Annotated in this window: 98 protein-coding genes, 1 other RNA gene and 1 pseudogene (1 of these 100 cut by a window edge); 41 read left to right on the top strand and 59 right to left on the bottom strand. The window is 49.9% G+C overall.

Annotated elements, in window-relative coordinates; translation table 11 throughout:
* The 4 genes from METBU_RS24600 to METBU_RS0117380 all read right to left on the bottom strand — a co-directional run.
* The coding region (locus METBU_RS24600) for a hypothetical protein (protein WP_017841835.1) at positions 1 to 3,959 on the bottom strand (3,959 nt) is incomplete at its 3' end.
* A gap of 447 nt (positions 3,960 to 4,406) precedes the next feature.
* On the bottom strand, positions 4,407 to 5,042 hold the full coding sequence (locus tag METBU_RS0117370; RefSeq protein WP_014150106.1) for a response regulator transcription factor: 636 nt from the start codon (positions 5,040 to 5,042) through the stop codon (positions 4,407 to 4,409).
* 10 nt (positions 5,043 to 5,052) lie between these two features.
* Entirely contained in the window at positions 5,053 to 6,393 is a 1,341-nt protein-coding gene (locus METBU_RS0117375; RefSeq protein ID WP_014150105.1) for an HlyD family type I secretion periplasmic adaptor subunit, read from the bottom strand.
* A gap of 17 nt (positions 6,394 to 6,410) precedes the next feature.
* Positions 6,411 to 8,591 carry a type I secretion system permease/ATPase gene (locus METBU_RS0117380; protein ID WP_017841836.1) on the bottom strand — a complete coding sequence of 727 codons (2,181 nt, stop codon included), beginning with the start codon at positions 8,589 to 8,591 and terminating at the stop codon, positions 6,411 to 6,413.
* A gap of 87 nt (positions 8,592 to 8,678) precedes the next feature.
* Here METBU_RS0117380 and METBU_RS0117385 point away from each other — a divergent pair, with 87 nt between their 5' ends.
* From METBU_RS0117385 to METBU_RS24610, 3 genes are all read left to right on the top strand, one after another.
* A complete protein-coding gene (locus METBU_RS0117385; protein ID WP_014150103.1) occupies positions 8,679 to 9,017 on the top strand; it encodes a hypothetical protein in 339 nt (112 codons plus the stop codon).
* Between the two features lie 325 nt (positions 9,018 to 9,342).
* Positions 9,343 to 10,131 (top strand): vWA domain-containing protein, encoded by a 789-nt coding sequence (locus METBU_RS24605; protein WP_017841837.1) that lies wholly within the window; start codon positions 9,343 to 9,345, stop codon positions 10,129 to 10,131.
* A 139-nt stretch (positions 10,132 to 10,270) separates the two neighbouring features.
* Positions 10,271 to 11,641 carry a TolC family outer membrane protein gene (locus tag METBU_RS24610; protein WP_017841838.1) on the top strand — a complete coding sequence of 457 codons (1,371 nt, stop codon included), beginning with the start codon at positions 10,271 to 10,273 and terminating at the stop codon, positions 11,639 to 11,641.
* Between the two features lie 23 nt (positions 11,642 to 11,664).
* Here METBU_RS24610 and METBU_RS0117400 read toward each other — a convergent pair whose 3' ends face one another.
* The 19 genes from METBU_RS0117400 to METBU_RS27680 form a co-directional block, all read right to left on the bottom strand.
* Entirely contained in the window at positions 11,665 to 12,342 is a 678-nt protein-coding gene (locus METBU_RS0117400) for a transglutaminase-like cysteine peptidase (protein WP_014150100.1), read from the bottom strand.
* Positions 12,343 to 12,347: 5 nt separating this feature from the next.
* Positions 12,348 to 14,249, bottom strand: coding sequence for a bifunctional diguanylate cyclase/phosphodiesterase (locus tag METBU_RS0117405; RefSeq protein WP_017841839.1), 1,902 nt, complete (start codon positions 14,247 to 14,249; stop codon positions 12,348 to 12,350).
* 63 nt (positions 14,250 to 14,312) lie between these two features.
* Positions 14,313 to 15,221 (bottom strand): lytic transglycosylase domain-containing protein, encoded by a 909-nt coding sequence (locus METBU_RS0117410; RefSeq protein WP_017841840.1) that lies wholly within the window; start codon positions 15,219 to 15,221, stop codon positions 14,313 to 14,315.
* Positions 15,222 to 15,257: 36 nt separating this feature from the next.
* On the bottom strand, positions 15,258 to 15,659 hold the full coding sequence (locus METBU_RS0117415) for an exosortase system-associated protein, TIGR04073 family (protein ID WP_017841841.1): 402 nt from the start codon (positions 15,657 to 15,659) through the stop codon (positions 15,258 to 15,260).
* Between the two features lie 681 nt (positions 15,660 to 16,340).
* Positions 16,341 to 18,623: an EAL domain-containing protein gene (locus METBU_RS0117420; RefSeq protein WP_051056254.1), complete on the bottom strand. Its 2,283-nt coding sequence runs from the start codon at positions 18,621 to 18,623 to the stop codon at positions 16,341 to 16,343.
* The gene (locus METBU_RS0117425; protein ID WP_014150095.1) at positions 18,610 to 18,999 is read right to left on the bottom strand and encodes a response regulator; all 390 of its coding nucleotides are present in this window, start codon (positions 18,997 to 18,999) and stop codon (positions 18,610 to 18,612) included. The genes METBU_RS0117420 and METBU_RS0117425 overlap by 14 nt, the downstream gene beginning before the upstream one ends.
* Positions 18,986 to 19,387 (bottom strand): response regulator, encoded by a 402-nt coding sequence (locus METBU_RS24615; RefSeq protein WP_017841843.1) that lies wholly within the window; start codon positions 19,385 to 19,387, stop codon positions 18,986 to 18,988. The genes METBU_RS0117425 and METBU_RS24615 overlap by 14 nt, the downstream gene beginning before the upstream one ends.
* Entirely contained in the window at positions 19,384 to 23,028 is a 3,645-nt protein-coding gene (locus METBU_RS25460; protein ID WP_017841844.1) for a response regulator, read from the bottom strand. The genes METBU_RS24615 and METBU_RS25460 overlap by 4 nt, the downstream gene beginning before the upstream one ends.
* 525 nt (positions 23,029 to 23,553) lie before the next feature.
* Entirely contained in the window at positions 23,554 to 24,876 is a 1,323-nt protein-coding gene (locus METBU_RS0117440) for an NAD(P)/FAD-dependent oxidoreductase (protein ID WP_017841845.1), read from the bottom strand.
* A gap of 9 nt (positions 24,877 to 24,885) precedes the next feature.
* Positions 24,886 to 25,425, bottom strand: coding sequence for a hypothetical protein (locus METBU_RS0117445; protein WP_017841846.1), 540 nt, complete (start codon positions 25,423 to 25,425; stop codon positions 24,886 to 24,888).
* 593 nt (positions 25,426 to 26,018) lie between these two features.
* On the bottom strand, positions 26,019 to 28,319 hold the full coding sequence (locus tag METBU_RS0117450; protein WP_017841847.1) for an MMPL family transporter: 2,301 nt from the start codon (positions 28,317 to 28,319) through the stop codon (positions 26,019 to 26,021).
* A 1-nt stretch (position 28,320) separates the two neighbouring features.
* A complete protein-coding gene (locus METBU_RS0117455; RefSeq protein ID WP_017841848.1) occupies positions 28,321 to 28,965 on the bottom strand; it encodes a LolA family protein in 645 nt (214 codons plus the stop codon).
* Complete coding sequence (locus tag METBU_RS25465; RefSeq protein ID WP_138767240.1) at positions 28,965 to 29,594, bottom strand: COG4648 family protein; 630 nt, start codon at positions 29,592 to 29,594, stop codon at positions 28,965 to 28,967. Before METBU_RS25465 ends, METBU_RS0117455 begins: the two co-directional genes overlap by 1 nt.
* A gap of 56 nt (positions 29,595 to 29,650) precedes the next feature.
* Complete coding sequence (locus tag METBU_RS0117465; RefSeq protein ID WP_017841850.1) at positions 29,651 to 29,836, bottom strand: addiction module protein; 186 nt, start codon at positions 29,834 to 29,836, stop codon at positions 29,651 to 29,653.
* Between the two features lie 2 nt (positions 29,837 to 29,838).
* Complete coding sequence (locus METBU_RS0117470) at positions 29,839 to 30,399, bottom strand: hypothetical protein (protein ID WP_026130298.1); 561 nt, start codon at positions 30,397 to 30,399, stop codon at positions 29,839 to 29,841.
* 2 nt (positions 30,400 to 30,401) lie between these two features.
* Positions 30,402 to 31,448 carry a sulfite exporter TauE/SafE family protein gene (locus METBU_RS0117475; RefSeq protein WP_017841852.1) on the bottom strand — a complete coding sequence of 349 codons (1,047 nt, stop codon included), beginning with the start codon at positions 31,446 to 31,448 and terminating at the stop codon, positions 30,402 to 30,404.
* Positions 31,432 to 31,995: a Uma2 family endonuclease gene (locus METBU_RS0117480; protein ID WP_017841853.1), complete on the bottom strand. Its 564-nt coding sequence runs from the start codon at positions 31,993 to 31,995 to the stop codon at positions 31,432 to 31,434. Before METBU_RS0117480 ends, METBU_RS0117475 begins: the two co-directional genes overlap by 17 nt.
* Positions 31,996 to 32,273: 278 nt before the next feature.
* Complete coding sequence (locus METBU_RS0117485; protein WP_017841854.1) at positions 32,274 to 33,032, bottom strand: rhomboid family intramembrane serine protease; 759 nt, start codon at positions 33,030 to 33,032, stop codon at positions 32,274 to 32,276.
* Positions 33,033 to 33,083: 51 nt separating this feature from the next.
* Complete coding sequence (locus tag METBU_RS27680; RefSeq protein WP_235726424.1) at positions 33,084 to 33,374, bottom strand: TIGR03790 family protein; 291 nt, start codon at positions 33,372 to 33,374, stop codon at positions 33,084 to 33,086.
* Positions 33,375 to 33,996: 622 nt separating this feature from the next.
* On the opposite strand from METBU_RS27680, the gene METBU_RS0117495 reads away from it, so the two are divergent.
* From METBU_RS0117495 to METBU_RS0117505, 3 genes are all read left to right on the top strand, one after another.
* A complete protein-coding gene (locus tag METBU_RS0117495) occupies positions 33,997 to 34,584 on the top strand; it encodes a hypothetical protein (protein ID WP_017841856.1) in 588 nt (195 codons plus the stop codon).
* A gap of 151 nt (positions 34,585 to 34,735) precedes the next feature.
* Positions 34,736 to 35,416: an SDR family NAD(P)-dependent oxidoreductase gene (locus tag METBU_RS0117500; RefSeq protein WP_017841857.1), complete on the top strand. Its 681-nt coding sequence runs from the start codon at positions 34,736 to 34,738 to the stop codon at positions 35,414 to 35,416.
* Between the two features lie 72 nt (positions 35,417 to 35,488).
* Entirely contained in the window at positions 35,489 to 36,751 is a 1,263-nt protein-coding gene (locus tag METBU_RS0117505; protein WP_040575839.1) for an NAD(P)/FAD-dependent oxidoreductase, read from the top strand.
* A gap of 279 nt (positions 36,752 to 37,030) precedes the next feature.
* On the opposite strand, the gene METBU_RS0117510 is transcribed toward METBU_RS0117505, so the two are convergent.
* The 18 genes from METBU_RS0117510 to METBU_RS0117595 form a co-directional block, all read right to left on the bottom strand.
* On the bottom strand, positions 37,031 to 37,231 hold the full coding sequence (locus METBU_RS0117510; protein WP_014150327.1) for a hypothetical protein: 201 nt from the start codon (positions 37,229 to 37,231) through the stop codon (positions 37,031 to 37,033).
* The gene (locus tag METBU_RS0117515) at positions 37,221 to 37,490 is read right to left on the bottom strand and encodes a BrnT family toxin (protein ID WP_017841860.1); all 270 of its coding nucleotides are present in this window, start codon (positions 37,488 to 37,490) and stop codon (positions 37,221 to 37,223) included. Before METBU_RS0117515 ends, METBU_RS0117510 begins: the two co-directional genes overlap by 11 nt.
* A 391-nt stretch (positions 37,491 to 37,881) precedes the next feature.
* Positions 37,882 to 38,172, bottom strand: coding sequence for a HigA family addiction module antitoxin (locus METBU_RS0117520; protein WP_014150329.1), 291 nt, complete (start codon positions 38,170 to 38,172; stop codon positions 37,882 to 37,884).
* Positions 38,173 to 38,186: 14 nt separating this feature from the next.
* Positions 38,187 to 38,477 (bottom strand): type II toxin-antitoxin system RelE/ParE family toxin, encoded by a 291-nt coding sequence (locus METBU_RS0117525; RefSeq protein WP_026130299.1) that lies wholly within the window; start codon positions 38,475 to 38,477, stop codon positions 38,187 to 38,189.
* Positions 38,478 to 38,709: 232 nt separating this feature from the next.
* Complete coding sequence (locus tag METBU_RS0117530) at positions 38,710 to 38,943, bottom strand: addiction module protein (RefSeq protein WP_017841862.1); 234 nt, start codon at positions 38,941 to 38,943, stop codon at positions 38,710 to 38,712.
* 460 nt (positions 38,944 to 39,403) lie between these two features.
* Entirely contained in the window at positions 39,404 to 40,129 is a 726-nt protein-coding gene (locus METBU_RS0117535; RefSeq protein WP_017841863.1) for a DUF429 domain-containing protein, read from the bottom strand.
* 102 nt (positions 40,130 to 40,231) lie between these two features.
* Positions 40,232 to 40,681 (bottom strand): hypothetical protein, encoded by a 450-nt coding sequence (locus METBU_RS28590; RefSeq protein WP_017841864.1) that lies wholly within the window; start codon positions 40,679 to 40,681, stop codon positions 40,232 to 40,234.
* Positions 40,682 to 40,717: 36 nt separating this feature from the next.
* Positions 40,718 to 40,861: a hypothetical protein gene (locus METBU_RS28220; protein WP_017841865.1), complete on the bottom strand. Its 144-nt coding sequence runs from the start codon at positions 40,859 to 40,861 to the stop codon at positions 40,718 to 40,720.
* A 755-nt stretch (positions 40,862 to 41,616) separates the two neighbouring features.
* A complete protein-coding gene (locus tag METBU_RS0117550) occupies positions 41,617 to 42,168 on the bottom strand; it encodes a hypothetical protein (RefSeq protein WP_014150334.1) in 552 nt (183 codons plus the stop codon).
* A 297-nt stretch (positions 42,169 to 42,465) separates the two neighbouring features.
* Positions 42,466 to 43,167: a urate hydroxylase PuuD gene (locus METBU_RS0117555; protein WP_017841866.1), complete on the bottom strand. Its 702-nt coding sequence runs from the start codon at positions 43,165 to 43,167 to the stop codon at positions 42,466 to 42,468.
* A gap of 1,331 nt (positions 43,168 to 44,498) precedes the next feature.
* The gene (locus METBU_RS0117560; protein WP_017841867.1) at positions 44,499 to 45,362 is read right to left on the bottom strand and encodes an RnfABCDGE type electron transport complex subunit B; all 864 of its coding nucleotides are present in this window, start codon (positions 45,360 to 45,362) and stop codon (positions 44,499 to 44,501) included.
* Between the two features lie 22 nt (positions 45,363 to 45,384).
* The gene (locus METBU_RS0117565; protein WP_017841868.1) at positions 45,385 to 46,242 is read right to left on the bottom strand and encodes a ferredoxin reductase domain-containing protein; all 858 of its coding nucleotides are present in this window, start codon (positions 46,240 to 46,242) and stop codon (positions 45,385 to 45,387) included.
* Positions 46,243 to 46,468: 226 nt separating this feature from the next.
* Positions 46,469 to 47,050, bottom strand: coding sequence for an electron transport complex protein RnfA (locus METBU_RS0117570; RefSeq protein WP_014150339.1), 582 nt, complete (start codon positions 47,048 to 47,050; stop codon positions 46,469 to 46,471).
* Complete coding sequence (rsxE, locus tag METBU_RS0117575; RefSeq protein ID WP_014150340.1) at positions 47,047 to 47,688, bottom strand: electron transport complex subunit RsxE; 642 nt, start codon at positions 47,686 to 47,688, stop codon at positions 47,047 to 47,049. The genes METBU_RS0117570 and rsxE overlap by 4 nt, the downstream gene beginning before the upstream one ends.
* Before the next feature lie 218 nt (positions 47,689 to 47,906).
* Complete coding sequence (locus METBU_RS0117580; protein ID WP_017841869.1) at positions 47,907 to 48,620, bottom strand: FMN-binding protein; 714 nt, start codon at positions 48,618 to 48,620, stop codon at positions 47,907 to 47,909.
* Positions 48,621 to 48,631: 11 nt separating this feature from the next.
* Positions 48,632 to 49,630 carry an RnfABCDGE type electron transport complex subunit D gene (locus METBU_RS0117585; RefSeq protein ID WP_017841870.1) on the bottom strand — a complete coding sequence of 333 codons (999 nt, stop codon included), beginning with the start codon at positions 49,628 to 49,630 and terminating at the stop codon, positions 48,632 to 48,634.
* Positions 49,623 to 51,017 (bottom strand): electron transport complex subunit RsxC, encoded by a 1,395-nt coding sequence (rsxC, locus tag METBU_RS0117590; RefSeq protein WP_017841871.1) that lies wholly within the window; start codon positions 51,015 to 51,017, stop codon positions 49,623 to 49,625. The genes METBU_RS0117585 and rsxC overlap by 8 nt, the downstream gene beginning before the upstream one ends.
* Positions 50,968 to 55,875 (bottom strand): 2-oxoacid:acceptor oxidoreductase family protein, encoded by a 4,908-nt coding sequence (locus tag METBU_RS0117595; protein WP_026130302.1) that lies wholly within the window; start codon positions 55,873 to 55,875, stop codon positions 50,968 to 50,970. The genes rsxC and METBU_RS0117595 overlap by 50 nt, the downstream gene beginning before the upstream one ends.
* A gap of 711 nt (positions 55,876 to 56,586) precedes the next feature.
* On the opposite strand from METBU_RS0117595, the gene METBU_RS28225 reads away from it, so the two are divergent.
* Entirely contained in the window at positions 56,587 to 56,724 is a 138-nt protein-coding gene (locus tag METBU_RS28225; protein WP_017841873.1) for a hypothetical protein, read from the top strand.
* A 150-nt stretch (positions 56,725 to 56,874) separates the two neighbouring features.
* Positions 56,875 to 57,063: pseudogene (locus tag METBU_RS29260) on the top strand (RepB family plasmid replication initiator protein); the annotation flags it as partial.
* A 30-nt stretch (positions 57,064 to 57,093) separates the two neighbouring features.
* Here the strand turns inward: METBU_RS29260 and METBU_RS28795 are convergent.
* Both METBU_RS28795 and METBU_RS29265 read right to left on the bottom strand, forming a co-directional pair.
* Positions 57,094 to 57,552, bottom strand: a complete 459-nt coding sequence (locus METBU_RS28795) for a hypothetical protein (protein WP_017841874.1) — start codon at positions 57,550 to 57,552, stop codon at positions 57,094 to 57,096.
* 9 nt (positions 57,553 to 57,561) lie between these two features.
* Positions 57,562 to 57,705 (bottom strand): cation-transporting P-type ATPase, encoded by a 144-nt coding sequence (locus METBU_RS29265; protein WP_083877778.1) that lies wholly within the window; start codon positions 57,703 to 57,705, stop codon positions 57,562 to 57,564.
* A 373-nt stretch (positions 57,706 to 58,078) separates the two neighbouring features.
* Here METBU_RS29265 and METBU_RS24630 point away from each other — a divergent pair, with 373 nt between their 5' ends.
* The gene (locus tag METBU_RS24630) at positions 58,079 to 58,783 is read left to right on the top strand and encodes a hypothetical protein (protein ID WP_017841875.1); all 705 of its coding nucleotides are present in this window, start codon (positions 58,079 to 58,081) and stop codon (positions 58,781 to 58,783) included.
* A gap of 297 nt (positions 58,784 to 59,080) precedes the next feature.
* Here METBU_RS24630 and METBU_RS28230 read toward each other — a convergent pair whose 3' ends face one another.
* The 3 genes from METBU_RS28230 to METBU_RS24640 all read right to left on the bottom strand — a co-directional run bounded on the left by METBU_RS28230 (position 59,081) and on the right by METBU_RS24640 (position 61,027).
* On the bottom strand, positions 59,081 to 59,221 hold the full coding sequence (locus METBU_RS28230) for a hypothetical protein (RefSeq protein ID WP_017841876.1): 141 nt from the start codon (positions 59,219 to 59,221) through the stop codon (positions 59,081 to 59,083).
* A gap of 93 nt (positions 59,222 to 59,314) precedes the next feature.
* Entirely contained in the window at positions 59,315 to 60,457 is a 1,143-nt protein-coding gene (locus METBU_RS0117620; protein WP_017841877.1) for a phospholipase D family protein, read from the bottom strand.
* Positions 60,458 to 60,640: 183 nt separating this feature from the next.
* On the bottom strand, positions 60,641 to 61,027 hold the full coding sequence (locus METBU_RS24640; RefSeq protein ID WP_425272078.1) for a LexA family protein: 387 nt from the start codon (positions 61,025 to 61,027) through the stop codon (positions 60,641 to 60,643).
* Between the two features lie 124 nt (positions 61,028 to 61,151).
* On the opposite strand from METBU_RS24640, the gene lexA reads away from it, so the two are divergent.
* The 5 genes from lexA (at position 61,152) to METBU_RS0117650 (ending at position 67,726) form a co-directional block, all read left to right on the top strand.
* Positions 61,152 to 61,778: a transcriptional repressor LexA gene (gene lexA, locus METBU_RS0117630; RefSeq protein ID WP_017841879.1), complete on the top strand. Its 627-nt coding sequence runs from the start codon at positions 61,152 to 61,154 to the stop codon at positions 61,776 to 61,778.
* A gap of 29 nt (positions 61,779 to 61,807) precedes the next feature.
* The gene (locus METBU_RS28235) at positions 61,808 to 61,951 is read left to right on the top strand and encodes a hypothetical protein (protein WP_017841219.1); all 144 of its coding nucleotides are present in this window, start codon (positions 61,808 to 61,810) and stop codon (positions 61,949 to 61,951) included.
* Positions 61,952 to 62,529: 578 nt separating this feature from the next.
* A complete protein-coding gene (locus METBU_RS0117640) occupies positions 62,530 to 62,796 on the top strand; it encodes a hypothetical protein (protein ID WP_144053591.1) in 267 nt (88 codons plus the stop codon).
* A gap of 108 nt (positions 62,797 to 62,904) precedes the next feature.
* Entirely contained in the window at positions 62,905 to 65,604 is a 2,700-nt protein-coding gene (gene acnA / locus METBU_RS0117645) for an aconitate hydratase AcnA (RefSeq protein ID WP_017841881.1), read from the top strand.
* Between the two features lie 43 nt (positions 65,605 to 65,647).
* On the top strand, positions 65,648 to 67,726 hold the full coding sequence (locus tag METBU_RS0117650; protein WP_017841882.1) for a heavy metal translocating P-type ATPase: 2,079 nt from the start codon (positions 65,648 to 65,650) through the stop codon (positions 67,724 to 67,726).
* Between the two features lie 540 nt (positions 67,727 to 68,266).
* Here the strand turns inward: METBU_RS0117650 and METBU_RS24645 are convergent.
* From METBU_RS24645 to amrB, 4 genes are all read right to left on the bottom strand, one after another.
* Positions 68,267 to 69,175: a hypothetical protein gene (locus METBU_RS24645; RefSeq protein ID WP_235726425.1), complete on the bottom strand. Its 909-nt coding sequence runs from the start codon at positions 69,173 to 69,175 to the stop codon at positions 68,267 to 68,269.
* A 272-nt stretch (positions 69,176 to 69,447) separates the two neighbouring features.
* Positions 69,448 to 69,891, bottom strand: coding sequence for a SoxR reducing system RseC family protein (locus tag METBU_RS0117670; RefSeq protein ID WP_017841886.1), 444 nt, complete (start codon positions 69,889 to 69,891; stop codon positions 69,448 to 69,450).
* A gap of 22 nt (positions 69,892 to 69,913) precedes the next feature.
* The gene (gene amrA / locus METBU_RS0117675; RefSeq protein WP_017841887.1) at positions 69,914 to 70,471 is read right to left on the bottom strand and encodes an AmmeMemoRadiSam system protein A; all 558 of its coding nucleotides are present in this window, start codon (positions 70,469 to 70,471) and stop codon (positions 69,914 to 69,916) included.
* Positions 70,458 to 71,237, bottom strand: coding sequence for an AmmeMemoRadiSam system protein B (amrB, locus tag METBU_RS0117680; RefSeq protein WP_017841888.1), 780 nt, complete (start codon positions 71,235 to 71,237; stop codon positions 70,458 to 70,460). Before amrB ends, amrA begins: the two co-directional genes overlap by 14 nt.
* Positions 71,238 to 71,339: 102 nt before the next feature.
* On the opposite strand from amrB, the gene amrS reads away from it, so the two are divergent.
* From amrS to METBU_RS0117695, 3 genes are read left to right on the top strand one after another with little or no spacing between them, the layout of a single operon-like run.
* A complete protein-coding gene (amrS, locus tag METBU_RS0117685) occupies positions 71,340 to 72,425 on the top strand; it encodes an AmmeMemoRadiSam system radical SAM enzyme (RefSeq protein WP_026130303.1) in 1,086 nt (361 codons plus the stop codon).
* A gap of 26 nt (positions 72,426 to 72,451) precedes the next feature.
* A complete protein-coding gene (locus METBU_RS0117690; protein ID WP_017841890.1) occupies positions 72,452 to 73,663 on the top strand; it encodes an ABC transporter permease in 1,212 nt (403 codons plus the stop codon).
* A gap of 7 nt (positions 73,664 to 73,670) precedes the next feature.
* Positions 73,671 to 74,870 (top strand): ABC transporter permease, encoded by a 1,200-nt coding sequence (locus METBU_RS0117695; protein WP_017841891.1) that lies wholly within the window; start codon positions 73,671 to 73,673, stop codon positions 74,868 to 74,870.
* A gap of 39 nt (positions 74,871 to 74,909) precedes the next feature.
* On the opposite strand, the gene METBU_RS0117700 is transcribed toward METBU_RS0117695, so the two are convergent.
* Together METBU_RS0117700 and METBU_RS0117705 are read right to left on the bottom strand one after the other, a co-directional pair.
* The gene (locus tag METBU_RS0117700) at positions 74,910 to 75,788 is read right to left on the bottom strand and encodes an alpha/beta hydrolase (RefSeq protein ID WP_017841892.1); all 879 of its coding nucleotides are present in this window, start codon (positions 75,786 to 75,788) and stop codon (positions 74,910 to 74,912) included.
* A 193-nt stretch (positions 75,789 to 75,981) separates the two neighbouring features.
* Positions 75,982 to 76,437: a YaiI/YqxD family protein gene (locus METBU_RS0117705; RefSeq protein ID WP_017841893.1), complete on the bottom strand. Its 456-nt coding sequence runs from the start codon at positions 76,435 to 76,437 to the stop codon at positions 75,982 to 75,984.
* 476 nt (positions 76,438 to 76,913) lie between these two features.
* Between METBU_RS0117705 and METBU_RS0117715 the strand changes: the two genes are divergently transcribed.
* Positions 76,914 to 77,642, top strand: a complete 729-nt coding sequence (locus METBU_RS0117715; RefSeq protein WP_017841895.1) for an SPOR domain-containing protein — start codon at positions 76,914 to 76,916, stop codon at positions 77,640 to 77,642.
* Between the two features lie 93 nt (positions 77,643 to 77,735).
* Positions 77,736 to 81,281 carry an exodeoxyribonuclease V subunit beta gene (gene recB / locus METBU_RS0117720; RefSeq protein WP_040575341.1) on the top strand — a complete coding sequence of 1,182 codons (3,546 nt, stop codon included), beginning with the start codon at positions 77,736 to 77,738 and terminating at the stop codon, positions 81,279 to 81,281.
* 443 nt (positions 81,282 to 81,724) lie between these two features.
* Here the strand turns inward: recB and METBU_RS0117730 are convergent, their stop codons facing one another.
* A complete protein-coding gene (locus METBU_RS0117730) occupies positions 81,725 to 82,186 on the bottom strand; it encodes a septal ring lytic transglycosylase RlpA family protein (RefSeq protein ID WP_017841898.1) in 462 nt (153 codons plus the stop codon).
* Positions 82,187 to 82,410: 224 nt separating this feature from the next.
* Between METBU_RS0117730 and recD the strand changes: the two genes are divergently transcribed.
* Complete coding sequence (recD, locus tag METBU_RS0117735; protein WP_017841899.1) at positions 82,411 to 84,042, top strand: exodeoxyribonuclease V subunit alpha; 1,632 nt, start codon at positions 82,411 to 82,413, stop codon at positions 84,040 to 84,042.
* 740 nt (positions 84,043 to 84,782) lie between these two features.
* Here recD and METBU_RS0117740 read toward each other — a convergent pair.
* The 4 genes from METBU_RS0117740 to METBU_RS0117755 form a co-directional block, all read right to left on the bottom strand.
* A complete protein-coding gene (locus METBU_RS0117740; RefSeq protein ID WP_017841900.1) occupies positions 84,783 to 85,376 on the bottom strand; it encodes a DUF5610 domain-containing protein in 594 nt (197 codons plus the stop codon).
* Positions 85,377 to 85,639: 263 nt separating this feature from the next.
* The gene (locus tag METBU_RS0117745) at positions 85,640 to 86,227 is read right to left on the bottom strand and encodes a D-sedoheptulose-7-phosphate isomerase (RefSeq protein ID WP_017841901.1); all 588 of its coding nucleotides are present in this window, start codon (positions 86,225 to 86,227) and stop codon (positions 85,640 to 85,642) included.
* Between the two features lie 11 nt (positions 86,228 to 86,238).
* Positions 86,239 to 86,601 (bottom strand): YraN family protein, encoded by a 363-nt coding sequence (locus tag METBU_RS0117750; protein WP_017841902.1) that lies wholly within the window; start codon positions 86,599 to 86,601, stop codon positions 86,239 to 86,241.
* A 9-nt stretch (positions 86,602 to 86,610) separates the two neighbouring features.
* On the bottom strand, positions 86,611 to 88,428 hold the full coding sequence (locus tag METBU_RS0117755; protein ID WP_175421709.1) for a penicillin-binding protein activator: 1,818 nt from the start codon (positions 88,426 to 88,428) through the stop codon (positions 86,611 to 86,613).
* A gap of 107 nt (positions 88,429 to 88,535) precedes the next feature.
* Between METBU_RS0117755 and rsmI the strand changes: the two genes are divergently transcribed.
* The 19 genes from rsmI (at position 88,536) to lpxC (ending at position 109,756) form a co-directional block, all read left to right on the top strand.
* On the top strand, positions 88,536 to 89,402 hold the full coding sequence (rsmI, locus tag METBU_RS0117760) for a 16S rRNA (cytidine(1402)-2'-O)-methyltransferase (protein WP_017841904.1): 867 nt from the start codon (positions 88,536 to 88,538) through the stop codon (positions 89,400 to 89,402).
* Between the two features lie 196 nt (positions 89,403 to 89,598).
* Positions 89,599 to 89,964: RNase P RNA component class A (gene rnpB, locus METBU_RS25530), an RNA gene on the top strand.
* Between the two features lie 934 nt (positions 89,965 to 90,898).
* Complete coding sequence (gene mraZ, locus METBU_RS0117770; RefSeq protein ID WP_026130306.1) at positions 90,899 to 91,366, top strand: division/cell wall cluster transcriptional repressor MraZ; 468 nt, start codon at positions 90,899 to 90,901, stop codon at positions 91,364 to 91,366.
* Positions 91,367 to 91,382: 16 nt separating this feature from the next.
* Positions 91,383 to 92,309 carry a 16S rRNA (cytosine(1402)-N(4))-methyltransferase RsmH gene (gene rsmH / locus METBU_RS0117775; protein ID WP_017841907.1) on the top strand — a complete coding sequence of 309 codons (927 nt, stop codon included), beginning with the start codon at positions 91,383 to 91,385 and terminating at the stop codon, positions 92,307 to 92,309.
* A complete protein-coding gene (gene ftsL, locus METBU_RS0117780; protein WP_017841908.1) occupies positions 92,306 to 92,584 on the top strand; it encodes a cell division protein FtsL in 279 nt (92 codons plus the stop codon). Before rsmH ends, ftsL begins: the two co-directional genes overlap by 4 nt.
* The gene (locus METBU_RS0117785; RefSeq protein ID WP_017841909.1) at positions 92,585 to 94,324 is read left to right on the top strand and encodes a peptidoglycan D,D-transpeptidase FtsI family protein; all 1,740 of its coding nucleotides are present in this window, start codon (positions 92,585 to 92,587) and stop codon (positions 94,322 to 94,324) included.
* Complete coding sequence (locus METBU_RS0117790; RefSeq protein WP_017841910.1) at positions 94,321 to 95,787, top strand: UDP-N-acetylmuramoyl-L-alanyl-D-glutamate--2,6-diaminopimelate ligase; 1,467 nt, start codon at positions 94,321 to 94,323, stop codon at positions 95,785 to 95,787. The genes METBU_RS0117785 and METBU_RS0117790 overlap by 4 nt, the downstream gene beginning before the upstream one ends.
* Positions 95,784 to 97,145 (top strand): UDP-N-acetylmuramoyl-tripeptide--D-alanyl-D-alanine ligase, encoded by a 1,362-nt coding sequence (locus METBU_RS0117795; protein ID WP_017841911.1) that lies wholly within the window; start codon positions 95,784 to 95,786, stop codon positions 97,143 to 97,145. The genes METBU_RS0117790 and METBU_RS0117795 overlap by 4 nt, the downstream gene beginning before the upstream one ends.
* Position 97,146: 1 nt before the next feature.
* Positions 97,147 to 98,229 carry a phospho-N-acetylmuramoyl-pentapeptide-transferase gene (gene mraY, locus METBU_RS0117800; protein ID WP_017841912.1) on the top strand — a complete coding sequence of 361 codons (1,083 nt, stop codon included), beginning with the start codon at positions 97,147 to 97,149 and terminating at the stop codon, positions 98,227 to 98,229.
* Positions 98,226 to 99,602 carry a UDP-N-acetylmuramoyl-L-alanine--D-glutamate ligase gene (gene murD, locus METBU_RS0117805; protein ID WP_017841913.1) on the top strand — a complete coding sequence of 459 codons (1,377 nt, stop codon included), beginning with the start codon at positions 98,226 to 98,228 and terminating at the stop codon, positions 99,600 to 99,602. Before mraY ends, murD begins: the two co-directional genes overlap by 4 nt.
* Entirely contained in the window at positions 99,599 to 100,777 is a 1,179-nt protein-coding gene (ftsW, locus tag METBU_RS0117810; protein WP_017841914.1) for a putative lipid II flippase FtsW, read from the top strand. Before murD ends, ftsW begins: the two co-directional genes overlap by 4 nt.
* Complete coding sequence (murG, locus tag METBU_RS0117815; RefSeq protein WP_017841915.1) at positions 100,759 to 101,814, top strand: undecaprenyldiphospho-muramoylpentapeptide beta-N-acetylglucosaminyltransferase; 1,056 nt, start codon at positions 100,759 to 100,761, stop codon at positions 101,812 to 101,814. The genes ftsW and murG overlap by 19 nt, the downstream gene beginning before the upstream one ends.
* The gene (murC, locus tag METBU_RS0117820) at positions 101,811 to 103,250 is read left to right on the top strand and encodes a UDP-N-acetylmuramate--L-alanine ligase (protein ID WP_017841916.1); all 1,440 of its coding nucleotides are present in this window, start codon (positions 101,811 to 101,813) and stop codon (positions 103,248 to 103,250) included. Before murG ends, murC begins: the two co-directional genes overlap by 4 nt.
* 61 nt (positions 103,251 to 103,311) lie before the next feature.
* On the top strand, positions 103,312 to 104,205 hold the full coding sequence (gene murB / locus METBU_RS0117825; protein ID WP_017841917.1) for a UDP-N-acetylmuramate dehydrogenase: 894 nt from the start codon (positions 103,312 to 103,314) through the stop codon (positions 104,203 to 104,205).
* Positions 104,202 to 105,134: a D-alanine--D-alanine ligase gene (locus METBU_RS0117830; RefSeq protein WP_017841918.1), complete on the top strand. Its 933-nt coding sequence runs from the start codon at positions 104,202 to 104,204 to the stop codon at positions 105,132 to 105,134. The genes murB and METBU_RS0117830 overlap by 4 nt, the downstream gene beginning before the upstream one ends.
* 6 nt (positions 105,135 to 105,140) lie before the next feature.
* Positions 105,141 to 105,881, top strand: coding sequence for a cell division protein FtsQ/DivIB (locus METBU_RS0117835; RefSeq protein ID WP_017841919.1), 741 nt, complete (start codon positions 105,141 to 105,143; stop codon positions 105,879 to 105,881).
* Positions 105,882 to 105,916: 35 nt separating this feature from the next.
* Positions 105,917 to 107,143, top strand: a complete 1,227-nt coding sequence (gene ftsA, locus METBU_RS0117840; protein WP_017841920.1) for a cell division protein FtsA — start codon at positions 105,917 to 105,919, stop codon at positions 107,141 to 107,143.
* A 35-nt stretch (positions 107,144 to 107,178) separates the two neighbouring features.
* The gene (gene ftsZ, locus METBU_RS0117845) at positions 107,179 to 108,336 is read left to right on the top strand and encodes a cell division protein FtsZ (protein ID WP_017841921.1); all 1,158 of its coding nucleotides are present in this window, start codon (positions 107,179 to 107,181) and stop codon (positions 108,334 to 108,336) included.
* Positions 108,337 to 108,832: 496 nt separating this feature from the next.
* On the top strand, positions 108,833 to 109,756 hold the full coding sequence (gene lpxC, locus METBU_RS0117850; protein WP_017841922.1) for a UDP-3-O-acyl-N-acetylglucosamine deacetylase: 924 nt from the start codon (positions 108,833 to 108,835) through the stop codon (positions 109,754 to 109,756).
* A 273-nt stretch (positions 109,757 to 110,029) separates the two neighbouring features.
* On the opposite strand, the gene METBU_RS0117855 is transcribed toward lpxC, so the two are convergent.
* Both METBU_RS0117855 and METBU_RS28240 read right to left on the bottom strand, forming a co-directional pair.
* Positions 110,030 to 111,367 carry a GGDEF domain-containing protein gene (locus tag METBU_RS0117855; protein WP_017841923.1) on the bottom strand — a complete coding sequence of 446 codons (1,338 nt, stop codon included), beginning with the start codon at positions 111,365 to 111,367 and terminating at the stop codon, positions 110,030 to 110,032.
* Between the two features lie 403 nt (positions 111,368 to 111,770).
* On the bottom strand, positions 111,771 to 111,917 hold the full coding sequence (locus METBU_RS28240) for a hypothetical protein (protein ID WP_017841924.1): 147 nt from the start codon (positions 111,915 to 111,917) through the stop codon (positions 111,771 to 111,773).
* 202 nt (positions 111,918 to 112,119) lie between these two features.
* On the opposite strand from METBU_RS28240, the gene METBU_RS0117865 reads away from it, so the two are divergent.
* Positions 112,120 to 113,862: an oxygenase MpaB family protein gene (locus tag METBU_RS0117865; RefSeq protein WP_040575343.1), complete on the top strand. Its 1,743-nt coding sequence runs from the start codon at positions 112,120 to 112,122 to the stop codon at positions 113,860 to 113,862.
* Positions 113,863 to 114,287: 425 nt separating this feature from the next.
* On the top strand, positions 114,288 to 115,343 hold the 5' portion of the coding sequence (tnpC, locus tag METBU_RS0117870) for an IS66 family transposase (RefSeq protein ID WP_017841236.1). It continues 495 nt past the right edge of the window; the window shows 1,056 of its 1,551 coding nt (coding positions 1–1,056); it begins with the start codon at positions 114,288 to 114,290; its stop codon lies beyond the right edge, outside the window.

Genomic DNA, 115,343 nt, shown 5'->3' on the forward strand with positions numbered 1-115,343 from the left:
TCGGTATCGGTATCGGTATCCGTATCAGTGTCCGTATCGGTGTCAGTATCCGTATCTGTGTCGGTATCGGTATCGGTATCGGTATCCGTATCCGTATCGGTATCCGTATCTGTGTCGGTATCGGTATCGGTATCGGTATCGGTATCGGTATCCGTATCTGAGTCGGTATCGGTATCCGTGTCGGTATCGGTGTCGGTGTCGGTGTCCGTATCGGTATCCGTATCGGTATCCGTATCCGTATCCGTATCGGTATCCGTATCTGTGTCGGTATCGGTATCGGTATCCGTGTCGGTATCGGTATCGGTATCGGTATCGGTATCCGTATCTGTGTCGGTATCGGTATCGGTATCCGTGTCGGTATCGGTATCCGTATCCGTATCGGTATCGGTATCGGTGTCCGTGTCGGTATCCAAGTCCGTATCGGTGTCCGTATCTGTGTCGGTGTCGGTATCCGTATCGGTATCGGTATCGGTGTCCGTATCGGTATCCGTATCCGTATCCGTGTCCGTATCGGTGTCCGTGTCTGTATCCGTATCGGTATCCGTGTCGGTATCCGTGTCGGTATCCGTATCCGTATCCGTGTCCGTATCGGTGTCTGTATCCGTATCCGTATCCGTGTCTGTATCGGTATCGGTATCCGTGTCGGTATCGGTGTCCGTATCTGTGTCGGTATCAGTATCCGTATCGGTATCGGTATCGGTATCGGTATCGGTATCGGTATCGGTATCCGTGTCGGTATCCGTGTCGGTATCGGTGTCCGTATCTGTGTCGGTATCGGTATCCGTGTCTGTATCGGTATCCGTATCGGTATCGGTATCGGTATCCGTATCCGTATCTGAGTCGGTATCGGTATCGGTATCCGTATCGGTGTCCGTGTCCGTGTCAGTATCCGTATCCGTATCCGTATCCGTGTCGGTATCGGTGTCCGTATCCGTATCCGTATCCGTATCCGTGTCCGTGTCCGTGTCCGTGTCCGTGTCCGTGTCGGTATCTGTGTCGGTATCGGTATCGGTGTCGGTGTCGGTATCCGTATCGGTGTCCGTGTCGGTATCGGTATCTGAGTCGGTATCGGTATCGGTGTCCGTATCGGTATCGGTATCCGTGTCAGTATCGGTATCGGTATCGGTATCGGTATCAGTATCCGTGTCGGTATCCGTATCCGTATCCGTATCCGTATCCGTATCCGTATCCGTATCCGTATCCGTGTCGGTATCCGTATCCGTATCCGTATCTGAGTCGGTATCGGTATCGGTATCCGTATCGGTGTCCGTGTCCGTGTCAGTATCCGTATCCGTATCCGTATCCGTATCCGTATCCGTATCCGTGTCCGTGTCAGTATCCGTATCCGTATCCGTATCCGTATCCGTATCCGTGTCGGTATCGGTGTCCGTATCCGTATCCGTGTCCGTGTCGGTATCTGTGTCGGTATCGGAATCCGTGTCTGTATCGGTATCGGTATCGGTGTCGGTGTCGGTGTCGGTGTCGGTATCCGTATCGGTGTCCGTGTCGGTATCGGTATCTGAGTCGGTATCGGTATCGGTGTCCGTATCGGTATCGGTATCCGTGTCAGTATCGGTATCGGTATCGGAATCCGTATCGGAATCCGTATCGGTGTCCGTATCGGTATCTAAGTCGGTATCGGTATCGGTATCCGTGTCGGTGTCGGTATCCGTATCCGTATCCGTATCCGTATCCGTATCAGTGTCGGTATCCGTGTCGGTATCGGTATCCGTATCGGTGTCCGTGTCCGTGTCAGTATCCGTATCGGTGTCGGTATCCGTGTCGGTATCCAAGTCCGTATCGGTGTCAGTATCTGTGTCCGTATCGGTATCCGTGTCTGTGTCTGTGTCGGTATCGGTATCGGTATCGGTATCTGTATCTGTATCGGAATCCGTATCGGTATCGGTATCGGTATCGGTGTCCGTGTCCGTGTCCGTGTCTGTATCGGTATCCGTATCCGTGTCCGTATCGGTGTCGGTATCAGTATCCGTATCTGTGTCGGTATCCGTATCCGTATCCGTGTCGGTATCCGTATCAGTGTCCGTGTCGGTATCCGTATCAGTGTCAGTATCGGTGTCAGTATCGGTGTCAGTATCGGTGTCAGTATCGGTGTCGGAATCCGTGTCTGTATCGGTATCTGAGTCGGTATCGGTGTCCGTGTCCGTGTCCGTGTCCGTGTCTGTATCGGTGTCGGTATCTGAGTCGGTATCGGTATCCGTATCCGTATCCGTATCGGTATCTGTGTCCGTATCGGTATCGGTATCCAAGTCCGTATCCGTATCCGTGTCTGTATCGGTGTCTGTATCGGTGTCTGTATCGGTGTCTGTATCGGTGTCCGTGTCGGTATCCGTATCCGTGTCTGTATCGGTGTCCGTATCTGTGTCCGTATCTGTGTCGGTATCGGTATCCGTATCTGTGTCGGTATCGGTATCCGTATCCGTATCGGTATCGGTATCCGTGTCGGTATCGGTGTCCGTATCTGTGTCGGTATCGGTATCCGTGTCTGTATCGGTATCCGTATCGGTATCGGTATCGGTATCCGTATCTGAGTCGGTATCGGTATCGGTATCGGTATCCGTATCAGTGTCGGTATCCGTATCAGTGTCGGTATCCGTATCGGTGTCAGTATCCGTGTCGGTATCGGTATCGGTATCCGTATCGGTGTCCGTGTCCGTGTCAGTATCCGTATCCGTGTCGGTATCGGTGTCCGTATCTGTATCGGTATCTGTATCGGTATCGGTATCGGTATCGGTGTCGGTGTCGGTATCCGTATCGGTGTCGGTATCGGTGTCCGTGTCGGAATCCGTGTCTGTATCGGTATCCAAGTCCGTATCCGTATCCGTGTCTGTATCGGTGTCCGTGTCTGTATCCGTATCGGTGTCGGTATCCGTGTCGGTATCCGTGTCGGTATCCGTGTCGGTATCCAAGTCCGTATCGGTATCGGTATCCGTATCGGTGTCGGTATCCGTGTCTGTATCCGTATCCGTATCCGTATCGGTATCCGTGTCTGTGTCTGTGTCGGTATCGGTATCGGTATCGGTATCGGTATCGGTATCTGTATCGGTATCTGTATCGGAATCCGTATCGGTATCGGTGTCCGTGTCCGTGTCCGTGTCTGTATCGGTATCGGTATCGGTATCGGTATCCGTGTCGGTGTCGGTATCGGTATCCGTGTCGGTGTCGGTATCCGTATCCGTATCCGTATCCGTATCAGTGTCCGTATCCGTATCTGAGTCGGTATCGGTATCGGTATCCGTGTCGGTATCCGTATCAGTGTCAGTATCGGTGTCGGAATCCGTGTCCGTGTCCGTGTCCGTGTCCGTATCCGTATCCGTATCCGTATCGGTGTCGGTATCAGTATCTGTGTCGGTATCAGTATCCGTGTCTGTGTCCGTATCACCTTCTTCCGCTAAAAGAGGATCGAAGCTTTCATTATCTTCGGTAAATTCTTGACTTGGGCCAATAGTGCTGTATCCAGCATCAGGGTCGACTTGATCGCCTTCGTATTCAATGATGACGGTGCTACTGCCTTCGTTGCTTCCTTCCGATACCGTAACGTCTCCGGTGCCAGGCGCGCCAGCTGCAGGAGCTTCTAAGTCAACGCTTGGATCTGCGCCTTCCAATAATGCTTGTTGGATTTCGTCAACTTCTTGTTGGATAGCGTCTCTTCTATCTTCAAGTTCGCTTAGAAGATCTTCTTCCGAGTCTGCTAAAGCTTGGGAGGTTTCGAGTAAGTCATTGCCGGATTCTAATAATTCGCTGATCAGTTCATTTGCGTTATGGCCTAGTGTAATGAAAGATCCGTCATCAAAAGAGATGCCGATAGAACTATTCGCGTCGGTTTGTATCCTTTCTTCCGGCAATACGAGATCGCCGCTTTTCAAAATGCGTTCCGTTCCATCGGCACTGATGGCTTTAACGGTTCCTTCTATGACTGACACGACACCTTGAACGGCCATTATTGCTCTCCAAGCTTTTGATAATTATAGTAACCTTGCGGTCAAAGGCTATTGATTAATTTACTGACGCTTTCATTGTTCCACGGTTTTAGTTTTTTGACTATTGTACGAAAAGTACAGTGTGGTACTGTGACATAATGAACAGAGCGAAAACGCAGGAGTAGTTGCCGAGGGTTTAGGGCACTGCCATTAAGTTAAGCCATTACAGAATTAAGTAATGCTTGTATCCAGGATCTACTTTGCCTCAAAAGCTTGCCATCCATGGCACTGGATTCCGCCAGTCCATGGCGGAATGACGGGCTTCCCTTAACTTAATGGCAGTGAGGGTTTAGGGAGGTTATTTAATATACCCGTCGTAGATCAAAATTCGGCGCCTGGTTGTCCTTTGACGGACCCCCGGTGCAGAATTTTGATCTGCGATGAGTATAATTACCGTTTTAAAAAGTTCTAATTCGATTCTTGTTTTCTATCGTTAAGCAAAACGGCTAAATGAAATCGATCGGGGATATTTAATTTATGGAAAATAGATGTCATGTGAGCTTTGACAGTTCTTTCCGAAATATCGAGCTCGGACGCGATCAATTTGTTGCTCAGACCTTTTTGAACCCGTTCGATCACTTCATGTTCGCGTGGCGTCAGGCAGTCGAGATCGACCGATGTGGAATGGGGTGGGGGTGGTGTGCTTGAATGGGCAATTTTGACCAGTTCGGCGACTACTTTCGAAACCAGGTGACGTTTCATCCAGAGATCGCCTTTTAAAATTCTCGATACGGCTATTCCTATAATTTTTGTGCCGACGTCTTCTTCGCAATACCCGGCTGCACCGGCTGTCATGAGCTCTATTTGCCGACTATCGGGCCAATTATGTCCGATCAACAAAACCCGGCCCGAATAATTTTTTATGAATTGATAAGGGGGGCGTTCTCGATCTATAAAACTTGTTTCTATGATGACCAGTTGATAGCGATTATCTATAGATTCCATTCGATCGGCGAACTCGACGACATAATTGTTGGATAGCGCTGAGCGCCATTTATTCAACGTAGTATTCGAGCTGGATATGATTAGAATCGAAGCTGTCATCGTTACGTTCTTATCGTTCTCGCATCGCGGTTGCTTTGGCACGTAAAATAGGCTTCAGTAAGTAGTCCAAAACACTTTTTTTGCCGGTTAAAATTTCGACATCGGCGGTCATGCCCGGAATGATGTCCAACAGATCCCCATGTCTTTCGAAATAAGTTTGTTTGGCGGTCAAACGAATAAGATAATAATTTTTACCGTCTTCCGGGTTGGTAATCGTATCGGCGCTGATATGATCCAAGGTTGCTTCCAAGCCGCCGTAAATCGCAAAATCGTAGGCGGTCAATTTGATAATGGCTTTTTGACCCGGATGCAAGAAGGCAATGTCGGACGGCCTGATCTCGGCTTGTATGAGCAGTTGATCTTCAAACGGTACGATTTCGATCAAATCCATGCCGGGCTGAACAACGCCTCCGATCGTGTTGATTTTGATTTGCTTGACTGTGCCCTTAACGGGGGCTCTGATCAACGTGCGGCTGACTTTATCTTCGGTAGCGCGCATCGATTCGGCAATGCGATCGAATCCAACTTTAGCGTCATTAAGCTCCTGGATAAGAGCCGTGCGAAATTGTGTTTGATGTTCATTGATACGGCTTTTGGCTTCTTTCAGCGCAGCGCGTAAACGCGGTACCGACAGTTGCGTGGCTCTTAGTTCTCCTTGTAAGTCGTTGGCCGTTCTTTTCAAGCGTAATAATTCCACTTCGGACAACGCGCCAAAGTCGACCAGCGGCTCCGATAATTCCAGTTCCTTGGCCAGCATCGCATAGCTATCCGTCAAACGTGATATTTTCGATTCCGCCTCAACGAGTTCTTGTTCGCGTTGAGAAACTTGTTGTTGAATGGTTTCCAAGGTCGATTGATATTCTTCTTTTTTGGATTCATACAAGCGTTGAGCTTGCCGCGCTAATTCGGGGTAGTTGGTTTCGATGGTTTCGGGGATTAGCAGTGGCGTTTTATTGACCAATGCATTCAGCCTTGCGATTTGTGCTTGTAACTCGAATTGTTTGATGCGTTCCTCGCCGAAGGTTGCGGCAAAGCGAACATCATCGAGGCGCATTAACGGTTGGCCTTTTTCGACGATATCGCCCTCGCGGATAAGAATTTCAGCCAGAATTCCACCTTCGAGATTTTGAATGACTTGTAGTCTGGTGGAAGGAATTATTTTTCCGGAACCGCGCGTGATTTCGTCAAGCATCGCGAAGTTTGCCCAAGCCAATGCGACTAAGGTAAACAAAGCGGTTAGCCACAAAATGAGATGGCTGTGAAACGAGGAGCGATACAGCACACCGGCATAGATGTCGCTTATGTATCGAGCGTCTTCGTCTTTTTCGCGCGCGCTTGAATTTAAAAACACTGTTGAATCCTCTCCGATTAACTGGAAACTTTGATCTGACCTTGTTTTAAAGCGTTGAGAACCTGGTCTTTCGGGCCGTCCGCTATGATTCGTCCGTTATCCATAATGATCAAACGATCCACCAAACTTAACAAAGACGTTTTATGCGTCACCAATAATAGTGTCTTATCCCTGATATGAGGGGCCAAGCGTTTTTTGAAACCATCTTCGGTACTGTTGTCCATTGCATTGGTCGGCTCGTCCATCACGTAAATGGGTGGGGACAACAGCAGTGCGCGAGCTACGGCAATACTTTGCCGTTGCCCCCCAGACAACGAGCGCCCGCGTTCGCCGACCGGCATTTCGAAGCCTTGCGGGTGTTTGTCAACAAAATGAGTCACTCCGGCTAATTGTGCGGCTTGTAAAATCATCGTGTCGTCTGCGTATCGGGCGCCGAGCGTAATGTTGTCTTTGACGCTGCCGTGCATCAACGAGATGTCTTGAGACACGTAACCGATTTGACGGCGTAAGTCGGATGGATCGATTTGACGAATATCGGTGCCGTCTATCAGAATTGCGCCGGATTGAACCTCGTAAAACCCTAGTAACAATTTTTCGACCGTCGATTTGCCGGACCCGATTCGTCCGAGTATCGCGACATGTTCGCCGGCATCGATCTTGAATGAGACATTTTCAAGTGCCTTGATCGGTTGATTTGGATAGCTGAAAGTCACATCTTTAAATTCTATGGAGCCTTTGAATTTGGGGCGATGTAAATATTTTTTGTATTCGTCGCGCTCAACGGGTTGATTCATCAATTGTTTCAATGACTCTAACGCAGTTCGGGCGGCATCGTAACGCGTCAACAACGCGGCGAATTTTCCTATTGGATTCAAAGCATGGCGTGTCAAAATCGTACAGGCGATGAGGCCGCCTACCGTCAATTCGCCCTCGATGATTAAATAGACTGCATAAATAACGACCATCAGATAGGTCATGCGCTGTAAAAAAGTGATGAGATTAGTCGCAAAAGACGAGTAAAAACGGGATTTCACGCTCAGCTTACTCATATAAGCGACGGTTTCTTCCCATTTTTTTTGCGACTGTCCTTCGGCGCTGGCGCCTTTGATGGTTTCCAAATTCGATAACGATTCGTAGAGCGTTGCTCCTTTTTGCGACGAAAATTGGGATAATTGTTGCGACAATTTTCTCAACGGCTTTTGAATGAAATACCCGCTGACTAATGCGACCGGAATGACGGTCAACGGAATGATTACCATGTCTCCCGCAAGATACCAAATGACGATCAAAAAAAGAATCGTGAAAGGCAAATCGATCAATGCGGTTAGTGTTGCCGAGGTCAAAAAGTCTCTAAATGACTCGAACTCATTGAAATTATTGGCAAACACGCCTAGTGACGTTGGCCTGGATTCCATTTTGATGCCCATGATGCGCTCGAATAAAGTAGCTGACAAGATGATTTCGGCACGTTTGCTGGCGGTGTCGATGAAGTAACTGCGTAAGCTCTTCATGACGAATTCAAAAGTATAGATAATCAGCATGCCGGTGGATAAGACCCATAAGGTTTCCAGCGCATGATTAGGCACCACTCGGTCATACACGTTCATGACGTAAAACGGCGTGGATATCGCGAAGAGGTTGATCAGAAACGAAGCCATCAAGACTTCGCTGTAAATCGGCCAGGACTTGAAAATGACATCCCAGAACCAGTGTACTGACTTGGGTGCTTGCGTTTGGTCGATGCGGCTGTCGAAAGAATGCTCTTGTTGAACGAAAAAGGCGGCTCCGGTGTAATCTTGGTTAAGTTCGTTCAGCGCGACAGTTTTTATTCCGTCTTCCGTTTCGGGAAACAGAACTTTACATTGGTTGCCATCTCTCGACAGCAGGATTATGGCTTGACCTTGCTTTAACAGCAAAATGGCGGGCAAGACCAAATTGGAAATTCGATCGAGCGGTCTGACGACAAGACCTGCCGCCAGGCCCGCTCTTTTGGCGGCTCTCGGAAATAAATCCGGAGTCAGGCGATTGCTTTCCAAGGGCAAGCCGGCCGTCAACGCATCGGCGGAGTGCGGGTTTTGCAACAATTTACATAAGACCAACAATGCATTCAGTAAAGGATCGTTAACCGACGAACTGTCGTTGTCGTTGCCGCCGGCTATTTCTATATTCCCCGCTTGTTCCGAATTCGATAGGCTCATTGTTGTTATTGTCGCTGCCAATAATTATTTACAAAGCGTTTGATTGTACTAGAATGAAAACGCTTTTGGTTACTTTTACGATAACTTATGCCCTATGCAATACGCGATAGCGCGGGAAAGATTATAGCGTTATATGACACCGAAACGGCCATTGATGCACAATGGTTGACCGATGACGAACCCGAGGTTTTGGAGTATCGACACTCTCAGTCCTTGTCGAACAAAGTCTTGCAGGAACTAGAAGAGTCCGACTTAGAGCTTATTCGGGTTTTGGAAGACGTGGTGGATCTATTGATAAAAAAACAGGTGTTTGCTATTACCGAATTACCGCCGTTTGCTCAGGAAAAACTCTCCAAACGTCAGCGACTGCGTTCGGATATGATTTCTCTTTCACCATTGATCGATACGGACGAAGGTATATTTTAGCAATACTCTCGTTTGAGAACCGCGATTGATAAGGATGTATACCCGTCGTAGATCAAAATTCGGCGCCTGGGTGTCCGCCAAAGGACGCCGTGAATACGTCCATATAGGCTCTATGCCAGCTCCATGCTGGCAAAGCCTTTGTGAGCGCCATGGATGGCGTGAATGTCGATTTTGCAGGAGCGAAAATCGACCGGACACCCAGGTCCCTCCTCTGGCACTGCCGAAATTTGAAGTGCGAAAGGTATATTGAGCGTACGAACATTCGTTAAAATAGCTCGCTTGAACGTTAAGAGATCATCGATCTCGTAACACCCATAATTCTTCTATGATAAAAATAAAAAAAATCTTACTGACGACAATTTTTCCGATAGCGATTGCGTTAAGCGCTTGTGCAGAACAGCCAATCAGAACCTTCCGGCCGATAAAAACGATCGAGCTCGATCATTTGATTCAAAACCACGGCTATCAACAAAAAGCCGATCACGTTTATGTGCTCTTGGATAGCTCGTCTTCGATGAAAGAAGCCTATCATGGCAATGCCGATCAAGATAACGATTTTCCCGGCGATGCCAAGCCAACAAAATTTTCGGTAGCCAGAGAGCTATTGTTTCGGATAAACAACAGTATCGAAGGGCTCGACATTAATGTCGCGCTTCGACGATTTGGCTTTGGGCCTTGTTTGGACTGGCGGCTTAGCCGTTTGGATTACCCGCTCGAGCCCCATGATCATGATCGATGGCTGTCTAGCCTAGGCCAACAAGAGTGCGTAAGCGGTGGCGCGACGCTGACTAATGCGCTTGAAGAAGTCGTAGCGGATTTGTCTTCGATTTCAGGGCAAACGGCGTTATTGATCATTAGCGATGGCAACGGTTACATCACTTCTCCGGTGACGCTCGCCAAGGTTCTGAAAGCCCGTTACGGCGATTCGATTTGCATTTACACGGTATGGACAGGAAATTCGAGTGATATACCGGGGCAATCGATGTTAAATAAACTTGCGGATATAGGCGGTTGCGGTTTTTATACTACATCTAGGACCATTTACCCGGCAACCGGTTTCGATGCCTTTATTGCTTCGGTCGTTTTGCATGAAAATCAGAATGAGACCGAATAACTGTCCGTAATCTATACCTTTCGCACTTCAAATTTCGGTAGTGCCCAAGGAGGCACCCCGGTGCCTTAGATCTACGATAGGTATATTTACTCGGTAAACGAAACGGGTGCGGGATATAACATTAACGGAAAAAATAGATATGAAGAAGCCATTGTTAGGTTTTTGTTTGGCATTGAGTTTGACTGTTTTGCCAAGTCATGCCGAGTCGATGCGTCAAGCCGTACAACGTACTCTCGACGAGAATCCCGAGATTCAGGAAGCCAGATCGGTACGTTTGGCTTATGAACAAGAAATCGATCAAGCCAAGGCGAATTATTTACCCAAGATCGATGTGTCCGCCGGTTACGGTTTGGAAAGAGCGAATACGCCGTTCACGCGAGGGTTTGGCGGTACTAATCAAAGGGGAGGCGTCAATCAATTTGGCAGAACCGAATCATCGGTACAATTTCGACAAATGATCTTCGATGGGTTTGAAACGCCGCATGAAGTCGACCGGTTTACGTTCAAAACCGATGCGCAGGCGTATAGAGTTTTCGGAAGATCCGAAATCATTGGTCTTCAAGCTGCTCAAACCTATATCGAAATGCTACGAAATCGAGCCTTATTGGATTTGGCGCAGGAAAACCTCGATACTCATCGCAGTATTTTTAGTCAAATCAGGCTGCGGACCGAGCGCGGGGTCGGCCGTAGATCGGACCTAGATCAAGCAACCGGCCGTCTTGCCAACGCAGAATCGAATTTTCTCGCTCAACAAGGTAATTTGCAAGATGCCGAGACTGGCTATTATCGCGTCATAGGCGTATTACCTAAAACATTGGAAGAAGCACCCAGCCCATCGAAGGAAAACGGCGACATACCGTCGAACCTCGATGACGCGATCGAATTGGCTTTGGCGAATCATCCTACGCTAAAAGAAGCTGAGTCGGATATCAAAGAATCGAAAGCGCAGCATGAGACCGCGTCGGCGCCGTTTTATCCTCGGGTCGATTTTGAAGTGAGTTATGATAACAATGACGACACAGGTGGTATTCGCGGCGTCAATGAAGACTTAACGGCCATGGTTCGCGTGCGATACAACTTATTCAATGGCGGGCGAGACATCGCCAGACGCCGCCAAACCGCTCACGAAATCGCTCAAGCCAAAAACATAAGAGACAATACCTATAGACAGGTTATGGAAAGTGTTAGGCTGGCCTGGGTCGCTTATCAAACGCTCAACAACCAAATGGCTTTTTTTGAATCGCATCGAACTTCCAGCATCAAGACGCTGGAGGCTTACAAGCGTCAATTCAATATCGGTCAGCGCACGCTTTTAGATTTGCTGGATACGACGAACGAGGTCTATATGGCCAGCATAGCCTATACCGATGCCATGTATAACGAACTTGCGGCGCGTTATCGCATTTTGGCCGGCATGGGGAAATTGAACCGGTTTTTGGGAACGGACTTGCCGGAAGAGATCAAACCAATCACCGAAGAACAACAGGCGGATGCCCGTTTTTTCAATTGAGAGGAGCGTACTGAAAAGACGCCTTACAGGCTGCCCTGTAGCAGCCTGTTCGTGAGATCGGTCCAAAGACTCAATCGATCGGATCCGCCGACACGTTGGCCGCTGCCTCGCGCTTTGGCCAACCACAACCCCGAACCGTTGAAACTATAAACCGGTATCAGATCGCCGCGTTCGGTTGCCGGCTTGATTTGAGGGATGAGATTATCTAAAACTAGCGGCACTGAGCGTGGCGTCTCGAAATATGTCAGAACCATATGTGCTTGTCCCAACTCCACGGCTTTGACATAGGTGATGCGTAATTTGTCATCGGGGACTCCCAGTATTTTTAGCGTAAAGTATTTGGCGATGGCGTAATCCTCACAGTCTCCAGCACCTTGAGCCAAAAACTCGACCGGTGTCGCCCAATAGTCTTCCACGCCCCACAAAAGAATATCATCGACAAAGTCAATTTTTTGATTAAAAAAATCATTGACTTTTTTGAGTTTTTCTCGCGCCGACAATATTTTAATGTCGGGGTTTTCCAGCAATTGTTTCCAAGCTTCGACACGCTGACGCCCCGCTACACCATATTTGTTTTCGACTCGTGACAATAGCTCCGAACTGATGTCGATTTGAGCCGTTGCAAACAGACTCAGACACAAGCCGACCAACAAGCAGATCGACTTGATCAGGCGCCATTGTCGTAAAACGCTTATCGTCATGAGAATTATCGACTGGCACCATCAATGCCGAGATCACGAAGCGTTGCATAGTCTTTATCGGATTTGACGTTTTCGGCAATGACCTTGATGTCGAGTAATTTTGCCGCCTGCACGATGGTTTCGATAAAGTCTGTTTTTGCCTCATGATCGGTCAAATTATTACTTAATTCGCGTGTCAAACGGATATAGTCGGGGCGCAAGTCTTTGATGTGCTCCAATTTCATCGTCTGAGGTTCGAATCGCTTGATCATGATTTCGGCGCCGAGAGTTCTAGTAAACCGGAAAAATTCTCGATAAGCGTCGAAGTCTTTCGAAACGGCATAAGTCGCAATGTTGAAAATCAATTGCTTGGCGGCGGGGCGATATTTGAGTTGTTCGACCAACCAGGTTCTGAATTCGGCATTCTTGATCGTTCGGGTCGAAACATTGACGGCAATCGCGTGCTGGAGATGTTGTGCGTCGATACAGTCAAGTGCATGACGAATGATGTCGCGGTCCAACTCAATGATTTTTGTAAATTTTTCTGCTATCGCGACAAACGGGGCTATCGGGACGGGATTTCCTTCGGAATCTAGCACATGAAATGAAGCTTCTTCGATCAGAACTTGCTCGTTTCTCAGGTCTTTAATCGGCTCGCAGTAAGAAATCTCATAGCTGCGGTTATCGATGACGTCGAATACCAGGTTTTTCCACTCGCCGATGTCCTTGGCGTAAATGCTGTCTTCTTTGATGTAGTAGCTGTTAGCGCCAATCAGTTGTGCTTGTTCGAAAGCTTCGTTTGCAGAGGCTAAGCTAATTGCCGGCGTTCCGAGCGGATTTATCGAGGAAATTCCGATATGAGCAATATCGGTGTGCTCGTATTCTTCAGCGAGCTCGGTGAGCGAATCGATCAACGACTGCGCTAAATGCTCGGCTTGATTTCGATTCAAAGTTCGGCCCAACAAAGCGAACTCCGAACCTAACAGGCGGTAGGGTGTCACCTGATGAGATTGATAATGAGCGGCAATGTCTTGTAGAGACTGAGCGAACGTTTTCAAAAACGCATCGACCCGATCGTCGCTGTATTCTTTCGTCAGTTTAGTTAGGCTATCTATTTTAATAATGAAAACATAGGCTTCTGTGTTGTTCAGGAACAATTGTTTCATGTCCGACTCGAAACAACTTTTTTTGAGCAAGCCGGTCAATTCGTCGTTGTGTAATTTTTTCCCTAAACCGTCCAGTTTATGATTCAGGTTGTTAATGACGCCTTCGATTTTTTTCGACATTAAGTTCATCGATAAGGCGACATTTTTAACCTCGGTTGTCCACGGGATATTTTCGATGGTTTTAAACTGTCCTTTCGCAATCGATAAGGCCAATGCATTAATATTTTTCAGCGGCGATAAAACGAAACGTAATATCAAAAATAACAATAAAACCGCGCCGACGAAAGTAATCAACGTAAACGTCATGGCGCTTTGGGCCAATTGATAGAGTTTTAGGTAACCGAATCCCGGGTTGGTCGAAACAAAAATCGTCCCGCTTAACATCCAGCCGGAGCTGATTTCGCTCGATGCGGTTGCAGTTTGCATAGGCAGCCATTCGACAAACCATTGAGGAACCTCGGTAAACACTCTATCGTTGGTTACTTTGATCAAGGTTTTATTGTCGACGTTGACCAACTTTATCTCGCGATAATAACCCATATCGAAAATCGCGTTGATCATCGTCTCTAAAATGGGATCGCTTTCGTTAGTCATATAAGGACTGAGGGACAAGCCTAAAGACGTTGCGGTATCTTGAGCATGAACCTGGGCTTCGATTTCCAGATAACTTTTGATCTTGTTTAAACTCAACGCAAAATTGATGCTGAAAATAACCAGAAAAATCAACGAAATTAGCAAAAGCAATTGTTTAGACAATGACATATTAACGCCTTAATTGATTGATGATGAGGCCGGGCGCCTGATCATGATGCAACGAAACCAAACTCAAAACCCATCGCAGCATCGTTTGTTTTTATATAAATTGAGTACGCGCGCTACATAAGCCTGCGTTTCGGGATAGGGTGGAATGCCCTTATGTCGGTCGACAGCGCCTTCCCCCGCATTATAGCCGGCCGCGGCGAGCGCCACATCGCCATCGTAACGTTTTAGCAACCACCTCAAATAACGTAAACCCGCTTTGATGTTTTGTGCGGCATCGAACGCGTCTTGGACATTGAAGCGCTCGGCCGTGGCCGGAATCAATTGCATCAAGCCCATCGCATTTTTGGGCGAGACGGCATTGGGATTGAAGTTCGATTCAATGCTGATAATCGATAGCGCCAAGCGTGGATCGATTTGATACCAAGGCGCCATCGTATAGACTAAATCGATGATCCATGTTTTTTGAGGCGGCAGTTTTTTTATCAGCTTATCAATGTCGATATCCTTGGAAAAAGAGAACGAATGCGATCGATAGCCCGATTTAGCCGGCAATTGTTTGTCGGAAAGCATGCAGCCGGGTAGTTGTAGTTTTTTCAACGGCATGGAATCGAGCATGGCTTGAGCTAATTGATGACCTTGCTGTCCGGCCGTGGCAAATAAAGCGGCGGCGTAATCACGATGAGAGCGAACGCCGGTTCCGGATGCGTACAACATGCCTAATTGATATTGGGCCTCGATGCTGCCTAGGCGCGCTGCTTTGCAAAAATTGACAGCCGCTTGCCAATAGTCGTTACGATTACGCCCATGACGCGTCAACCTAAAAGCGCGTTCCATCAATTGACGTGTTGCGGGCATCTCTAATTCGAGTATCGTCTCGAGTTCTTCATCTTGTTGAGCGAAGCTAAACGTGCCGTAAAATAATAATACGAGTAGGGCCAACAATAACGGCAATAATCGGGGGATGAAAGACATTTTGATAGAATTGCTTTCGTCAACAGACGACTTAGGTTATTGAGGAGCTGTTTCGGTACTGGGTTCTTCTAGGTAAAACTGAACGGCGTATGTGGTTTTCGTGCCGAAATCGTTCCAGACGTAGTGAGGGTTGACGATCGGGTCGGAAGGAATCGGCGCGGTGATAAGGTTGAACACGCCTGTGGCTATGCGTCCAGCCAAATGAAAAATCCCCATGCCGGTGCCGCCAATGAAACCGTAAATAATATTAGTTTCTCGGGTGGTAATATAAATGTTTTTAGGGACTTCTAGCCAACCGGTAGTGATATTTGCCAAAGCATTGCCTGATTTTGCAAAAAATTGAGTGGCATAGCTATCCTGTTCGGGCTCGGCATGAGAAAACGTCGACACACAAAGCAAAATGACAAAAACCGGCAACTTAATAGCTTTATCGATCATGATATAAACGCTCCAAAATTATTATTAAACGACGATTAATTTAGTAATTATTCACACCCCTATCGTTCCCACGCAGAGTGTGGGAACGATAATTGCCTGGGGACTGAATAGTTAATTAATTTAAGTAATTATAACCGTCTTTTCATTTAGGTCCCGGTGATTACGACACAAAGCGTGGAAACCTAGCAGTATCAAAATCGTCCAAGATCCTCGATAGACATATCCCATACCCTAAAATCGGCGAAACTGCTCAAACTGGGAATTGCTGTGATATACCCATCGCAGATCAAAATTCGGCACCAGGGTGTCCGTCAAAGGACGCCGTGAATACATCCCTGTAAGCTCTATGCCAGCTCCATGCTGGCAAAGCCTTTGCCGCACACCCTGGCGACTCCTCAGGCACTGCCGAAATTTGAAGTGCGAAAGGTATAAATAACATCCTGGAACTATGAGCTTTGTTGAGGGTTCGGCAGCAATTCCCAATTTGAGGATAAAAAGGGTGCGGGGTGTGCGTGGCGAGGATTTCTCGGCGGCTTTGCCTGCCGCCGACACCTGCCAATCGAGCTACCGAACCCTCCAAAAATAAGGAAGTTATTTTCGACCAAATCCTTATTATTCTTAGACGGTTTTTCAATCAAAAGGGAGTAGCTTGATGCACGCGGGGAAAAGGTCTCTTTAAGTCTATTCGGATCTAGCTCGATTTGTATTTAGCTTTCGAGAAAGATAGCGATTTTCCTGGCGCAATTCGTAAATATTAAACGCATCGCCGATTACTTGGCAAAGCGCTTCGTCTTCCCACGGCTTGGTCAGAAACTTGTAGACTTCGCCATGATTGACCGCATCGATCACGGAATTTAATTCGGTATAACCCGACAGCACGATGCGTATCGTGTCGGGGTAAATGTCCTTGATCCGCCTTAGAAATTCGGTTCCGGTCATTTCCGGCATGCGCTGGTCGCAAATGACAACGCCCGGTTGATGAATCGCCATCAATTCGAATCCTTCCTTGATACTCGTAGTGCCGACGATGCGAAATCCCTTGCGTCGTAATACGCGCGTCAATGCCGAAATGATATTCGACTCGTCGTCGATTAGTAATAAGACCCGTTCCGGCTTCTCGATTTGCTTGGGCGGAATACTTCGGCCCTCTCGTAATAACAAGGTAAAATCATCGGCCGGCAATGGACGGCTGAATAAGTAGCCCTGGATTTCTTCGCAGTTGATGCCGCGTAAAAAACCCAGTTGTCCTTCGGTTTCGACGCCTTCGGCGATGACTTTCAAGCCTAAACTGTGCGCCATTCCGACGACCGCGCGAACGATCGCCGCATCGCTTGGATTAGAAGTGAGATTGGCTACGAAGGATTTATCTATTTTGATTCGGGCAACCGGAAGCCGCTGCAAATAACTGAGCGATGAATAGCCAGTACCGAAATCGTCCAATGCGAAACCGATGCCTTCCGCTGATATCTCGTGCATCGTACGGATGACTTTATCGGCATCCATCAGTACGATGCTCTCGGTCAGTTCCAATTCCAGCCATTGCGGTTCAAGACCGGTTTTCTCGAGAGTTCGCTTGACTATGTTCGGAATATCGCCGCCATGAAATTGTCTAGCCGAAAGATTGACCGCCATGCGCAACGGCGGGAGTCCTTCGTCTTGCCATTTTCGATTGAGCCGGCAAGCCTCTTGCAGCACCCATTCGCCGATCGTGTTTATCATGCCGTTTTCTTCGAGCAGCGGGATGAAGTTCAGCGGCGAAACCAAGCCGTAATCGCGGCTTTGCCAACGCAGTAAGGCTTCGGCGCCGATGATCCGGCCTGTCGATAAATCCAATTGCGGTTGATAATGCAAAATGAATTCATTGCGCTCCAGAGCGCGGCGCAATGCGGTGTCGAGATTCAGTTGCCGCCGCGATCCTTCATCCATATCGGCGAAGAAAAAACGGCAAATAGTGTCGGTGTCGGGGGAAGAGGCGGCCAGTATGGCGTGCTTGAGAACCTCCGCCGGTTCGCCGTCCAATGGAAATCTTGCGATGCCGATAAACGGGTCGAGATAGTACTCTTGCCCGTCGATCTCGACGGCCTCGGCCAAGACCTTATGAATTTCCCAGGCCAGCTCTTCCGCGACATGCAAACCTTCCGGATCTTGCAATAGCAGGGCGAATTTCGCCTCGTCGATGCGAGCGCGAGGAACGGCCGGCAATACCGATTCGAGTCTGTCGACCAGAGTCCGGATAATCGCCAGGCCGGTATTGGGTTCCAGTAAATGCAAGACGATTTGTAGCCTGCGAAGGTTGACGACCATCACGACGACTTGATGCGCGTTTCCGTTATAACAAGATTCGTTCAAGCGTTCTTCGAATAGCGCGCGGCTAGGGAGGCCGGTTTGGGAGTCGTAATAGACGAAATAGCGCATCTTACTCTCGGCGGCGGTCCGCTTCTCCTCACGGCGGATAATGTCGAGCGCGAACGAAATATCATCCACCACTTCGAGCAATAGATTGATTTCGGCGTCGCGGAAAAAGCCCGGCTCTTTCGCCGCGATATTGAAAGAGCCGACGGTCTTGCCTTCAAGCCGTATCGGAAAGGAGGCGCCTTCAAGCAAGCCTAATTGCTCGGACATTTCGATCCAGGATGAAAAGCGCGACCCGCCGGCGGTCTCCTTGTCGTTCGATAAGACGTCGAATTTGCCTTCATTTAAACTCTTGAGCTGAGTTACCGTGACGTTACCGGCAGAGGCGACCGGTATCAGGCTTCCAGTTTCCGAGTCGATCAAGCCTATCCAGGCAATCGCGAAACCGCCGCTTTCGATGGCGATGCGGCAAGCCGCAACGTAAAGTTCCTGAGGGTCTTTGGTGCGGATAATGCATCGGTTGATATGGCTCAACATCGTATAGAGCCGGTTCCTCCTCTCTAGCTCCGTTTTCGTGTGAGTTTCGCCGATAGGCGTATCACTCGATGCCATGACAGCCTCCCAGCAATTGATTGATACAGCCTTGTAAGGCCCAGCGGTCTAAAGGCTTGGTCAGGATCACGGAGATCCCGGCCGAAGTCAGGCGGGCGCGCGAACCGTCGTCATCGAGCGCCGTCAACATCACAATAGGGATTCGGCCGGTAGCGGCATCGGCTTTGAGCCGCCTGACCACTTCGAAGCCATCCATGCCCGGCATCATCAGATCGAGCAAAATCAAGTCGGGCGGGTCGAAATCGACCGCATCCAGCGCGGCTTGTCCGGACTCCACGCTACGAATATCGTAACCATTCGGTTTTAAAAGGCTTTCCACCAGTTTACGGTTAATCGGGTCGTCGTCGGTAATCAAGATTTTTTTAGGTATTGTCATGGCGTTCTTCCTTTGGGAGGTTCATCGAAAGCGTTTTTTCAACTTCTCCAAGAAAATTTTTGTACTGAATCGGTTTGGCGATATAGCCGTCGCAACCGGCCGCGATCATTTTTTCCTCATCGCCTTTCATTGCGAAAGCGGTCAATGCGACGACTTTAATATGCTTTGTAGCATCCGCTTTTTTCAAAAGACGAGTCGCTTCAAGCCCGTCGATACCGGGCAATTGAATGTCCATCAGAATTAGGTCGGGCAAATATCTTTGCGCCAGCGCGATGCCGTCTTCGGCGTTGTCGGCCCGCAACACCCGGTAGCCGGCCTTTTCAAGCAGCATGCAGACGAGTTTCATATTGATAAACGTATCTTCCACTACCAGTATTTGCGCAGTCATATTGTTCTCTTGTTCAGTCGCAAAGATCTTCGGACTTCGTTGGCGAAACTCTTGTGATTGAAACTGGATTTTTCCATGATGGCCGCAACGTTTCCGTTCAAGACGGCGCGGTCTTCGGTCGTCAAAGTCTTCGCTGTTACCACTACAATCGGAATATCGGCGGTGTCGGGGCTCTGCTTCAGTGCTTCCACGACATCGAATCCGTTGATATCTGGCATCATCAAATCCAACACCAGCAGATCGGGCCGTTCGCGTTGAGCCAGAGCGATGCCGTCCTTGCCGCCATAGGCCTTCAATACAATATACCCGGGTTCGAGCAGATAAGCTGATAACAGGTCCACGGATTTCGGATCGTCGTCGACGACCAAAACTTTAACGCCTTCCATCGGCGTTACCGGTCTTAATTTTGTCAGCACGTTAACCAATTCGTTTCGGCCTACCGGCTTTTGCAATACCGCGCTGGCGCCCAGAGCGAAGCCTTTTTGCGCGTCTGCGACTATCGATACGATGACCACCGGAATGTTCGTTGCGGGGCTATCGGATTGTTTGATACGGGCCAACAGTTCCCAGCCGTCCATATCCGGCAAAAGGATATCCAGAATGATCAGCGAGGGCTGTAGACGTGCCAGCAGTTCAAGTCCCGCTGCAGCATTTTCGGCAAGCGCTATTTCGAATCCTTCCGGCTCCAATTGCAAGCGGATCAACTCGGCGGCGACCGGGTTATCTTCGATCACCAGCGCCAATGAATACCCGGAGTCCAACTCGTTTTGCCGGTTAGAGGGGAGCCGCTCGATATGATCGGCACCGATATCGCGCCAGGGCAGCCAAACGAAGAAACGGCTGCCCTGTCCCGGCGTGCTGGCCACGGCCATGGTGCCGCCGTGGAGTTGGGCTAGTTTTAACACTAACACCAAGCCTAGCCCGGTGCCTTCGCTTTTACGGGACAGTGAGGAATCCAATTGCGAAAAGGCGTGGAATAGGCGAGGCGCATCCTCGACCGAAATTCCGATGCCGCTATCCTCGATTTCGAATTCCATAAATTGCTCGAAGTGGTTTACCGGTAAAGGCATTCGCAGACAAGTTTCCGCATCGGAAGTCCAAGCTTCGACATCGAGGCGGCTTACCTTGCGGTACCGTAGTGTCACCCGGCCATCTTCATGCGTAAATTTGACCGCGTTGGACAGTAAGTTATAAATGATCTGCTTGGTCTTACGTCCGTCGAGCATGGCCGGCCCTATCGGTTCTGCCGTTTCAAGCTGCAGCCGGACGCGGTGTGCCGCAGCCTTTTCCTTGACAATAGCAAGACTATTGCGCAGTAAATCGTCGATATCGAGCGTGTCGAGATCCAAGGCCATCTTGCCGGCTTCGATTTTCGACAGATCGAGGATGTCGTTGATCAACGAGAGTAAATGCTGGCCGCTATGAAAGATGTCGGTGACATATTCACGTTGCTCCGGCGTCATTTCTCCGATCAGCTCGTCTTTGAGTACTTCGGAAAAGCCGATGATTGCGTTAAGCGGCGTGCGTAATTCGTGGGACATATTGGCCAAAAATTCGCTTTTGATGCGGGATAAGGTTTCTGCTGCTTCTTTGGTCTGAAGCATCGCTTCTTCGGCGCGTTTTCGATCGGTGATATCGTAAACGGTCGATCGGCTTGATAAATAGCTACCGTTTTCGTCGCGAATCGCGGAAGCATTCAGTAATACCGGTAAAATCGTGCCGTCCTTGCGCAGCATCTCGAATTCGAGCTCGCGTACCCAGCCTCGTTTTTTGAAAATAGAAAAATTTTCCTCGAATGCCTTTTGGCTCGATGGTGTCAAGAGATCTAAAAAACGCATATTACCGATCACTTCTTCCCGTGCGTAGCCCAGCCAAGCCAGTTCGGTGTCGTTGATGCGAATGAAGCGTCCCTGTTCGTCCAGCGAATGATAACCGCATGGCGCTTTGTTGTAGAGGTCTTCGATTTCGTCGGCCTGCCGGCTCCGGGCTTGATCGCGCAGTCTGCAAATACCGTAAGTCAAATCGGCAGCAGCCTCCTTCAATAATTCGATTTCGACGCTGTCGAAAGCATCGGTTTCCGTGGCATAGATGCTGAGCATGCCCAAAGTTTGATGACTATCGATCAACGGTAGTGCGATGCAAGAAGCGAAGCCGCATTGCAAAGCCGCCTCGCGCCAGGAACGGTATTCCGGCGCCATGGCGATGTCGGGCACGACTATCGGACGGCCTTCGGCTATGGCTCGTCCGCAAGCGCCATGGCGCGTACTATCATTTCCCCAGCTTAGGTTTAGGCGGTCGACATAGTCCCGATCGCTGCCGGCGTGCGCCACCGGCTCGATGTTTTTGTCGGTATCGTGCTTGGCAAATCCCACCCAAGCCATTCGGTAACCGCCTTTTTCCACGATCATACGGGTGATTTCATTCAGCAAGCTTTGTTCGTTCTCGGTATGCAGCATGGCTCTGTTGCCGGCGCTCAAGACATTCAAGGCGCGGTTGGCGTGCGACAGCGCCCGGTCGGATTGCAGCAAGCGGGCCTCGCGGCTCTGTAATCGAGCGGCCGTTTGATCGAATATGCGCGCGAGACGGCCGATTTCATCACCGGATTTATCGAGGTTGGCGCGCGCGGACCAATCGCCTTCGCCCAGTCGTTGAGCCGCATCGGTTAAAATATTCATTCGATGCAAGACCAGCCATCGGCTACCGAACCAGGCAATTAACAATGCCGCCAAGCTTGCGGCCGATAGTACGGTGATGTTCCGATACAGGCGCGATTCGACCGGCTCGAAAAAAACCTGTTTCGGTACGCCGACCCGCACATGGATGCATTTTTCGTCGATCCATAGCACGGGTTCGGAGGCATATATTCGTGAAATACCGTCCACATCCTGGAACTCCTCAAATGCCCGGCAGTTGCCGTTAGGTATTTCCCTCGCCGGCGCGGATCGTCCTGTCCATTCGTAATCGGTATCCGGAACGCGCAGCAACACGGTATTATCGGTATCGATGAGCGATACCACGGTCTCGTCCGACTGTAATAACGGTGTTAGTGCCGCCCGCAGCCAAGACAGGTCGATCGAGGCATAGAGTACTTTCAATAGCTTTCCGTCCTCTGTAAAGACGGGGTGACCCATGATCAATTCGGGCGATTTTAAAGGTAGGCCGAAGATGATATCGCCGATGGCGAACTGTCGGCTAGCGATGGCGCGGCGAAACCATAATCGTTCGGAAAAATTGGCAGGGTTCTCGAAATTCAGTGCATTGCATAATAAATTACCTTCGCTATCCGTCATGCCGATGTCGGCGAACAAAGAATTTTGGCTATGAATGCGAGGCAAGGATTCTTGGCAGCGAGGCAATAGCTCGGGAACGGTGACATAAGGTATATTCGACAATAAGACCAGCGATTGCCGCGTTTCTTCGAATAGCCGATTTTGCTTGTCGGCGATCCTCGCGGCTAAAGCTCGGGTTTGTTCTCGAGCTTCTCGCTCGGCGGCCTTATGATCTTCGATCGCCGAATAGATGATTAAACCGAAAGCCGGAATCGACGACACAAAAACCAGCAACAGCAGGCGGCCTCTAAGACTAATCGATAGATTTTTAAGTAAATCTGTAGTCAAGAGCTGCATCAATGTTTTTTTCATGAATCCGCCTTGCTTAATCGATTAGTTAAGCTGAAATGAATGTTAGGCTCGCTCCCGCGTAAAAATACCTACCTACAACACACATCATCCTCTGCTTTTTGGATAAAGATTTTCCTCGTTCCCACGGAGAACCGCTCGTCGTCATACATAAATTGTAGGGTACGCTGCGCGTACCTTCATGTCGTTAAGCACCGAATTCCCTACCCGGATCAAACCATAAAGGCTGATGTTAAGCATTGGTGGGCTTGCCATGGTACGCATAGCACTCCGGTAATAACGATTTCTAACGTCGATTCTCTTTCTTATATGAAGATAATGCACCTTATCTTCTTGAGAAATGAGACGGCTATCACATATTTATTTCTGTTGACATTGCTTAACCTGGACAAGCCGAAGCCCCAAAGGCAATTGTCTTGTTAATAAAGCAACACCTTTTGCGTAATCGTCCGCAGACAGGGCGGAATACGGGAGATTTCAGGCTTCGAAATTTTCGGATTCCATTTCACTAAATCCGGGTTGCTCCGCTTAAAAATCCAAAGCTTCGATTCGTTCATGAGCTTTACCGGAAAAGCTTTCCTCAAAGCACCCTAACACGCCGGCTTCCCGGGCTAGGCGTCGGAAGTTTTCGGAGCGGTTGGTGGTTTCCGAGGCGAACAGGATGAGCTCCAATTCCAACGGCGGCATCGCTTTCATTAGGTTTTTAACGAGCTGCGGATTGACGCCGTTACAACCGAAGTCGCCGAGCGACAGGGCTCTTGAGAATCCGTAAAATTGCTGCATACGGCTTTCGCATAATTGACTGTAACGCAAGCGATGCTTTTCGTGCTTGAGCGATTCTTTGATCGCCAGCGTCGCCGCCGCCGCATTGTATAAGGCGTTTTGCACGCCGTGGGAAAATACCGGGTCGACAAAAGCCGCGGCATCGCCGATGCAGTAATAGTTTTCGCCGCAGATAGTGTCGGAATAATAAGAATAATTCGGCCTGAATTGCAGCGAGCCTTCGATGAATTGCGCAGGCTCCAGCAGGCGGCTCAAATGCGGCAATGTCTTGCAGGCGTTCAGAAAAAAGGCTTCCCGTTGCTGCCGGTCCATGCCTTTGGTGCGTTCGGTCGGCGCGATGAGGCCGACGCTGGTTTTGCCGCGCAATACGATATGCCAGATCCAGCCGTCTTCAAAGGACATGACAAAGGTAACCGGCTTGATTCGATTTAGTTCTTCTTCGCTATGACTTTGACGATCGACGCCGACAAATCGTGAGTTTTCAAAATAACCCCACAACGATAAAAAATTCGTCTGCGAACTGATGGTGCGGCGGGTTTTAAACTGGTTGGCCAACAAAGAGCTCGGGCCGCTCGCGTCGACGACAAAGCGGCAACGAATGCTGCCGTCATCGTTACTGCGGCCGCGCTTGTCGGTATAGTGTACTTTCGGCCAAAGGCTGTCGGAAAGGTCGATTTTTTTGACCGCGACTTCGTGAAACACCCGGGCGTCGCAGCTTTGGGCATGCTTTAGCAGGATGTCGTCGAAAATATCGCGTTCGACATGCAGGCCGGGGCGGGTATAACCGAAGTCCGAAAAGCGGATTTGTTTGATCTTGCCGTTCCAGACCGTGATGCTGCCGGCTTTAGCGAGAAAGCCTTCATGTTCGATTTTTTCCGATACGCCGGTCATATCGGTAAATTTCCAAATATGCGGAATCAGGCTTTCACCGACTTGATTGCGAGGGAAAGTCGCCCGGTCGAGCAACACGACATCGATGCCGGCTTGCGCCAGATGCGTGGCCGCGCTGCTTCCGGCCGGGCCGCCGCCGATCACCAGAACGTCGCAAGAGCTGGGGATAGCAGTCATAAAGTGACCTTACAAATCGCCCAAAACGGCCTTTGCCGTCGGATGCGTCATCCATTCGGCGACATCGCGGCCTAAGGTTTTAACGCAGCGGCCCAGAATGGCGCAAGTGCCTTTATAGGCGCCGAACATGCCGCCTCCGGAATAACGCCGGGCCTTGAAATCGCCCAACTCTTTGCCGTTTTCAGTGAGCGTTCCGGTAATCGTGACGGTTTTAGGACCCGACCATGCTCCGCCGGCAGCGCCTTGCACTTCATCGATCGTGACGGTTAGAACTTTCGCGTCCGCAGGGCCTGTTTCGGTATCGGTAAGGATATCGGCATATTGCCGCGCGGCATTTTCCTTGATGAACTGAGATAGCTTGCCGTCTAGGTTGCATTCTTCTTTAACTGCGCCTCGAATATAAGACTCGTCTTTAAACGCGATCGGTTTAATGATCAAGGTGCCGGTACCGCTGGTTTGTATCGGCTGGGCGCTCGATTTGTTGGCTTGCGAAGCACAGCCGCTCAAGCTCAACAGAAAAACCGATAACATCAAATAAGTTAACTTCATCATTTCCTCCTCTTAGTATTAATAAACAAGCGTATAAGCATAGCATGCCGGCATTTAATTGAACGGCGTGTTTTTGAAGCCTTCAATCCTTTCATCTTAGAAAAGCATTTCACCCTGGAAATCATGAAGAATAAGAATTCAATTCAATAATTTACTGTGAAAGCTCGTAGATTTGGACTCTTTATCTAATTTTTCGATATACAGCGCTTGACAGAGCAAATGCCGGTTCCGAAGAGGGTGCGGTTGCTCGATCGACAGGCGTCGGCGGCAGGGCAGATTTTTGCTCCTGCAAAATCTGCATTCACGCCATCCTTGGCATTCGAGCCGCCGTCGAGCCTACATGGACGTATTCACGGCGTCCTGTCGGGCGAGTGACCGCACCCTCCCCACGCCCCGAATTTTCGTTTGCCGGGGTGATTGCTGGTCCTTCAAGAACATTATTATGCAGTTGCATAGAGCCTTCGTTTACTCAAGAGGTTGGCAAGAAAGTTTAGATAATCTCTTGAAGTATTTCATGATCTTCATGGTTAAACTGCTGAATTTAGGGTCGGTCAATGCCGATTTTTACCGTTATGCCGGCGTTTTAGTGTGTCTCAGGAATCTTCCCTGTGCTTGATAATCAGCGGACAAAACAAAAAGCCCAGCAACACGCCGAGCACGACGACACCGGCCAGAATTCTTAGCGACGTGCTCTCGGCTGTACCTAGACAACCGAAAGCCAGCGCGCTGGTCGACATCGAGGCGGCCATCGCTTGATAGGTTAGTTTGATATCGCCGCCGCGATTTTCCTGGTAAAAAATACCGTAATCGACACAGATTGCGACGACCAACAGAAAACCGACCAAATGCAGAAAACTGATCGCCGCGCCGCCGAGCGACCAGAGACTTAAAATGAACAGCGCCGCCAGTACCGCCGGCAATAGGGTTTGTAGCGTTTTTACCAGGCTTCGGTAGCGCACGGCCAATAGCAGCACGATAATGAATAAACCGGCCGCCAGCAAAGTTTGCGCCCGCTCGGTATAGTCGCGGGTCATGTCGTTGAGCATATCTCGCTGGCTGAAATAGCGTGCATCCTCTATCGTAGCTAGCGCCGCCCGTAGCGCTTCGGGTTCATGTTCGGCCAGCCAGATCATCACGACGCTTTGACGCTCCGTGCTGATGATGCGGCTGTCGATCAATCTTTTGACCGGTGTTTCGAATACCTGCTCTAATGTCAGCGCGTCCTGCTTCGGATAGTCGAACCGACCTAGCCGTTCGACCGACAAGCCCTGTTCTCGCAGCGCCTGTTGCCAAAGCTGCCGATTGGCGTCGGTCAGATGGTCTTGCAATAGGGCTTGATTAAGTTCTTGCTGACGTGTCGATAGTAACCACGGATACAGGCCGAAATACTCGTTTAGATCGCCTTGTTGTTTTAATCGATCCAGCACCGGATAAACTTGCTCGGCTTTTTGCAGTGCGGTTTCGATGTCTTGCCCGGTAATCAGCACGAAACGCCCCGGCTCGATACTGACCATACGCGCCCTGATTCGTTTATCGTTTTCTTTCAGATAATCCAGTTCCGGCGTTAGATCCTGCATGTCTTCGAGCCAGCGTAACGACGGTAAGGCGAATAACGACGAGCCCAGCAGCGCCAACAATACCGTCAATAGCCAAGGCCGGAAACGCGCGCAGAAGCTTGCCCAACGCGCGACTAGCGGAACCTTTAACGTTCTGCGGTCGTCGCCCGCGACCAATCCCGGCAAGATGAAGCGAGTCAACAATAAAGCGGCAATGATACCGGTGCCGGCATAGATCGCTATTTGTTGAAATCCCGGATAACCGGACGCGCCTAAGGCGGCATAACCGACTAAGGTCGTTATGCCGCCCAGTAACAGGCTGGGCCAGATTCTAATAATTGCCGCGGTCTTGTCCTCGGCGCGAACCGTTTGCGCGTGCGCAATCGCATGTATCGGGTAGTCGATGCAGATACCGATCAGCGTGGAGCCGATCGCGATAGTCATGCCGTGCACATAGCCGAACACCCAAGCGGTGCTCAATATCGCGCTCAAGATCACGATGATCAATAAGGTGAACACTTGCAGTAGCGCCCCAAACGAACGAAACAACAGCAGAAACAACGTCATTAGCGCGAGCGAAGAAAGGATACTGATTTGGACGATATCGCCCTGAATCAATTGTTGCGTTGCTGCCGCGAACACCGGAACGCCGGTCATTTCCAGTCGCCATGACTCCGGCCGGTCATGCATCAGTTCTTTGAAGGCTTGTTCGATCGCCGCCTGAATTCGGCTTTGTTGCGGCGCGTCCAATCCGGCCATTTCGGTTTCCAGGATCAGATTCCGGTATTGCGTATTGGCGATGCCGGCTTGTTGCATTTGCGCACCGACGGTGCGAAAGCCGTTCAGCGTCAATAACAAGGGATCTTGCAAGGCGATGCTTTTGACCATCGCGCCCTGCGGAGACAATAGCGCTCGTTTCAAAAACTCGGCTCGTTGCGCCAAGCCTTGCGGCGTGAACAGCTCTGCCAAATCCTGCTCCGGCTTAAGGCTGTACAGCGCGCCGGCGTAATCGCGGTATAGCACTTGCACCGCTTCGATGTTTTGGTTTTGTCGTTCGGGCGACCAGACTTCGAGCACGCCGTCGATGGCATTCAAGCGTTCTTGCAGCGTCTCAATGAAAGCGCCGGTCACCGGCTTGCCGTCATCCGAGCCGACCGAAATCAAATAGCGCCGCGACAATGCGCCGGACTGCATTTCGCTCGCGAGCAGCAGTTCCTCGGCATTGTCGCCGGCGACGATGAAGGCGGACAGGTCGGTCTTGAATTCGACCGTCAGTGCCACCAGTAATGACAGCAATGGCGGCAACAGATAAAACAGGCTCTTGCGTCGGTTCGGCAAATCAGTTCCCCTGCAATTCTTTATACAAGCGATTCACTTCGGTTTCGATCGCCTCGCCTTCAGCATCCTTGCGCAACAAAAATTCGCTGAAATCGCCGTCGGCCTGCCTGATTTCGATACGCTCGGCTTGTTGTCCGGGCTGGCCGGAAATAACGACAGTCAGTCCGGATCGATCTCCGCGCCTGGGTTTCAGCGTCATAAGCCAGTCTTGCTCCCGGGCGTCGAAATTGACGCGATACACCCGATGCAGTAAGGCCACATCGGCATTGACCAAGGCATTGAAGAAGGCGATATGCAAGCTTAGCGGATTGGCCGCGTCCAACTCGCCGCGATGGCGTACATTAGCCGCCGGATCGAAATAGAACATCCGGTCGCCCTTGATGCCCATCAAGACCCGCTCCGGTTGCAATTGCTCTTTGATCATCAAATCCGGCGCAAGCGAGTACAGATATCCGCTGCCTTGCCAAGGTTGGTCGATGAGTTCCAGTATGCGGGTTTCTCGATAGGCGATTCGTACCGCCGTATCCGATTGCATCCTTTGCATGACTTTCCACTCGGTATCGACGGCATGGGCAGCATTTGCCGATAACAATATCGGCAACAAAAGAAATGTTGAGCAAAATGATGTGATGTTAGGTTTTTTCATTAACGCGCCTGCACATCCATCCAGATTCTACGTCCGTTGACGATCATCGTTTTAATCGTCGAGCGCGGGTCGGGAATGCCCAGGCCGGGAAAGCGGAAATGGCGATAAATGTATTCTCCGATCATCAGAGCGCCGATCATCGCATAGATCAATGCGCCGTTATAGAGTGTCCACCAAAAGTCGTTGCCCCAGATTGCCAAGACTGTACACATCGCGGCATTGAATGCGAAAAATCCGGTCCAGAGCAGGGTCAATTGACGGCAATAGACAAGAATTTCGGGAGGAATTTCCGGAAACTCCAACCTTACGAAGCTTTCGATAAACGGCGGTCCCTTGTCTTTGAGCAAAGTCCGCCCGAAAACGCCCATCAACATGAGTTGAATCAATACCGGCAATATTTTCGCGGTTACGGTTTGCAGATAATACGCGCCCAACAGCAAGGCAAGCGCGAACAGTCCTTTGTAGATTTTGACTCTCAGGCTGGGCGCGGCCAACGCCCGCATGAGATAGATGCCGGAAAAAATAGCCGGCGCCAACCAGACCATCCCGCTTTCAATCCCCCGGTAAACCAGATACGGATAGGACAAAAACAAGCCGGTGGCGATAATGCTTTTTATGAGGGCGGTCATATCGAACAAGGATACATAATAAGGAAAAAAGCAAGAATGGGCTTAGCGCCGACCACTCATTTGTTAAGGGAAAAACACTTCGCTTCGCCTCGTTCAATACGTAAGCGTCTTTCGTCGAGAACATCTCGGTGCCAATCAGGCATGCCAATTTCAGTTTCGTCACGAACCAAGGAGTCCCAAATTGCCTCCATGGTTTCAAGACGTTCTGTCGTAGTCATTTTGTTGATTTCAAATGTATTCATAATCATTCCTCGACCCAGCTCACCTTGCTGTCTTTGAAATGCACATTGAAACGATTAAAACGGTGGCTCCAGTAAACCCAGCGGTTGCCGTCCAAGTTCGGCGTTTCGGTGATCGGCGGATAGCCGATCGCGACTAGTACTGCGTCCTTGCTCATGCCTTTAGCTACCGTGCCGTTTTGAATATGCTGCTTTTCCAAGGCGTTGAATCGCGATAGATCGACTTTGTTCGACGCGAATAATTTATCGAAGGCCCGGTAGACGTCATCTCCGGTATGTTTTTGAACATTTTTTATCGTCAAATGCTGGCTGGAATTATCGACCTCGACTTCGATCGTTTTATTGGTCATTTTCAATAGCCTAACCGGGGTATTGACCGGAATCGACGCGCCGCGCCGGTAATTGGTCGTCGGATGCACGCCTTTTTCGTAACGCATCACGAATTGCGTGTAGTAGGTGGCCCCCAATGAGATATGTGACGGCAGGGCTTCGGGCTTGATGGCCCTGGTGCAGGAGGCCAGCGAAAACAGTATTAATAAAAATAAACCGCGATTAGTCATACGCATCATCATTCTCCTTTACAGGCCGGCCGGTAACGTGCCGATCGGGCCATTCGATAATAGAACCACAAAAAAATGACGAAAACCGTCATGCTGATGCCGATAATATTAGCAGTTAATGGAATCAATATCAGCGAGCTGAGCAACTCGACCAGGATCAATAGGATCAAAATCACGGCAATGGCCCGACTATTCAGTTTTGTACAGCAATAAGCGCCCAATGGCGCGCCGATCACGACGACAGGCACCGCCGCCAGCCAGTAACGCTCAACCGTCGCGTTGAAGCTATCCAGCAAGAACCCATGCAGCGCAAATCCGGCCAGCGCATTGACCGCCATCAAGATCACCGACGTCGGCGTCGACACCTTTTCCGATAAACGGAACCACAACACCATCACCGAAAAACAAATGATATCGATGCCGCTACCGACCAAGCCGGTCATGCCGCCACCGACGGTTCCGATCAATAGCCAAATGGCTTTTTCGCGCGCGCCGAAAAACGGCAGCGTGTCATTATACAGTCGCTTTTGCCAAGTCAAGATCGTCAACGGCAATGCAAAAGCAGCGATCATCGCGGTGAATAGCATTTTTAACAGAGCGGGCGGTAGCAAGGGCGCCAATGCCGTAGAGCTAATCGAAACCCCGACCAAACCGCCCAAACTGGCCCAGGCAATGACCGGCCAGGCAACCGAAACGCGTAGCGCGATAATCGTCAACGACGCGGCGGTCATGCCGACGCTTTGAATGGCCAATGAGAAGATCTTGGCATCGAGCGGCGCGATATGCAGCACTTTCGTGAACACAGGGAAAGCGACCGCCCCGCCGCCTTCGCTGGTCGCGCCGGCGATGAACGAGCCGAAGACCATCGTCAAAGTGACGGCCCAATTTTCTTCGATGATCGATAGGCTATCCGGCGAGCTGTAGGCGTACCAAATCAGCCAAACCGCAAGTGCCAAAGCCGTGCTAAACAGTAATGGTTTATTTAAACGGTCGGTTGGATGAATTACCGTTTGATTGTCGATCAAGGCTGGTGAACGCTTAATCCGCAAGAACATCCTCAAAAATTTCAGCGAGCGGAACCGTTAATTCGAGACTGGAAAATCGGCAATCTTGTTGGCCGGTGTAATCATGCAGCATCCATTCGTTGTCCGAAGTCCGCCGATAACACTCCACCCGTAGCGCGTCGATATCGACGATGACATATTCCTTGAGCGACTCCAAACTGCGGTATGCGGCGAATTTAGGGCCCCTGTCAAATGCCTCGGTGGAATCGGACAATACTTCGGCGATGAGCGTCGGATGGGCTAAAAATTGCCCGGCCTTGCGGTCTTCCGGATGGCAAGTCACCATGACATCGGGATAGAAGAACGCGTCGGCCGACTCGACCCGCAGTTTCATGTCGGCCATGTAGGATTGACAAGGCGTACCGCGTAATCGTAGCTTAAGCGCGGCCAATAAGTTACCGGTAACGAGAACATGCTCGCGCCGCGCGCCGACCATCGCGAAGGTCTCGCCGGCAATGTATTCGTGTTTCTCGGTTTGGGATTCCTCCCAGGCCAAAAAACCGTCGACGGTAAATGTTAATGATTCTGCTTGTTGCATAAATCTATTTATCCTGAGAATCTTAAAGAATATGCACAAAATAACTTCTACAAGTAGTAGGCTTTGCGGAGGTTCGGTGACTCGCTTGGCAGGACGCCGTGAATACGTCCCTGTAGGCTTGACGGCGGAATCTGATTGCCAAGGATGGCATGAATGCAGATTTTGCAGGAGCAAAAATCTGCCCTGCCGCCGACACCTGTCAATCGAGCCACCGAACCCCCTTCCAAAGTTGTCGACGTTGTTTCATGCTCGTTCCTAAATGACAAAATGGTAACGAATCAAAACCGGTCATCGGGTCGACGGCCGGCCATTAGCGCGTTATGTTCGGCCAGATAGTCGGGGCGGTGCATCGGTTTGATTAAAATCAGTCCTGCGACAAAACCGCCTGCATGCGCCCAAAAGGCGACACCGCCGGCTTCATCGCCGATTGCCGGAATGCCGCTCAACAATTGAATCAAAAACCAATAACCCAGCATAAAACCGGCGGGAACGGAAAACGAAGTGATATAAAAACCAATCGGTATTATCGTATGTACCCGTGCTCTTGGATATAGCCGGGCATAAGCGCCCATGATGCCGCCGATCGCGCCTGAGGCGCCTACCATAGGTATCGCGGCTCCCGGATTGCTATAAATCTGGGCCCCCGCCGCGGCGATTGCGCAAAGCAAATAAAATACTACGAATCGAAAGCTACCCATCACATCCTCGACGTTATCGCCGAAAATCCATAAAAACCACATGTTGGCGATTAAATGAAACCAACTCCCGTGCAAAAAGGCATGAGTCAACAGGGTGCTATTGCCTGTTTCGCCGCTCAGAATACAGCCGTAGTTCGCAGTGACCTGAATTGTCATGCCTTTGGGCACCGTATTCAATAATTCACCCGGAATCAAACCGTAATGACACAGCGACTTAACCAATGCAGCCTCTCCGCCGGCACCTTGAAGCAATAGCCATACCGCGATATTCGCCGCAATGATTACGATCGTGATCACGGGAGGGCGAACGGTGGGGTTATCGTCTCGTATCGGTATCATTTTTAATCTCGGTAGGCTTTAATGCCTCTCACACTAAAACTTTTTTGCAGGCTAGGCAAACGGTTTAGCAAGCGGTTTGCCGATAAAGATACCTTGGCCGGGCCGCGCAACGCTTTTCCGATAGGCTTCAATTAGCGTGCTGCCTCTCAGATAATAAAACATCAGTACACCGGGGTGCGGAAATTTTTCCGGAAAATTGCAAGGCTCGATTACGGTCCCATAACTGCCGGTGACGCCGGCCTCAATCCACTCGATGATGCTCAGCTTACTGCCGGTTAACACGCCGCCGGTCGATGTCAAGTGATCGCCAACGGTTCCAGCAATTCCCAATTTGGAGATCAAAAAGGGTGTGGGGTATGCTTGGCGAGGATGTCGGCAGCAGGGCAGATTTTTGCTCCTGCAAAATCTGCATTCACGCCATCCTTGGCGCTCGAGCTGCCGCCAAGCCCCCATGGATGGGTTTACGGCGTTCCTCGACAGGCATACCCCACACCCTAAAATCGGCGAAACTGCTCAAACTGGGAATTGCTGCAACGATTCCGGGCGGGTAATGATTATCTAGAGGGACGTATTCACCCAGCAACTAAATTCCATAGTTGATTGGCTATGTTTAACTATCTTGGATAATTTTAGGTGCTGGGTTCACGGCGCTCTTTGATGGGCCCCATACGCCGAATTTTGATCTACGAAGATGGGTATACATGGAGGTGTGCGGGTTTTTGAGGAAAAATCCGCCAAATACTTCGCAGCCTTTATTTATTGCTGAAAGATGGGTCGTGATAGGTAGATGGTCAAGAGAAACAATTCGCATCAGAGTTGACAGTTCCACGTTATAAGCTAATTTTTATTTGATAACAGTAGATTGATCTTTTCTTTTCTGGGCGTCATCGGAAGTCATGGGACATTAAAGGACTCACATAACATCGTAGGTGCGTGCCTATTTGATTGTCGAAGGTATAAATTTATGAGCATATATTTGAGAGATGATAGCGACAACATTGTTCATCAGGTCATGGCGCAACAGCAAGCGAGTTCATGCGCCGTTGCCAGTATTTGGATGGCGCGAAATCAAGCCAAACAGATGACAATTGATGAATCGGAATGGGCGTTGGCATGGAGTATGTATCACCGAGTGGTTCAGGATGCGGGTTTTATCCCGGAAGCGCCTGCACCTATGTCTTTAGATCCAAGCGCGCATAGCAATGACCAGAATACCTTTGGAAACATGTTTTCAAGAATGGGGACATTCATGGATCAGGTCGCCCAAGCACTTAGAAATGATGGCCTGAGGGTGACCTTCAAAACTAGGTTTTCACCCGGAATAACGGTCGATGCTTGGCGGCTTTCAGATACTACTCCCGCGATTATTTTGCTCGGTTGGTACAATGGAGCACGCCGAAATGGCGGTCATTTCATTGTCGCATCGCGCAGAACATCACGCGGTCACATCGTATACCTCGACCCTTGGGAAGGGCAATTGCGCGAATTAGGTATCGGTCCTCAATATCTGTCTACAGGCCGATTTGAGCAGGTTATTTATATTTCGACTTGAGCTAATAGAAAGCAGCGTAATCGAACGATATAGGTATAGTGTGGCTGCCGAGATCCTCGCCAAGCATACCCCACACCCTTTTTGATCTTTAAATTGGGAATTGCTGCTGTTCACTCGATACCCTGCATTGATTGACCATTGAGGACGGACCATGCGTAAAATTTTGATCATAGGTGCTAGCAGTGGTATCGGCGCGGCTCTTACCCGCTTGGCTCAGGGGCAATTCCAAACTTATTCCGTCAGTCGTTCAGACGCAGAACCGGGTTTGTCGGAACATTTTAACTGCGATGTCTTAACCGACGCCTTACCGGCGTTGGACGAGCCATTGGCCGGCTTGGTTTATTGTCCCGGCAGTATCAACTTAAAACCCTTCGCAACGATCAAACTCGATCAGTTTCGGCAGGATTTGGAACTCAATCTGCTGGGCGCGGTGCGCTGCTTGCAGCATTATCAGCGTAATCTTCAGGCTGCGGATACGGCCTCGGTCGTGCTTTTCAGCACCGTAGCGGTGAATACCGGTTTTCCATACCATGCCACAGTGGCGGCCGCTAAAGGCGCGGTGGAAGGTTTGACCCGCTCCTTGGCTGCGGAATGGGCTCCGAAGATACGCGTCAATGCGATTGCTCCGTCATTAACCAACACCCCGTTAGCCGAACGTTTGATACGCGAAGACGCTAAAAAACAGGCTGCCGCCGCGCGCCATGCGCTGAATCGCATCGGTGAAGCCGAGGACATCGCTCAGATGGCCTTGTTTTTATTGTCCGACAAAGCCAGTTGGATTACCGGTCAAATCATGCGTGTCGACGGTGGAATATCGGCAGTCAGGACTTAGTCGTTTGGAATTCGCCTCAGCCTTGCATTTGCTGGTTCATTGGTTCACTTTTTGGAAAAGGAGATGGCGGTCATGAGTAAAAAGTACCATACGGTTGTAATCGGCGGCGGTTGTTTGGGCGCTGCCTGTGCTTTTTCGATAAGGCGCAAGCTCGGCAACAAAGCAGAAAAGGTGGCTATTGTAGAGAAAAAAGTATTGGGTGCGGGTTTGAGTTCTCGCCATAGCGCGATTGTCCGCTCGGCCAATGCGTCGCCAATGGCGGCAAGGATGGCCAAAATAGCCACACAGTATTGGAAAAATCTGCAACCGATTTGGGGTGTCGATATCCCTTTTGAACAGTCAGGGGCTATTTGGATCGCCGAGAGTCATTTCGGAAAGTCCTCAAAAAATTGGATGGACTTAGAGCAAGCAATGCAAAAAGAAGGCATCGATTTTACGATGATTTCTCATCAAGATGTGACCGAACTCACTCGGAATGCGGTTAAAATCGTCCCGGAAGAAATCTATTATTATGAGCCTGACGTTCTTCAGTTGGATTCCCCGCAAATCTTGAATGCAATGCAGACGGCCGCTCAAAAAAATAACATCGACATTTTAGAGCATTGCGAGGTCTTTGATTTTGAGCAAGATACTCGGAATGATATTACCGCCTTACACACCAGCCAGGGCAAAATCCTGACGAAGCATGTGGTCAATGCCGCAGGCGGTTGGAGTTCGGAATTGTTTGCCGGCATCGGTTTGCGCATTCCCGTGGCATTGGAGCCCGTGTACGCGGCTAATTTTTTGGTGAGTGTCAGCGATATTCCGGAATCAATGCCGATTATCGCCGACTATGTCAATCAAGCCTATTTTAGACGCTGGCGCGGCAGTATTTTGCATATGCACCAACCGAGACGGCGCAATGCTAAAGATATTGCCCGTTCATTTAGCCGAGCAGCGATGAATCCCGATGGTGCCAATGTCATTTACGACGCGTTGAGTTTTAACGTTAATCATCAGCAACTCGACAACTATCTCGGCAAAATCATTAGCCGTTTTCCAAGAATCGGAAAACCCGTTTATGCCGGAGGCTATCATTCATTTTTCGATATTACGCCCGATTTAAAATTCATTCTGGGGTCTGACACGCGAGTAAGTAATCTCTATCACTGCTTGGGCGCCGGCCAAGCTTTGAAATATGCGCCGATTTTCGGCGAGATCATCGCTGAATTAATCGTTGAAAAGCGCATGCCGGCCGATTCGATAGACATTGAGGAATTTTCCATAGCGCGATTCGCCGATAAAGACTTGTCTGAATATTGGCGTAGCGATTCTTTACAGCCGAGTGCTTTGTGAGTCGATAAGCAAAAGTTATCCGATCGAAAGTATTGTGCTTATGCTATAAAAAGTAACTTGACTACTTTTATAGAGCGCATCCCCCATGATGTAAAAGTAAGGACTGATCACTCACTTTTCTGACTTCGCTCTTCCTATTAGGGCGCTAATTGTTAGGGATTGAACTATGTAGCCCGTACCAGCGCATACGACTTACGCGAAGGCCATGGCTCGAAACCCCGGATTTCGCGCTGCTCTATCCAGGCTACGGCCTACCTAGCTGTCGGTTCCTACCCCGAATTATATTGCCATGCCATGTTCTTTTGCATATTCACGTAATGCCTTATTAACGGACTCTGAAGTTGGGAATAGTTTATGTAATTCAGGAGAGATAACCATAATATTAGTTCCTTCCCTATAGCGTTTAACATATTTTCCTCGCACCCCTGATTTGATAAGCTCTTCCGGGTACTCTTCTCGTAATGTATCTTCATTGTTCATATGCTTTATGCTCTCGATTAGTCATGCGCCTTGCAGATATAATGCGAATGTTATCACCTCTTTCTGTGAAAGAAACCACTAGAGGCGTACCCTTTTGTGAAACACCAAAAAGCAAATAGCGTTCTTCCTCGTAAGAGTGGTCCGGGTCTAAAACACAGGATGAAAAATCATCGTTAAACACTTCGCTGGCTTCAAAAAAAGAAATGCCATGCTTTTTCTGATTAGAAAATGCTTTGGTTTCATCCCATTCAAAATCCATGAGTACTTTTATCGTTTAGGTTAAAAAGTTTTGTTGAATGAGTATAACGAGTGATATAAAGCTTTAAAAGCAATAACAAACAAATCTTTTGTACACGACAAACCGTTTAAAAATTTTATAAAACGATCGGGATTCGTGTGATCAATGTTGCTCGCCAAATCTTTGTGGCGTCATACCTTCTCTCAACGACACCGCTCTTTATACCGCTGACCGTGATGCTTTGCTTGATTATTGATGAATTGAGTTCGGGAAAAAACATCCATCAGGATTTTTTCAGCATGCTATTTGAGGCTGGGGGATAACGTGGGGGGATTTTACTATTCGACAAATAACTGCGGGTTTGGGCTGGTTTTTACAGGAGCGGAGCGACGACTTCCATTGGAGCCCATTGCTATATACCCGCAGCAACCAAAGACTCGACATGATACTCAGGTCTATGAGCCGACAGATCATGAGTCGATTGCAGATTAAGCCAAAATTCAGGGGACGTATTGAAAGCTTCAGAAAGTAGCCAGGCAGTATCTGGCGTAATACCACGTTTACCACGTACAATCTCATTAACGCGTTGAACGGATATACCTAAATGAATAGCCAGGGCTTTTTGGGTAATCTCAAGAGGCTCAAGAAACTCTTTAAGTAATATCGTACCTGGGTGTGTTGCAGTTCTGTTCGTCGGAATCATACGTCACCTCACTATTAGTGATAGTCCATAATTTGGACATCATGAGCTGCATTGGCCTCCCAACGGAAAACAATGCACCATTGATTGTTTATACGGATACTGTGAAAACCCTTGAGATCACCTTTGAGTGGTTCCAGTCTGTTTCCAGGCGGAGATTTAAGATCGTCAAGGTTTTGAGCAGCATTGATTATGTCCAGCTTATACAGCGCCAATTCATGAATCTGGTTGGGCAGTTTTCTAGCTTTGTTGCTGGAAATTCCGTGAAACAAATCTGAAGTGGCCTTATCACCGAATGAAACAATCATGATACCGATATTAACGGATTCACGGTATTCATGCAATTTTTAGCGTTAAGGTAAGGGCCGCGTCCCTTTGACCGACTTATTAGGCCGGCAAACAAACCCCAAGGCTAAAAAGCTACCCGCCAAAACAACAATTTAGGGTTTTCACTCTGTGCCCAATTATTAATGACAAATGTAAGGCCTGACCTCGATGCTCCTTCGTACTCTGTAAAGGCATCGGGGTGGAACTCATACCTCATCGAGTAAACACCCGACGCACACGTTCCAATACTTCATCGCCGGGGATAGTCTGTACAAGTCCCGCTCGGACATCGTCACGGCGTCGCCGCGCCTCGGTTGACCAAAGTTGTTGAATATAACCGTCTTCTGCCGGGTCAAGGCTTTCTACAAGACGGTCGGCGAGCAAAGCGCGTGCTTCACTAGGCAAAGCGAGAGCCTCTTCGGCAATTTGTTCGACTGTCAAAATCATAACGATAGACCTTTTTAGCAATACGTTAGAAATATACCAACGAAGAGTTCAGTTGCCCCTTTGCTACGACTAGGCAATAAAGTGGGCGACTGAAAATAGTTTATTGGCCGTTTATTTGTTATAGGGCGTAATTTTACCTGTAGCAACGCATTTAGACCATCCACGAGCGTTGGAATTATTCATGCCACCAGGTGGTCGTGCATATGCGCTCATGCAAATTTTCCGAGGTTGGGTAATACCTGTGCCTTCGATCGTCAGTAAAGGATTTGATCAAAATAACTGGGGTCAGGTACGAGTTAAATGATACTGAATTGACCTGCGTTTAATTTGTACCTGACCCCAGTTATTTATTTGATAAGCTCTTCCGGGTACTGTTACCGTAATGTATCTTCATTGTTCATATGCTTTATGCTCTCGATTAGTCATGCGCCTTGCAGATATAATGCGAATGTGCCGTTCGTTATATGCATTTTACGCGCGGAACCCATATATAACCTTGCTTAGAATCACCATAAGTAACACTGGAAACTTTCATCTGATAAAGACCAGCGATATACAGACACATAATTGCATCTAAGGCATCCTCATTGCTTTTAAGAGCTTGACCTTTCAAACCTTGAATATACGATTCTGACAACAACAGCTTCAGCTCATTGGGAACTTTAAGAGCTAAAACACTTGAGGACTCTAATTTTAAGATGAAGCTTGATAATGCGACCTGCCCTGATTTTTTGTCAGCGACTTTACCTTTTTTATAAGCAAGTCTTTCTGGAAGCTCAAAGCATTCGATTATTGCTGGATGAGGATAGCATTCAATTAGCCACCGCTCTTGTGCAAGGTGCTGAAAGCCCCTTAACTCAAGCAGTGAGGACAAGCTAACACTCAAGGAGTCAGGATATAGGGATTTGTTAGAAGTGTGGCAACAAGCTTTTCTTGACCCATAGTCGCGACTAAGTGCTTTCTCACATTCTCTTTGACTAATTTGATTCTCGATAATCAGAGGAGCATCAATAGCAATTCCAGATAAATCCTTCTGATTTGAAATGAACTCAAAAACTCCAGACAAACAAAAGATTGCGGGTTCTAGAGCCTCTAGTGATAGCTTATTATCATTAAGAATCCCAACTGCAATAGCAGAAGGGTTCTTCTCTCCGTGCCAAGCTAAATCTATCCCTGCTAACTTCATGATTTCCTCTTATTGTCTATAACGCGCGGCTTCCAAGAGGTCGGAACCAAGCCCGATGTTAGACCTCTGTTAACCAAAACACGTCAACATTCAAGGCTTGGCTTAAATTACGAGCGACCCTTTCTCGCCACTCGTGCACGAGCATCGGGGTATCGCATGAAGATCTCTAGTGTCGGCATCTAGATGGTAAACGATACGCCACAAGTTGCTCGTCAAATCGTTTCCGGTCAGCCCCATACGTAGCGCATCCAGTATCGTATGCGACTGCCTGTTCGAACCATCGCCTGCGATGTACCAATTATTTGGCCACTCATGGTGGTGCTTGAAATAATTGGCACCCGTGTCAATGACTACCATCTTGCTCATTCCTGAATCGGTCATCGCCCCGGCCTGGCTTTCAATTATCAACCGCTTGCTACTCGGGATAGAGGAGTGACCATTAGTGAGTTGGCGAAGTCGAGTCACAATGGAGACGGCTTGAGTGATGGCTGCTTGACCTAGTACAAAAATGGAACCCAAAGCAACTTCAATAGAATGGTCTAGTTGCTCCATGGGAACATCCCAAAATGCGCGCGCAACGCCGTCTGGTCATCCACGCTCGAAAAATGCTTCTTCAGATTCCTTGATAGCTTCGTTCAGTGATCTTGCGACATCCTGCAATGGCAGGACGGCGAATGGATCGCACAGCTCCTCGAGTAGCCATTTCATTTCTCGGTCGTCATTTTCATTCATGTGCAAAGCTCTGACAGCGCCTAACGGTTATTGTCCTGATCGGGCTAACATACGGCTTTTCCTGCTTAATTGTCAAGAATGCAGCTACAACGCTAGATTTCTGAACTGTGTAATCTGCATTTAATTCATGATAAACCGATCGGGATAATACCAAAGCTACGTTTTGAATTTCCGCAATGACCAACATAAGCGACAGTTAAATATCCAAATGCATAAACAGAAATAAACAGGGTCAGATCGAAATTAGGTCATATCGTGTACTTTCCCGTCCCCCTTCCCGTATTCCGCTATGCTGCTTCGAGCTACGTGTTTTAACAGTAGTTTGGTGCGCATCGCGCGTCTAATGGTGTTACTCACGCTTCAGATTGGGTAATCTGTAGAGGAAGCTCTAGCTTTCCGACGATAAAGGAAAAATTGAATGAGCGAGTCGAGGTTGGTTGATGTTGTGCCGGTCTCTGGAAGCCGGATGGAGCTTGGTAAAGATCGGGATGCGGGTTGGGCGTTTTAGTTTGAGGCGTATGGGCTTTATAGCCTACAGCACGGGATTTGTAACCCCGTCCTAAACGTTTCGACTGTGGCTAAAGCAAATCAAAACGTTCGGGGCGGGGTGAATAACCCGCCCCGCGCGAAATATCTTCACTTCGCTGGTGCTCTGTTTCCAAGATTTTCAGCTAAGGACAATTCGATTTGTTCGGCAAATCCGCCAGGCGACCCTTGTCCGTTAATTGCCGATGGCGCCGTAATCATTCAAGCTGTTATTCCTGGAGTATGGATTCTAAAATCAATGGCTCTCGTTGATCATAGGCTTCATATTCGCCACTAATCACTTTAAACAACAAGCTATAGGAGACTTTCCATCGCCCGGTTTTACACTGTAACGTAACGGTTTTGGGATTCAAGCGAATCACTTTGCCGTACATTTCCACGTTCTCCCGTGTGTTCAAAAAGCCCAATATTTCGCCAATACCGACCTCATGACGCTGTAAGCCAGTGCCCTTGCTGTTATTAATCGCCGTGTCGGCCTGTTCAATATTCAACCAAAAATAGGGCAACTTCCACCTTTTGCCGTCCGTCAGGTTTTGCACCAATACTTTGGTTTTATTACATTCCAATAAAATCGCTTTGATAGGCGCATTATGGACCGCATCGAAGTATTCAACCTCCTGGCCAATGCGTAATTCACGTTTGATGGCCGAAATACGTTTAGGGTCATCGAGCATACGCCGGATCGCGACATTCAATCGATAAAGATCAAACGGCGATGCCGTATCAAGCATTTTGATCACTTCGCTGAAATTAACAGACATATTTCTTCACCTTAATAAATGGTTTCCATCAGAGTACAGCTCGTATGGGCTTTAATGACAGCATACTGCACAGGTTAATGAAAAACCACCATAGTTTTTCATGGTTGACGAGATGAAATGACATCGTAGTTATAAGCGGATAGGCGCTTCCCTGGCGTTCAGGACGGGTTTAACCAACCCGTCCTACTGAAGTCCGGTATAATCGGGATTTGTAACCCCGTCCTAAACGTTTCGACTGTGGCTAAAGCAAATCAAAACGTTCGGGGCGGGTTGAATAACCCGCCCCGCGCAAAGTATTTAGATTAACTCTAAAATAAGTACAAAAACCAAAGCCAAACCTAAACCGCAATGGATTACGCCCTTTACACTTGCCAATGGCCCCATAAAACCGGCAGACGGCAATTTCTGCGCAAAACCGAATCGGGAAAGCGCCTTGCGTGACGCATTGTATTGGAGACCGAGAATCGCTGCGAAAATCAAAAGGATACCGAGCGTTCCGGAATCATAATGAGGATAATGAGCGGAGGCGCCCATGAAAAATAACATCGGGACTGAAAACAATACATTCGTTCTAGAAGCCAGCCCCGCTTGCGCTGCTGCATCAGCCGCTTCAGGTATGGCCGCTTCGCCTTTCGCGGTTTTTTCGGTGGATGCGATTACTATTTTTTGATTCGGCCAAATGATTAACCAAACGTTTAAGAACATTAAAGTACCGAGCATAGCGCCGATATAGATATCGACCGACCACCCGCTGCCGCGGATTCCCATAATGCCGAGTCCTGTTAGAAAAGTCAGCATGGCTCCCCAGCGAAACCACCATAATGCGCGCGGCACCAACTTTTGAACAACATCTGATTTAGCTGAAGCTTCCGCCTCCTTAAAATACTCTCCTTGCACGAAATTGAAATAGTAAAGCAACCCAATCCAGGTTATTCCGGCCAAAAAATGTCCCCATCGAAACAGCATTTCCAGACCGGGTTGTGTTGTAAAAATGTCCATTAAAACCTCCCCTCATTAATTGATTATTGTTATTTTACGCAATGATTTTTTGTCTAGCCCAAGGGTTAATTCTTTATTGACAACAATGACGAAGTCGTATCCCTGGGTCAGCGTTTGGATAGTCGCTAAGTTTTTCCTGGCTGTCAAGTCAGAAAAAGCATTAATAATTAATAATTTACTACCTTTGTTATAAGAATCGCCTTATAAGTAAGTTAAGGCATTACGTATTAATAAAGAAAACATCGCAGGGAGGCCGCAGATAACATAACCTCGAAATAATTGGAGCGATAATGAGGGGGAAAGGCGTTTCCGCACACCAGAATACCTTGGCAGTAGGGGGTAACACATAAGCGCCAACTTAGTGTCTATTCTATGGTGTATTTGTAGCTTTATTCGTCATATCGGAATGGATTGCCGATATCCAGGTTACATGGGTGTGAAGCTTCGTATTGCCATCCCTGGCCCTGGATTCCGCCAATCCCTGGCGGAATGACGCGTTTTTCCTTAAGTTGGCGCCTATGAGGGGTAACCATAATCATCAAGCTAAGCGCAGATCCCCGTTGCTATACCCATCTTAGATCAAAATTCGGCACCGGGGTGCAAGTCAAAGGACGCCGTGAATACGTCCCTGTAGGCTCTATGCCAGCTCCATGCTGGCAAAGCCTTTGCCGAGCACCCCGGCGCCTCCTCAGGCACTGCCGAAATTTGAAGTGCGAGAGGTATAAATCATTATCGACCGCTTTCGGCGAGTCTAAGGAGTGTAGCCGGGATGGATCGCAGGGCAATCCGGGAAGTTCGAAGCCACGCCATTCCCGTATTCCGCTATGCTGCATACGGGCTACGTGCTTTAAAAGCAGTTTGGTGCGCATCGCTTAACTAATGCGGTTACCCAAGCTCCTACTCTCGCCGTTATACATAAGTCTTAGATACCGTCTTGCCACCTTGGCGAATGAGACCTCGATACCCTTTGTTGTTGCTTAACGTACCCGGCTTCGAAATCGCGACGAAGGCGTCGCTCCCACAAGGGGGGCGGATGCTCTGTGGGAGCGATCCCCAGATCGCGATTTCGAAGCCACTGATGTTCAATATCCGTAGATTTATCAAACAACACCGCTCCCAGGTATACGATGACCTCTGTTTAGCAAGTTTATCGATATTTGTGTATAACGATGAGAGCTCCTACTTGGGTAACCAGTTCAGGACGCTCTAGCTTCTCGACGATCAAGGAGGATTGAGCAAGCGATTCGGCCGGCTTCGTTCGCGTTTTCACGCAAGATAAAAAAACATTATCAAACGGGGGCGCCTCGGAACTATTTCAAACTCAAAAAAATTCAGCTTTCCCCCATTTTCAATTTCCCCTTACGGATGATTTTTTTGGCTTCAGCTCCTTTGACGACTTCTCCATTTTTCTCCAGCCAAACGATGGCGCCCGTGGGACACCTTTGGATAGGGGCTTGGGTTTGGTGCTTTTTGGAATAATCGACAACGGGTAAATTGTTGATCATCGTGATCAGGCTGGGGGCGTCCATCGCGCATTTGCCGCAGGCCGTGCAGCCGACTTCGCATTCTTCCAAAACCCCATCGCCTGCTTCCAGGCTTTTACAGGCTACCCATAGTCTATGACTGACGGGGTGTATCGAAAAAAGATCCTTCGGACAAACTTCGACGCAGTCTCCGCAGGCGGTACATTTTGCTTCATCGACGACCGGCAAACCGAAGGCATTCATTGTGATGGCATCGAAATCGCAGACTTTTTCACAATCTCCATGGCTTAAACAACCCCAAGAACACCCTTTGCCTCCACCTGAAACCAAGGCCTCCGCTCTGCAACTGGAAATCCCTTCATATCTGGCGCGATTGATCGCGACATTGTTACCTCCGGCACAAGCTAAGCGCGCGACCTTTTTCTCCTCAGAACCTGCATCCACGCCCAAAAATTGCGCAATCTCTTTTTGTCCTTCTTCGCTGCTTACGCTGCATTTGGCTGGCGGCATTTCGCCTTTGACCAAGGCTTCCGCAAATGGCCTGCATCCAGGGTATCCGCAAGCACCGCAGTTGGCATGAGGCAGCATGCCCTCCACCACATCGATTCTTGGGTCTTCGTAGACATACAGCTTTTTGTTGGCAATGATCAGCATCAGCGCCAATACCAGCGTCAATCCACCCAGTGCTAGCAAAGCAATCAGAATGGTCATCTCTATCTATCCGGTTCGGAAATCAATAAATCACCTCGGCCCATTTTTTGCCGGCAATCAGTTCGGCTTTCCGGTTTTCCCATTTTTCTTTGGAACCCATGATATTGATAAAGGCTTTGTCGAGATTTTCTTTCACCTTTTCATAGCCAGCGATAAAGATATAGGTGTTGGCCGAACCGAGCATTTCGAGAATTTCTTCGGCCCTTTGCTCTATCGCGTGATCCAGTAATATCGGATCTTCCCAATGCGGCCTTGGACTGAGTGCATGAAAGGCTTCGAATGTCGCTTTGTCGTAATACTGGGTCAGGTCTCCGTCCTTGTCGTTGAGATAGAGCAGTTCGAGTCCGCTTTTCGCACCATAAAATAAGCGGATTTTTCCGTACCACTCTTTTTCCTGGCTGTAAATGTGCTTGATAAATGCCTTGAATGGCGCGATTCCGGTACCCATTCCAATCATGATAATGTTGGCCTGTTTATCATCGGGCACTTTAAAGGGCAATTCGAAAGGACCGGTAATCGTGATTTCATCGCCCTCACGACGGTCGCACAGGAAGTTGGAGCTCACTCCCTGATATTGTTCTCCGCTGAACTCGTCCACATAAGAACATCTTTTGACCAGCATCGTTATCAGGGACTTGCCGTTGCTTCTTTCCGGAATGTCGGCAACGCTGTAAAGCCGATGATGATAGGAATTGCCGAAGTCGCTCTTGTGTTCGAGCAGAACGCCGAAGCTTTGATCTACCTGACAATCGAATTCGGGATTGTCTACCTCCAGTAATATTTCTCGAATTTCTTCCACATTGGCGGGGGTCAGCCTTTCGGTTTTTTTGACCTTGGCTTTGTATTGCTTAGTTGTATCGAGTTCTGATAAATAGGACATGGCTTTATTGCCTCATTTTGAAGATTCGTGATCGATTCGTTTGCTTTTTGAGCAAACCCGGGTGCATCCGCAATTGCCGCAGCTTAGCCTTTCGGCTAAAACGTCCGAGTCTGAAATGTTCTCGGAAAATGTTTCCCGCCATCGGGACTGCACCCAAACCCAAACCAGCAGCATCGATACTACGGCACTGATTCCAATTATAAATGTCATTAACGGCCCCCGTGTTTTATGTGCCTAAGCCCGAAAATCCCATAAACGTCAATGACAAGATCCCTGCGACCAACAAGGTCAACGCGGTTCCTTTGACTACATCGGGGACTTCCGCAAATTCCAATTGTTCTCTGATCCCTGCCATCAATATCAACGCCAAGGTAAATCCAATCCCGGCGCCCAAGGCATAAACGAGACTCTGGCTGAGGCTGTAGGCTTTGTTTGTTTGAAAGAGCGCCAAACCTAAAATGGCGCAATTGGTCGTAATCAGCGGAAGAAAAATCCCCAAGGCTCTAAATAAAGTAGGACTCATCTTCTTGATAAACATTTCCACCAATTGCACGGTGGAGGCGATCACGACGATATAGCTGATCAATTGCAGAAAGGGCGCATCGATAGCCACCAACAAGGCATGGATACCATAGGCGCAAATGGAGCTGATGAGCATGACGAAGGTCACCGCGCCGCCCATTTTGGTGGCGGTTTCCATTTTTCCCGAAACGCCGAGAAAGGGGCAGATGCCGAGGAAATAGGCCAAAACGAAATTGTTGACCAGGCTGGCATTGATAAATATGCTCCAATAGGATTCGGTATTCATCCTTTCGCTTTTTTAACTTTGAAATAATTAAACACAATTAGCCACAATGCTAACGTAAAAAAGCCACCGGCCGGCAGGATCATAATGATCCACTCTTGAAACGATTCCGGAAATATCGCGACATCGAACAAGCTTCCATTCCCGAGCAATTCTCTGACCGCACCCAGACAAAAAAGCGCTAATACGAAACCGACTCCCATACCCAAGGCGTCCATGATCGATTTACCTATGGTATTTTTCGAAGCAAAGGCCTCCGCGCGGCTAAGAATGAGGCAATTGACCACAATCAGTGAAATAAATGCCCCTAAATTTTTATGCAAATCGACGCTGATGGCTTGAATGGCATAATCGACGATCGTGACAAACGTGGCGATAATCAGAATAAAGGAGGCAATCCTGACTTGCTTGGGAATAAAGTTTCTTAAAGAAGCGACCAGTATATTGGACATCAACAGCACGAAAGCCGTCGCCAAACCCATCGCCAGCGCATTTTGGGCGGTATTGGATACCGCCAAAACCGGACACATGCCGAGCACCTGTACGAACACGGGATTTTCACGCCAAAGCCCCTTGATGAACTCGTCGGTGGAGCTTGGCTCAGCCTTTTTGTCGATATTATTGGTTATCCGCGCACTCATTTTGAATCCGTATTCACTTTAGGAACGAGCATCAAATAACTTCTTCAAATGTTGGAAGGGGGTTCGGTGGCTCGATTGACAGGTGTCGGCAGCAGGGCAGATTTTTGCTCCTGCAAAATCTGCATTCATGCCATCCTTGGCAATCAGATTCCGCTGTCGAGCCTACAGGGATGTATTCACGGCGTCCTGTTAAGCGAGTCACCGAACCTCCACAAAGCTTATTGTTTAGAGAAGTTGTTTTGTGCATATTCCTTAAACCTTCCAATTTGATTGTATATCAATGGAACCATGACTGACGAATTTTCACCGATGATATTGCCGATGGCTCTCGAAGAAATGGTTGCGCCGGTGATACCTTCGACCTCCCACGGATTGGATTTACCCCCTTGCTTAACCGGTATCACCTTATTTTGAATGCGAGTCGATTCAGGATCGAGTTTGACCGAAAGCGCTTTGAAGTTAGCCAGAAAGATTTCATCCTTTTCGATCTTATCTCCCAATCCAGGCGTTTCTTTACTTTCAAGTACATAGAAACCCATTATGGTTTGCGAATGGGGATTGTAGCCGTACAAAATCCGAATGACGTCGGCATAGCCTTGGCCGCTGGCCTCGATGGCTACGCCGAGAAATTCACCGGCGTCGTCGTAACCGGCATAGACCACCGGATTTTTTCCATCCGGTGCTTCGGCAGGCGTGAAATTCCCGTCCGTTCCCAATAAAAACATCCGTGTATTGCTGATGCCCGGCAAAACCTTGAAAACCGCTTTTTCCAGCGCTTCGGTTCGTAAACGATCGATTCTTTCCTTGGTGCCTTCATAGACCAGGACGATTAGCAAGGCGCAAAAGATGCCTATACTCACCATCGCGATCAGCATCTTTTTGCTTTCTTCCGAAGAATTGCTTTGACTCGATACAGAGGGATCGGCATTCATGGTTTTACCTTTCAGGTCCCGTAAACTCTAGGACGGATGAGTCGGTCGATGTGTGGAGACAGCGCGTTTCCCAATAAAATAGCGTACATCACGCCCTCGGGCAAACCGCCCCAAATACGAATAACGACCACAAGCAGCCCGATGAAGATGCCATAAATCACGACGCCCAATGACGTTATCGGGGAACCTACCATATCGGTGGCCATGAATACCGCCCCCAGCATCAAGCCGCCGGAGAAAAGCATAAATTCCGGAGAAGGGTAGATTTCCGGATTAATCCAATACAAAATGCCGCTTAAAACATAAACAGAGCCTAAAATAGCGACAGGAATGCGCCAGTTCATCATCTTGCGGGCAATTAAATAGAGTCCGCCCAATGCGATCAACACGGACGATGTTTCTCCGATCGATCCGCTGACAAGCCCCAAGGCCAAATCCGCGCTTTCCGTGGTAACTTGATCGAACTTAAAAGCAGAAAGCGGCGTGGCGCCCGATATGCCGTCGACGACAGGTTTTGCAAACGGAAAAGTTAGCACCGACTCGGACACACGGGTAAATCTGTCCGCCAAAAAAGCCGGATGCCAAGTCGTGATCGCGACTGGAAAGGCGGCTTGTAGAATGGCTCTTCCGACCAAAGCCGGGTTAAAGGCATTGTAGCCCAGGCCGCCAAAAACGAATTTTCCCAAGGCAATTGCCAATACTCCGCCGATGAAGGTCATCCATAATGGAAAAATCGGCGGTAACGTCAATCCCAACAGCAAACCGGTAATCACCGCCGAGCCGTCGGCAATCGTGCTCGGCCGGTTGGAAAATTTATTCAACAGATGCTCGGTCAGTACGCAAGCAATCAGGGAGGTGAGAATCACCAAAAGCGCATTGATACCGAAGGCATAAACGGCAAAAGCCGCAACCGGCAGAAGCGCATAGACCACGTTGCGCATGATCACATCGACGCCGACCCCTTTGTTGATATGGGGCGAACTGCTGATACGTAGGGTTTTGCTAAACATGGGCAACCGCCGATTTTCTTTTTCTAACGATTCCTTTGGCGACTCTGAAATATTGCACCAAAGGAATATTGGATGGGCACACATAGGAACAAGAGCCGCATTCGAAACAATCCATTAGGTGGTACTCCTCGGCCATCGTGTCGTAAGCTTCGGATTTTGCCAAGATGCCCAATCGCGAAGGATTCAGGGAAATCGGACAGGCATCGACACAGGCCCCGCATTTGATACACGGATAGATTTTGTCGCTTCTTTTGACATTTTCATCGCCGAACACCACGATGCCGGATGTGCCTTTGACAATCGATAGATCCAAGTCGGAGGCCGAAACGCCCATCATTGGCCCGCCCATATAGACTTCGCTGAGGTTTTCTGCGGCTCCGACGTGTTCCAATACAAAGCGTAGCGGCGTCCCGATCGGTATTAGATAATTGCCTTTTTTCTTGATTCCGGGGCCGGTAATTGTGACCACTCTTTCCTGAATGCCACGGCCATGGGGCAATAATCTTCCGATTTCGGCCGTCGTGGCGACATTGACCGCTACGGCATGAACATCGATCGGAAAACCGCCTGAAGGAACCTCTTTGCCGAGCAAAGCCGTAATCAGCATTTTCTCGGCGCCCTGAGGGTATTTGACCGGTACGACTTTGACTTTTACCGGCAAATCGTCAGGAATCCGGTCGGCTAAATGATCGGCGGCATCTTTTTTGTTGGCTTCGATGCCGATGATGACCTGCTTGGCGTCGGTGACTCTGAGAAGATACCGAATGCCGGTGAAAATATCATCGGCCTGTTCGAGCATGACTCGATGATCGGTGGTCAGATAAGGCTCGCATTCGATCCCGTTGATGATCAAGTGCTCGCAGAATTTACCCTCTGGGATTTTCAACTTGACGTGGGTCGGGAATGCGGCCCCGCCTAAGCCCACAATACCGGCATCCTGGATGCCTTGTAAAATGGCTTCCGGACTTGCCGACAAGGGAACAGGTGCGCCTTCCACGACTTCTTGTCCGGAAAAAGGGAAAGTTTCAAGATAAATGCCGCTTGCCTTTTGACCTCCGATGACCGGGACGTTGGCGATTTTCCTGACAATACCGGAAACCGGAGCATGCATCGGAACCGACAGATAGCCGTCGGCCTTGGCCAGCATCTGTCCCCTCGCGACCTCCTGGCCTTCGCGTACGATAACCTGAGCCGGCTTGCCTATATGTTGCTGCATCGGAAGGACAATCAACGGAGGAAACGGAAACTGCCGGACGGGCAGTTTGTTCGTGTCCTCCTTGTGTTCCGGGGGATGTACCCCATGCTTGAAAGTATTTGAAGAAAATTTCAACACGGCATCAATTAAATTTTTCGCCTCTTTTGATCCATTTCTCGATATCGGCGGCACTTCTATCGGCAGGCAGTCCCGGATGGATCACGCCGGCGGTACATTTTTCAGCCGCCTTGACCAAATCGCTGTAAGGTCCGGCATTGGCATCTTTGATAAAGGCCTTTTTATCGTTGTTGTAAGCGAAGATATTGGGGTTCAGGTTGATGCACTCGTCACAGGCCGTGCAATTCTCCGTTTCAAGCCAAGGCGCCATGCTATCCGCTTTGACTTCGGCCGCTGCGCCTGCCGAGGCTTCTGTGTCGGTTTCGCCTAACGCAAAATCCATGATGCCGGCACCCTCATCACCGGCTAGCTTCATCAAGCCCTTGGCAATCTTGCCGACGACTTCTGCTCGGATTTTGCTTTCTAAATCTTCCACCGGCGTTGCTTTTTCATCTTTGATGCCGGCAATGGCTTTCAGCATGATCCAGAAATCCCTTCTTTCCTCACAGGACAGTACCATCGTTTTGGATACCAAAACCCGGCTGAGCAGCTGTTTTCTGTCCACCGCCCAAATGAACGGAAATTTTCCTTCTCTTTCGGATTCGTCCAATTTTAGAAACTCGGACAAAACCACCATATTTTCATTCCAGGTATCGCGAGGCGCTTTTCTGAAGTGTTTTCTGAATCTTGCTTCGGTCAAGGCGAAATCAGCAAAGGTCATCGCAACTTCCATCGATTTTTGTCTACCGCCTTCCTGGTATTTCAGCGTATAGGTCGGCCAATGTTTATCCATGGCCGGATTCCCTTCCAAGTCGAATGCTTCTTGAGGCGTCACGCCTTTGTCCGGATCATAGCGGAAGATTGGATAGGCTCTGGATTCGACGGCCAGTTTAGCCTGATTGAAGCCCATGTCGTCACCAACGCCGTGCTCGGGTTGGCAGGTAGTGTACAGATTGAACAGCGCGGGTCTTTTCGTCATCAAGCCATCGATGAAGCCTTCGATCATGTGGCTGGTGTTGGCCAACGTGGCTTGCATGACATAGGTATTTCTGTGCGCCATGCCGATCAAGCCTATTTCTTTTCTCGGTTCGGATTTGCCTTTCCCGACTTTGCCGAATTGCGCCATGTCGGAGACTTGACCGACAAAACCCGAAGTACAAGCTTGGCCGCCGGTATTGGAATAGACTTGGGTATCGACGACCACTACTTTAATGGGTTTGCCCGAGGCCATCATGCGCGAAAGATTTTGGAAACCGATGTCGTACATCGCGCCGTCGCCGCCCAACGCAACGACAGGCGGACACAACTTCCACTCTTGGTCGGAAAACTGTTCCCAATTGAAATAGCTGAAGAATTCGTTATGATCGCGGGGATTGTAATTTCCGGTCAATTCCAATTCGGCTTTACGTATCAATTTGAATCCGTCGGCCATTTTGGCCATATGACCTTCAAAAATCCCCATGGCCAAGGAAGTGCTGTCTTGGAACAGGTGATTCGCCCAAGGGAACGGATAGGGATTGTACGGATAAGTACTGCCCCATACCGAGGTACAGCCCGTCGCATTGGTCATGCCCATCGTCGAGCGGCCTTTTCCGGTGACTCCGTTGGTATATTTCCAATGCAAGTGTTTCAAACCGGCAATGGTTTGCGTTGTTTCGGTCAACCATTCCTGGTCGATCGGGGAAGAACCTTTTTCATGCTCCAGTCTACGGGCAATCCCGGACATGGTCAGGTCCCCGCCCTGCATTTCGGCGACAATCTTGGACATCATGTCGGTGTCCGTGACGTTCATCGTGTTCATCAACTTGAGTTGAACATGTTTCTCCAGCTTTTCAATCAGATCCTGAAGATAAGCCACATGTTTTTCGACCCGTGGAATCATCAGGGATTCCACCGTGGCCATGAATAGATGAACGACCGACTTCTCGGAGCAACCCAAACAGGCCCCGTCGCCACTGGCAAAGCTTTGATAGGCCCCTTTATCCAACAAGATGGTTTCCAGAGGACCTATTTTTTCTTCCAGGTCGTCAACGCGATGAAATTTTTTCGGAGTATTCGGAAGGTCGCTCCAAAAGCCCCATTCCTCTCTCAATTTTGCAATCGATTCATCGGTTTGTTTGACTACCCTCAATGCGTCGTCATCGCATACCTTGACGCATTCCATACAGCCTTTACAGGTCGTAGGATTGACAGTGATGCTGAATAAGCCCCCGCTATTGGCTGCTTTCTTTTCGTGCAGGTCATAGTAGGGCCGAGTCAGCGAAAACTGGAAATCGCCGAGTTCGTCCCTGAACCATTGCAGTTCGGTAGCGAGCAATGAGTCCTTCGATTCTTGTTCGATAGCCGCATCGATGGCTTCATTGACCATGTTGTTCACGGTGACCCCCTCGTGCGGCTCATTGAAAAGCGCACGAATTTTGGGTTCCAGTTGTTTGACGGTTTTAGGAAGAAATTCGAGTTTGTCGTGTTTCCGTTTCACCCGTTTCAAAACCGTATCGAGCACATCCGATAATTCGCTGACCAAGCCGGGAATGGCCGTGTCTGGGCAAACCGTGTAACAGTTGCCGCAAGCCGTGCAATTATCGGCCACCCATTCCGGATGCTCAAAGCGAATGCCGGTCATATCCCTGAACAGCGATGTCGTTGCCGGCATCACGCTCAAACCGATAAAGGGGTCTGTTAGATTATCGTTGCCTTGGCCGGTGAGATAGAAATTACCGGTCTGCTCCCAAAAACGGTGAATATCGCTGAGTTTGGATTCACTCTGCGGGGTGGTTTTCAGTAGACTTGGAATCGGCGCGATCAATTGTCCGCTGGTTTTCTCGGCTTGAGCGCCTAAGACTTTGTTTTTGATTTCATGGACTTCATCGAATCCGCGCTTCACGACGCGCATGTTGTCATCGACGACCCGCTGACCTTTGCTGCCGAACTTGTGTTGCAATTGTTCTTCTATCGCTTTCAACAGCGCGACATCGCTGAGTCCGGATTTTTCCATCAAAGGCGATGCGGAGAAGAAAGCCCCCTGAAAAGCAATGCCTTGCATTCTGAGCTGTAATTCCGGATCGGTCGCTTCTTCTCTTGCGATTTTGAATCCATCGACATAAAAGACCCGGATGTCATTGTCGATGATCATCTTTTGGTAATGTACCGGTATGTCGGCCCAAACTTCATCGGCGGTTTTCCGCTCGCTTTGAATGATGAAAGTTCCGCCTTTTTTGAGACCCGCCAAGGCATTGGTATGCTTGAAAACATTCGGGTCAGGCGATAGCACCACATCGACGAAATAATATTCGCAATTGATATTGATCGGTTCGGGCGCGGCGGCAAGATAGTAAGTGGTCGGTTGTCCTTTTTTCTCCGAGCCGTATTTGGGATTGGCTTTAATGTCGTAGCCCAAAAGATCGAACAGCGTCATCGCCAGGTTTTTACCCGTCGTGATGGCACCCCAACCGCCGACCGAGTGAAACCTTACCGTAATGGCGCCCGGCGGCATTAGGTTTGGGTTTTCAGAACCGCGCACGGCCAATTCCTTCACATTCGGATAAGCTTCTTGAATGGCTTCTTGATGGGCTCTTTGTTTGGGCGTGAAGGCATGTTCCCGGATAAAGTCGATCGACAAATAAAAGCGTTTTTTATGCTTGCCGTTAGGTAGCATGTTTTCTATCGCGCCAATAATGCCTTCCGGTTGAAGATCGCGGCTGCCCATGCCGAAAGAGCCCGAATATAAAGGCGGCATTTCGCTGAATGAATAGGAAGACAAGTCCGGGTACGGAATATTTTTCTTGTGCGTGCCGTTTTCGATACATTTAGTAATTACCGCACGGGTTTCACGCATGATAGGAGGATCTTCCGCTAACGGCTGATCCAGCCTTTCCAAAATGGCGACGCCTTTTCGGCCTTTTAAAACTTTTCCCAAAAGATCCGCCGGGAAGGGTCTGAACATTACCAAATCCACCACGCCGACTTTCAAACCGCGAGTTTTTCTTAAGTAATCCGCCACCGCTTCGGCGCTAGAGACTACGCTGCCCTGACCTAGAATCAGGTAATCGGCGTCGTCGACTTTATAGGTCATGACGCGTGCGTAACGACGCCCCGTTAATTGATAATATTCCTCGAAAGCCTGGTCGGTCAGTTCTTTGATATGGTCGAAAAAGAAAGGGCGCTGAGCGGCGACACTTTGCATGTAAGCGTCCTGGTTCTGCACGAGTCCGGCCATCATAGGATTGTCCACATCCCACACTTCAGGAATACGTCTTCTTTTTTCCCCATAAATAATTCTTTGAGCCGGAGTGGGGGTATCGATGATGTCGTCCGGTCTACCCAGATACTCCTTGATCAACTCCCGCTCCGGCAATAAAAGAGACTCGATCAGATGGGTCGTCAAAAAGCCGTCTTGGGCGATCACGCCCGGATTCAAGGCTAATTCGGCAATCCTGTGGGAAATGATATTCAGGTCGGCCACATGCTGGGCTTTTTTGGCAAAAAGCTGAAAAAAACCGGTATCGTCAATCGCATGATAATCGTCATGTCCCGCATGCACATTGAGAGTGGCTTTGGTCATGGCTCTTGCGCCTATGTTCAAGACATAGGTCAGCCTTTTTCCTACAGCGGCATAGAGCGATTCGTGCATGTAGGCAATACCCTGACCGGAGGAAAAATTGGTGGACCTCAAGCCTGTCATGGACAATCCGGCCGTCACGGCAGCCGCGGCATGCTCTCCTTCCGGCTCAATAAAGATGAGAGGACGGTCGGAAATGTTCAAATGTCCTTTGGCCGCCTCTTCAGCCCAGTATTCGCCCATTTGGGTGGACGGTGTGATGGGATAGGCGCCTGCGGCATCCGAGGATTCGCGTTCGCACATGATGGCTACTGTATTGCCATCCATGGCTACCCTTGTTCCTGGATATTTGAATTGCTTGTTTCTATTTTCCATGACGGTATCGCTTGGTGGGATTATGGATAGGAATTTCAGAGTGACTTTCCGATTTATCCTTCGTTAAAACAGTATTCCAATTGAATCTAATTGGCAATGTTTTTTTGGTCGATTAATTAGGCTTCATTCAGCACAACAATAGCAGATTTGCCGGACTATTTTGGAATGCTGCTGCTGAAACTGGCACGCAAAAAACATACCTAATTGATGGTGTTTATGATGGTCGTATCGAATCGGCTTTTATTCATTAGGGGTTTGCGACAAATAATTTCCGGTACTATGGAGCTTAGCCTAGGGTTCGGTTACTCGCTTGACAGGTCAAGCGCCTAAATTAACCAAGGCAGTTAACCATTGCATAGCCAACAGGCTATGAAATTTAGGTGCTGGGTGAATACGTCCGCGTAGCACAACAATATCACATTTGCCGCACTATTTTGGAATGCTGCTGAAAGTATACCTTTCGCACTTCAAATTTCGGCAGTGCCTGAGGCGCCGCCGGGGTGCTCGGCAAAGGCTTTGCCAGCATGGAGCTGGCATAGAGCCTACGGGGACGTATTCACGGCGTCCTTTGACGTGCACCCCGGTGCCGAATTTTGATCTACGATGGGTATAATAAGCAAAAAGCATGCTTATTGATGGGGTTTGTCGTATCGAATCCCATATTACAAGGGAGGCTGTTTATGGCCAAAACCTTTATTTATTGAAGGAGAATTGATCGAGCTGGAAATCACCGAAACCGTATTGACCAAGAATACCGAAGAGTGTCTGAGTGCTGTGCATCAGTTGAAACAATTGTCGGTCAAATTTACGGTCGATACTTTGAAAAATCGATCGGGTATTCGTAAATAAATGTGACAACAATTGGGAGGATGTGCCATTTGTCAGGCTATCATTTCCTTGGGACAAAGTCTGGATCCGCATATCGTGCCCGAAGGCCTAGAACGAAATCGTTGACCTCACAGGGCTGGATTCTAGCAATGGCTACCGAGCGATATGAAGATGGCCGTTGAAAGGCTATATAGCCGCACCATCAAGATCGATGGCGCAATACGCTGGATCTACCGCAAGGAATACGTCAAAAACGAAGGCAAGATAATGCTGTGCTTGTCGTCCGAGATCATTCTTTATCTTTCCCTGCTATCCGATAAATTCACTGCCTACAAACTCAAATATGTTACTCAATTCAAAAGCAGCTACTCGCATATTTTTGGCGTTCACTCATTCGTTGCCCTGCGCCTGTTGGCCCTTGTGCGCGTTGATCAGCATGTGGCATTCCAAGCAGGATCGCTCGAGCCTAAGCGCTGCCTCCTTGGTCAGTTCTGCATCGTTTTGTGCAGTTGCTCGTTTCAGGTCGTGTATGGCTTCATTGAAGGACTTGCCATGCTTCTCGTAGACGTCTGTAGACAGATAGCCATCAATCGCGGCGGCGTACCTTTCCATCTCCACGGCTGCGGCATTGACACGGTTGAGTCTGCCTCGAACGATCGCATCGAGGACATCTTGCATCGAGTCTGACTTTCGACGCATCAACTGGTTCTTCAAATTGCGGTGAGACGGATTCTTATCGTATTCGCCGGCATAGCGCCAAACCTCGCCAAAGAGCCACACGACTAGAGCGACAACCAAAATGCCACTTAAGAGCGCAACTGTCCACTGCAAGCGATTTCTTTGGCTCATGCTTTTCTCCTAGCAGAAAACGAAGTAAAGGCCCCCTCGTTGTGAAGATGGCAAACGGTTCGGACCACTGGTATTAAGACGTTCCTGGGCTTGTTGAGTGGATAAACCATCTCTGTCGAGCTGCAAGTCTTCCAATGTCTGCTTGATATACAAGGAATGTCAGTCTCTTGGTTCATGAAATAGGGCTTTTTTGTCATGATTTCTTGGAGTTCAATGGTAAAGATTGGTTCTTATTCTCGTTCCAGCTCAAGGAATTTAACAAAAGTACCTTACTATTTACTGACTCAAAGCAAGATTTGAATTTGGTGGTCTGATTCTGGCCGTTACTCGTCTAATGATCATCATTCGCCGCATCCGGCAAAACCACCACAAACGGCCCGGCCCGAAGGTTCCCTTCGCCATAACACCGCACCTGAACCGACGGACAGAGGTTGAATTCCGGTTCCGCCAACAGATCCGCATCGATGCCATGGCCTAGCAGGGCAGTTTGAAGGCTCGGGTATTCGCCTTCCGGAGCAAGGCCGAAATGATCGTGCTGTGCGCGATGCTGGTATTCTGCGTGGGTCTGTATTCGATGAGCAATCTGGGCCTGCGCGGCGGACTGCATCAAATCCTGAAAGATTTCGATATCGCCTACGGCGAGTTCGTCAAAGTCCAAGGCCTAACCTGGCACACGCTGGAACTGAAGGCGATCGACAACCTGACGCTGGAGCACATCGAATGCGCCTGCCCGGTGCTCGGCGCCTGGCAAAAGGGCTTGATCGTCGAATACCAGGGCCAAGCCCGCTCGGTCGGCAAGAGCCAGCTGTACCACAACCTGTACCCGGTTGACGCAGTGCTGATCGAGGGCGAGCCGCCGCTGCGCGTGATCTCCCTGCGCGTCGACATGAAAGGCCGGTCGCTCCGTTGGCTGGTCGAGAATCTGAAGGCCAACCACGATTATTACCTATTGGGCGAATTGCACATCGACACCGACAAAGTGGTCGATGTCACGCAATTGGAGGTTTACCATCCGGTGAGCTGGAACGGGGCTAAGGTCAAGCTGCATTATGCGAAGGCCGGGGATTTGCGGGATTATTTGAATCTGACCGCGATCCGGGGCGAGGTGGTGGTTCAGTTTTGGTTGAGGCCGGGGGATGCGATGGTGAAGATGCGGTTTGATGGTGGGGCGGGAAGACGGCTATGCCGAAAGGCTTGGAACGGGCGTATTACAGCTAATTTCTTTCATTAACTCAAAAGTCTAATTAATAAGGAAGTCACTTTGAAATCGGAGCGTTTCTGGTTCTGAATATTGCGTATGTTAAGCTCCTACTCGAACGCCTGACTTAAGGTTTTTAGCTGCTTGTTTGGTGTGCGCTTCTCGTCGGTCGTGCGCCACTTCCGTCTGCTGTTGATGCGTGCGTACCTTTCCCGCCTCTCGGTGTGAGCCAGTACCCATGCTTCGCCCGACAACTCGCACCAATGCGTGGCCCCGCTGCTCATCGGCAGACAGTCGCTTGCAAGCCGACCAAAACGCACGAATCCAGCTTCATTCCACCGCTTGCTTGGCAATCTGCATGTCGTCGCTGTTCATGTGCTGCGTGTGAACAAGTCCTCCGTGGTCAACTGAGCACGTCTCAAGATACAGTAACAGTCTCTTTTCATTTTTCGTCATGTCGTCGAATTTCATCGTTTCAATCTCTAGTTAAGGGGTTTATTGGTTAGTTAAACTCAGGAATATGATTACGATCGGACCGTTTCAAAGCGTCGTGGTCTGGGGATTTTATTTGTTCCATCCTTTATATTCACAGTATGCCCAGATGACATGATCTAATTCAGCTAGGTTCGTCGCTGGATAATCGGGGTTTTTCTTAATTGATGTACGAAGCTGTTCGGCAAGCCAAATGTATTTTCCACCTTCACTTAAGCCTCTCGGTCTATTTTTTGTGACACCAACTTTAGTTAGCCAAGTTATGACTGGTTTATTCCAAAGCGGGTAATCTTCTGGGAAAAAATGACAAAGCATTTCTGTAAGAAAAGCTTTACGAACTTCTGCTTGGCCCGATTTTTCAAGTTGGTCATATTCTGTTTGTACAACAGCATCACGGTGGCCATTAGCTGTGATGCATTTTATGAGTGTTTCGCATAGCATCTGCCAGTTTGTTGCTTCTTTGCTATGACGAAAAATTCCGTTTCCTTGGAATTTCCATTTCGCCCCATTCCAGTTCTGAATGAGCCAGAAATAAAAATCATCTTGGACCATTTTCCCCGTGGCGCAATCCCTAACAGCTTGTTCAAGCTCAGTTCGAATTTCTTCGGAAGCGTAGGTGCGCTCTTTTCGTTCAGCAATAGCTTTGGCTAACCCAGGAAACTTCGGCAAGTGGAGACTGCCGATTGTATTATTGATTGATGAGGGTTTTGGACGGGGATTAGGAAGTGCAGCCTCTGGATATGCATTGATCCATTTTTGATCTACTGGCCTTGACCTTCCCAAGATATCCGCGATCCAGTTACTTATTTCCTGATAACGCTTTTTGTCAATTTTTATTTTTAAGTTTGCCTCATAATTGCTCTCAAAGGCTGCAACGGTCAAATTCGACGATCCAATGATGAGGAATCGTTCACCACCTTGTTTCCACATGACTATCTTTGGATGAAACCCATCAATCTTGTCAGTCACAAAGAAATGACAGATATCGTCATGCGCATTTTTCCAAATCAATGCATCGCTAAGAGCTTTCTTTCTAGTGATTCCAAAGTCTTTCCCAACGATTAAGGTTGCATTCTTGCATTCATCTGATAATTCAAAATTTTTCCAATCTCGCAAATATGCGGATAGCACGAAAATCTCATCCGCGTTCTCGAAAGCTGATACATAGGCATCATAAAGTAATGAATCTGATGTGGGGTTAAGGTAGATAGCCATCAATTCCTCTTATTTTCATATTGGTAGCCAGAAAACTCTAGTTTTGAGTGACCAACCACAAAAGGACAAATTTTAGACTATTTAGTCGAGCCTATACCGCAACATTAACCAGCCCCCAATCTATCGCATAGCGCCAGCATAGACATCACAACGGATGGATCACGCTCGTCACCACGCCCCAAATCACCGTTCCATTTCCTCACATAACACGATATCCCGATAGGCCGGGTTTTCCGAGCCTAAAACCCACTGACCGCCCCGGCGCTTCAAGTGCTTCACGACTAACTCGCCGTTCAGTGCGCAAATCACGATCCTGCCCGGCACCGGTTCCAGCGAACGATCGACGACCAGAATGTCGTTCGGATGAATGCCGGCGCCGAGCATCGATTCGCCTTGCGCGCGGACAAAGAACGTCGAGGCGGGCTTTTGCACCAGCAGTTCGTTCAGGTCCAGCGTTTTCTCGATGTAATCATCGGCCGGCGAGGGGAAGCCGGCCGAGACTTTGCCGGAAAACAACGGCAGGTTCACAGTTTTGGGGTTTGGCGCAGCGTAAAAGAAATTCGTTGGCATAATGAGCACGGCGGGTTGAGTAGGCGGAGCAGCCGAAAGGCGTTTTTATGTTCTCTTTATGTTCTCATTTTAGGCGCATTTTGCTAAACTGCCAGACATCCCAAAAGCAAATGATGTTGACACAATGACTGAATTAACCCGCCGACAACGACAAATCTTCGAGTTTTTGCGCGATAACTACGAACGCTTTGCCTATCCGCCGACGCTCGATGAGCTCTGCGAATCGTTGGGCATGGCTTCGCGCGGATCGTTGCACAAGCACATCAGCGCCTTGATCGATGCCGGACTGATCGAACCGTTCTCGGGCAGCAAACAAACCGGCATTCGTTTGACGGCCCAGGCGCAGCGGGATTATGCCGCGTGCGAACATGCCTTGCCCTATGTCGGTAAAATCGCCGCCGGCAAACCGATCGAAGCATTGGCCGATGTGCATTACCTGCCGGTCCCGGCGCTGCTGAAAAGCGACAAGCCGTGTTATGTCTTGCAAGTCAAAGGGGATTCGATGAAAGAAGCCGGCATTTTCGACGGGGATTGGGTGGTGATCGAGCAGCGCGATTACGCACGCAACGGGGAAATTGTCGTGGCGTTGATCGACAATCACGAAGCGACGTTGAAATATATCGAACAATCGCCGGGCAAAGTGCTGTTGATACCGGCTAATTCAGCGATGACAACCCAAATTTATGCGCCCGAACAAGTTCAAATTCAAGGTATTTTGGTCGGACAAATGCGCAGTTACCGGGCACATTAGCAACAAGCCTTTAAACGTGGAGAGCCGCTATGCAACGCAAAATTCACATGCAGGATCAGGTCAGGAACAGGGTGGCCGAGATTATGGAGGATCGCCGGTCGGATTGCGTAATTGCTTGGGGTATGAAGGTTCTGGTGGTGTCGGCGATTATGTTGGTTGGGGTGGTTTGGTGAGTTTTATGCTGTAGTCGAGTGGGACACAAACAGGCTTCTTCAGAAAGGTGCTCAGTTAAGCCGATTTGCGCAGCAATTCCCAGTTTGAGCAGTTTCGCCGATTTTAGGGTGTGGGGTATGCCTGTCGAGGAACGCCGTAAACCCATCCATGGGGGCTTGGCGGCAGCTAAGCGCCAAGGATGGCGTGTAGTAGGGCAATGCAGGAGCAATTGCCGAGGAGCAAAAATCTGCCCCTGCTGCCGACATCCTCGCCAAGCATACCCCTCACCCTTTTTGATCTCCAAATTGGGAATTGCTGGACTAACGCCGGTACTTTTTTCTTAAAGTGACCGATCCATACTGAGGAATCCACTATACCGGCATTGTTACAATTCGGTTTGCCGGCGCGGGATGGGCTGTAAATCAGGGGCAATACCGCCTAAGCAGGCCAGGCTCTCTCGCGTTCAATCAGGGCCTTCAAGGCTTCTTTGATGAGGCTGGATTTTGGTTAAAGCTTGAGCTTTTTCGAGTATGCATCATCTAAAACAACCGTCGTGAGCATAATGGCCTCCATAAAATGTCATCGAAGGATGCGTTTTTTGTGTAGTCAGGTAATTATTCCCCGTATTTCGCCGCTCATCAGCTTGGGGAGCAGGGACTGCCAAGCACTAGATATCGACATCGGCAGTTTATCGGTTGTCGAGCGGCGCGAAGCGATGCAAGTGATACTGGATGAGCACTTCAAAGCGCTGGAACGGCATGCCGGATTCGATTCTTACGATCGGCTGGAAAGTTTCGAGGCGGTGGCCCGGATTGCAGGGCCGGATAGCCGGATCGTCAAAAAATATCTTCGCTCGGATGCGTGACAGGTTGATTCGGGTTTCGAAGACATCAATAACGAAAAGCGGTGTCATATCCGATAGAAGTGTGGTATACCAAAATTAAACTCCCGACTTCGATGGAGGGTATCCACCATGAATTCAACCGATCCTTTCGGCGCACGGCAGTTATTGAATCCAGACCGTGCAAGCCCGTTGTTCTACTACCGTCTTGCGTGTTTAGAGTCCGCCGGCGCTGCTGATCTTTCCCGCTTGCCGCAAACGATAAAAATCTTGCTTGAGAGTCTGTTGCGCAACTGCGACGGCTATTCGATCACCGAAGACCATGTGCTCGGCCTCGCCGCTTGGCAGGCGCAAGGTTCCAGGCGGGAAATTCCCTACAAACCGGCGCGGGTCATCCTGCAGGACTTTACCGGCGTGCCGGCCTTGGTCGATCTGGCCGCGATGCGTGATGCGATGAACGAATTGGGCGGCGATCCGAAAAAAATCAATCCGTTTATCCCTTGCGATCTGGTGATAGACCATTCGGTGCAGGTCGATTATTTCGGCAAAGCCAATGCCTTGCCGATGAACGAAGCGGTCGAGTTTCAACGCAATCAAGAACGCTATGAATTCCTGAAATGGGGTCAATCGGCCTTTCAGAATCTGCGAGTGGTGCCGCCGTCTACCGGAATCGTTCATCAAGTCAATCTCGAATATTTGGCTCAAGTCGTCTTTCACAACAAGAACAGCGACCTGTGCTATCCCGACAGTTGCGTCGGCACCGATTCGCATACGCCGATGGTCAACGGCTTGGGCGTGTTGGCCTGGGGCGTCGGCGGCATCGAAGCCGAGGCGGTCATTCTGGATCAGCCCATTTACATGCTGGAACCGGATGTGGTCGGCATTAAATTGACCGGAAAGCTGCCGCCTGGCGTGACCGCGACCGATCTGGTGCTGCGTATCACCGAGTTGTGCAGGCAGTTCGGCGTTGTCGGTCAATTCGTCGAGTTTTACGGCTCCGGTTTGTCCCAACTCAGTATTCCGGATCGTGCGACCATCAGCAACATGGCCCCGGAGCAAGGTTCGACCGTGAGTTTTTTCCCGGTCGATAAGGCGGCTTTGAACTATATGCGCCTCACCGGGCGCAGTCCCGAACAAATCGAGCTCACCGAGCGCTATGCCAAGCTACAAGGATTATTCCGCACCGACGATGCGCCGGAGCCCGAATTTACCCGCACGCTGGAAGTCGATCTCGGCGAAATCGAGCCGGCGCTGGCCGGCCCAAAACGTCCGCAGGACCGAATTCCGCTGAGTCAAGTCGGACCGACTTATCGGCAGACGCTGATCGCGCCGGTCGGCATTCGCGGCATGGGCCTTGCCGAAAGCGATCTCGATCGCTGCGGCGTGGTATCGAACAAAGGCGCCTGCGAAACGATCACGCACGGCGCCGTCGTAATCGCCGCGATTACGTCCTGCACGAACACCAGCAATCCCTCCGTGATGCTCGGCGCCGGCCTGGTCGCGAAGAAAGCCGTCGAGAAAGGGCTCAAGGTCAAAAATTATGTCAAAACCTCGCTGGCGCCCGGCTCGCAGGTGGTGACCGAATATTTGAAGCAATCCGGGCTGCTGCCCTATCTGGAAGCGCTGGGTTTTTATCTGGTCGGCTACGGCTGCACGACCTGCATCGGCAATTCCGGCCCGCTCGATGCGGCGGTGGAAGAGGCCATCGTAGACAATGACTTGGTCGTGTCTGCGGTGTTGTCCGGCAACCGGAATTTCGAAGGCCGCGTGCATCCGCTCACCAAAACCAATTATCTCGCCTCGCCGCCGCTGGTGGTGGCCTATGCGTTGGCGGGATCGACCGCTGTCGATATGAGAAACGACTCCATCGGTCAAGGTAACGACGGCAAACCGGTGTTCCTGAAAGATATTTGGCCAACGACCGAGGAAATCGATGAAGTCGTCCGAAAATTTGTCACGCCGGAAATGTTCCGGGAGCGTTATGCCGATGTCTTTACCGGTACCCAGGCCTGGCAGGCGATTGCAGTCGCCGGCTCAGAGCGCTATCAATGGAACGAACGGTCGACTTATATCAGAAAACCGCCGTTCTTCGAAGGGCTGGGCGGCGGCTCCGAAACCATCGGCCGTCTCGCCGACATGCGGGTGTTGGCGCTGTTCGGCGATTCGGTCACGACCGATCATATTTCGCCGGCCGGTCAAATAGCGCCTGATTCGCCGGCGGCATTATATCTGCTCGAAAAAGGCGTCGAGCGCAAGGACTGGAATAGTTATGGTTCGCGCCGGGGTAACGATCAGGTGATGTGCAGAGGCACATTTGCGAATGTGCGTATTCATAACCTGTTGGTTCCGGGGGCCGAAGGCAATGTTACGATTCATCATCCCAGCGGCGAACGAATGACCTTTTTCGATGCCGCGATGAAGTACAAAGAATCCGGTATGCCGCTCTGTATTCTGGCGGGCAAGGAATACGGTTCAGGATCGTCACGCGATTGGGCGGCGAAAGGGCCGTTCATGCAGGGTGTCAAGGCCGTCATTGCGGAAAGTTACGAAAGAATTCATCGCAGCAATTTGATCGGCATGGGGATTTTGCCGTTGCAGTTTATGTCCGGCGAATCGGCGCAAAGTCTCGGGCTGAAGGGCGACGAAACTTTTACGGTGGACATCGCCGACGACACTGTTCCCCAACAAGTCGTCGACGTGACCGCCAGCGCTCCGGACGGGAGCGTTAAGTCCTTCAAGGCCGTCAGCCGCATCGATACGCCGATCGAAATTCAATATTACCGGGACGGCGGTATTTTGCGCACGGTTTTGAAGAAGCTGAGGGCGGGTTGAGGAAATCCATCCATTAAGCAAAGACAAAAGAGGGGCTGCATTCATGAAACATCCGCACGAGCATCATAAACATCAGGCGCCTCATGCCGGGGCTTCGAAATCCGATGAAAACGACGGCCATTCGCATTCGGCCCACAAAAACCATGCCGGACACGACAAGCACGCAGGCCATAGCGTGGAGATGTTTCGGGATAAATTTTGGCTGACGTTGGTGCTGGCCGTCCCAACGCTGATTTGGAGCGAGGAACTGCAGCGCTGGTTGTCGTATACGGCGCCGGCTTTTCCGGGTTCGGGGTATGTTTCGGCCGTTTTCGGCACGCTGGTTTATTTTTACGGCGGTTGGGTGTTTTTGCAAGGCGGCTGGCGCGAATTGCAAAGCCGCCTGCCGGGCATGATGATCTTGATCTCGCTGGCGATCAGCGTCGCTTTTTTGTACAGCCTGGCCGTCACGTTCGGTTTCAAGGGGCATGCGCTGTGGTGGGAGCTGGCATCTTTGGTGGCGATCATGCTGCTGGGACATTGGATAGAGATGCGTTCGATCTTCCAGGCCCAGGGCGCTTTGCAGGAATTGGCGAAGTTGCTGCCGGATACGGCGCTAAGGCTGGTCGACGGAGATAAAACCGAAGAGGTCGCCGTTGACCGCTTGCAAGACGGCGATTTGTTGTTGATCCGCCCAGGCGCGGCGGTTCCGGCCGACGGCGTCGTCAAGAGCGGTAAGAGTTCGGTCAATGAGGCATTGATTACCGGCGAATCCGAGCCGGTGACGAAAGGCGAGGGCGATGAAGTGATTGCAGGCACGGTCAATGGTGAAGGCTCCTTGCGCATCGAAGTTACCGGCACCGGAGATAAGACCGCTTTGGCCGGCATCATGCGCTTGGTCGATCAGGCTCAAACTTCACGCTCCCGGGCTCAGGCCTTGGCGGACCGGGCGGCGTTTTATCTGACGCTGGTCGCGATCGTCTCGGGCGCCTTGACATTCATTGCCTGGTCGCTGGCCGGCGCGACGATGGATTTCACCGTGACGCGGGTCGTGACGGTATTGGTCATCGCCTGTCCTCATGCCTTGGGGCTTGCCGTGCCGCTCGTGATTGCGATTTCGACGACATTGGGTGCGCGCGGTGGATTGTTGGTGCGCGATCGTAGGGGATTGGAGGAGGCGCGTAATCTGGATATCGTGGTGTTCGACAAGACCGGCACGCTGACCTTGGGCGAGCACCGCGTCGTCGAAACGATCACGGCCGAAGGCGTCGAGCCGGACGAAGCACTCCGGCTTGCCGCGGCGGTCGAACGCGATTCGGAGCATCCGATTGCGAGAGCCCTGCTCAAGAGCGCCGAAGAAGTCGAAATTGAATGGCCCTCGGCCCAGGATTTTCAAGCAATCCCCGGCCGGGGCGTGGAGGCTGTTGTGGAAGGGCGCAAACTTCAGGTGGGTGGGCCGGCCTTGCTAAAAACGTTCGAGAGAGAAATGCCCCAAGTCCTGGCGGACGCCGCCGACCGCTTCGGCGAATCCGGCCGGGCGGCGATTTATCTCGTCGAAGGGGATAGGGTTTTGGCGGTCTTTGCGATCGCCGATGCAATTCGTCCCGTTTCCGGTGAGGCGGTGCGCCTGTTGCATGATGCCGGCATCGAAGTCGCGATGCTGACCGGCGATTCGCAAGCGGTTGCCGATGCCGTGGCTAAGGAATTGAACATCGACACGGTGTTCGCTCAAGTGTTGCCCGAGGACAAGGTAAAGCGCATCGAAGAGCTTCAGGCTCAAGGCAAGCGCGTCGCGATGGTCGGAGACGGCGTCAACGATGCGCCGGCTTTGTTGACCGCCGATGTCGGTATTGCGATCGGCGCCGGCACCGATGTCGCTGTCGAGGCCGGCGATGTGGTCTTGGTCCGTTCGGATCCGCGCGACGTGTCGAGGATCGTCAATCTGAGCAAGGCGACCTATCGTAAGATGGTACAGAATTTGTGGTGGGCCGCGGGCTACAACATCGTCGCGATTCCGCTCGCGGCGGGCGCGTTGGCATGGGCCGGAATCCTTCTCGCGCCGGCGGTCGGCGCGGTGCTGATGTCGGCCAGCACGGTGATCGTGGCGCTGAATGCCCAATTGTTGCGCAGGGCCGAATTATAAGCCCGGCAGCGACACGCAGGTTCAACGGGCTGGAAAGAGCATGACGGCTTTATTAGGCTACACTTTTGGAATAAAAAATAACCGGATTCTAAATAATGAATAAATCAGCTTCATTTACAAGGCTGTTTATCTGCATTGCCTTTTTAGTGGTATTGATTGTTTTACACATAATACCGTTGCCGATATTAGAAGTGTTGATGCTGTATATTATGGTTTTTCGTCCCCGTTGGTTTAAGGAATTAATTGACAGCATCTATAATGAATAGCCTCGGTTGGGGCTGTGTTTTAACCGCTAAACGGTCATTATTCAGCATTTATGGCGTTCCTTGACAGGTATACTCCACGCCCTAAACTGCGAGAACATGCTCAAACCGGGAATTACTGCCCCATCAGCTTTGGATTCAGAACGATTTTGAGGATTTGCATTTCCTTTCTTTTTTCGAGCTGTCTGTAACAGCACGGAATGTCGGCAACTCAATGCTGCCGACATTCCGTAACTCCTAAAAATCAGACGTTTTTCGTCCGGATAAGGTGGTTAGGTTATTTATTGATCTTGCTTTTGATGAACGAGATGAGCGGCTTAACGCCATTTTCGATGAAAAAGCAGACGGTTTGCTTTGCTGCATGATAAATCACGGCGCTCATCGAAGTCTGTTCATCGAGCGACAACTTCTTGGCAGATGCCTTCCTGATGTTGTGATAGTAAACAGCCAAGCCATCGACGAAGACGTAGCGATATGCCCACATCTCTGCGATCGATGTAAACCACATGAATGCGAACGACACGGCCATACCCATACCAGCGATAATCACGAGCCAGGCAAACATCGGATGCAGCTTAGTGAGCCACCACGACATGATGTCCGCTATCAAGAATACGTAAGGCATGCCGATTGCGGTGCTTTTGATTACGACCGACGCGGTTTCGGAAAAACTAAAAATCAGACCGACGAACATGAAAATAAAAGCAATACCGAATAAGTGGATATGCGATATGCGAATCAACGAGGCGAAGGTAGCGCCTTCGTCTTGTTCGGTCACGGCTTTCAGTTGAGAAAAGTCGTTGTAATTAGGGATTCCCGACGCATCGGCGTTGTGACACATCACACATTTGGTTTCGATGATTTTTTTTGAGCCGCTGGATTCATATTCCGATTGTTCCGCCCCGTCCCGTGTCCATTGAATCAGTGCGAAGCGCTCTTGCTCGGTCGCATAGGGTTTCATCGAGCCGTTTAACTTGGTTTCGAGTAAGGTACCCGAGCGGTTGCCGTAATAACTGTAGACGATATCGTCGATCGATAGCCCGAACTTGCCGTCGGCCATACCGTGCGTAAAAAGAATTTGTATCAACGCAAAAAAGTAACCGACAGCAACGGTGCCTAAATAGCCGGTAAACAAGACTTTGATCGGAAGGTCGAGTTCTTTGAGATGGGATTTAAAAGGATGCATAGCGTGTTTCCATGGAAAATAAAAATCGAATTCGTAAAAAGGAAGGTGTAGACATAATAGACGCAAATTGCGGTCCATGTCGGGGCTTGAACGCATGCGAAATGCGCATCTCGTGCAATTTTATAAGACTTTCGGCGTCACCAAGCCTGAAAAAGCTACGAGACGCGGTTCCGGCGACTCTTTCGAGCAACCGCGCTCTTTTTAGATCGTGCAATTTCATAGCAAATGGGATTCTAACCAGGTTCGCAACGAGTACTAAAACGGTGCAAAGGTCAGTCCGTTGATCTTCTAATGACGACAGGTCTCGAAAAAAAGGTATAGAAAAAAGATTGCTGCAGCTTGGAGATTGCCCAGAGGGACAGTAATAATGCCGAAATCGCGGTGCCGGCAATCACCAGATCGGCATATTCGTATCCGGAAGGCAGAAATGCTTCAGCGACCGCGCCGCTTAGAACCATCACAACCAAGGGCAGCATATATAGCAATAGCGAGGCCTTGATTAAAATCCCCTCGCTAATTCCGATAACGACTTCGTCGCCGGTTTTTAACTCGATGTCGCAATCGACGGCGATCGAGCGTTTCTTGATAAACTTATCGAGCACCGAGGTGGAGCAGGAGCTTTTTTGCAGGCAACCGCCGCAGCCCTGCTTTGGCTTGCTTTCGACCCAAACTTGGTTATGTTCGATTTTTGCCACGATTGCATTTTCTTCGATCATGATCGTTCCTCGCCACTTTGAATCAATCGATAATTTCGGCAGTATACCGCGAAATCTTAATGCTATCCGACCAATAATACGGGGGAAGCCCGGCTTTTTGTTTGAGATGTTGCAAGAACTGCCGAGGATCGGGCAAGGACTCCCATACCGAAGGTAAAAAGGTGCCTCGTTTGAGGCCTTCTTCTAAAATCAAGCCGTCGATACCAGGGCGCAATTGGTCGATTAGATCTTGCTCCGAAGTGAATGCAATCGGTTCGGCGGGATTCAGTATCGAAATATGAATGTCCAATGCATCGAGTTCGTCGGCTTCGAGCGGTGGGAATCGGTAATCCTTGAATGCTGCGGAGAAAGCATTCTCGGCGACATCCTCGGCCATGGGTCTAATCGCTTCGAGCATGCCGATGCAGCCGCGCAGTTGTCCTTGTTTTTGCAAGGTCACGAATGTTGAGCGCGGCACAGTCAATTCGGGTGGATAATCGCTTAGATCGATCTTGAGCGCTTTGCCGTACTTTAAGCCATGAGCAATGGATGACTTGGCTAAATCCAGAAGGCGCCTGCGGTCTTGTTCAGTCAACGACATACGCTCCATACCCCACGACTCGGTCTTTATCGCCTGCGGTATCGCCGGAATTCCTGAGATCGACGGCTTTAATACTCATCGATTTTTGTCGCAACAATTTCAATAATCCGGATACCGCCACTTTGCCGCATGCGTCCTCGGGCGACAACTTTTCGTATTGCATTTGCTCGATCAAGGTACTGGTTTGTTGGTCGAGTTTTTTCGCAGTTAAATAATCGTGATAATGGCTTAAGTCGGAGCTGATGACGATCAAGGTTTCAGGGCCGCCCCAAACCAAATCGAGCGCTTGGCTGACTTGATCGGCCGAAGCATCGCCGGCGACAATCGGGATTAATTTAAAATCGGCCAACGTTTCCTGCAAGAAAGGCAAATGCACTTCCAGGCTGTGCTCATGGGTATGCGCTTGTTCGATGTATTCGACGAATGGCAACTTTATCAATGCTTCGACCGCAGTCCGGTCGATAACTATATTGCCCAATGGCGTTGTGTAGTAGTCGGTGCGGGTAACGGCCAAGCCGCGAAAAGCCACACGGTGCGAAGGCCCGATCAGCACGACTCGCGTGATGCTGTCGCGGGCCTGTTTTAGTCTCGCATAGGCGCTGGCGGCAATCGGCCCTGAATAAATGTAACCGGCGTGGGGGGCGATAATCGCCTTTGGAACTTTCGCCTCGGTTTCGGCATCATTTAAGTAATGATCCACCATTGTTCGCAACTCAGTCGGATCGTCAGGATAAAACAAGCCTGCGACTGCGGGTCTTCTGTTCATAGACAATATCCTGTATAAAAAGAGGAATGAAGAGGATTTTATAGCGGAAAGCTTACAATCCACTGACCCGCTAAAACATTCATTGGTTCCGGGAGAGCGCTAATGCCTAACTTGATTACCCCAGACACCGTTACGACACGCTATTGGCATGCCTTAGAGGATGGGCGCGTACAATGCGATCTATGTCCTAGATTTTGCAAATTGCATGAGGGTCAGCGAGGATTGTGTTTCGTCAGGCAAAACCAAAACGGTCAAGTTGTCATGACCAGCTACGGCCGGTCTAGCGGCTTTGCAATCGATCCGATCGAAAAGAAACCGTTGAACCATTTTTTACCGGGCACGCCAATTCTATCCTTCGGCACGGCCGGTTGCAATCTAGCATGTAAATTCTGTCAAAACTGGGATATCAGTAAATCGCGCGAGATGGATGCGCTGATGAGTTTGGCATCGGCTGAGGCGATTGCTAGAGCGGCGCGGGAAAATGGCTGCGATAGCGTCGCTTATACTTACAATGATCCGGTTATCTTTCATGAATATGCCATCGATACCGCAATCGCTTGCCGAGAACTCGGAATCAAATCGGTCGCGGTGACGGCCGGTTATGTGTGTCCTGAGCCTAGGGCCGAGTTTTATCGATATATGGATGCCGCCAATGTCGATCTCAAGGCCTTTACCGAAAACTTTTATCATAAAATTACCGGCAGTCATTTGGATGCCGTGCTCGATACGCTGCTTTACCTTAAGCATGAGACTTCAGTTTGGTTTGAATTAACGACCCTGGTCATTCCCGGCGAAAACGACTCGGAAAACGAATTCGAAGCGATGACGCAATGGGTCGTCGAAAACTTAGGCCCCGATGTGCCGATGCATTTCACCGCGTTTCATCCCGATTGGAAAATGATGGATAAGCCGCATACGCCGGTTTCGTCGCTACTACTCGCTCGTGACATTGCCATCAAAAATGGCGTCCGTTACGCCTATGTCGGTAATGTGCATCGAAAAGAAGCGGACAGCACCTATTGTCATCATTGCGGAAAACTCCTGATCGGTCGCGATTGGTATCAATTATCCGACTGGAATCTCGACGAAAAAGGGTGTTGTAAATTTTGCGGAACGCGTTGCGCCGGCGTTTTCAATGAAAAGCCTGGGAATTGGGGAGCGCGGCGCCAAGCAATCGAGGTCGCTTAATGCTCTTTGCCTAAATCCCTAAGTTCATGCTGATTCATGACACTTTAACTCAAGCGTTTGGCTCGATTAAAACCCAGCCGTTAAGGGTTTCGTTGATTATTCTCGCGATGAGCATCGGTGTGGCGTCGGTTACAGTATTGGTTGCATTGGGCGAAAGCGCTCGCAATTACATAGTCCAAGAATTCGAAGCGCTCGGTACGCATTTGGTGATCGTTTTACCGGGCAGAACGGAAACTGTTGGCGGACACCCACCGATTATGGGCGAAACGCCGCGCGATTTGACGCTAGACGATGCCGAAGCCTTGTTCAGAAGCCATTATATCGCCGCAGTTGCGCCGGTTTCGGTCGGTTCCGCGCCGGTTTCGGTGCGCGGCCAAGCGCTCGAGCGCGAGGCGAATATTTTGGGTTCGACGCATGCGCTGCAGCGCGTGCGCCGATTGACTATGGCTCAGGGGCATTTTTTACCGGATATGGATGTTAAGCGAGCGCAACAAGTCTGTGTCATCGGCCAAACGATTCGCGAGGAATTATTTCCGAGAGGTCCGGCCATCGGACAATGGCTGCGTATCCATGATCGCCGCTTTCGAGTCATCGGCGTGCTGTCGACCGAAGGCCAATCGATCGGCGTCGGTTTCGATGAGATCGTGATCGTTCCGGTTGCCTCGGCGCAAGCCTTATTCGATACGCAAGGCCTGTTCCGGGTCTTGGTCGAAGCCAAGTCCAAACCGGCGATGTATAAAGCGGTCGACGACATTCGCGAAATCATCAAGGCTCGCCACGAAGGCGAAGACGACGTGACGATCATCACGCAAGACAGCGTGGTACAAACCTTCGACAAAATATTGACCGCACTGACCTTGACTGTCGCCGGGATTGCCGGCATCAGCCTTGCGGTGGCGGGTGTGCTTGTTATGAATGTAATGTTGGTCAGCGTGACACAACGTACATCTGAAATCGGCCTGCTGCGGGCATTAGGCGCAACCAAGAGCCAATTGCAGCGTTTGTTTTTGACCGAGGCGGCGTTGTTATCGTTGGCCGGAGCAGTTTTAGGAGTCGTTGTCGGTCAATTGATTTTGTTCGTGTTGCAAATGCTGTATCCGGCGTTTCCGTTCATTTTTCCGAATTGGGCGCTTGCCGCCGCGCTAGCAGTATCGCTGGCTACAGGCTTGATTTTCGGGGTGTTGCCGGCACGCAAGGCGGCAAAGATGGACCCGGTTTCCGCGTTGGCGAAAAGGTAAGCAGACGATGACTATTTTCGATTTGGCCGGTTTATCGCTCCGCACCGTACTCAATCAAAAGCTACGTTCTTCATTGACCGCACTGGGTTTGATTATCGGCATTGCCGCTGTCGTGATTCTGACTTCGATCGGGCAAGGCATTCATCGTTTCGTGTTGGACGAATTCACGCAATTCGGCACGAATCTGCTCGCGATCACCCCAGGCAAAACCACGACCTTCGGCATATCCGGAGCCACCATCAGCACGGTGAGGCCCTTGACGATCGGCGATGCCGAGAGTGTCGGCAGGCTCCCGAATGTCATCGCCGCAATGCCGATGGTGCAAGGCAATGCCCGCGTGGAAACGATTGGCCGCCACCGGCGCGCCAATGTTTTCGGCGTGAGTTCGGCATTGCCGGAAATTTGGAAAATCAATGTTGCCAGCGGGCGGTTTCTACCCGAAGACGACCAGAGCGCCTCTCGAGCATTCGCCGTTTTGGGTAGTAAATTGGCTAGCGAACTATTCGGCCGAACGAATCCGTTGGGCGAGCGCATTCGCATCGGTGGAGATCGCTACCGCATTATCGGCGTGATGGAATCGAAAGGTCAAATGCTCGGATTCGATTTGGACGACACGGTACATATCCCGGCGGATAAAGCATTGGAGTTGTTCAACCGGCAAAGCCTGATGGAGATCGATGTCATTTACAATCCCGACATTTCGGTCGACATCGTCGAGCAAGCCATCAAGGATTTATTGATCCGGCGCCACGGTTTCGAGGATTTTACGATCATAACGCAGAATAAAATGCTCGAAACCATGGATTCGGTATTATCGATTCTGACGCTGGGAATCGGCGCGTTAGGCGGTATTTCGTTATTGGTCGGTTCGGTCGGCATTTTGACGATCATGACGATCGCCGTTTCCGAACGTATCTCCGAAATCGGCCTGCTGCGTGCGCTCGGCGCCGAGCGCCGCGTGGTTTTTCAGTTGTTTTTAGCCGAAGCCTTGGCGCTTAGCCTCGCCGGAGGATTGGCCGGTATTGCCGTCGGCATGCTTACCGTGCAATTGATCGTCGAGTTTATTCCGGCCTTACCGGTGCAATTGGCATGGGATTACTTGGCTGCCGCCTTTGTATTGTCGCTGGCGATCGGCATGGCCGCCGGCGTGATGCCGGCGATCAAGGCCGCACGCTTGAATCCGCTGGAAGCCTTGCGGACCGAGTAGCCGGAACCGAAACATGAGCTGCCGGGCGTTGCATTCTGTCTATTGCCGGGTTTTTAAATATCGGTCGAGAAACGCTAATACTTCGTCTTTGTATTGCTTGGCGTTGTATTCGAATAAGTCGTTATGGGCCGCGCCTTTGAAAACGACCCACCGTTTAGGCTTGTTCGCCGCATCGAATAACTGCCGTGCTTGAGTGATCCGCGTATGTCGGTCAAGGTCGCCATTTGCGATTAGAACAGGCGCTTGGGACTTGGCGATATGATCGATAGGGCGAAGGTCCGACGGCGAAACGCCCAGGCGCGGTTTAAGCTGCCAAAGCAATAATGGCGTCAATACATGGCTCAATGGCCCGATGCGCATTGCAATCCGGTTGTCGACCGCATCCGCTATCGTGGTATAGACCGACTCTAAAACCAGAGCATCGACATCTAACGGCGATGCCAATAATGCGGCAGCGCCGCCTAATGAAATTGCGACGATTCCGATTCGATGCCCGGGATTCAGTTTTCGGGCATAAACCACAGCCGCCCGTACATCATGGCGTTCGAGATGGCCGAATGTGATATATCGGCCTAAGCTTTCACCGTGGGCTTGAAAATCGATCAAAACCACGGCGTATCCCGCATCGAGAAAAAACTTGGCGCGCCCGAGCATGGCTTTGCGGTTAGCGCGAACCGGATGCAGCAGAATAATTGTCGCTTTTGCATCATCGCTCGATGCATACCAAGTCGCGATAGAGGCACCGGATTCGCTATCGAGCATGGCCTCTACTACCGGAAAATCTAAGTTTTCCGCTTCTATGTGACGATGAGCCGGTGCGACTAACGCGCCGCCTACTTGCCAGGCTTCAACCAGCAAGGCAAGCAAAACCAAGCCGCTCGCACCAATAAAGTATCGCCAAAAGTTGGATCGGGACATCGAAAAACCTACTCCCCTTTTGATTGAAAAACCGTCTAAGAATAAAAGGTATGGGATGTGTCAATCGAGGACCGCCGTGAACCCGTCCATGGGGCTTGACGGCAAATCCCTACTGCCGACATCCTCGTTAGCCACACCCCATACCCTCATAAAATTAGCTAATTTTTGAGTATAAGGGGAGTAGAAGCGATCTTTAACGATGCTTAGCGTATTGCGTCAATAATTTATCCAGATGATTAGCAAAGTTTTTTCGGTCGTTTTGATTGAGCGCAGCGGGACCTTCGGTTTGAATGCCGCTGGATCGCAATGTATCCATGAAATCCCTCATATTCAGCAACGAACGAATATTTTCGCTGGTATATAATTCGCCACGCGGATTCAATGCCTTGGCGCCTTTTTCGATGGCTTCCGCTGCCAAGGGGATATCGCCGGTGATGACAAGGTCGCCCGGAACAAGTTTTTTGACGATTTCATTGTCGGCCACATCGAAACCCTTCGACACCCGAAGGAAAGCGATAAAACGCGACGGCGGCACATTCACTGAATGATTGGCGACCAGCGTCAATTGCGTCTTGGTGCGCTCGGCCGCCTTGAACAAAATCTCCTTGATCACCACCGGACACGCATCGGCATCCACCCATATTTTCATATTGTATCTCTATATTAATTGTGTTGGTTACCGAGGTTTTTTCGTAAACCTCAAGGCGACTAACATTTTGTCCGCCAAAACATATCAGCAATTCCCAGTTTGAGCAGTTTCGCCGATTTTAGGGTGTGGGGTATGCCTGTCGAGGAACGCCGTAAACCCATCCATGGGGCTTGGCGGCAGCTCGAACGCCAAGGATGGCGTGAATGCAGATTTTGCATGGAGCAAAAATCTGCCCTGCTGCCGACATCCTCGCCAAGCATACCCCACACCCTTTTTGATCTCCAAATTGGGAATTGCTGAAAACATATTCGATTTCCCTCTCCTTTAAAAAAAGGTGATTTGCCGAAGCTTGGACCAGTTTAGTGTAGCGTCTCATTTTTGAGTCTATAATGAAAGCCAATGCATTTTGCGGTAATTAAAACAATTGCGGAGTTGATTGCCGCCGCTTAATCAAGCCAAATCAGCGGAGAAAGCCAGTGACAGAATTAGACGAGCTAACTAGCAAGCAACAAGATTTAAAAACGAACCTAGCCAAAACATCGACTTTGAATTTTACAGCACTAAGCCTTGCCGTCATTGCATTATTAATTGCAGCGGGCTTTGCTTTCATTAGTACCAACCGGAATACCGATCTTCGCGCGGAAGTTTCACGGCTAAGCGCGCAACAAGCTCAGGTTGGGCATCTCGATAGCCAGCACCGGTATGACGAATTGGCGGCTAAAGTCGAAAGTTTGAGCCAACATGTTTCGGAGCTGGCCTCTGGAAAAACGACGTTACTCGACACGACTGAACAACAACCGATTTCCGCCGATAAACTAAACGATTTACTCGAACAACAAAAAAACTTGCTTGATAGACTGGAGCGTTTGGAAAGAAATGCGCAGCAATTATCAATTAAACCGGCTGCCCAGCCTAAACGCGCGGCTCAGCCACGCAGTCATGCGCAAAAAGCTCAGGATTACTCGATTAATATTGGCGCATTTCAAAAAGCGGCCACGGCCGAAAAGAAAGCCGAACGTTTGAGAAATGAAGGTGTTACCGTTGACATTAATGAAGTAGTCGTCGACGGTAAAACCTGGTATCGATTGACCATACCCGGCTTTGCCAGCATGCAGGAAGCCCAACGTTTTTCCGAAACTTTAAAGAAACAATTCGGTATCAAATCGGTTTGGATCGGCGTCGATCAAACCTGGGGTCGAGGCTGATGAAACATAGCCGATTATTCTTGGTGACTTACTCGGAAAATCCGCGAATTGCTACATAAATTCAAGCAAGCTAAAACCCACGCTCAAAGCTCCATGCCTTCCCAACATTTCGACCCGATAACAACCGATTGCCGCCAAGGTATCAACTTAATCGAAGCTAGCGCAGGTACCGGCAAGACCTATGCTATCGCAATGCTGGCGCTGCGCTTTGTCGTCGAATTCGACATGAAAATCGACGAGTTGTTGGTGGTGACTTTTACGAAGGCCGCTACCGAGGAGTTGAAGGAGCGAATTAGGCTCAGACTCAATGAGGCTAAACAGGCTGCAAGCGGGAAAACCGAACACATTGACGGCGCGATCATCACGTGGCTAAACCGGCTCGAGATCGACCGCGATCTGATCAAAAAAAGGCTGAAATTGGCGCTACTCGATATCGACCAGGCCGCCGTGTTCACAATTCACGGTTTTTGCCAACGGGTCTTAAAAGAGCATGCGCTGGAAAGCGGCCAGCTATTCGATTCCGAACTGACCGCCGATGCGGCTGCCGTCAAGCAAGCTTGTGCCGACGATTTCTGGCGCGGCCAAATTTATCAAAGAGCCTCCTGGGAAGCCGCTTTGTTGACCGCAACGTACTCAACTCCGGATGCATTATTAGCCGGTATCGATCGCATTCCGCTCGACATCGAGATTTTTCCGGAGTATCGCGATCCGAACGAAGCATTAGCCGCCTGCCGGGAACAGGCAGAGCAAGCGCGTATCCATCTGGATCAGGCCGTTCAAACGCTGCTAAACCACTTTGATGACGGATTCTTTAAATCGTCTTATACCGAAATTTTTGAACATCGCCTGCAAGAATTGCGCGCCTGGTTAAATTACGAAACACTGCAGCTTCCAAATACTGCGGCCTTTGCATGCTTGACCTTAAACGGCCTGATCGATGGCTTGAACGGTAACAAGTTTAGAAAAACCAAAACGCAAAGCGGAGAACAGCGCAAGCAGGAGTATCTGGCAACACTGAAGGTCGACACCACGCCTTTCGACGCATTGGCCGACTCGATCGATCGAATCGGTCTGGTTTTTCGTCGGGCGCTGTTAGAACATGTCCGCATAGAACTGGACAAGCAAATGCAGCTACTCAATATATTGTCGTTCGATGATTTGATTAGCCGGCTTGCCAATGCCTTGCAAGGCAATCAAGGGACATTGTTGACCGCCGAATTGAGGCAACGCTTCAAGGCCGCATTGATCGACGAATTTCAGGATACCGATCAGAATCAGTGGCTGATCTTTTCAACCTTGTTCGGTTCAGACGCACATTATTTGTATTTGATCGGCGATCCCAAACAAGCGATCTATAAATTTCGCGGTGCCGATATTTTTTCGTATCTGGCCGCGCAGCAACAGGCGCATCATCGGTTTACCCTTGGCACGAACTGGCGTTCGCAGCCGGCCCTGGTCGAGGCGGTCAATGCCTTGTTCAGCCGCGAGCGGGCTTTTTTTCTCGAACAGTTGCAATTCCATCCGGTCGTCGGCGCTCCCGCCAATGCGGACAAAACCCTAAATCTCGATAAAGAGACGCTGGCGCCGATGATGCTCTGGCAACTGCCGCAAAGCGACAAGGGCCACTGGAGTTCCGGCAAAGCCGGCGAATGCCTTCAGGCCGAGGTCGTCAACGAAATCGTCGGATTGCTCAACGAGCCTTATTTTTTGAGCGATAGCGGCAGGCGAGTTGAGCCGGGCGATATCGCGGTATTGGTCAGAACCAATCGGCAAGCCTCGGAATATCAAGCGGCATTGCGCGAAGCCGGCGTCCCTTCGGTTTTGAACAGCACCGAATCGGTATTCGCGACCGCCGAAGCGGCCGATTTGTTTTGCTTGCTGCAAGCCATTGCCCACCCCGGCGACACGGTGCTATTGAAGCAAGCCTTGACGCTCGATTGGTTCGGGTTAGACGGGCAGACTTTATATCGTACCTTGAATCAAGAAGCGGCTTTGGATGCCTGGCTGTCGCATTTTTTGAATTACTATCAACATTGGCAGAGTCAAGGGCTGATGGCGATGATGCAGCGCTTGCTCGACCAGGAACAAATACGTCTGCAACTATCGGCTACCCGGCTTGCCGAGCGACGTTTGACCAACTTGCATCATCTAATCGAGTTAGTGCAGCAAGCCGCCGTCGACGAGCATTTAGGCATCGGAAAAACGCTGGACTGGCTGCGCGCGCGCATCGCCGATACGGCGGACGGCAAAGTCAGTCTCGAAGAGCAATGCATGCGCTTGGAAAGCGATGACGAAGCGGTCAAGATCGTCACGATGCACCGGTCGAAGGGGCTCGAGTATAATATCGTTTTTTGTCCGTCGCTTTGGCAACGCAGCAGCCGGCTCTCGACCGGTAGGCCTTTGATTCAATGTCACGAGCAAGGGCGTATCGTTGCCGATTTAGGCTCGGAGGATTTCGAACGCCGCCGCGCGCAAGCGATCGACGAAGAATTGGCCGAGGATTTGCGCGTATGTTATGTCGCTCTGACCCGGGCTAAATATCGCAGTTATCTGGCCTGGGCCGATGTTCGAAGCAAGGATGTTCCGAATCAGTCTGCATTGGCTTGGCTACTCGATTTCGAAGATTGCGATTTTGCCGCGCAACAAACGATCCTGATCGATTATTGCAGCCGCGACCCGAAGGCTTTCGAATATCGTTTATTGGAATTACCGGCGATGCCAAAGGGCCGTTACGAAAAACCGCTCGACGAAACTCGGCTATCGGCAAGATCGAGGCAACGTTCTTTGCGCACCGATTGGCAAATGAGCAGTTACACGGCACTCTCGGCCTTGAGTCTACAGGATGCGCCGGAATTGCCGGAAGACAAGGCCCGCGAATCGGCTTCGCTCGATGCGGAACCGGCCTTGTCGGCGGTCGGCATGCAGGAGGCGTTGCCGAAAGGCGCGCATACCGGCAACGTCGTGCACGACTTGCTGGAGCAACTCGATTTTGCGTATTTGGCCGATATGCCGGATATCGCCGAGTTGCGCGATAACACCTGTCGACGCTACGGTTTGCAAACGGAGCACCCTGAAGCCATCGACCGCTTATTGCAAGCCGTTGTGACAACTTCCTTGGCCGAAGACGATCCGGCTTTTCAGTTGATGAATATTGCCGATGAGCAATGTTTGAAGGAAATGCCGTTTTATCTCGCAATGCAGCCGATGAACGCCGCACAGATCAATGCGATCTTATCGGACTCTCCGGTTTATCAAGCGCTGAACAGCAAGCAAATGTGCGGTTATTTGACCGGTTTCATCGATTTGATTTGCGAATACGGCGGCCGTTATTACGTCATCGATTATAAAACCAACAGCCTGCCTGACTACCGGCCGGAAACGTTGACGGACGCGATGCGAGAGCATAATTACGGATTGCAATATTGGCTGTATACGCTGGTGCTGCACCGCTATTTGAACCAACGCTTGGCCGATTACGAGTATGAAAAGCATTTCGGCGGGGCACTATATTTATTCGTGCGAGGCATGCAGCCCGAACAACCGATGAGCGGTGTTTATAGGGATAGGCCGGATTTACGACGTATCGAGGCCTTATCGGAGATTTTTGGCGGATCGGAGGCTCTCGCTCCCAAGCTCTAGCTCACTGCCATTAAGTTAAGGGAAGCCCGTCATTCCGCCATGGATTGGCGGAATCCAGTGCCATGGATGGCAAGCTTTTGAAGTACATTAGAGCCTGAATGCAAGCATTACTTATTTCTGTGATGGCTTAACTTAATGGCTGTGAAGCTCTAGCTTGGTAGTTTAATAGCCCAAGCTCCGCTTGGCGTGTGTATACCCATCATCGTAGATCGATATTCGGCGCCGGAGTGCCCGTCAAAGGACGCCGTGAATGTCGATTTTGCAGGAGCAAAATCGACCTAACACCCCGGCGGCGGCGCCGGCTTTGCCGAAATTTGAAGCGAGAAAGGTATACAAGCAGCGCTTGACGGTAGGCATTCCCAAGCTGGAACTTGGGAACGAGACAAAGGCAATGCGATTTCGGCTTTTAGGGGTTTGCCAATTCAGAGAGATTGCGGAGTCAATTAGGAATCATTGTTACGAATTTCGGCTATCGCTTGAGAGCGACTCAACGGTTGTATCTCAACAAAACCGCTACCCTGCTTTTGAATTCCAACTTCCTTGGCGGCCGCATAGGACAGGTCTAGTTCCCTTTTACCATGATAAGGACCGCGGTCTGTGATTTGAACGACAACCGATTTATGGCTTTTGGGATTGGTGACTTTCACGTAGGATAACAGAGGTAGCGTCTTATGAGCCGCAGTCATCGCATACATATCGAACTTACGTCCGCTAGCGGTTTTTTTGCCGTGAAACTTAGGACCATACCAAGAGGCCCGGCCTAATCGCCCTTTTGTAGGTTTTCCTGCGGTTTTACCCGAAATCAGCTTGGTTTTATGCTGATCGGATGCTTCAACTGTCTTTACAGGATGAGTCAATAGGCTGCCCATCACAAACACAGAACTTGCCAATATGATTTTATTCATAATGTAAATCCTTATTATTTAACAATAATATGATTCTACCCTTGGTAATATTAAGCTAAACTTAAACCGTGGAAGTCGAAATCAATATTGGGGGTATTTATCGCCATGCTAAAACCGATTCAGACACTACCTTATAAGGGCTCCCTCTATTTCGCTCGTGGCGCTTTAAAGTATCTTATGGGCATCAATTTTCCGGCAACAAGCGCCGAAATTTATCTGACAAAATGACAGAAGAACCTACTTTTACCCGCCTCGATATGGCTTTTTCTCGTTTTTTGAGCCGGCGTAGCGCCTTGACCGGTGCCGCGCAAGACAATTTCGAAAAACTGATCGCACGTCTTTCCTTCGAGCAAAATCAAGGGCATAGTTGTATCCGCATCGATGCCAAAGCCCGTGAGGCAGTCTTGGCGTCAGGTCTGGCTTCGACGACCGATACCGCGCCGTTAATAGTTGAAGACGACCGGCTTTATCTGCAGCGTTATTGGGCCTATGAAAAAAATTTGGTCAACCGGATCTATGCAATGACCCGTGTCAATGTCTCCCATGCTGACGCCGAGGCCTTATTGGACCGCTACTTCCCGACCACTACAGGAGAAACCGACTGGCAGCGTGAAGCAGCCAAAACCGCGCTTAATCGAACGTTCTGCATCATTACCGGCGGTCCCGGGACTGGTAAAACCACAACTATCGTTAAGATTCTGGCTTTGCTGCAGGAATTGGCTGAACGCTCGTTATATATCGCCCTGGCCGCGCCGACCGGAAAAGCCGCAATGCGTCTGCAGGAGTCGATAGGTAACAGCAAGAGCACCCTGCCTTGTGCGGAAGCTATTAAACAATTCCTTCCCGAATCGGTCACAACCCTGCATCGCCTGCTAGGCTCTCGTCCGCCTTCGCCTTATTTCCGGCATAACGCCGAAAAACCCCTGCCTTTCGATTTGGTCGTGGTCGATGAAGCCTCGATGGTCGATTTAGCGTTAATGAGTAAATTGGTCGATGCACTCAAACCCAGTGCCCGTTTGATCTTACTCGGAGACAAAGATCAATTGGCATCGGTCGAATCGGGCGCGGTATTGGCAGATTTGACCGCAGCGTTGCCGAATCATACCGTCGAACTAAAAAAAGCACACAGATTCGATATGACGATCAAAAACCTGGCCGAAGCGGTCAATTTGCAGCATCCTGAAGCCGCTTGGTCGTCGTTGCAGGCAGGTTATGAGAACATCGGCTTATTGAATCAAGAAGCAATCGCCTATATTGTCGGACAGAGACGCGATTATTTACGCGCGATCGAGAGTTCGAATGATATCGAGCATATTTTTAATGCCTTCAAGCGATTTCAAGTGCTCTGTGCGAATCGGGCCGGAAAAAATAGCGTCGCCGATATTAATAGCCAAGTTGAACGCCTACTAGCCTCAATCGGTCATATCGACCCTATCGGGACTTGGTATCATGGGCGTCCGGTCATGATCACGCAGAACGATGCCGCGCTGCAACTTTATAACGGCGATATCGGCCTGTGTCTGAAAGACGCAGAGCAAAGCGGTAAATTGATGGTGTTTTTTCAGCGCCCCGACGGTAGCATCAAAAAATGCCTGCCGGCTCGATTGCCGCATTGCGAAACCGTATACGCAATGACGATCCATAAAAGCCAGGGTTCGGAATTCGACGAAATTCTTATTGCTCTTCCGGATCAACATAATCCGGTGTTGACCAAAGAGTTGCTCTATACCGCGATTACCCGCGCCCGGAAATCGGTCATAATACTGGCCGATCAAAAGGTTTTCAACGAAACCGTGCTGAGTAAAATCGATCGCTTCGGGGGCTTGGCGCAAAAACTGACGTGCACAGCCGACTAATGAAACTAGGATGGCGTTGATGCGCCGGATAATTTTGGGCGCCAAAAGGCTCTTTATCGTAACGATTCACCCCGTAAGCGCCAACTTAGTGTCTATTCTATGGTGTATTTGTAGCTTTTATTCGTCACATATCGGCATGGATTGCCGATATCCAGGTTACATGGGTGTGAAGCTTCGTATTGCCATCCCTGGTCCTGGATTCCGCCAATCCCTGGCGGAATGACGCGTTTTTCCTTAAGTTGGCGCCTATGACGATTCACCCCCCTGCTTTTAAAAGGCTATGTTCGCGTTAGCAGTTGAAACGATTCTCTTTCCTACTAAATAAACCACTTAGGAAATAGTCAATGATTGCTTTCCAATACGCTGAGCGTGGAAGAGGGTACGATTACTCGCTTGACAGGACGCCGTGAATACGTCCATGTAGGCTTGACGGCGGAATCTGATTGCCATGGATGGTATGAATGCAGATTTTTGCTCCCCGGCAATTGCTGAGTTACAAGCATGTAACGAATGCAGAAAATGCAGGAGCATTTTTCTGCCCTGCATCGCCTAAAGCGCCTACTGGTGGTGCCCTAATACACGCCATTCATGGCGTAATGCAAAATCAGCATTCATGCCATCCTTGGCAATCAGTCGCCGCAGTTAAGCGGATGTATTCACTTCGTCCTGTTAAGCGAGTAACCGAGCCCTTGACTCCAGGAAGTTATTTATCGCGAAATCCTAAGCAGGCTAACGTAGCGTTACTCTCTGGCAGACTGATAATTTTCAACGAATGCTTTCAGTCCTTCCTGGACCAAGTCGTAGGTTTTATCGATATTGTCAGCGATGCTTCCTTCCAATACGTTGAGTCCTTTCAAAATATCGCGTGCTTCACCGAAGCCTTTGTCGATGCCTTTGCCGATCAGTTCGACGAACGATTCCAATGCTTCTTCGATACTGAGGTCGCTGTGATTAGCGTGATAACGCTCGAAAAAAGCGGTGCTCATTTGCACGATGCGCCCGGCGGTGGCTTCCGGAGAAACATCCACGCCATCTTCGTAAGCTTTTTGAATGGCATTGTCGCCGAAATCGGCTTTGAGCGCGTCATTAATGCCTTCGAGCGCGGTCTTGAATAATAGAGCCATCGGCTCGTTACCGGCGCTCAAACTGACATCGAGCGAAGCTTGCAAGATCGAACGGTTTAATTCGGTTTTGGCTTCAGCAGCCGAGGTTTCGGATTTTTTAGTTTGAGCTAATTCGGATATTTTTTGCCCGAATGGTCCTTCGCTTTTATGGGAGGGGTCTTTGGCCATGGAACTTACCGTCTGGCCGAACGGTTCTGTTTTGATCTCCATTATTAGCCTCGAAGTTAAGATTTGTTCAAGTGTTATCCATTTATTGTAGCGGCCGTGGTTTTCAAATCTTTAGGTTGAAAAGAGTGAGGCTTTAACGTTACATCTAAATTCGGCAGTTTAACCATGAAGCGCATGAAGGCTTTCAAGAAAATACCTAAACATTCTCCATTCTCGCCAACCTATTCGGTGTGCGAAAGTTCTATGCAAATCTACAGCAACTTATTGAATTAACTTATTATTCATGGTGAAACGCTTTTTCTAAGTTAAAGGCTTCCGAATATTTGGTGATCGATCAGATCGCATAAGCAGTGACTAATCAATAAGTGCGTTTCTCGGATCCGGCTGTCGTTACTGGAGGGAACCCGGATCTCAATATCCGAGGTATTTAAAATCGGTGCCAGCATGCCGCCATCATGTCCGGTCAATGCGATCACCGATATATTTTTGTCGTGTGCGGCCGTAACGGCTTTGAGAATATTGGCCGGGTTGCCGTTACTGGAGAAGACCAGCAAGATATCTTCGCTTTGACCAAGGGCCTTGACTTGTTTGGCGAAAATGTCGTCGAAATGGTAGTCAGCGGCAATCGAGGTAATAACAGCGGTGTCGGCAGTCAACGCAATTGCCGGTAAGGCCGGGCGTTCTCGTTCCAAGCGGTTCAGCATTGCCGCCGAAAACTGTCCGGCATTTGCGGCACAAGCGCCGTTACCGCAGACTAGGATTTTGTTGTCGTTTAATATCGCCGTAACTAGTTTTTGTGAGGCGAATTCGATCGATTCGCCGAGACCGGCCAAGGTATCTTGTAGAGTTTGTAGGCTTTCGTTGAAATGCAGGGTAATTCGTTCTTGTAACATGATGGAAGTTGTCAAGTTAAAAAGGCGTTTTTTATCCAATCGATATTGGCGTCGCCGGAAACGGCAACGACGTCGAAGCGTATCGGACAAGGCGACGGGTGTCGTGATAAATAGAACCGTGTGGCGGCAATGATGCGCGATTGTTTTCGCGGGGTGACGCTTTCCAAAGCACTGCCGAAACGGTCGGATTTACGGTAGCGCACTTCGATAATTACCAGCGCCTCGCCGTCTTTCATGATCAAATCCAGTTCACCTAAACGGCAGCGAAAGTTACGAGCCACCGGTTTCAGGCCTTGGTCGATAAGAAAGCGGTGAGCTTTCTCCTCGGCAGATTCGCCGCTGACCAGGTGTTTGGCTTTCAATGGATTTAACAAATGCTGTCCTCAATACGAGTCGTCGTTCGGTGTCGCGATGCTTTGGTAGCTCTCGGACGTGCTTTGAACAAAGCCGATGACCTTAGGTACTCCTTGATTGAATTTGGCGCAGACCAAATTTCTTTTGATTCGGCCGGCCTTCGTCAGCAACAAGTTACCGGTCGCGCCATGATATTGAACGCTGCTTAGTTTACCAAGATGCGGAACCAGATTGTAGGCGTCGATCCCCATTGCCATTAAACGTAAATAAACGCTGGGGAATTGTTGCCAAGTGCTACGTAAGGCATTAATACTTAATTCGCCTTGGTAAACATTGTCGAATAGCCAAGGAATGTCGCAAAACGTTATCGTGTTCAAGTCCGTGTCCAGCTGAGGATTAGGCAAACCGCTATAAATATGGGGTGTGGCATAAACCGGCAAGTGCTGGGCATGAAAAAAACGCAATTGCGGATTAATCGAGCGCGCCGCCGTTTCATAGGCATTCAGAAAAATGACGTCGGCATCGCGTCGGATTCTCGGGACGAAAACGGCTGTTGGTAAGAATTGTCGGATTTTTTGATAACGCTGATTGCTTTCATCCAAATTCAATAGTTTTTTAATCGGTTCGGAAAAATCGGTCTGATTGGCTTGATAAGTTTGAATTTCCAGCAGGTTTGCGTCGGCTTTGTTCCAGAAATCCCGGATGTATTCGCCGATTCTTAAACCTTGCTCGGTATCGGGTATCAATAACAATGCGTTTTGTCGACCGTCGAACCAGGCAAGGCTAGCGATTTGTTCGGCGTCGTCGATTGGGCTGAGTCCGAATTGGTAAAGATTGGCTTTGTTTATTTCCGGAACATGATTGAGTGCAAGAACCGGAATACTTAAATCAGATGATGCCGCTAGGTTTTCAATGTCGGGTTTGCTGAGCGGGCCGATGACCATTTCCGCGCCCTCGGCGATAGCCTGATGATAAAGTACCGGTAGTGCGCTTTGACCGCTGTCGTAAAAACGAAGATCGGGCTTGGTTTCATTGCGATCCTGATAATAGGCGGCCATGATGCCCTCGCGAATGGCTTTTCCTGCGCGTCCGATAGGGCCTGTTTCGGGTAAAAACACGGCGATTTTGCCCGGTTGTTTGAAAGCATGCGCCGATTGAGCCAAGTAGCCTTGCAGAAATGCCGAGTCAGCGGGGTGATGAGGATAGTTTTGCCGCCATTGATCCAATGCGGTATCCAACAGAGCGCGATTATGTTGGTTGGTTTTGAGTAATTGCGCTAACGCCATCCATCCGGATAAGACATTGGTGCTTTCGGGGCTTGTTTGTTCCAGCGCCGCTACGGGTAGCAAGCTTAAGGTCTCAAGAATTGCGGCATGATTGGCCGGTTGTTGCGCGGGCGGCAGCAAATTACTCAATTCGACTCTCGAAGCAGCGCTTTTTTTCAGTTCGCCGGTCAACGAATAGGCAAAGGCACGGGATTGATGGAATTTGATTTGATCGGACCGCGGTAGTTGCAGCGGTTTGACTAGATTTAGTCTAGCGCTTGCTTGTTCCGCATCGCCGAAGCTGAGATCGATTTGCGCGTAATAAAGATTAAGCTGGTTGCGTTGCAACAAAGTAAGGTTATCCGGGTTGATTGCGTCGGCATAGTGTTTAGCGGTATCGCTATCGCCGGATTGGATTAACGATTCGATCGTAAATAAGCGTAATTGGTCTTGAAACTCGGATTGCTCGTCGGCAATGCGTCGATAAACTTGCGCGGCTTTGGCGGGTTGGCCTTGATCCATGAAGGCTTTAGCCGTGTGAGCGTCCGCCGGAAAAGACGGTTCATGGTCTTGGGGGGGCATGCACCCTGCGAGAAAAGTGCAAAGCAGCAAAAATGGCGAATGAAAATGGCGACTCATAGAAGGGTATACCTTTAAAATAGATCGGTTTAATCAGATGAGAGAATCCAATGTCTAGTCAATGCGGCAAATTATACGTGGTTGCCACGCCGATAGGTAATTTAGCGGATTTTAGTTTCCGGGCCGTCGACGTGTTAAAGGAAGTCGATTTGATTGCCGCGGAAGATACTCGACATGTCAGAATGCTATTACAGCATTACGGTATTGCCAACCGCTTAGTCTCGTTGCATCAGCACAACGAAGAAACGGCTTCGGCCGGATTGCTCGAAAAAATTCGCGGAGGTCTCGATATTGCGTTGGTTTCGGATGCAGGTACGCCGCTATTGAGCGATCCCGGTATGCCTTTGGTGCGCATGGCCAAAGATGCAGGCATCGAGGTATCGCCGATTCCGGGGGCCTGCGCTTTGATTGCGGCATTGTCGGCTGCAGGTTTGCCGGTGAGCCGTTTTATTTTCGAAGGTTTCTTGCCGCGGACATCGTCAGCACGTAAAACATTTTTTAAGGAGCGTTTGAATTGCGAATCGACCTGGGTTTTTTATGAGTCCAGCCATCGAATTTTAGATGCATTGAAGGATATGTCGGAAATATTGCCGGCCGACAGGCAGTTGGTAATTGCGAGGGAAATCACCAAATTACACGAAACGATCGTTAAGCGCCGTTTGGACGAGATGCTGGAATTGGTTGAAAGCGACGAAAACATGCGCAAAGGCGAATTCGTCGTGATTGTCGAGGGCGCTGTCATCGACAAAAATAACCAAGCATTGAGTGCCGAACATTTATCGGTATTAAAGACTCTTCTAAAGGAGTGTTCTGTCAAGACAGCCGCGGCTTTAGCCGCTGAAATTACCGGAGCTAAGAAGAAGGTTTTGTATGAGGCGGCTTTGGAGATGATGGGCAAGGTGATAGGTGAAAGGTGAAAGGTGAAAAGGTGAAAGGGGAAAGGGGAAAGGGGAAAGGGGAAAGGGGAAATTTTGGCTTGACAAATGGATTAAATGTCGCAATATTTCACCGCTCACCGCTCACCGCTCACCGCTCACCGCTCACCGCTCACCGCTCACCGCTCACCGCAAATTAATTTTCCGACATGTTTTTAATTCGCGTATAATTTCGCCGAGAGTCGGCCGGACAGTCGCTGTTTTGCCTTAGGGTAGAAGAGAGGAAAGTCCGGGCTCCATTGGGCAGAGTGCCAGGTAATGCCTGGGAGGCGCGAGCCTACGGAAAGTGCCACAGAAAATATACCGCCCCCCACCTAGAATCTGGATTCTAGGTGGGGGGTAAGGGTGAAATGGTGCGGTAAGAGCGCACCGCGCGGCTGGTAACAGGCGTGGCAGGGCAAACCCCACTCGGAGCAAGATCAAATAGGGGGACAGACGCGTGGCCCGCGCGGTTCCCGGGTAGATCGCTCGAGCCGTAAGGTGACTTGCGGCCTAGATGAATGACTGTTCGCGACAGAACCCGGCTTACAGGCCGACTCTTTTTTCACTACCGATTGCCGATTTTTTGCGTCTTTGCAGAAAATATCCGCGCATTCCCTCCTCCTACTCCCTTTATACCCATCATAGATCAAAATTCGACGCCGGGGTGTCCGCCAAAGGACGCCGTGAATACGTCCAAGTAGGGCTCTATGCCAGCTCCATGCCGGCAAAGCCTTTGTCAGACACCCCTGCGCCTCCTCGGGCACTGCCGAAATTTGAGGTGCGAAAGGTATAAACCCAAAAATCGGCCTGTTTTATGAAAGTATGGGGTGTGGCTAGCGAGGATGTCGGCAGCAGGGCAGATTTTTGCTCCATGCAAAATCTGCATTAACGCCATCCTTGGCGTTCGAGCTGCCGTCAAGCCCTCTTGGATGGGTTCACGGCGGTCCTCGTTAGGTACATCCCATACCCTTTATTCTTAGACGGTTTTGATTCAAAAGGGAGTAAATCCGATTGCCGTTAAGTCTCTAACGATCGGCGATTTAGGTTGTCTAAGTCCGCAGCGGCTATACCATTTTCAAAGCCCCTAATGCTTCTCTTCTCTTCTTTTTGTGCGATAAAAAATCCATTTTCATGCCTTTAATATTGAAAACCGGGTTTAGCGCTACTGGTTGTCGATTTGATTTTACGGTTGTAGAAAGTTGTTTGCAGCATTTGGCGGAGAGGTTTGTTTTATTTTGAGACGGTTCCGATTCGATACCTTCTAGTCAATTAATAGCTTTTCTTAACATTATTAATTAACTTTTTGATAAAGCGGGCAAATTGTTTTTTCTGCTGTGATATTTTCAAAGTGTTTTGTTCGGCTTTTATAAGTCATTGTCTTGCCATAAATAATTAAATTCAAATCGATCTTGACTAAGGTCGGATTGAAATCTATAGTGAACAAAAGTGGTGTAAAGTGGAAAAAAAGGGATTTTTTTGGCGAGCCGGGGCTTATTTTGTTAAGAGGCATCAATCCAATCAATCTTGACGCGAAAGGGCGTTTTGCAATTCCGACTAAATATCGGGAGGAGTTGTTGGAGAGTTGCGATCGGCAATTGATCGTCACGGTTGCGGTCGATGAGCATTGCGTCGGCGAAAACGGTTGTTTGTGGCTCTATCCCTTGCCGGAATGGGAAAAAGTCGAACAGGCCATTCTTAAGAAGCCGACTTTAAATAAAATGCTGACCAAACTTAGGCGTTTTTTGATCGGTAACGCGACAGAATGCGAAATGGATATGCAAGGCCGTATATTATTGCCGGAGAAATTGAGAAGCTTTGCCGGCATGGACAAGAAAATTATGTTGGTCGGGCAATTGAACAAATTCGAAATATGGAATGAAGAGGCATGGAATGCCAAAGAAGCCGAATGGATGAACAGCGACGATACCGAAGGTCTCGAAGAGCTAGGTTCTTTGTCTTTTTAATACGGGGAGATCTTAAGTGGAGCATTTGCCCGTATTGTTTTCGGAAGCGTTGCAAGCGCTTGCCATTAAAGCCGATGGCATTTATATCGATTGTACATTTGGGCGTGGCGGACACAGTCGTGGGATTCTGGATAGGTTAGGTCCTTCCGGTCGCTTACTAGCCTTAGACCGGGACATCGATGCGATTCAGTCGGAATGGGCGCGTGAAATAGCGAGCGATAAGCGTTTTAGTTTGCATCATGCATGCTTTTCGTCATTGCAAGCAATCGCCGAACAGGAGAATGTGCGAGGTCGGGTGGATGGCTTATTAATGGATTTAGGCGTCTCGTCGCCGCAATTGGATACCCCCGAACGGGGGTTTAGTTTTTTATACGACGGCCCTTTGGATATGCGAATGGATCATCGCTCGGGTTTGTCCGCAGCGCAATGGTTGACCGAAGTCGATGAGCGCGATTTGGTTCAAGTGTTATTCGAATTCGGCGAAGAGCGCTTTGCGCGGCGAATTGCTCGCGCCATTGTCGAACAGCGCCAGGAGCAACCGCTATCGACGACGCGGCAACTTGCCGAACTAATTGTAAACAGTGTGCCTGTTAGAGAAAAGCACAAACACCCTGCAACCCGAACTTTTCAGGCAATTCGGATTGCTGTCAATCGAGAACTCGAGGAATTGAAAAGTGGTTTGGAGCAGGCGGTCGATGTATTAAAACCCGGCGGACGTCTGGTTGTGATTTCGTTTCATTCATTGGAAGATCGAATTGCCAAGCGTTTTATCCGCGCGGAGTCGGGAGCCAAGTACGATCCAGGCAGATTACCGATTATGGAATCTGAAATAAAGAAAGGCATTTTGCGCAAAGTCGGTAAAGCGATCAAGGCCGGTGGAGGCGAGGTGGCGAAAAATCCACGGGCAAGAAGCGCGATCATGCGTGTGGCGGAAAGGTTGTGACGGAAACCAGGAGCGCTATTTTATCCTTGGCAGGCTTGTTGCTGTTAATACTGGGATCCGCAATGGGAGTCATTTACAGCAAGTATCAGTCACGATTGTTGTTTGTCGAAATACAGCAACAAGAACGCGAGCTGGACCGATACGAAGTAGAGTGGGGTCAATTACAGTTGGAGTTGACGACATTAGCGGAAGAAAATCGGGTCGAACAAATTGCCCGGGATAAATTAAAACTGGTCATGCCGGAACGAGACAAATTTATTTATTTAAAACCTTAGATGCACGGTTTTTCAACGCGTAAAAAAAAGGATGAACCGGAAACGGACTTTACCGTCAGGCGTAAAGTGTTATTGGTTTTTATGCTTGGAGCGATGGGTTTGCTGGCCGTTCGCGCCTTCGACCTGCAGGTATTGAGAAAGCAATTTCTCAAACAGCAGGGCGATATGCGCCATGTCAGTGCGGTATCGGTGTCTGCTTATCGAGGCATGATACTGGACCGAAACGGAGAGCCATTAGCGATCAGCTCGCCGGTTCAATCGATCTGGGTAAATCCGCAAGAACTCGCGGATGCCGAACCGGCTGCTATCGGGCAAATGGAAAAGCTTCTCGATTTGCCCGATAGAAAAATTAAAAACTTGATCGTGCCTGGTACTAAGCGGCGTTTTGCTTATGTCAAACGGCGCATCAATCCGCATTTGGCTGCGCAAGTAAAAGCATTAGATGTCCCTGGTGTTTATTTCGAACGAGAATTTAAACGCTATTATCCGGCGGGCCCGGTATCGGCTCATTTGGTCGGTTTTACGAATGTCGACGATGTCGGCCAAGAAGGCATTGAGCTTGCCTATGACGCAGTACTAAGAGGGACGGCCGGGAGCAAGCGGGTTATTCGCGACGGCAAAAGGCAAATTATTGGTGATGTCGAGGCGATATCGGCTCCGATCGATGGGCGGAATGTGCAGCTGAGCATCGACGAGCGCATTCAATATTTGGCTTATCGCGAATTACAGGCGGCAGTGCTTGAGCACCGCGCGAAAGCGGCGGCATTGGTTGTTCTAGACGCAAAAACCGGCGAGGTACTGGCCGATGCCAACCATCCTGCGTTCAATCCAAACACCCGAACGCACCTCAAAGGCAGTGCATTCAGAAATCGAGCGATTACCGATGTTTTCGAACCGGGTTCGACGGTCAAGCCCTTCGTTATCGCGGCGGCACTCGACGGCGGCTATATCAAGCCTGACTTGAAAATCGAAACGAATGGCACGTACCGAATCGGGCGAAATGTCGTCAGAGACGTGCACAACTACGGTACGCTTGATTTAACGCATGTCTTGAAAAAATCAAGTAATGTCGCAACCAGCATTGTCGCACTGGAGATGCCTCCGGACTATTTTTGGGGCATTTACAATCAATTAGGATTCGGCAACGCGGCGGGTATCGGTTTTCCAGGGGAAGCAAGTGGTAGCGTGCTGGATTACCAACGCTGGAATCAATTCGCGCAGGCGACCTTATCGTTCGGCTACGGTATGAATGCTTCGGTGCTTCAACTGGCAAGGGCTTATACGGCATTGGCCGATAACGGCTTGCTGCATTCGGTTAGTTTGTTGAAACGCGATCGTGACCCCGAAGCCAAACGCGTGTTTTCCGCGAAAACGGCCCAGTTGATTAGAACCATGCTGGAACAAGTCGTCTTGAAAGACGGTACCGCCTATCAGGCTAGGGTCGATGGCTATCGAGTCGCCGGCAAAACCGGAACGGCTAAAAAAGCCGGCGAAGGCGGCTATAAGGAAAAAAAATATTTATCGATTTTTGTCGGTATGGCGCCGGCTAGCGATCCGCGCGTCGTGATCGCGGTGATGGTGGATGAACCCTCGGCTGGTGCTTATTACGGAGGTGCGGTGGCAGGTCCCGTATTTTCCAAAGTTATGGCCGGTGCGCTGAGAATACTCGATGTCGCGCCGGACCAAGAAGAAACCATGCCGGTTTTGATCAGTAAAACCCCGGATCTCGTAGCGCAATGAAATTAGCAGAACTGCTGTCAGGCCATGCCCGAACCGGAGCGGATATCCCCGTTCGAGGGTTATCTCTGAATAGCCGGGATATTAAACCGGGCGACGTGTTCATCGCCGTGCAGGGCGTAAGGCAGCATGGTTTGGCGCATGTTCGCCAAGCTCTCGAACTCGGGGCTAGTGCGGTACTCTTTGAACCTCGTGGGGCGAGCGAATGGTTAGGTGGCGATCATCGTGATGTGCCATTTATCGCGGTCGAAGATCTGAATATGAAGTTGGGAGCGATCGCAAGCCGATTCTATGGCGAGCCGTCCGGTCGATTGCATGTGATTGGCATAACCGGCACTAACGGAAAAACGTCGTGCAGCCAGTTTTTAGCTCAAGCCCTGGATCGATGCGGGATTATCGGTACCTTAGGCTGGGGAGTTTCGGGCCATTTACACCAAACGATCAATACGACCCCGGATGCATTGGCGATTCAATGCATGTTGGCGAAATTGTTCGACGACCGACTGACAGCGGTTGCGATGGAAGTTTCCTCGCATGGCTTAGAACAGGGACGAGTGAACGGTATCCGTTTTCAAGGGGTCGTTTATACGAATATCAGTCGCGACCATTTGGACTATCACGGCTCGATGGAGCGGTATGTTCAAGCCAAATTAAAGTTGTTGGCAATGCCTGGTGTGAAGTTTGCCGTGATCAATTTGGATGATGCCTACAGTCAGCAAGTGCTGGCAGCGGTTCCCGATGGGGTGCTCGTGTGGGCCAGTAGTCTCCGCGGTAAAACCTTACCCTGCGGCGAATCGGTTCGCGGCGATTCGCTTCGTCAGACACTATCAGGAATCGAGCTTAACTTAACCTGGCGGGATCGACAAAAAAAAGTTTGTATCCCTTTATTTGGTGAATTCAACGCGGAAAATGCGTTGACGGTTTTTACCACTTTATTGGCTTCCGGCATGGATTTTGATAAAGCGGCTATAGAAATCGAACGCTTACAAGCGATCCCAGGGCGCATGGAGCGTTATGGCGGCGGCAATGAGCCATGGGTTTTTGTCGATTATGCTCATACGCCGGACGCACTCGACAAAGTATTGACGGGGCTTCGTAAGCAATGCGAAAAAAAATTGACGATCGTATTCGGCTGCGGCGGCGATCGGGATGAGGGCAAGCGGTCGCAAATGGGCCGTATTGCGCAACAGTGGGCGGACCGGGTTATTTTGACCGATGACAACCCGCGCGGAGAAGCGCCGGAAATGATTGTCGAAGCCATTATGGAAGGCTGTCGGTCGGGCGGTGTTTCCGTCATTCATGACAGGGCGCTGGCGATACAGACAGCGATTAGCGAGGCCGGCTCCGGTGATTGTGTGTTGATCGCGGGTAAAGGCCATGAAGAATATCAAGAAGTAAAAGGCCGAAAGATACCTTTTAGCGATAGAGAGACCGTAATAAAAGCACTGAGGTTAGTCGGGCAATGAAGTTAATGTTGAGCGAAATCGCGGATTATGTCGGCGGAGTTCTGTTCGGCGAGGATAAGGTCGTCACGGGAGTCAGTATTGACACGCGTACCATCGAAACGGGCAATCTCTATTGCGCGATCAAAGGCGAGCGATTCGATGGCAATGATTTTGTCGGTGATGCCGAGCAGGCAGGAGCAGTCGCGGCGATCTTAAGTCGTAAGGTCGAGGTGACGATGCCGATTGTTGTAGTGTCCGATACTCGCCTGGCTCTGGCTGAATTGGCCGGTTTTTGGCGGAACAGGCAAGCTGCACAAGTGGTTGGCATTACCGGCAGCAACGGCAAAACCACGGTCAAAGAAATGACCGCTGCGATATTGGGGATTCAAGGCCCGGTTCTTTATACCCAAGGCAATCTGAACAACGACATCGGTGTGCCGTTGACCTTAATGAGGATGGGCGCCGAGCATCGCTATGCGGTGATCGAGATGGGCGCGAACCATGCCGGTGAAATTGCCTATACCAGTCGGTATGCCAAGCCGCAGGTGACGATTATTAGCAATGTCGGCCCCGCGCATTTAGAAGGTTTCGGCAGTGTCGATGGCATCGCTCGAGCGAAAGGCGAAATTATCGGCTCTCTCGGTTCGGATGGGACGGCCGTGTTGAATCATGACGATACCTATTTCGATTATTGGAAAGAGCAGGCAGGAACACGCAAGGTATTGTCGTTCGGGCTAAAACCAGGCGCCGATATTCGTGCCGAAAACATCGTAACGCGTATCGAAAACGGCGAATTTGCGACAGCTTTCGAATGGATTCAAGGTGCGGTGCGTTATCCGATGCGGCTCAAATTGGCCGGCCGGCATAATGTACTGAATGCCTTGGCCGCAGGTGCCGCCGCTACCGCATTGGGTTTTGAGCCGATGACGATCAAGCAAGGACTCGAAAAGGTCCAGCCGGTTACCGGGCGTTTACAGCCGCTGGTCGGGCGTCAGGGCAATATCGTGATCGATGATACCTACAACGCTAACTCTGCATCGTTGAAGGCGGGTCTCGATGTGTTGATCGAATGCGGCGGTGAGCCCTGGGTGGCTTTAGGCGCCTTTGGCGAACTGGGACCCGAAAGCGCGAAAATACACCGCGAAATGGGCGAAGCCATGAAAACGATTGGCGTAAAAAGGCTGTTCGCGACCGGAGTCGACGCTCGGAATACCGTGCAGTCTTTTGGCGAAGGAGGCATTTTTTACGAAACGCAAGATGAATTAACAGAAGCTTTGAAGCGCGAAATGAACGGTCATGAAACCCTACTCGTGAAAGGGTCGAGAGCTCAGCGCATGGAACGTGTGGTCGGAGCCATCGTAGAGAATTACAGGAAATAGCATGTTACTTTATTTAACCGAATATTTGATGACGCTCGATAGCGCGTTTCGGGTTTTTCAATATTTGACGATGCGGGCCATTTTGGGGGCGCTCACCGCGTTGATTATCTCGCTGGTGATCGGGCCGTTCATGATTAAAAAATTGACCAGAAGAAAAATCGGTCAATGTGTGCGCACGGATGGGCCTAAAACGCATTTCGACAAAGCCGGAACGCCGACGATGGGCGGTGCGTTGATATTGGTCGCGGTCGGCATTAGCACCTTGCTGTGGAGCAACCTCGAAAACCGTTATATCTGGGTGATTTTTATCGTTACGATGGGCTTCGGCATCATCGGTTTTGTCGACGATTATAAAAAAGTCATGTTGGGTAATAGCGATGGGTTGTCGGCCAGGGCTAAATATTTTTGGCAATCGGTGATCGGAATGAGTGCAGCCGTCTATTTATTTGTCACAGCAAGCGCACCGGCCGAAACTCAATTCATCGTGCCGTTTTTCAAAGATGTCGGTATCGAAATGGGGTGGTTGTATATTGTCATGACTTATTTTGTCATCGTCGGAAGCAGCAATGCGGTGAATTTGACCGATGGCTTGGACGGCTTGGCGATCATGCCGACTATCATGGTGGCGGCGGGACTAGGGATATTCGCTTATTTGTCGGGCCATGTCGAGTTTGCGAAATACTTGGCGATTCCGTTTTTGCCGAATTCGGGCGAATTGATTGTGTTTTGCGCTGCGTTAATCGGTGCCGGGCTAGGCTTTTTGTGGTTCAACACCTATCCGGCCATGGTGTTCATGGGCGATGTCGGCGCACTGTCGCTGGGTGCGGCGCTGGGTGTTTTGGCGGTGCTGGTTAGACAGGAAATTGTTTTGGTGATCATGGGCGGCGTATTCGTGATGGAAACCCTGTCGGTGATTATACAAGTCGCATCATTCAAAATGACCGGTAAACGGGTGTTTCGCATGGCGCCGATTCATCATCACTTTGAATTGAAAGGTTGGCCGGAGCCGCGCGTTATCGTCAGGTTTTGGATCATTACCTTTATTTTAGTATTAATCGGTTTGTCGACTTTGAAGTTGAGATGACGATGAATGTAGTCAATACAGCCACGGCTTTAGCCGAAAAGTTTGGTCTGGAAGCGGCCAATTCCAGAGTGCTGGTAGTAGGAGCCGGCGAAACGGGGTTCTCGGTCGCTCGCTTCTTAGATGCACAAGGGATACGCTTTGCCATCGTCGACAGCCGGGCAAAGCCGCCGTTGCTCGACAAGCTATTGGAAAACCTGCCCGATGCGGCAGTGTTTACCGGCGGTTTCGATGCCGATGCTTTTAAAGTGGCGACTCATTTGATTGTCAGTCCCGGCGTTTCTCTTCGGGAGGATTCGATTGTCAAGGCGCATGCGCAAGGCGCCAAAATCATCGGCGATATCGATTTGTTGGCGGCCTGTGCAGCGGCGCCGATCGTTGCGATTACCGGATCGAACGGTAAAAGTACCGTTACGACCATGCTCGGCGCAATGGCTGTGGAAGCCGGGAAAAAAGCGGCAGTCGGCGGCAACCTGGGGACGCCGGCGTTGGACTTATTGGCACCGGATATCGAACTTTATATTTTGGAATTATCCAGTTTTCAATTGGAACGTACCGAGATACTGAATGCTTCTGCCGCGACAGTATTGAATATATCGCCGGATCATTTGGACCGATATGACAATGTTGCTGAATATGCCCGGGAAAAACAAAAAATATTTCGGGGCACCGGCGCTATGGTTTTGAATGCCGATGATCCTTTGGTCATCGATATGGCCGTGCCGGGTCGGAAGATATCGACTTTTGCGATCAATAACGAGGCGGAGTTCCATTTGGCTTGGGATGGCCACAAGGGATATTTGATGCGGAATGACAAGCGTTTGATGGCGCTGGACGAGTTGCCGCTCGAAGGACTGCATAATGCCGCGAACGCATTGGCGGCAATAGCGTTAGGTATGGCGATTGGTTTGGACGAACAATCGATGTGCAAAGCATTAACAAAATTCAAAGGCTTAGAGCATCGCATGCAGCGGGTTGCCGTTAAAAACGGCATCACCTGGGTCAACGATTCGAAGGCAACGAATATCGGTGCCTGCGTTGCGGCATTGCAAGGTTATACCCGGAAAGTGATTTTGATAGCAGGCGGCGATGCAAAGGGCGCGGACATGAACGAATTGGTCCCGGCGATCCAACGCCAGGCAAAAAGCGTGATCCTAATGGGTAAGGATGGGCCTTTGATCGAGCAAGCATTGAATAACAGCGTGCCCATTTATAAAGCTGAAAATGTCGCCCGGGCGGTGAAAATTGCTGCCGAAATTGCCGATGAGGGCGATACCGTATTGCTTTCTCCGGCTTGCGCGAGTCTTGATCAATATAAAAGCTATAAAGAGCGAGGCGAAAAATTCGCGACCGCGGTTATGGAGCTAAACGCATGAGCCTTAATATCACGCCGATTAAAGCCGGCCGATTTTATCTCGACCCGTTATTGCTTGCCGTAATTACGGGATTATTGCTCATCGGTTATGTGATGGTGTCGTCTTCTTCGTTGCACTTGGGCGCGAAGCTGGACAACAACAGCTTACTTTATCCGATCAAGCAGATGATCCATATCGGGCTAGGTTTGGCGTTGGCGGCGGGTGTTTTTACCGTGCCGCTCAGAAAATGGGAGCAATGGGGGCCGAATTTGTTTGTGTTCGGTCTGGGCTTGTTGGTGTTGGTATTGATCCCGGGACTTGGCGTCAGGGTCAATGGTGCGGTTCGATGGCTGTCGATAGGCGGTTTCCGTATCCAAGTTTCGGAAGTCGTAAAATTGATTTCGGTCATTTATATGGCCAGTTATGTCACGCGTTACGAGGACTCGGTTAGAAATTCTTCGTTCGGTCTGCTTAAGCCATTGTTCTTGTTCACGATTGCATGCGTATTGTTGCTGATGGAGCCCGATTTCGGTTCGGCAGTCGTGATTCTGATTATTGCCTTGGGCGTGATGTTTTTGGCCGGTGCCCGATTATGGCAATTCGGCATCTTATTGGCCGCGGTTTTAGCGATGGCCGCGATGCTGGTGATTGTTTCGCCCTATCGTTTACGGAGGGTGATCAGTTTTTTGGATCCGTGGGCTGATCCGCAGGACACCGGTTTTCAATTGGTTCAGGCGTTGATATCGTTTGGGCGGGGCGAGTGGTTTGGTGTAGGGCTCGGTAGCGGGATTCAAAAATTGTTTTATTTGCCCGAGGCGCACACCGATTTTTTGTTTTCGGTGATTGCCGAGGAATTGGGTTTATTGGGTGTCGTCACGGTCATTGTACTATTCGCACTATTGGTTTGGCGCGCCATTGATATCGGCGCTAAAGCCGAAGTGGTCGGTAACAAATTCGCGGCATTCATTGCCTACGGAATCGGGATTTGGTTCGGCTTCCAGTCGTTCATCAATATGGGCGTCAACATGGGGATGTTGCCGACCAAGGGGTTAACTTTGCCTCTGATGAGTTACGGGGGCGGCAGTATGATCGTGATGTGTTGTGCAGTGGCAATATTGTGTAGAGTCAATAGCGAAGTTCAGGAAATGACTGCAAGCCAGCCTAAAAGGAGGCCGGTTTGGGCTCGCGCATCTTAATCATGGCCGGTGGAACCGGCGGGCATGTGTTTCCGGCACTGGCGGTAGCCAATTATCTTGCCGAACAAGGCTGGCAAATGAGTTGGCTCGGTACAAAAGGCGGCTTGGAAAGCCGTGTCGTTCCGGCGCACAAAATTGACATCGATTGGCTTTCGGTGGCAGGTGTTCGCGGCAAAGGACTATTTTCGAAAATCAAGGCCTTATTGTTGTTGATAAAAGCCTGCGGGCAAGCGTGGCGGATTTTGCGCCGCCGCAAGCCGGATGTCGTTTTGGGTATGGGCGGCTTTGTCTCGGGGCCGGGGGGATTAATGGCTAAATTAATGGGGATTCCTCTGGTGATTCATGAACAAAACCGAGTGCCGGGTACGACTAATCGCTTGTTAGCCAAATGGGCTAATCGAGTGCTGGAAGCGTTTCCAGGAAGCTTCGATAAAAAAATAAATGCACTATGGAGCGGCAATCCGCTACGCAAAGAATTGATAGGGATTCCTGAAAAAAAAGAGCATCGGCCCGGAGAGGCGGTCAGGTTGCTGGTCATCGGCGGTAGTCAGGGGGCGCAGGTGCTGAATCAAGTTGTTCCGGATGCGGTTGCGGTCGTGAGCGGATTGAAAGTCAGGCATCAAACAGGCGAAATCATGCGTGCTCAAGTCGAACAGCGTTATCAAGAATTAGGCGTCGATGCGGAAGTATCCGCATTTATCGAAGATATGGCAGAGGCTTACCGATGGGCCGATATCGCGGTGTGCCGGTCCGGGGCAATGACGGTCAGCGAATTGGCTGCAGCCGGTATTCCGGCTGTGTTGATCCCATTACCGCATGCGATCGACGATCATCAAAACGCGAATGCGCGTTATTTGGCCGATGTCGGAGGCGCCATGATTCTACCGCAAAAAGATTTATCGCCCGAAACTTTGGCTGAGCGAATCAAGGTCGTGATCGAACATGTAGCTGAAATGAGCAAGAAAACGAGAGCCTGCGCCAAGCTGGATGCGACAGAGGCTGTGGCATTGTGCTGTCAAGCGGAGGTCGGACGATGAACCTTCCGAGAGTTAAAATACCGACCAAGGCTTTAGGTAATATTGATCGTATTCATTTTGTCGGTATCGGCGGTACCGGTATGAGTGGGATAGCCGAAGTCTTATCGAATTTAGGCTATCAAGTTTCTGGGTCGGATCTTAAGGAAAGCGCCGTTACCAAAAGATTGGTTGAATTGGGCGTTAACGTCACTATCGGGCATCGCCGAGAGAATATTAGCGATGCCGATGTGGTTGTCGTATCGACGGCAGTCGACCGCAGCAATGCGGAAGTCGATGAAGCCGTTATCAAGCGAATCCCGGTTATTCCGCGCGCCGAAATGCTTGCCGAATTAATGCGTTTCCGTTTCGGTATTGCCGTCGCCGGAACGCATGGAAAGACGACGACGACCAGTTTGATCGCGAGCATCCTAGCCGAAGCCGGCCTGGATCCGACTTTCGTGATTGGCGGACGGTTGAACAGTGCAGGCGCGAATGCCAAGCTCGGACAAGGACATTATTTGGTTGCCGAAGCCGATGAAAGCGATGCTTCGTTTTTATTTTTACAGCCGATGATGGCGGTCGTGACCAATATCGATCAGGACCATATGGCGACCTATCAAGGCAGCTATAACAATCTAAAAGATACCTTCATCAAGTTCATTCATCAATTGCCGTTTTACGGATTGGCTGTGATGTGTATCGATGATGAAGGCGTTCGGGCAGTTTTACCGCAGATGTCCAAACCGTTTAAGACTTATGGCGTCGATAAACAGGCCGATGTCCGGGCCGTAGAGATTATTCAGGACGGTATGTTTACCACGTTTACGGTATTGCGTGCCGGAGGCTACGAACCGCTCAAGGTAACCTTGAACATGCCAGGCTGGCATAACATGCTCAATGCATTGGCGGCGATTGCGATCGCGACGGCTTTGGATGTCGACGACGCTGCCATTGTTAAAAGCCTGCAAGCATTTAAAGGTGTTGGAAGACGGTTTCAGATACAGGGTGATTTGCCGATCGATAAGGGCAGATTAACGATGGTCGACGATTACGGGCATCATCCACGCGAAATTGCAGCGACGTTGGAAGCTGTGCGGCAGGCATGGCCGAATCGGCGGGAAGTCATTGTCTTTCAACCGCATCGCTATACCCGCACTCGGGATTTGTTCGAGGATTTCGTACAAGTGCTGTCGAGCGTCGATGTCTTGATCTTGCTCGATGTTTATCCGGCAGGAGAAGCTCCGATTACCGGCGCCGACGGACGGGCTTTGAGCCGCGCTATCAGGGTTAGGGGTCAGGTAGACCCGGTTTTCGTCGAAGACTTGGACGAACTGCCGGAAATATTGGCCGGCATTTTACAAGCCGGCGATGTATTGCTGACAATGGGGGCAGGCAATGTCGGACAAATTGCTGCCGACTTGCCGGAGCAATTGGCGGCAGCGCTAGAGCTGCGTTGATTTCGGGCGCCGGGATTAAAACCGGTGACTAAGATCTAATGCAAAATGCAATCATTGAGTGATGAAATCAGTGCGCGATCAAATAAAGGGGCAATTGCTTGCTCATGAAAAATTAGCCAAATATACCAGTTGGCGGGTAGGCGGCGAGGCCGATTGGATGTTTATACCGCAGGATAAACAAGACCTGATCAATTTTATAAAATCGCAGCAGGGCAGAGAACCGCTTTTTTGGTTGGGTCTAGGCAGTAATTTGTTGGTTAGAGATGGCGGCATTCGCGGGACGGTCATCAATACGCGTAACCGGCTGAAGGGTATGTGTAAAAAAGATGGGTGTCGCGTATATGCCGAAGCCGGCGTTCCCTGTGCATTAATCGCCAGATATTGCGGTGAACAAGGCATGGTTGGCGCCGAATTCTTAGCGGGTATTCCCGGGACTCTCGGCGGTGCGTTGAAAATGAACGCCGGGGCTTTTGGCGGTGAGACCTGGGCTATCGTCGACAGCGTTGAAACGATTGATGCGCTCGGACAAGTCAGACAACGAAACCGTGCGGATTACGACGTAGCCTATCGTTCGGTATCGGGTCCGGCGCAAGAATGGTTTTTGTCCGCCGAGTTGAGACTGGAATCTGGGGATGTCGCCGAGAGCCAGCAAAAAATAAAGATATTGTTAGAACGACGTAATCAGACACAACCGACCAACCAGCCGAGTTGCGGCTCGGTATTCAAAAATCCGCCGGGCGATTTTGCCGCTCGGCTGATAGAAGCGTGCGGATTGAAAGGCTACCGTATTGGAGGCGCCGAAGTATCGGCTAAGCACGCTAATTTCATCGTCAATACAGGCGGTGCAAACGCCGCGGATATCGAAGCGCTGATCGGTCATGTGCAGAAAACCGTAGAAACAATGCAGGGGATAAGATTGCTAACAGAAGTTTGTGTGGTAGGTGAGGCCTTATGAAGCCGGTTCAAATAGAACAGCCCGGACAATTCGGACGCGTGGCCGTGCTCATGGGCGGTACGGCAGCCGAACGCGAAATTTCATTGATTAGTGGCGCGGCGGTGTTTCAGGCATTGAAAAAACAAGGTTTAGACGTTGAGGCCATTGACGTCACCGGTAGCGCGATCGATGCACTGACCGGGGTCAAAGCGGACCGCGTCTTCAACATTATTCACGGCCGCGGTGGCGAGGACGGTGTGTTACAAGGCGTTTTGGAAACGATGCGTTTACCTTATACCGGTAGCGGCGTTTTAGCTTCAGCCTTGAGCATGGATAAACTGCGCACAAAATTATGCTGGCATGGTTTAGGTTTGCCGACACCGAAATGGTTTTTATTGAAAAGCGAGAACGACGCGCAGGCTTGCATAGAAAAGCTTGGCTTGCCGCTCATCGTTAAGCCGGCTTTGGAAGGATCCAGTATAGGTATGAGCAAGGCGAACAGCTTAACGGAGTTGATCGAAGCTTACCGGCTGGCCGTGCAATACCGGTGCGATGTCTATGCCGAGGCCTGGGTTAGCGGCAACGAATACACGATCGCGGTATTGGACGGTGAAGCGCTGCCTGTTATTCGCCTCGAAACGCCGAATGTGTTTTACGATTTCGAAGCGAAATATAGAGCAGACACCACACGCTATCATTGTCCATGCGGACTGGATGCAGAGACGGAACAGCGTCTTCAAGCATTGGCGGTGTCGGCTTGCGAGGCGCTCGCGGTCAAGGGTTGGGCGCGGGTTGATGCGTTTATCGATAATTCCGGTCAGACACAATTGATTGAAGTCAATACCGTGCCCGGCATGACCGATCATAGCCTAGTGCCGATGGCCGCCAAACAGGCGGGAATTAGCTTTGAAGAATTGGTATGGCGAATTCTCGAAACGAGTTACGGATAAGGAGTCATGCGAGGTTCCGGAATTATAGCGAGTGCCGTGATACTGATAGGCATTATGTGGGTCGTTTGGGGCAGTCTAAAGAATTACGACGCGCATGCCACCACCATCAAATACGTTAGGACGGAAGGGGTTTTTCAATATATTAGCAAAAGCGAAGTTAAGGAAATATTGTTGCCTCTGGTAAAGACGGGTTTTTTTTCCGCCGATATCGAGGCGATCAAGGAGGCGGTCGAACAAATGCCTTGGGTCGATAAAGTCAGCGTCAAAAGAGTTTGGCCCGATGCGATTGATATAAAAGTATATGAGCAGGCAGCTGTGGCGCGTTGGGGGAAGATCGGTTTGCTCAACGTTCGCGGAGAGGTGTTTACTCCGGCAAATGTCGACCGCTTCGATCATTTACCGATGTTGGTGGGGCCTTCCGGGCAGCAGCAAAAAGTACTGGAGATTATGAAAGGCATCAGCATAACGTTAGCCGACCGGGCCTTAGGGTTGAGCGAATTCGTTATCGATGAAAGGCGATCATGGCGGATTGTGTTGAGTAATGGAACAGAGGTTTTGTTGGGTAGGAAGGAGCAACTTAAAAGTTTTCAGCGATTTTTGAAAACGCTGCAATTGTTTGAGCCGGAGCAGATCGATGCGATGGCTAAAGTCGATTTAAGATATCCGAACGGATATACCGTGTTGTGGAAGCCGGAAGCTAAAGCAATAGACTGGAAAAAAATGGCCGCCGAGCGGCGACAGTCCTAACAGGCGAAGATAAGAGTGTTGTAAGAGTTTATATAATGGCAAAAAAATCAGATCGAAATGTAGTAGTCGGGCTCGATATAGGAACTTCCAAAGTCGCGGCTATTGTCGGCGAATATACGGACGGCGGCGAAATGGAAGTCATCGGTATCGGATGTACGGTATCAAGAGGACTGAAAAAAGGCGTCGTGGTCAATCTGGAATCGACCGTGCAGTCGATTAGACGAGCTGTCGAGGAAGCAGAGCTGATGGCCGGTTGTCAAATTACCTCGGTATTTGCCGGAATCGCCGGCGGCCACATCCGAAGCCTCAATTCGCACGGCATCGTTGCGATCAAGGAAAAAGAAGTTACGCAATACGATATCGATCGAGTAATCGATTCGGCGCGAGCGGTTGCGATCCCGGCCGATCAGAAAATTTTGCATATTTTGCCGCAAGAATTTGTGATCGATCTGCAAGACGGTATCAAAGAGCCGATCGGCATGTCGGGTATTCGCCTCGAAGCGAAAGTCCATATGGTGACCGGAAGTGCCAGTGCCGCGCAAAACATCATCAAATGCATACGCCGCTGCGGGCTCGAAGTCGACGATATCGTATTGGAACAGTTGGCGTCTTGTAATTCGGTGTTAACCGAAGACGAAAAGGATTTAGGGGTCTGTTTGATCGATATCGGCGGAGGTACGACCGATATCGCAGTATTCGCGAACGGCGCTATCAAACATACGGCAGTAATTCCGATTGCCGGCGACCAGGTGACTAACGATATTGCAGTGGCATTGAGAACGCCGACGCAAAATGCCGAACAAATCAAGCAGAAATATGCTTGCGCATTGACGCAATTGGCGAATACCGAACAATTGATCGAAGTGCCGAGTATTGGAGACCGTGCGCCGCGTAAAATATCGGTGCAAAATCTCGCGGAAATTATCGAGCCGCGTTATGAAGAATTGATGCTATTGGTACAAGCGGAATTAAGACGTAGCGGATACGAAGAAATGATAGCCGCGGGAATCGTGGTGACGGGAGGAAGTTCGAAAGTAGCTGGATTGATAGAACTGGCCGAAGAGATTTTTCATATGCCGGTTCGGATGGGAGTTCCTCAGCATGTGTCGGGCTTGACCGATGCGGTGAAGAGCCCTATCCATTCCACCGGAGTTGGATTATTGCTCTATGGGAAAGAACATAGGGGTAGCTATGAAGGACTCGATGTCGAAAATACCGGGTTCATTGGCAAGATAAAGAAATGGTTTCAGGGTAACTTTTAAGAACAAAAAATTGTGAATTTGTAAGGGGAATCGAAATGAAATACGAGTTGTTGGATGTCGGCGCTGAAAATGCCGTAATAAAAGTCATTGGGGTCGGCGGTGGCGGCGGTAACGCAGTCAACCATATGGTTGAAAAACAGATCGACGGTGTGCAATTTATTTGTGCCAATACGGACGCTCAAGCATTGAAGAAACTCAATGTCGATACGATCATCCAATTAGGCGCGGAGTTAACAAAAGGTTTGGGTGCGGGAACCGACCCCAATGTGGGGCAGCAAGCCGCCGAAGAAAATCGAGACAGGATTCGTGAAGTCATACAAGGTGCCGACATGGTGTTCTTGACTGCCGGCATGGGCGGCGGCACAGGGACTGGCGCGATTCCGATTATTGCCGAGATCGCCAAAGACCTGGGAATTTTAACCGTGGCGGTCGTGACCAAACCTTTTCACTTCGAAGGCAAAAAGAAAATGGCAGTCGCCGAGCAAGGCATTGTCGCATTGGAAAAATATGTCGATTCCTTGATAACGATCCCGAATCAAAAATTGCTGCCCGTCTTGGGTAACAATATTTCGTTGATGAGCGCCTTCAGCGCCGCTAACAATGTGCTATTAGATGCGGTTCAAGGCATTACCGAATTGATTACCCATCCGGGAATGATCAATGTCGATTTTGCCGATGTTAGAACCGTGATGTCGGGTATGGGTGCCGCAATCATGGGAACCGGTTCCGCATCGGGCGAAAACAGAGCGAGAGAAGCGGCGGAAAAAGCCATTGCCTGCCCATTGTTGGAAGACATCAATTTGCAAGGCGCTCGCGGCATTTTAGTCAACATCAGTGCCGCCGATATGATGATTTCCGAATTCGATGAAGTTGGTAATATCGTTCATGAGTTCGGTGCAGAGGATGCCATTATCAAAATCGGTACCGCGATCGACCCAACCCTAGGCGATGAAATCAAGGTGACCGTCGTTGCAACTGGCATGGGCTCGCAACCGGCAGCAGTCGCGGCGCCGATCAAACTGGCGGTCAAGCAAGCGACTGCGGATAATGACTATACCACCTTTGAAAAGCCGACCGTGATTCGTCAAAACCGGCAAGAGCCTCGTACTACACGCTTCGGGGCGCAGCCGAAGAAAGACGTCGACATGGATTATTTGGACATTCCTGCGTTTTTAAGACGTCAGGCCGATTAGCCGGAAGTCTGCGGGTAGACAACGGGTATCTATATACTTCGCGCGGGCACATTTGAGGTTTATTTGATGCACTTTTTTATCCTATAGTTGCACCCCTAGCAGGACGAGGTTTGCAACCCCGTCCTAAACGTTTAGACTTTTGCCGAAGTAAGCCGAAATGTTTAGAGCTAAACCGGAATCGTTGGGGACGGGTTAAATAACCCGTCCCGCAGAACTGCGAGCGCCCGGATGGCGTGAGTCAGCAGACACCCGGAGGCCGTTCCTCTAGGAGGGCTATTCTCGGCAAAATCGTCAGTGCTCGGTGCGGCCTAACGGGGTCCAGGGAGGGCACCATAAGTCAAACCAAATTGACTAAACGGTTTAGGTAACAGGGTAACATATTGATATATTGTTTTTTAATGCGGTTACCCTGAGTATGCCTAGCTTTATTGCTTAGAAGGGTATCAATTTGTGTTAAAATTCGGCGCTTTGCCCCATTTATTTGGCATTACTGATTATGATAAAACAGCGTACGTTAAAAAATACTATTCGGGCGACGGGTGTCGGTCTGCACACCGGGGATAAGGTTTATTTGACTTTACGCCCGGCAGAACCGAACACGGGCATTCGGTTTCGTAGAGTGGATTTGGAAGAGCCGATCACGATCAATGCCACGCCTGAAAACGTCGGCGAAACGACTCTGTCGACTACTCTCGTACAAGATAAAATCAAAATATCCACGATAGAACACCTACTATCGGCATTCGCAGGGCTCGGCATCGACAACGCCATCATAGACCTCAGCGCAGCTGAGGTACCCATCATGGACGGCAGCGCAGGCCCCTTCGTCTTCTTATTGCAATCCGCCGGCGTCGAAGAACAAGACAGCCCGAAACAATATATTCGTATCAAGCGGCCGATTCGGGTCGAAGAAGACGATAAATGGGCGGCTTTCGAGCCTTTCAACGGTTTTAAAGTAACGTTTACGATCGATTTCGAACATCCCGCTTTCAAAGATCATTTGAAAACGGCAGTGATGGACTTTTCATCGACCACTTTCGTCAAGGAAGTCAGTCGAGCCAGAACTTTCGGATTTATGAAAGATATCGATATGCTCAGGCAAAATAACTTGGCTTTGGGCGGCAGTCTCGACAATGCCATCGTGGTCGACGACGACAAAATTCTTAATGAAGACGGCCTGCGCTATGCCGATGAATTCGTTAAACACAAAATTCTCGATGCGATCGGAGATCTGTATTTGCTAGGACACAGTCTAATCGGCGAGTTCGTTGGTTATAAATCCGGACACGGATTGAATAACAAGCTGTTACGCGCTTTGCTGAAAGATCGTGATGCTTGGGAAATGGTGACCTTTGATGACGAAAACGATGCGCCGATTTCATTCATGCGTTCCGCCCAGACATTGGTTACGCCGACATAATCGATCGCTTTATAGCACGAAAGACGTCACTCTATAGGGCGTTCAGCTTGATTATAAGACGGCAGCGCGCATTGCTGCCGTCCTTCTCTCCGACCGCATTTTACACCTTTGATCAGCGCGTTTTTCGATCGGACCGGAATAGTTTGCAACCTTGCACGAAAAGCCCTTCTACAGCGATTCATCCACCGGGGATGCTTTACAACACTGAGAATAGGGATCCCCAAATTGAGAGTTGCTGGTTGAATATAATTTTACTCTGATCAAAGTTAATTTTCAGTGTGTCAGAACGGGTGAGTAAAAACTGACCTGATTGCGCCCATTGTTTTTCGAGGCATACATTGCCGCATCCGCATGATTAACCAACTCGTTGGCAGAGGTCGTATCCTGCAGGGAAAGCGAAACGCCAATACTGGCCGAGATTTGTAGGGTATGGTTGCCGAGTTGAAAAGGTTCTGCCAGCCGCTGCTGGATTTTTTCTGCGACGCTTTCGACGTGCCTCGGATCTTGCAAGTTTGCCAATATAACGATAAATTCATCGCCCCCAAGGCGTGCAGCGGTATCGCTTTCCCGAACACAAGAATGAATGCGTTCTGCCGCATGCTTTAACAAACTGTCGCCAACCTCGTGGCCGTATCGGTCATTGATTTCCTTGAAATAATCCAAATCGATAAACAGCAATGCAATCGACGAACCGGCACGGTGGGAATGTTTTACATATTCTTCCAGTCGATTGGTAAAAAGGCTTCGATTGGGCAGTCCGGTTAAGCTATCGTAGTTGGCCTTAGTCCAGTTATCGTGTTCTGAAGCTCTGCGTTCGGTAACGTCGTGCCCTATACAGACCACTGACTCTACATCACCTTCATTGTTGAACACAGGTGTAAACACATAGTCATGCCATACAAGTTTCCCCGAGAAGGGTGTATAGGGCGCTTCTCTGCTAACGGACTCTTTGGAACGGATGACCTGTTCAATTTGTCCGTGTAGTTCTGCCGCAATCGGCAAATCCAGATCGTAATAATTTTTTCCTACCATTTCCTCCATCGAAAGACCGAATAAATCCTTCAGCTGTTTATTCGCATAAATAAACCTGCCCTCAAGATTGAAGCTAAAGATTAGGTCGGGGGCAGACGCCAGTATTGTCTCGAACATGCGGGAGTCGTAATCTTTTTCTGCAGAGTAACTGACCACTGCTTCCGTGATAGCCTGATCAATGGCTTCGTTGAAGCGGACCAGATCGTCAAGGTCTGTTTCTGAATTAAACTTCGTGGAATTGTTTTTCATCCAGAGCCTGATCACACTGGCACGAAGGGCACGATATTCGGCCACTGTGGAATTCAGGCTGAAACCATCCGCTAAACGTTCTGATCCATGCGTCGTTGCTGGTGTTGGGGAATCTTTAGGGATTTCTAGACCCTTTGCCTTTAGGCTTTGATCCTTCTCAGACTGGTAGCGCGCCAGATCAGCGGCAATCGTGAGCAGCATTTCACGGAGGTGATCACGCAACTGATCCTTATTCATGCCTTCCGCGTCAGAAAGGTACTTTGCGGCGAAATCTTCCCATTCCTGCAGAATAATTTCAAGATTTTCAAGGATAAATTTATCAAGGTGCATAGTAGTCTCATTTTCTTATACTACGATTCCAGCAATTCCCAATTTAGAAGCCAACAAGGGTGTGGAGTGTGTTTGGCGAGGGCCAATACCCGGAAAAAACACGGGACAACGAAATCGCATTATAAGAGGAAGGATATTTGAGCACAATCGTATCCAGCAATTCCCAGTTTGAGCATTTTCGCCGATCTTAGGGTGTGGGGTATGCCTGTCGAGGAACGCCGTAAACCCATCCATGGGGGCTTGGCGGCAGCTCGAACGCCAAGGATGGCGTGAATGCAGATTTTGCATGGAGCAAAAATCTGCCCTGCTGCCGACATCCTCGCCAAGCAAACTCCATACCCTTTTGATCCCCAAATTGGGAATTGCTGCAATCGTATCAGCGATTGAGTTGCTCTGATCCTACCTAAGCCAACCCCTCTTCGGGATGTAACGAATCGCCACGCGGCGGACTGTCGTACTCCCAAACGATAAACCCGTCCACAACTCCTTCGGCCGATATCGCCGGTTTCGCATTGAACAACGACAACAAAGTTTTGTTGAGAATCGTCAACGTTTCCGGATCGGATGCGCCGACGAAATGATGCTGCCGGATGGATATCCCTTTTATGTCAACATTTCAATCATAGACTATGATTGAGTCGGTTGAGTGAGGGTATTTCAGCCGGCATCGTTTCGGTCCGGTATTCGATACCGATTCATCTTTTTATTAACAAAAACAATAATTCCGATATATGTGGGGGAAGATGATGCTTATGCAGAAATGGCCATCGATCGATTTGGATGCCTACCGACAAATTGGCGATCCGGATGTCGACCGCTTAGTCGCCGAAGTGTTGCCGGACCAGCAGGGAGAATCGTCCGGCCGGTTCGCTTATAATGCGCTGTTGTTACTTGCCGATAAATTGATGGAAGCGCCGGAATTGGCGGTTATCGAGGATTCGCGGTTGAGCCGCCAGTTGAAATCGATGCCGAAGCCATTGGCAGATTACTACGATCCGATGGAGGTGCCCGATTGGGTCGACTCGGCTAAGCTGTCTATGGGCGCCAAGCTATGGCAGGAGAATACGTTGATCACCCTCATCACATTATATGCCGCTAGTCTGCCGGCGTGTTATTTGATGAAAAACGGTATTCCGGCGCTCTACCAAACCGAAAAGCTGCGCGAGAAAAAATATATATTTCAACGAATCTATGAAACAGGGTTGATGCTGGCCGCGACGATGGATCAGGGCGGTATCAAAATTGTCGAGGATGCCGAATTCGAGGACGATCGATTCCTCCTGGAAGTTTTACAAAAACTGGATAGCGAGGGACAGTGGCAGCGACAGGGACGATGCTGTTGCCGGACGGCCGGAAATTCGAAAACACCGATCGATCCCGCATTAATCCGGGCGGAAATCGAGAAATTACGCGGTAAACCTAAGCGTTATTTATGGGGCAAAGGCTATATTGCCGCCAAAAAAGTCCGTTTTTTACATGCTTCAATGCGTTTCATGCTGACTCAGCCAGGAGCCTGCCGGGCCTGGGGCAATAAAGAGAATCCTCAGTCGTTGGCCGAAACCATGAGTCACCGAAAATCGCCATGGGACACCGAACGATACGGCGTCCCGGTCAATCAAGAGGATTTAGCCTATACCTTGCTGACCTTCGGATTGGTCATCCCGAGGGGGCTTGAAACCTGGGGGTTACCGCTTAGCCTTGAGCAAAAAGAGGCCTTTCTGCATTTATGGCGTTTGATCGGCTACATCATGGGCGTCGATCAGACGTTATTGACCGATAAATGGGATGAGGCGCTAGCTCTTTATGAGACGATACAGCAGAGGCAAGCAGGACCTTCCGATGAGGGAGTCGTTCTGACCGACGCGCTGATGGGCTTTCTTGGCGATTACATGCCTCATCTACCGGGATTAGCGCACCGGCTCTCGGCTGCGATGATCATCAATCAACTAGGGATGGAGCATGCATCCTTCATTTTAGATGAAACGCTAATCAAGGAAACGCGTAAGTTTTGGCGGTGGCCGATATATAAAGTCGCTGCAAAATCTTTTCGCGGCTATTTGATCATGCGAGAGAAGGTATTCAAACGATTCAAGTATCTTGGCGGTTTGACCGTTAACCGTATGCATGAGGCCAGCGAGTTATTGATCGACAGTTGGCAGGACGGTTATAGTCGAAAGCCGTTTTTCGTGCCGGCCGATGCTTCGACATGGGTGCGCGCTCCGGGAATCGATGAAGACTTTTTAAGTCTATTGCGGCAATGGCGACGTAAATTATTCGCGAATATCGGTATTGGTTTATTGTTCTTGATCATTGCGATGTTTGGACTGATGGCGTCGGTGCCGATCGGTTTGGTTTCGGGATGGGCGGCATTTAAAGCGACCTTGATCGTTGCAGTATCGTCATGGGGTATTTCGCTAGCATGGATGCAGTTCAGACTGCCGGTCGTATTCAAGATGAGGCCGGATAACGAGGATTTTTTTAGCGCCTATCGGTAACAATAGAACACGGCTAATTCGGATCCGACAGATGTTCCTTAGGAACGAGCATGAAATAACTTAGACAACTGTTTTGGAAGGGGGGTTGGTGGCTCGATTGACCTCTAGCAGGACGGGGTTTGCAACCCCGTCCTAAACGTTTTGACTTTGGCCGAAGTTAGCAGAAATGTTTAGATCAAACCGAAACGTTGGGGACGGGTTAAATAACCCGTCCCGCAGAAGTGGCTACGACTGGCCACTGCTCGGACAATTGGCTGTATTCCTAAGTGGTTAAAAAATCCGATATGTTACCAATTAGCGTCATCAGTGTTTCTTTGTCTTTTTATTCGTAATCGTTTAGCCCCCCATCACTAAAAAAGTAGCATCTCCCGTTAAAACATGAAAAGCTATAGGACATGACGTTGAGCGACCGAGACCTTAGCCAAATGGACACGGACTATCTGGATGATTTGCCGGAGGGTGAGTTGCGTCCATTGAGTAAGCAACTGTTGGCGGATCTCAAAGAAGCCCGAGAACGACTCAAACAATCCCCGGATACGAGTTCGCGTCCGCCGTCATCCCGGGAGCCTTGGCAATCGAATCAATCCAGCGCCGAACCGTCGGAAGAAGCGCCGGCAACGGACGACTTGTCGGCACTGGATTCGTCTGAGTCTTCGTCAGATGACTTACCTAGCCAGGACTCGGCAACACCTCCGGCGGCGACCGGTNATAGCGNAAAGCCTAAAAAAGCCGGGCGCCAAGTCGGTANCCCAGGCTATAGCCGCAACCTGACCTTACCGGTGACACGGACAATTGAGCATCGCCCGGATTGCTGCGCCGCGTGTAGGCAATCGTTTGCCGACAACACCGACTACCGACCCTGGAACGCCCGGTTCGAACTGGAGCTTGAAATCGGCAACGCCGAATCGCCGAAATTACAAATCGAACATAGCCGACATGACTACTTCTCGGCGACCTGTCCCTGCGGTCATCAANCCCNNGCCGAGCCCGGGCGAGGCGCCGACGAAGATGGCTGGAGCGTAGCCCTGAGCGAATGGCATCTGTGCGGCCCTCGGTTGGTTAGCTTTTTGGTTTATCTCTCATTGTCCCTACGGGCATCGCGCAGCAGAATCCAAGCCTATTTGCGCGATTGGCTGGGGATCGACCTCAGCACCAGCACCATCAATCAATGCATTCATGAAGCGGGACGTGCCGTTGCGCCGGTCGTCGACGAGCAGTTGATCGCGGAACTCAAGGCCGCCGGCCTCTTACATATCGATGAAACACCCTGGAAAGAAGCCGGGCAGTTATTTTGGCTCTGGGTCTTTGTCAGCGCACAGACGGTGATTTATCAAGTGGGCAAACGCCATCGTCTCGTCGTGAACCAGCTCTTAGGGGAAGCGTTTTGCGGCTTACTGATGACCGACGGCTACAGCGTCTATCGCATCTTTCCTAGGCGCTTGCGCTGTTGGGCGCACTTGGTGCGCAAGGCCCGAGCACTG

Source organism: Methylotuvimicrobium buryatense 5G (assembly GCF_000341735.1).
Taxonomy (GTDB): Bacteria; Pseudomonadota; Gammaproteobacteria; order Methylococcales; family Methylomonadaceae; genus Methylotuvimicrobium; species Methylotuvimicrobium buryatense.

Excerpts from the sequence above, each read along its gene's own strand:
- METBU_RS0117370 (WP_014150106.1), bottom strand. The coding sequence starts at position 5,042 with ATGACAGCTTCGATTCTAATCATATCCAGCTCGAATACTACGTTGAAT.
- METBU_RS0117380 (WP_017841836.1), bottom strand. The coding sequence starts at position 8,591 with ATGAGCCTATCGAATTCGGAACAAGCGGGGAATATAGAAATAGCCGGC.
- METBU_RS0117385 (WP_014150103.1), top strand. The coding sequence starts at position 8,679 with ATGCCCTATGCAATACGCGATAGCGCGGGAAAGATTATAGCGTTATAT.
- METBU_RS24605 (WP_017841837.1), top strand. The coding sequence starts at position 9,343 with ATGATAAAAATAAAAAAAATCTTACTGACGACAATTTTTCCGATAGCG.
- METBU_RS24610 (WP_017841838.1), top strand. The coding sequence starts at position 10,271 with ATGAAGAAGCCATTGTTAGGTTTTTGTTTGGCATTGAGTTTGACTGTT.
- METBU_RS0117400 (WP_014150100.1), bottom strand. The coding sequence starts at position 12,342 with ATGACGATAAGCGTTTTACGACAATGGCGCCTGATCAAGTCGATCTGC.
- METBU_RS0117405 (WP_017841839.1), bottom strand. The coding sequence starts at position 14,249 with ATGTCATTGTCTAAACAATTGCTTTTGCTAATTTCGTTGATTTTTCTG.
- METBU_RS0117410 (WP_017841840.1), bottom strand. The coding sequence starts at position 15,221 with ATGTCTTTCATCCCCCGATTATTGCCGTTATTGTTGGCCCTACTCGTA.
- METBU_RS0117415 (WP_017841841.1), bottom strand. The coding sequence starts at position 15,659 with ATGATCGATAAAGCTATTAAGTTGCCGGTTTTTGTCATTTTGCTTTGT.
- METBU_RS0117420 (WP_051056254.1), bottom strand. The coding sequence starts at position 18,623 with ATGGCATCGAGTGATACGCCTATCGGCGAAACTCACACGAAAACGGAG.
- METBU_RS0117425 (WP_014150095.1), bottom strand. The coding sequence starts at position 18,999 with ATGACAATACCTAAAAAAATCTTGATTACCGACGACGACCCGATTAAC.
- METBU_RS24615 (WP_017841843.1), bottom strand. The coding sequence starts at position 19,387 with ATGACTGCGCAAATACTGGTAGTGGAAGATACGTTTATCAATATGAAA.
- METBU_RS25460 (WP_017841844.1), bottom strand. The coding sequence starts at position 23,028 with ATGAAAAAAACATTGATGCAGCTCTTGACTACAGATTTACTTAAAAAT.
- METBU_RS0117440 (WP_017841845.1), bottom strand. The coding sequence starts at position 24,876 with ATGACTGCTATCCCCAGCTCTTGCGACGTTCTGGTGATCGGCGGCGGC.
- METBU_RS0117445 (WP_017841846.1), bottom strand. The coding sequence starts at position 25,425 with ATGAAGTTAACTTATTTGATGTTATCGGTTTTTCTGTTGAGCTTGAGC.
- METBU_RS0117455 (WP_017841848.1), bottom strand. The coding sequence starts at position 28,965 with ATGAAAAAACCTAACATCACATCATTTTGCTCAACATTTCTTTTGTTG.
- METBU_RS25465 (WP_138767240.1), bottom strand. The coding sequence starts at position 29,594 with ATGACCGCCCTCATAAAAAGCATTATCGCCACCGGCTTGTTTTTGTCC.
- METBU_RS0117465 (WP_017841850.1), bottom strand. The coding sequence starts at position 29,836 with ATGAATACATTTGAAATCAACAAAATGACTACGACAGAACGTCTTGAA.
- METBU_RS0117470 (WP_026130298.1), bottom strand. The coding sequence starts at position 30,399 with ATGCGTATGACTAATCGCGGTTTATTTTTATTAATACTGTTTTCGCTG.
- METBU_RS0117475 (WP_017841852.1), bottom strand. The coding sequence starts at position 31,448 with ATGTTCTTGCGGATTAAGCGTTCACCAGCCTTGATCGACAATCAAACG.
- METBU_RS0117480 (WP_017841853.1), bottom strand. The coding sequence starts at position 31,995 with ATGCAACAAGCAGAATCATTAACATTTACCGTCGACGGTTTTTTGGCC.
- METBU_RS0117485 (WP_017841854.1), bottom strand. The coding sequence starts at position 33,032 with ATGATACCGATACGAGACGATAACCCCACCGTTCGCCCTCCCGTGATC.
- METBU_RS0117495 (WP_017841856.1), top strand. The coding sequence starts at position 33,997 with ATGAGCATATATTTGAGAGATGATAGCGACAACATTGTTCATCAGGTC.
- METBU_RS0117500 (WP_017841857.1), top strand. The coding sequence starts at position 34,736 with ATGCGTAAAATTTTGATCATAGGTGCTAGCAGTGGTATCGGCGCGGCT.
- METBU_RS0117505 (WP_040575839.1), top strand. The coding sequence starts at position 35,489 with ATGAGTAAAAAGTACCATACGGTTGTAATCGGCGGCGGTTGTTTGGGC.
- METBU_RS0117510 (WP_014150327.1), bottom strand. The coding sequence starts at position 37,231 with ATGAACAATGAAGATACATTACGAGAAGAGTACCCGGAAGAGCTTATC.
- METBU_RS0117515 (WP_017841860.1), bottom strand. The coding sequence starts at position 37,490 with ATGGATTTTGAATGGGATGAAACCAAAGCATTTTCTAATCAGAAAAAG.
- METBU_RS0117520 (WP_014150329.1), bottom strand. The coding sequence starts at position 38,172 with ATGATTCCGACGAACAGAACTGCAACACACCCAGGTACGATATTACTT.
- METBU_RS0117525 (WP_026130299.1), bottom strand. The coding sequence starts at position 38,477 with ATGATTGTTTCATTCGGTGATAAGGCCACTTCAGATTTGTTTCACGGA.
- METBU_RS0117530 (WP_017841862.1), bottom strand. The coding sequence starts at position 38,943 with ATGATTTTGACAGTCGAACAAATTGCCGAAGAGGCTCTCGCTTTGCCT.
- METBU_RS0117535 (WP_017841863.1), bottom strand. The coding sequence starts at position 40,129 with ATGAAGTTAGCAGGGATAGATTTAGCTTGGCACGGAGAGAAGAACCCT.
- METBU_RS28590 (WP_017841864.1), bottom strand. The coding sequence starts at position 40,681 with ATGGAGCAACTAGACCATTCTATTGAAGTTGCTTTGGGTTCCATTTTT.
- METBU_RS28220 (WP_017841865.1), bottom strand. The coding sequence starts at position 40,861 with ATGAATGAAAATGACGACCGAGAAATGAAATGGCTACTCGAGGAGCTG.
- METBU_RS0117550 (WP_014150334.1), bottom strand. The coding sequence starts at position 42,168 with ATGTCTGTTAATTTCAGCGAAGTGATCAAAATGCTTGATACGGCATCG.
- METBU_RS0117555 (WP_017841866.1), bottom strand. The coding sequence starts at position 43,167 with ATGGACATTTTTACAACACAACCCGGTCTGGAAATGCTGTTTCGATGG.
- METBU_RS0117560 (WP_017841867.1), bottom strand. The coding sequence starts at position 45,362 with ATGACCATTCTGATTGCTTTGCTAGCACTGGGTGGATTGACGCTGGTA.
- METBU_RS0117565 (WP_017841868.1), bottom strand. The coding sequence starts at position 46,242 with ATGTCCTATTTATCAGAACTCGATACAACTAAGCAATACAAAGCCAAG.
- METBU_RS0117570 (WP_014150339.1), bottom strand. The coding sequence starts at position 47,050 with ATGAATACCGAATCCTATTGGAGCATATTTATCAATGCCAGCCTGGTC.
- rsxE (WP_014150340.1), bottom strand. The coding sequence starts at position 47,688 with ATGAGTGCGCGGATAACCAATAATATCGACAAAAAGGCTGAGCCAAGC.
- METBU_RS0117580 (WP_017841869.1), bottom strand. The coding sequence starts at position 48,620 with ATGAATGCCGATCCCTCTGTATCGAGTCAAAGCAATTCTTCGGAAGAA.
- METBU_RS0117585 (WP_017841870.1), bottom strand. The coding sequence starts at position 49,630 with ATGTTTAGCAAAACCCTACGTATCAGCAGTTCGCCCCATATCAACAAA.
- METBU_RS0117595 (WP_026130302.1), bottom strand. The coding sequence starts at position 55,875 with ATGGAAAATAGAAACAAGCAATTCAAATATCCAGGAACAAGGGTAGCC.
- METBU_RS28795 (WP_017841874.1), bottom strand. The coding sequence starts at position 57,552 with ATGAGCCAAAGAAATCGCTTGCAGTGGACAGTTGCGCTCTTAAGTGGC.
- METBU_RS24630 (WP_017841875.1), top strand. The coding sequence starts at position 58,079 with ATGATCGTGCTGTGCGCGATGCTGGTATTCTGCGTGGGTCTGTATTCG.
- METBU_RS28230 (WP_017841876.1), bottom strand. The coding sequence starts at position 59,221 with ATGAAATTCGACGACATGACGAAAAATGAAAAGAGACTGTTACTGTAT.
- METBU_RS0117620 (WP_017841877.1), bottom strand. The coding sequence starts at position 60,457 with ATGGCTATCTACCTTAACCCCACATCAGATTCATTACTTTATGATGCC.
- METBU_RS24640 (WP_425272078.1), bottom strand. The coding sequence starts at position 61,027 with ATGCCAACGAATTTCTTTTACGCTGCGCCAAACCCCAAAACTGTGAAC.
- lexA (WP_017841879.1), top strand. The coding sequence starts at position 61,152 with ATGACTGAATTAACCCGCCGACAACGACAAATCTTCGAGTTTTTGCGC.
- METBU_RS28235 (WP_017841219.1), top strand. The coding sequence starts at position 61,808 with ATGCAACGCAAAATTCACATGCAGGATCAGGTCAGGAACAGGGTGGCC.
- acnA (WP_017841881.1), top strand. The coding sequence starts at position 62,905 with ATGAATTCAACCGATCCTTTCGGCGCACGGCAGTTATTGAATCCAGAC.
- METBU_RS0117650 (WP_017841882.1), top strand. The coding sequence starts at position 65,648 with ATGAAACATCCGCACGAGCATCATAAACATCAGGCGCCTCATGCCGGG.
- METBU_RS24645 (WP_235726425.1), bottom strand. The coding sequence starts at position 69,175 with ATGCATCCTTTTAAATCCCATCTCAAAGAACTCGACCTTCCGATCAAA.
- METBU_RS0117670 (WP_017841886.1), bottom strand. The coding sequence starts at position 69,891 with ATGATCGAAGAAAATGCAATCGTGGCAAAAATCGAACATAACCAAGTT.
- amrA (WP_017841887.1), bottom strand. The coding sequence starts at position 70,471 with ATGTCGTTGACTGAACAAGACCGCAGGCGCCTTCTGGATTTAGCCAAG.
- amrB (WP_017841888.1), bottom strand. The coding sequence starts at position 71,237 with ATGAACAGAAGACCCGCAGTCGCAGGCTTGTTTTATCCTGACGATCCG.
- amrS (WP_026130303.1), top strand. The coding sequence starts at position 71,340 with ATGCCTAACTTGATTACCCCAGACACCGTTACGACACGCTATTGGCAT.
- METBU_RS0117690 (WP_017841890.1), top strand. The coding sequence starts at position 72,452 with ATGCTGATTCATGACACTTTAACTCAAGCGTTTGGCTCGATTAAAACC.
- METBU_RS0117695 (WP_017841891.1), top strand. The coding sequence starts at position 73,671 with ATGACTATTTTCGATTTGGCCGGTTTATCGCTCCGCACCGTACTCAAT.
- METBU_RS0117700 (WP_017841892.1), bottom strand. The coding sequence starts at position 75,788 with ATGTCCCGATCCAACTTTTGGCGATACTTTATTGGTGCGAGCGGCTTG.
- METBU_RS0117705 (WP_017841893.1), bottom strand. The coding sequence starts at position 76,437 with ATGAAAATATGGGTGGATGCCGATGCGTGTCCGGTGGTGATCAAGGAG.
- recB (WP_040575341.1), top strand. The coding sequence starts at position 77,736 with ATGCCTTCCCAACATTTCGACCCGATAACAACCGATTGCCGCCAAGGT.
- METBU_RS0117730 (WP_017841898.1), bottom strand. The coding sequence starts at position 82,186 with ATGAATAAAATCATATTGGCAAGTTCTGTGTTTGTGATGGGCAGCCTA.
- recD (WP_017841899.1), top strand. The coding sequence starts at position 82,411 with ATGACAGAAGAACCTACTTTTACCCGCCTCGATATGGCTTTTTCTCGT.
- METBU_RS0117740 (WP_017841900.1), bottom strand. The coding sequence starts at position 85,376 with ATGGAGATCAAAACAGAACCGTTCGGCCAGACGGTAAGTTCCATGGCC.
- METBU_RS0117745 (WP_017841901.1), bottom strand. The coding sequence starts at position 86,227 with ATGTTACAAGAACGAATTACCCTGCATTTCAACGAAAGCCTACAAACT.
- METBU_RS0117755 (WP_175421709.1), bottom strand. The coding sequence starts at position 88,428 with ATGCCCCCCCAAGACCATGAACCGTCTTTTCCGGCGGACGCTCACACG.
- rsmI (WP_017841904.1), top strand. The coding sequence starts at position 88,536 with ATGTCTAGTCAATGCGGCAAATTATACGTGGTTGCCACGCCGATAGGT.
- METBU_RS0117785 (WP_017841909.1), top strand. The coding sequence starts at position 92,585 with ATGCACGGTTTTTCAACGCGTAAAAAAAAGGATGAACCGGAAACGGAC.
- METBU_RS0117790 (WP_017841910.1), top strand. The coding sequence starts at position 94,321 with ATGAAATTAGCAGAACTGCTGTCAGGCCATGCCCGAACCGGAGCGGAT.
- METBU_RS0117795 (WP_017841911.1), top strand. The coding sequence starts at position 95,784 with ATGAAGTTAATGTTGAGCGAAATCGCGGATTATGTCGGCGGAGTTCTG.
- mraY (WP_017841912.1), top strand. The coding sequence starts at position 97,147 with ATGTTACTTTATTTAACCGAATATTTGATGACGCTCGATAGCGCGTTT.
- murD (WP_017841913.1), top strand. The coding sequence starts at position 98,226 with ATGACGATGAATGTAGTCAATACAGCCACGGCTTTAGCCGAAAAGTTT.
- ftsW (WP_017841914.1), top strand. The coding sequence starts at position 99,599 with ATGAGCCTTAATATCACGCCGATTAAAGCCGGCCGATTTTATCTCGAC.
- murC (WP_017841916.1), top strand. The coding sequence starts at position 101,811 with ATGAACCTTCCGAGAGTTAAAATACCGACCAAGGCTTTAGGTAATATT.
- murB (WP_017841917.1), top strand. The coding sequence starts at position 103,312 with ATGAAATCAGTGCGCGATCAAATAAAGGGGCAATTGCTTGCTCATGAA.
- METBU_RS0117830 (WP_017841918.1), top strand. The coding sequence starts at position 104,202 with ATGAAGCCGGTTCAAATAGAACAGCCCGGACAATTCGGACGCGTGGCC.
- METBU_RS0117835 (WP_017841919.1), top strand. The coding sequence starts at position 105,141 with ATGCGAGGTTCCGGAATTATAGCGAGTGCCGTGATACTGATAGGCATT.
- ftsA (WP_017841920.1), top strand. The coding sequence starts at position 105,917 with ATGGCAAAAAAATCAGATCGAAATGTAGTAGTCGGGCTCGATATAGGA.
- ftsZ (WP_017841921.1), top strand. The coding sequence starts at position 107,179 with ATGAAATACGAGTTGTTGGATGTCGGCGCTGAAAATGCCGTAATAAAA.
- lpxC (WP_017841922.1), top strand. The coding sequence starts at position 108,833 with ATGATAAAACAGCGTACGTTAAAAAATACTATTCGGGCGACGGGTGTC.
- METBU_RS0117855 (WP_017841923.1), bottom strand. The coding sequence starts at position 111,367 with ATGCACCTTGATAAATTTATCCTTGAAAATCTTGAAATTATTCTGCAG.
- METBU_RS0117865 (WP_040575343.1), top strand. The coding sequence starts at position 112,120 with ATGCAGAAATGGCCATCGATCGATTTGGATGCCTACCGACAAATTGGC.